This is a genomic window from Paenibacillus sp. FSL R5-0345 (assembly GCF_000758585.1).
GTDB lineage: Bacteria > Bacillota > Bacilli > Paenibacillales > Paenibacillaceae > Paenibacillus_AQ.
The window spans coordinates 4,377,985-4,493,327 of record NZ_CP009281.1; the positions used below are offsets into that span (position 1 = coordinate 4,377,985).

99 protein-coding genes and 1 pseudogene (2 of these 100 only partly in view) are annotated in these 115,343 nt (G+C 43.1%); 19 read left to right on the top strand and 81 right to left on the bottom strand.

Going from position 1 to position 115,343, the window contains the following annotated elements; all coding sequences use genetic code 11:
- The 7 genes and pseudogenes from R50345_RS19445 to R50345_RS19470 form a co-directional block, all read right to left on the bottom strand.
- Positions 1-501 carry the 5' end (the start) of a winged helix DNA-binding domain-containing protein gene (locus tag R50345_RS19445; RefSeq protein WP_052414655.1) on the bottom strand. It extends 594 nt beyond the left edge of the window, so the window shows 501 of its 1,095 coding nt (coding positions 1-501); it begins with the start codon at positions 499-501; the stop codon falls past the left edge of the window.
- 250 nt (positions 502-751) lie between these two features.
- Entirely contained in the window at positions 752-928 is a 177-nt protein-coding gene (locus R50345_RS32475; RefSeq protein WP_442950195.1) for a hypothetical protein, read from the bottom strand.
- Between the two features lie 24 nt (positions 929-952).
- Positions 953-1,233: pseudogene (locus R50345_RS32480) on the bottom strand (NADPH-dependent FMN reductase).
- A 12-nt stretch (positions 1,234-1,245) separates the two neighbouring features.
- The gene (locus R50345_RS19455) at positions 1,246-2,310 is read right to left on the bottom strand and encodes an LLM class flavin-dependent oxidoreductase (RefSeq protein ID WP_197069695.1); all 1,065 of its coding nucleotides are present in this window, start codon (positions 2,308-2,310) and stop codon (positions 1,246-1,248) included.
- 32 nt (positions 2,311-2,342) lie between these two features.
- Positions 2,343-3,314, bottom strand: a complete 972-nt coding sequence (locus R50345_RS19460; protein ID WP_042129309.1) for a ring-cleaving dioxygenase — start codon at positions 3,312-3,314, stop codon at positions 2,343-2,345.
- Positions 3,315-3,410: 96 nt separating this feature from the next.
- Positions 3,411-3,878, bottom strand: a complete 468-nt coding sequence (locus tag R50345_RS19465; RefSeq protein ID WP_042129310.1) for a MarR family winged helix-turn-helix transcriptional regulator — start codon at positions 3,876-3,878, stop codon at positions 3,411-3,413.
- 96 nt (positions 3,879-3,974) lie between these two features.
- Positions 3,975-4,883, bottom strand: a complete 909-nt coding sequence (locus R50345_RS19470) for an aminoglycoside phosphotransferase family protein (RefSeq protein ID WP_042129312.1) — start codon at positions 4,881-4,883, stop codon at positions 3,975-3,977.
- Between the two features lie 211 nt (positions 4,884-5,094).
- On the opposite strand from R50345_RS19470, the gene R50345_RS19475 reads away from it, so the two are divergent.
- On the top strand, positions 5,095-5,442 hold the full coding sequence (locus R50345_RS19475; RefSeq protein WP_042129314.1) for a PadR family transcriptional regulator: 348 nt from the start codon (positions 5,095-5,097) through the stop codon (positions 5,440-5,442).
- Positions 5,429-6,424 carry an HAAS signaling domain-containing protein gene (locus R50345_RS19480; RefSeq protein WP_042129316.1) on the top strand — a complete coding sequence of 332 codons (996 nt, stop codon included), beginning with the start codon at positions 5,429-5,431 and terminating at the stop codon, positions 6,422-6,424. Before R50345_RS19475 ends, R50345_RS19480 begins: the two co-directional genes overlap by 14 nt.
- 186 nt (positions 6,425-6,610) lie before the next feature.
- On the opposite strand, the gene R50345_RS19485 is transcribed toward R50345_RS19480, so the two are convergent.
- From R50345_RS19485 to R50345_RS19540, 12 genes are all read right to left on the bottom strand, one after another.
- A complete protein-coding gene (locus R50345_RS19485; RefSeq protein WP_042129318.1) occupies positions 6,611-7,888 on the bottom strand; it encodes an alpha-L-fucosidase in 1,278 nt (425 codons plus the stop codon).
- Between the two features lie 51 nt (positions 7,889-7,939).
- On the bottom strand, positions 7,940-8,890 hold the full coding sequence (locus tag R50345_RS19490) for an ROK family protein (protein ID WP_156114832.1): 951 nt from the start codon (positions 8,888-8,890) through the stop codon (positions 7,940-7,942).
- A 27-nt stretch (positions 8,891-8,917) separates the two neighbouring features.
- Positions 8,918-9,610 carry a copper homeostasis protein CutC gene (locus tag R50345_RS19495; RefSeq protein WP_042129321.1) on the bottom strand — a complete coding sequence of 231 codons (693 nt, stop codon included), beginning with the start codon at positions 9,608-9,610 and terminating at the stop codon, positions 8,918-8,920.
- 24 nt (positions 9,611-9,634) lie between these two features.
- A complete protein-coding gene (locus R50345_RS19500) occupies positions 9,635-11,089 on the bottom strand; it encodes a leucyl aminopeptidase family protein (protein WP_042129323.1) in 1,455 nt (484 codons plus the stop codon).
- Positions 11,090-11,130: 41 nt separating this feature from the next.
- A complete protein-coding gene (locus tag R50345_RS19505; RefSeq protein WP_042129325.1) occupies positions 11,131-12,123 on the bottom strand; it encodes an ABC transporter ATP-binding protein in 993 nt (330 codons plus the stop codon).
- A complete protein-coding gene (locus R50345_RS19510; protein ID WP_042129327.1) occupies positions 12,120-13,121 on the bottom strand; it encodes an ABC transporter ATP-binding protein in 1,002 nt (333 codons plus the stop codon). Before R50345_RS19510 ends, R50345_RS19505 begins: the two co-directional genes overlap by 4 nt.
- Positions 13,122-13,134: 13 nt before the next feature.
- The gene (locus R50345_RS19515) at positions 13,135-14,046 is read right to left on the bottom strand and encodes an ABC transporter permease (RefSeq protein WP_042129329.1); all 912 of its coding nucleotides are present in this window, start codon (positions 14,044-14,046) and stop codon (positions 13,135-13,137) included.
- A 67-nt stretch (positions 14,047-14,113) separates the two neighbouring features.
- A complete protein-coding gene (locus tag R50345_RS19520; RefSeq protein ID WP_042129331.1) occupies positions 14,114-15,037 on the bottom strand; it encodes an ABC transporter permease subunit in 924 nt (307 codons plus the stop codon).
- A 114-nt stretch (positions 15,038-15,151) separates the two neighbouring features.
- Positions 15,152-16,756: a glutathione ABC transporter substrate-binding protein gene (locus R50345_RS19525; RefSeq protein WP_042129332.1), complete on the bottom strand. Its 1,605-nt coding sequence runs from the start codon at positions 16,754-16,756 to the stop codon at positions 15,152-15,154.
- Positions 16,757-16,845: 89 nt separating this feature from the next.
- Entirely contained in the window at positions 16,846-17,850 is a 1,005-nt protein-coding gene (locus tag R50345_RS19530; RefSeq protein ID WP_042129334.1) for an asparaginase, read from the bottom strand.
- 28 nt (positions 17,851-17,878) lie between these two features.
- A complete protein-coding gene (locus R50345_RS19535) occupies positions 17,879-19,036 on the bottom strand; it encodes an ROK family transcriptional regulator (RefSeq protein ID WP_042129336.1) in 1,158 nt (385 codons plus the stop codon).
- Positions 19,037-19,544: 508 nt separating this feature from the next.
- Positions 19,545-20,207 (bottom strand): MgtC/SapB family protein, encoded by a 663-nt coding sequence (locus tag R50345_RS19540; protein ID WP_042129338.1) that lies wholly within the window; start codon positions 20,205-20,207, stop codon positions 19,545-19,547.
- 208 nt (positions 20,208-20,415) lie between these two features.
- Between R50345_RS19540 and R50345_RS19545 the strand changes: the two genes are divergently transcribed.
- Complete coding sequence (locus R50345_RS19545; RefSeq protein ID WP_042129339.1) at positions 20,416-21,381, top strand: NAD(P)H-dependent flavin oxidoreductase; 966 nt, start codon at positions 20,416-20,418, stop codon at positions 21,379-21,381.
- Between the two features lie 83 nt (positions 21,382-21,464).
- Here the strand turns inward: R50345_RS19545 and R50345_RS19550 are convergent, their stop codons facing one another.
- Positions 21,465-21,680: a hypothetical protein gene (locus R50345_RS19550; RefSeq protein WP_231573828.1), complete on the bottom strand. Its 216-nt coding sequence runs from the start codon at positions 21,678-21,680 to the stop codon at positions 21,465-21,467.
- A 346-nt stretch (positions 21,681-22,026) separates the two neighbouring features.
- On the opposite strand from R50345_RS19550, the gene R50345_RS19555 reads away from it, so the two are divergent.
- Positions 22,027-22,422, top strand: a complete 396-nt coding sequence (locus tag R50345_RS19555) for a DUF2871 domain-containing protein (protein WP_042129343.1) — start codon at positions 22,027-22,029, stop codon at positions 22,420-22,422.
- A 57-nt stretch (positions 22,423-22,479) separates the two neighbouring features.
- On the opposite strand, the gene R50345_RS19560 is transcribed toward R50345_RS19555, so the two are convergent.
- Positions 22,480-24,870 (bottom strand): glycoside hydrolase family 6 protein, encoded by a 2,391-nt coding sequence (locus tag R50345_RS19560; protein WP_442950210.1) that lies wholly within the window; start codon positions 24,868-24,870, stop codon positions 22,480-22,482.
- 397 nt (positions 24,871-25,267) lie between these two features.
- Between R50345_RS19560 and R50345_RS19565 the strand changes: the two genes are divergently transcribed.
- A complete protein-coding gene (locus R50345_RS19565; protein WP_042129347.1) occupies positions 25,268-25,696 on the top strand; it encodes a VOC family protein in 429 nt (142 codons plus the stop codon).
- A 55-nt stretch (positions 25,697-25,751) separates the two neighbouring features.
- Here R50345_RS19565 and R50345_RS19570 read toward each other — a convergent pair whose 3' ends face one another.
- From R50345_RS19570 to R50345_RS19585, 4 genes are all read right to left on the bottom strand, one after another.
- The gene (locus R50345_RS19570) at positions 25,752-28,094 is read right to left on the bottom strand and encodes an ABC transporter permease (RefSeq protein ID WP_042129349.1); all 2,343 of its coding nucleotides are present in this window, start codon (positions 28,092-28,094) and stop codon (positions 25,752-25,754) included.
- A gap of 2 nt (positions 28,095-28,096) precedes the next feature.
- Complete coding sequence (locus R50345_RS19575; protein ID WP_042129352.1) at positions 28,097-28,870, bottom strand: ABC transporter ATP-binding protein; 774 nt, start codon at positions 28,868-28,870, stop codon at positions 28,097-28,099.
- Positions 28,871-29,042: 172 nt separating this feature from the next.
- Positions 29,043-30,311: a HAMP domain-containing sensor histidine kinase gene (locus tag R50345_RS19580; RefSeq protein ID WP_042129354.1), complete on the bottom strand. Its 1,269-nt coding sequence runs from the start codon at positions 30,309-30,311 to the stop codon at positions 29,043-29,045.
- A gap of 2 nt (positions 30,312-30,313) precedes the next feature.
- Positions 30,314-30,997 (bottom strand): response regulator transcription factor, encoded by a 684-nt coding sequence (locus R50345_RS19585; protein ID WP_042129356.1) that lies wholly within the window; start codon positions 30,995-30,997, stop codon positions 30,314-30,316.
- 66 nt (positions 30,998-31,063) lie between these two features.
- Here R50345_RS19585 and R50345_RS19590 point away from each other — a divergent pair, with 66 nt between their 5' ends.
- Positions 31,064-32,326: a serine hydrolase domain-containing protein gene (locus R50345_RS19590; protein ID WP_052414656.1), complete on the top strand. Its 1,263-nt coding sequence runs from the start codon at positions 31,064-31,066 to the stop codon at positions 32,324-32,326.
- A 57-nt stretch (positions 32,327-32,383) separates the two neighbouring features.
- On the opposite strand, the gene R50345_RS19595 is transcribed toward R50345_RS19590, so the two are convergent.
- From R50345_RS19595 to R50345_RS19605, 3 genes are all read right to left on the bottom strand, one after another.
- Positions 32,384-32,743 carry a hypothetical protein gene (locus tag R50345_RS19595; protein ID WP_042129358.1) on the bottom strand — a complete coding sequence of 120 codons (360 nt, stop codon included), beginning with the start codon at positions 32,741-32,743 and terminating at the stop codon, positions 32,384-32,386.
- A 102-nt stretch (positions 32,744-32,845) separates the two neighbouring features.
- Positions 32,846-33,643 (bottom strand): ABC transporter permease, encoded by a 798-nt coding sequence (locus R50345_RS19600; protein ID WP_042129360.1) that lies wholly within the window; start codon positions 33,641-33,643, stop codon positions 32,846-32,848.
- Positions 33,644-33,646: 3 nt separating this feature from the next.
- Positions 33,647-34,558: an ABC transporter ATP-binding protein gene (locus R50345_RS19605; RefSeq protein ID WP_042129362.1), complete on the bottom strand. Its 912-nt coding sequence runs from the start codon at positions 34,556-34,558 to the stop codon at positions 33,647-33,649.
- A 200-nt stretch (positions 34,559-34,758) separates the two neighbouring features.
- Here R50345_RS19605 and R50345_RS19610 point away from each other — a divergent pair, with 200 nt between their 5' ends.
- Both R50345_RS19610 and R50345_RS19615 read left to right on the top strand, forming a co-directional pair.
- Entirely contained in the window at positions 34,759-35,496 is a 738-nt protein-coding gene (locus R50345_RS19610) for a LytR/AlgR family response regulator transcription factor (RefSeq protein ID WP_042129365.1), read from the top strand.
- On the top strand, positions 35,489-36,796 hold the full coding sequence (locus R50345_RS19615; protein ID WP_042129367.1) for an ATP-binding protein: 1,308 nt from the start codon (positions 35,489-35,491) through the stop codon (positions 36,794-36,796). Before R50345_RS19610 ends, R50345_RS19615 begins: the two co-directional genes overlap by 8 nt.
- A gap of 210 nt (positions 36,797-37,006) precedes the next feature.
- Here the strand turns inward: R50345_RS19615 and R50345_RS19620 are convergent, their stop codons facing one another.
- The 3 genes from R50345_RS19620 to R50345_RS19630 all read right to left on the bottom strand — a co-directional run bounded on the left by R50345_RS19620 (position 37,007) and on the right by R50345_RS19630 (position 40,913).
- Entirely contained in the window at positions 37,007-38,983 is a 1,977-nt protein-coding gene (locus tag R50345_RS19620; protein WP_231573829.1) for a DUF5054 domain-containing protein, read from the bottom strand.
- Positions 38,984-39,198: 215 nt separating this feature from the next.
- Positions 39,199-40,344 carry a substrate-binding domain-containing protein gene (locus tag R50345_RS19625; protein ID WP_042129368.1) on the bottom strand — a complete coding sequence of 382 codons (1,146 nt, stop codon included), beginning with the start codon at positions 40,342-40,344 and terminating at the stop codon, positions 39,199-39,201.
- A 23-nt stretch (positions 40,345-40,367) separates the two neighbouring features.
- Positions 40,368-40,913: an HAD family hydrolase gene (locus R50345_RS19630; protein WP_042129369.1), complete on the bottom strand. Its 546-nt coding sequence runs from the start codon at positions 40,911-40,913 to the stop codon at positions 40,368-40,370.
- Between the two features lie 129 nt (positions 40,914-41,042).
- On the opposite strand from R50345_RS19630, the gene R50345_RS19635 reads away from it, so the two are divergent.
- Complete coding sequence (locus tag R50345_RS19635) at positions 41,043-41,252, top strand: hypothetical protein (protein ID WP_042129371.1); 210 nt, start codon at positions 41,043-41,045, stop codon at positions 41,250-41,252.
- A gap of 18 nt (positions 41,253-41,270) precedes the next feature.
- Here R50345_RS19635 and R50345_RS19640 read toward each other — a convergent pair whose 3' ends face one another.
- From R50345_RS19640 to R50345_RS30380, 5 genes are all read right to left on the bottom strand, one after another.
- Complete coding sequence (locus tag R50345_RS19640) at positions 41,271-41,756, bottom strand: DinB family protein (RefSeq protein ID WP_042129373.1); 486 nt, start codon at positions 41,754-41,756, stop codon at positions 41,271-41,273.
- Between the two features lie 44 nt (positions 41,757-41,800).
- A complete protein-coding gene (locus R50345_RS19645) occupies positions 41,801-42,892 on the bottom strand; it encodes an LCP family protein (RefSeq protein ID WP_081954138.1) in 1,092 nt (363 codons plus the stop codon).
- A gap of 202 nt (positions 42,893-43,094) precedes the next feature.
- Positions 43,095-43,322 carry a MerR family transcriptional regulator gene (locus R50345_RS19650; protein ID WP_042129374.1) on the bottom strand — a complete coding sequence of 76 codons (228 nt, stop codon included), beginning with the start codon at positions 43,320-43,322 and terminating at the stop codon, positions 43,095-43,097.
- Positions 43,323-43,443: 121 nt separating this feature from the next.
- Complete coding sequence (locus R50345_RS19655) at positions 43,444-43,644, bottom strand: cold-shock protein (protein ID WP_036685790.1); 201 nt, start codon at positions 43,642-43,644, stop codon at positions 43,444-43,446.
- 286 nt (positions 43,645-43,930) lie between these two features.
- Positions 43,931-46,039: a methyl-accepting chemotaxis protein gene (locus R50345_RS30380; protein WP_052414657.1), complete on the bottom strand. Its 2,109-nt coding sequence runs from the start codon at positions 46,037-46,039 to the stop codon at positions 43,931-43,933.
- Between the two features lie 182 nt (positions 46,040-46,221).
- Here R50345_RS30380 and R50345_RS19665 point away from each other — a divergent pair, with 182 nt between their 5' ends.
- Entirely contained in the window at positions 46,222-46,626 is a 405-nt protein-coding gene (locus tag R50345_RS19665) for a CBS domain-containing protein (protein WP_042129376.1), read from the top strand.
- Between the two features lie 77 nt (positions 46,627-46,703).
- On the opposite strand, the gene map is transcribed toward R50345_RS19665, so the two are convergent.
- From map to R50345_RS19695, 6 genes are all read right to left on the bottom strand, one after another.
- Positions 46,704-47,450 (bottom strand): type I methionyl aminopeptidase, encoded by a 747-nt coding sequence (map, locus tag R50345_RS19670; protein ID WP_042129378.1) that lies wholly within the window; start codon positions 47,448-47,450, stop codon positions 46,704-46,706.
- 266 nt (positions 47,451-47,716) lie between these two features.
- The gene (cysI, locus tag R50345_RS19675) at positions 47,717-49,441 is read right to left on the bottom strand and encodes an assimilatory sulfite reductase (NADPH) hemoprotein subunit (protein ID WP_042129380.1); all 1,725 of its coding nucleotides are present in this window, start codon (positions 49,439-49,441) and stop codon (positions 47,717-47,719) included.
- Positions 49,442-49,488: 47 nt separating this feature from the next.
- Positions 49,489-51,351: an assimilatory sulfite reductase (NADPH) flavoprotein subunit gene (locus R50345_RS19680; RefSeq protein WP_042132311.1), complete on the bottom strand. Its 1,863-nt coding sequence runs from the start codon at positions 51,349-51,351 to the stop codon at positions 49,489-49,491.
- A 267-nt stretch (positions 51,352-51,618) separates the two neighbouring features.
- Positions 51,619-54,879, bottom strand: coding sequence for an ATP-binding protein (locus R50345_RS19685; RefSeq protein WP_052414658.1), 3,261 nt, complete (start codon positions 54,877-54,879; stop codon positions 51,619-51,621).
- Positions 54,863-55,237 (bottom strand): response regulator transcription factor, encoded by a 375-nt coding sequence (locus R50345_RS19690; RefSeq protein ID WP_042129381.1) that lies wholly within the window; start codon positions 55,235-55,237, stop codon positions 54,863-54,865. Before R50345_RS19690 ends, R50345_RS19685 begins: the two co-directional genes overlap by 17 nt.
- Before the next feature lie 21 nt (positions 55,238-55,258).
- The gene (locus R50345_RS19695; RefSeq protein WP_042129384.1) at positions 55,259-56,890 is read right to left on the bottom strand and encodes a diguanylate cyclase; all 1,632 of its coding nucleotides are present in this window, start codon (positions 56,888-56,890) and stop codon (positions 55,259-55,261) included.
- Between the two features lie 217 nt (positions 56,891-57,107).
- Between R50345_RS19695 and R50345_RS19700 the strand changes: the two genes are divergently transcribed.
- Positions 57,108-57,377, top strand: a complete 270-nt coding sequence (locus R50345_RS19700; RefSeq protein WP_042129386.1) for an ACT domain-containing protein — start codon at positions 57,108-57,110, stop codon at positions 57,375-57,377.
- Between the two features lie 13 nt (positions 57,378-57,390).
- Positions 57,391-58,746 (top strand): PFL family protein, encoded by a 1,356-nt coding sequence (locus tag R50345_RS19705; protein WP_245237908.1) that lies wholly within the window; start codon positions 57,391-57,393, stop codon positions 58,744-58,746.
- A gap of 92 nt (positions 58,747-58,838) precedes the next feature.
- Here the strand turns inward: R50345_RS19705 and R50345_RS19710 are convergent, their stop codons facing one another.
- The gene (locus R50345_RS19710; RefSeq protein WP_231573830.1) at positions 58,839-59,249 is read right to left on the bottom strand and encodes a hypothetical protein; all 411 of its coding nucleotides are present in this window, start codon (positions 59,247-59,249) and stop codon (positions 58,839-58,841) included.
- 395 nt (positions 59,250-59,644) lie between these two features.
- Between R50345_RS19710 and R50345_RS19715 the strand changes: the two genes are divergently transcribed.
- On the top strand, positions 59,645-60,493 hold the full coding sequence (locus R50345_RS19715) for a glycosyltransferase family protein (protein WP_197069696.1): 849 nt from the start codon (positions 59,645-59,647) through the stop codon (positions 60,491-60,493).
- A gap of 13 nt (positions 60,494-60,506) precedes the next feature.
- A complete protein-coding gene (locus R50345_RS19720; RefSeq protein WP_042129394.1) occupies positions 60,507-61,580 on the top strand; it encodes a glycosyltransferase WbsX family protein in 1,074 nt (357 codons plus the stop codon).
- 30 nt (positions 61,581-61,610) lie between these two features.
- Here the strand turns inward: R50345_RS19720 and R50345_RS19725 are convergent, their stop codons facing one another.
- Positions 61,611-63,071 (bottom strand): MFS transporter, encoded by a 1,461-nt coding sequence (locus tag R50345_RS19725; RefSeq protein WP_042129396.1) that lies wholly within the window; start codon positions 63,069-63,071, stop codon positions 61,611-61,613.
- A gap of 161 nt (positions 63,072-63,232) precedes the next feature.
- Between R50345_RS19725 and R50345_RS19730 the strand changes: the two genes are divergently transcribed.
- Positions 63,233-63,652, top strand: coding sequence for a MarR family winged helix-turn-helix transcriptional regulator (locus tag R50345_RS19730; protein WP_042129398.1), 420 nt, complete (start codon positions 63,233-63,235; stop codon positions 63,650-63,652).
- Between the two features lie 69 nt (positions 63,653-63,721).
- Here the strand turns inward: R50345_RS19730 and R50345_RS19735 are convergent, their stop codons facing one another.
- From R50345_RS19735 to R50345_RS19780, 11 genes are all read right to left on the bottom strand, one after another.
- Positions 63,722-65,392 (bottom strand): extracellular solute-binding protein, encoded by a 1,671-nt coding sequence (locus R50345_RS19735; protein ID WP_052414659.1) that lies wholly within the window; start codon positions 65,390-65,392, stop codon positions 63,722-63,724.
- Positions 65,389-66,792 (bottom strand): response regulator, encoded by a 1,404-nt coding sequence (locus tag R50345_RS30385; RefSeq protein WP_052414660.1) that lies wholly within the window; start codon positions 66,790-66,792, stop codon positions 65,389-65,391. The genes R50345_RS19735 and R50345_RS30385 overlap by 4 nt, the downstream gene beginning before the upstream one ends.
- The gene (locus tag R50345_RS19740; protein ID WP_042129400.1) at positions 66,785-68,530 is read right to left on the bottom strand and encodes a sensor histidine kinase; all 1,746 of its coding nucleotides are present in this window, start codon (positions 68,528-68,530) and stop codon (positions 66,785-66,787) included. The genes R50345_RS30385 and R50345_RS19740 overlap by 8 nt, the downstream gene beginning before the upstream one ends.
- A 129-nt stretch (positions 68,531-68,659) precedes the next feature.
- Positions 68,660-70,495, bottom strand: coding sequence for a type 2 periplasmic-binding domain-containing protein (locus tag R50345_RS19745; protein WP_042129403.1), 1,836 nt, complete (start codon positions 70,493-70,495; stop codon positions 68,660-68,662).
- A 92-nt stretch (positions 70,496-70,587) separates the two neighbouring features.
- Complete coding sequence (locus R50345_RS19750; protein WP_042129404.1) at positions 70,588-71,484, bottom strand: carbohydrate ABC transporter permease; 897 nt, start codon at positions 71,482-71,484, stop codon at positions 70,588-70,590.
- 17 nt (positions 71,485-71,501) lie between these two features.
- The gene (locus R50345_RS19755) at positions 71,502-72,461 is read right to left on the bottom strand and encodes an ABC transporter permease (RefSeq protein ID WP_042129405.1); all 960 of its coding nucleotides are present in this window, start codon (positions 72,459-72,461) and stop codon (positions 71,502-71,504) included.
- Positions 72,462-72,846: 385 nt separating this feature from the next.
- Entirely contained in the window at positions 72,847-74,385 is a 1,539-nt protein-coding gene (locus R50345_RS19760) for an MDR family MFS transporter (protein ID WP_042129407.1), read from the bottom strand.
- Positions 74,386-74,430: 45 nt separating this feature from the next.
- Positions 74,431-75,087, bottom strand: a complete 657-nt coding sequence (locus tag R50345_RS19765; protein ID WP_042129409.1) for a hypothetical protein — start codon at positions 75,085-75,087, stop codon at positions 74,431-74,433.
- Positions 75,080-75,766, bottom strand: a complete 687-nt coding sequence (locus R50345_RS19770) for a hypothetical protein (RefSeq protein WP_042129411.1) — start codon at positions 75,764-75,766, stop codon at positions 75,080-75,082. The genes R50345_RS19765 and R50345_RS19770 overlap by 8 nt, the downstream gene beginning before the upstream one ends.
- Positions 75,767-75,777: 11 nt before the next feature.
- A complete protein-coding gene (locus R50345_RS19775; RefSeq protein ID WP_042129412.1) occupies positions 75,778-76,422 on the bottom strand; it encodes a YhbD family protein in 645 nt (214 codons plus the stop codon).
- Positions 76,423-76,666: 244 nt separating this feature from the next.
- Positions 76,667-77,275, bottom strand: coding sequence for a 50S ribosomal protein L25 (locus R50345_RS19780; RefSeq protein WP_042129413.1), 609 nt, complete (start codon positions 77,273-77,275; stop codon positions 76,667-76,669).
- A 291-nt stretch (positions 77,276-77,566) separates the two neighbouring features.
- On the opposite strand from R50345_RS19780, the gene R50345_RS19785 reads away from it, so the two are divergent.
- A complete protein-coding gene (locus R50345_RS19785) occupies positions 77,567-77,860 on the top strand; it encodes a GNAT family N-acetyltransferase (protein WP_042129414.1) in 294 nt (97 codons plus the stop codon).
- Positions 77,861-77,943: 83 nt separating this feature from the next.
- Positions 77,944-78,789: a GNAT family N-acetyltransferase gene (locus R50345_RS19790; protein WP_042129416.1), complete on the top strand. Its 846-nt coding sequence runs from the start codon at positions 77,944-77,946 to the stop codon at positions 78,787-78,789.
- Positions 78,790-78,854: 65 nt separating this feature from the next.
- Here R50345_RS19790 and R50345_RS19795 read toward each other — a convergent pair whose 3' ends face one another.
- The 4 genes from R50345_RS19795 to R50345_RS19810 form a co-directional block, all read right to left on the bottom strand.
- Positions 78,855-79,610 carry a hypothetical protein gene (locus R50345_RS19795; protein WP_156114833.1) on the bottom strand — a complete coding sequence of 252 codons (756 nt, stop codon included), beginning with the start codon at positions 79,608-79,610 and terminating at the stop codon, positions 78,855-78,857.
- 25 nt (positions 79,611-79,635) lie between these two features.
- The gene (locus R50345_RS19800) at positions 79,636-80,088 is read right to left on the bottom strand and encodes a flavodoxin (RefSeq protein ID WP_042129418.1); all 453 of its coding nucleotides are present in this window, start codon (positions 80,086-80,088) and stop codon (positions 79,636-79,638) included.
- A 169-nt stretch (positions 80,089-80,257) separates the two neighbouring features.
- The gene (locus tag R50345_RS19805; protein ID WP_042129420.1) at positions 80,258-80,623 is read right to left on the bottom strand and encodes a VOC family protein; all 366 of its coding nucleotides are present in this window, start codon (positions 80,621-80,623) and stop codon (positions 80,258-80,260) included.
- A gap of 97 nt (positions 80,624-80,720) precedes the next feature.
- Positions 80,721-81,617: a helix-turn-helix domain-containing protein gene (locus R50345_RS19810; RefSeq protein ID WP_156114834.1), complete on the bottom strand. Its 897-nt coding sequence runs from the start codon at positions 81,615-81,617 to the stop codon at positions 80,721-80,723.
- Between the two features lie 192 nt (positions 81,618-81,809).
- Between R50345_RS19810 and R50345_RS19815 the strand changes: the two genes are divergently transcribed.
- Positions 81,810-82,673, top strand: coding sequence for a class I SAM-dependent methyltransferase (locus tag R50345_RS19815; RefSeq protein WP_042129425.1), 864 nt, complete (start codon positions 81,810-81,812; stop codon positions 82,671-82,673).
- Positions 82,674-82,676: 3 nt separating this feature from the next.
- The gene (locus tag R50345_RS19820) at positions 82,677-83,423 is read left to right on the top strand and encodes an RluA family pseudouridine synthase (RefSeq protein WP_231573831.1); all 747 of its coding nucleotides are present in this window, start codon (positions 82,677-82,679) and stop codon (positions 83,421-83,423) included.
- A gap of 329 nt (positions 83,424-83,752) precedes the next feature.
- On the opposite strand, the gene R50345_RS19825 is transcribed toward R50345_RS19820, so the two are convergent.
- The 22 genes from R50345_RS19825 to R50345_RS19930 form a co-directional block, all read right to left on the bottom strand.
- Positions 83,753-84,205, bottom strand: coding sequence for a hypothetical protein (locus tag R50345_RS19825; protein WP_231573832.1), 453 nt, complete (start codon positions 84,203-84,205; stop codon positions 83,753-83,755).
- A gap of 96 nt (positions 84,206-84,301) precedes the next feature.
- On the bottom strand, positions 84,302-84,733 hold the full coding sequence (locus R50345_RS19830) for a MarR family winged helix-turn-helix transcriptional regulator (protein WP_042129426.1): 432 nt from the start codon (positions 84,731-84,733) through the stop codon (positions 84,302-84,304).
- Positions 84,734-84,920: 187 nt separating this feature from the next.
- Entirely contained in the window at positions 84,921-87,362 is a 2,442-nt protein-coding gene (gyrA, locus tag R50345_RS19835; protein ID WP_042129428.1) for a DNA gyrase subunit A, read from the bottom strand.
- Positions 87,363-87,616: 254 nt separating this feature from the next.
- Entirely contained in the window at positions 87,617-89,599 is a 1,983-nt protein-coding gene (gene parE, locus R50345_RS19840; RefSeq protein WP_042129430.1) for a DNA topoisomerase IV subunit B, read from the bottom strand.
- A 167-nt stretch (positions 89,600-89,766) separates the two neighbouring features.
- On the bottom strand, positions 89,767-90,756 hold the full coding sequence (locus R50345_RS19845; protein WP_042129431.1) for an ABC transporter permease: 990 nt from the start codon (positions 90,754-90,756) through the stop codon (positions 89,767-89,769).
- Complete coding sequence (locus R50345_RS19850; RefSeq protein ID WP_042129433.1) at positions 90,749-91,729, bottom strand: ABC transporter ATP-binding protein; 981 nt, start codon at positions 91,727-91,729, stop codon at positions 90,749-90,751. Before R50345_RS19850 ends, R50345_RS19845 begins: the two co-directional genes overlap by 8 nt.
- Before the next feature lie 107 nt (positions 91,730-91,836).
- Positions 91,837-92,673 carry a GDSL-type esterase/lipase family protein gene (locus R50345_RS19855; RefSeq protein ID WP_042132316.1) on the bottom strand — a complete coding sequence of 279 codons (837 nt, stop codon included), beginning with the start codon at positions 92,671-92,673 and terminating at the stop codon, positions 91,837-91,839.
- 250 nt (positions 92,674-92,923) lie between these two features.
- The gene (locus R50345_RS19860; protein WP_042129436.1) at positions 92,924-93,679 is read right to left on the bottom strand and encodes a CAP domain-containing protein; all 756 of its coding nucleotides are present in this window, start codon (positions 93,677-93,679) and stop codon (positions 92,924-92,926) included.
- Between the two features lie 257 nt (positions 93,680-93,936).
- Positions 93,937-95,901 (bottom strand): WG repeat-containing protein, encoded by a 1,965-nt coding sequence (locus R50345_RS19865; RefSeq protein WP_042129438.1) that lies wholly within the window; start codon positions 95,899-95,901, stop codon positions 93,937-93,939.
- A gap of 370 nt (positions 95,902-96,271) precedes the next feature.
- Positions 96,272-97,279: a galactose/methyl galactoside ABC transporter permease MglC gene (mglC, locus tag R50345_RS19870; protein WP_042129441.1), complete on the bottom strand. Its 1,008-nt coding sequence runs from the start codon at positions 97,277-97,279 to the stop codon at positions 96,272-96,274.
- Positions 97,280-97,372: 93 nt separating this feature from the next.
- On the bottom strand, positions 97,373-98,884 hold the full coding sequence (locus tag R50345_RS19875) for a sugar ABC transporter ATP-binding protein (RefSeq protein ID WP_042129442.1): 1,512 nt from the start codon (positions 98,882-98,884) through the stop codon (positions 97,373-97,375).
- A gap of 144 nt (positions 98,885-99,028) precedes the next feature.
- A complete protein-coding gene (locus R50345_RS19880) occupies positions 99,029-100,111 on the bottom strand; it encodes a galactose ABC transporter substrate-binding protein (RefSeq protein ID WP_139328545.1) in 1,083 nt (360 codons plus the stop codon).
- A gap of 258 nt (positions 100,112-100,369) precedes the next feature.
- Positions 100,370-101,392, bottom strand: coding sequence for a substrate-binding domain-containing protein (locus R50345_RS19885; protein WP_042129445.1), 1,023 nt, complete (start codon positions 101,390-101,392; stop codon positions 100,370-100,372).
- Positions 101,389-103,218, bottom strand: coding sequence for a sensor histidine kinase (locus R50345_RS19890; RefSeq protein WP_042129447.1), 1,830 nt, complete (start codon positions 103,216-103,218; stop codon positions 101,389-101,391). The genes R50345_RS19885 and R50345_RS19890 overlap by 4 nt, the downstream gene beginning before the upstream one ends.
- A gap of 2 nt (positions 103,219-103,220) precedes the next feature.
- The gene (locus R50345_RS19895; protein ID WP_042129450.1) at positions 103,221-104,873 is read right to left on the bottom strand and encodes a response regulator; all 1,653 of its coding nucleotides are present in this window, start codon (positions 104,871-104,873) and stop codon (positions 103,221-103,223) included.
- Between the two features lie 399 nt (positions 104,874-105,272).
- Complete coding sequence (locus tag R50345_RS19900) at positions 105,273-105,737, bottom strand: GNAT family N-acetyltransferase (protein WP_231573317.1); 465 nt, start codon at positions 105,735-105,737, stop codon at positions 105,273-105,275.
- Positions 105,727-106,917 (bottom strand): formate-dependent phosphoribosylglycinamide formyltransferase, encoded by a 1,191-nt coding sequence (purT, locus tag R50345_RS19905; RefSeq protein WP_042129454.1) that lies wholly within the window; start codon positions 106,915-106,917, stop codon positions 105,727-105,729. The genes R50345_RS19900 and purT overlap by 11 nt, the downstream gene beginning before the upstream one ends.
- Positions 106,918-107,066: 149 nt before the next feature.
- Positions 107,067-110,753: a dynamin family protein gene (locus tag R50345_RS19910; RefSeq protein ID WP_052414662.1), complete on the bottom strand. Its 3,687-nt coding sequence runs from the start codon at positions 110,751-110,753 to the stop codon at positions 107,067-107,069.
- A gap of 411 nt (positions 110,754-111,164) precedes the next feature.
- Complete coding sequence (locus R50345_RS19915) at positions 111,165-111,431, bottom strand: hypothetical protein (protein WP_042129455.1); 267 nt, start codon at positions 111,429-111,431, stop codon at positions 111,165-111,167.
- 25 nt (positions 111,432-111,456) lie between these two features.
- The gene (nth, locus tag R50345_RS19920; protein WP_042129457.1) at positions 111,457-112,137 is read right to left on the bottom strand and encodes an endonuclease III; all 681 of its coding nucleotides are present in this window, start codon (positions 112,135-112,137) and stop codon (positions 111,457-111,459) included.
- A 217-nt stretch (positions 112,138-112,354) separates the two neighbouring features.
- Positions 112,355-115,084, bottom strand: a complete 2,730-nt coding sequence (locus tag R50345_RS19925; RefSeq protein WP_052414663.1) for an S-layer homology domain-containing protein — start codon at positions 115,082-115,084, stop codon at positions 112,355-112,357.
- An 87-nt stretch (positions 115,085-115,171) separates the two neighbouring features.
- Positions 115,172-115,343 carry the 3' portion of a GerMN domain-containing protein gene (locus R50345_RS19930; protein WP_042129458.1) on the bottom strand. It continues 488 nt past the right edge of the window, so the window shows 172 of its 660 coding nt (coding positions 489-660); its start codon lies off the right edge, out of view; the stop codon is at positions 115,172-115,174.

Here is a 115,343-nt window from a genome sequence, read left to right on the forward strand (position 1 = left end):
AAAACAAATTAACCCTTGATAGGCGCAATTCCAGAGCATATGATAACCGCGTTGATTCCCAGTGTGGATACCTTCCTCTTCTATTAGCTGAAGTAGGACCGAACGATCCATTTGCTTCCCGCCCTTTAAAGCATCGACAATAATTTCCCTACAGATCTCAAGTGTTTGATCATCAAGTCCGAGCTCCACCATTCGCCGCTTTGTCTGTGATGCTAAACGCGGTGCAGATAGCTGAAGCATCCACTTCACATCTTCTGCTGGGACGAAATGAAGCGTACCCCGCAGCGTCCAAGTAAGAATAATCTTCCGCTCAACAATTGCACGCTCAACATCTGCTAATTTCGAAGCTGGAGAACGTAATCCGATAGCCCAAACCGCCTGCATATAATCTTGCGCTTGCATAGCCCCCATTTTTTTCACAACCTGCTCTGGTGTGTGATGTAAAGACCCTGAAATTATTTGATTATACAACCTGCTATTGGCAATACGGTTATTAGTCACATCGTTCCTCCTGTTCATAAATGAAACCTTAATTATATACTTCCAGTTATTTAACAAAATGGTTAAGTTCATGCCTCATGCCTATGTTCGATATTACTATTGATTCCATTGAATGACGAGATTAAAAAGAGTTTCAAGCCACATTCATTTGTAAAAAATGCAACAGAATTTAGATCCGCTTTTTTTCGGATCCATTCTGTTGCACGAAGTTCAACGTAATGGTTGAATTGCTCTTTTATATTACACATTTTTAAAAGAAAAACGCTGCTTCTTCTTCTTTCTTCACAACCTGCATCACTTTAGTAGTATTCACCAATTCGTTAGCTAGTCGATTCAGTCTAAAAAGAATATCATCATCCACAATTATTTTCCGATCATATTGCTTCTCTTCAATAAAAACATACTTAGGAACCACCACCGCTCTCATATATGAGAGAATCGGTTTCAACTGCTATTCTGCTACTAAATAATGTTTGGAAGAGCCAGCTGTAACCACAATTCCGATAACTTTTTCCTTGAACCCATTAACCGGAAGTAAATCAAATAAGTTCTTAAGTGTTCCCGGGATCGAAGCTTGAAAAACAGGGGTTCCGATGATATATAATCGCCTAGATCAATGAGTTCTACTTCGAAATCCGGATGCTTTTCTATAATATTATTAAGTGCTTGCTGTACAGCGATTCTAGTCTTCGATCCAACAATAGACCCTGATATCCTAATGATCTTCATCATAACCCCTCCTTCTTATTTCTTAGTAGCTGTAGCGCGTCTTACGGCTGGTGCTACTTCAGATGCGAACAAGTCAATAATTTGTTCCACTTGAGGATAAGGTAACCCACCAACATCAATTTGAGCTAGAAAACGGTTATGTCCGTACATCTCATGCTGATAGAGGATCTTCTCTACAATTTGTTGTGGACTACCCACAAGCAGCGCATTTCTCACACTTATCGCTTCCGCAAATTGATCCTTCGGATAACTCGATCCGCGAAGCTCTTTCATCAAGTGATTGAGATAAGGATAGTAATTGCGGAATGCTTTTTGTGAGTCCGGATCAATATACATTAATGAAGTAGTGCTGACTGGAAGCTCCGCTGGATTAAATCCTGATTGTGCTGCAACCATACGATACGCGTCCACCGAACCCTTAAAAGCAGATGACGGGCCGCCAAGGGTGGTCAGCATCATCGGAATCCCCATTCTTCCTGCTTTAATTGCACTTGCTGGGGGTCCTCCAACGGCTCGCCAGATTGGCAATTTGCCATTCAAAGGTTTAGGGAAGATTTCCATATCATTTAAAGCAGGGCGGTATTTCCCTTCCCACGTGATACGATCAGACTCATTTATTTTCATAAGTAATTCAATTTTCTCTTCGAATAATTCTTCGTAATCTCTTACGTCATAACCAAAGAGTTCATAAGCACCAAGACGCGATCCGCGTCCAGCAACAATCTCTGCTCTACCGCCGGATAACAAATCCAAAGTTGCGAAGTCCTCATATACACGTACAGGATCTGCAGTGCTTAGCACAGTGGCTGAACTTACAAGCTTTATACGCTCGGTAGCATTTGCTATAGCTCCAAGGACAACCGAGGCTGCAGAGGTAATGAATTTCGGTTGATGACTCTCACCTACTCCAAATACATCTAATCCAGCATCCTCAGCTAATTTGGCAGCAGATACGATCTCTTGAATCCGTTGTCGTTCACTAATTGCTTTACCTGTTAAGGCATCTGTGGTGTGATCACCTAACGTGTATAAACCTAGCTCCAACCCTTTTCTCTCATCGATTCTATATTGTTCCATCATGATAATATCCTCTTTTCATAGCTGTATTAAGTTTAACGGATAGGATGAAGCTTCGATTCAATCTCTTCACGACGTTCTTCCAGAAATGAAGGTAAGGTCAAATTCTCTCCTAGTGCATCAAAAGCTTCATCAATCTCAAATCCTGGGCCATCTGTAGCAAGCTCAAAGAGAATATGGTTCGGATCCCGGAAATACAAGGAATGGAAGTAATAACGATCAATGACCCCCGTATTTTTAAACCCTGCAGCAGTGATTTTGGCGGCCCATTCGGTTAATTCTTCAACATCCTTCACTCTAATAGCCACATGATGAATACTGCCTCTACCTGGTCTCTCCCGATCCTTGTCATTTATTTCTTTGAGCTGAAGTTCAGTGTACAAACCACCCTTATCTGTTTCAAAAATATCCACCATAACCTTCGGATCACCCATGGAAGGCACTGTCCGAACTTGTGTATAGCCTAAAATATCTTCCAAAACCGCTTTTGTTCGGCTAGCCTCACGTACAGTCAATTCAACGGGTCCTAACCCCACGATGGCATACTTTGTAGGGATATCTTCTGTAATCCACGGTTCAACGAGCTCAATTCCGTTATCTTTTTCAGCAGATACTAGATGGACCATCAATTCATCCCTATCATAAAAAGTAAGCGACTTACGCTCCCCTATACTTACAATAGCTTCATGAGGTACTTCAAAAGAATCTAATCGACTAGCCCAATATGACAAGGCTTCATCACTAGGAACAAGAAGGGAGAAAGAACTAATACTGTTCGTCCCTTTGCGAGTCCGACCTGCATTTGGCATTTCAAAGAAAGATACCTCGGTGCCAGGAGCGCCATTGCGATTGCCGTAAAATAGATGGTACATGGAAGGATCGTCCTGATTTACTGTTTTCTTCACAAGTCTTAGGCCCAGTACCTCTGTATAAAACCACAAGTTTTGTTTAGCGTCTTTAGTAATCATGGACACATGATGTTGTCCGTTTATGGGTTGTTGTTTCATTTTAAAAACCTCCTAGTTGAATCGTATTGAATTTAAGTTTACTAGTATACTGATGGAGAAAAAAGTAAGCTTTATGATTAATAAAGCTTGTCATTACTACTGGACCCCTCGCGGGAGCCGATTCACATCTTGACTATGCCGATGAATTTTCTTAAGCATGCTGTAAAATACTTTCTTCTCCTCGTCAGTCAATGGATCGAATAACGAAGCTTGGAAGTCTGATTGCAAAGGCAACACCTTCTCGATAAGTGTTTGACCCTTTTCCGTTAAAGTAATGTACTTCACTTTCCAATCCTGTTTGCGTTCAATGAACTCTTCCTTCTCTAATCGGCCTAACATATGCGATACTCCGCCTTTAGTAATGGTTAGGTGCTCGGCGATCTCCATCTGTGTCACAGGTTGATGTATTAATATTTGTACCAATGTATCGAACTGATTGACAGTTAAGCCAAATTGTTTCAAGAACTCATTAGAAAGATCGTTACTATTCTCATATACCCTTACCAGCCGTAACCAGATCAATAAGCTTAACTGGTTATCTTCAGTGAATCCATTATTCCTCATTTGGTCACGCCCATCATTTGTTTATTTTGTTTGTGATTTGATTTGTTAATATGAGTATACTAGTAAACTGATAAGGAGTCAAGCATAGCAGGAATCCTACTTGCTTGCCAAATACCAATTTGGAATATAGGTTTGAAAATCATCATACCACTTCAGAACACTTTCCGCCCTGCTCAGCATATCAGCAACGTCCTCTTTCCCAAATGGAATGGCCCAATAAATGCTTGATAACTGGTTGCTAGCAATATATAAAGCCATCATTTTAAAGAACAAGTCCGGGACATTGTTATTAAAATATCCATGAATACGACCCGAAGCGAACTCTGCACTTATCATCGCACAAAATGTAATTCGATTAAATTCCTCCCACGGATCACCATCATCAAACCTGTTGAAATCAATAATCCCCAAATCACCCGACTTCGTAACGATCATGTTTCCCACATGGTAGTCACCATGCTGAAAAGTTTGAGGGCGTCCGTCAAGTAAGTATCGATTCGCCTCTATAAATTGAATGACTTGATCTTCTCCCTTTAGAACAATGCCGCATGCTTTATAGTTGGTAATGTATTTATCGATCTTCCGATTATAATAATCAGCCCACGGCACTTGATCTTTCCCCGCAGGCATTTGATGTATAGATTGTAAGTATTGTCCCGCTTTCACACCCAATTGATATTGCTCTTCTACACTTAGCGTAGGGATAATCTTTTCCGCATCCTCCCCATCAATCCAAGTCAATAAGGAATATACACTCTGACCACCATTGCATACCCCAAACTGTAGCGGCCTTGACATCAAAATATCTTGATCTACCAGCCGTAGAATTGCTTCGTATTCCCGCTTTTTCTGATCATATTGAGAAATATCTGATGTTCTCAGCAAAAGTTCGCTGCCACTAATGGTCTTTATGTAGTATTTCTTATCCTTTGACCAACCTTTATGAACAGGCTCAACACTTACCCATGTAGCGGCTTCCGGTATGTCTTTATAGAAAGAATCCATTTCACTTCACCCTCCTTTTACTTTTTTTGATTGATTAGTAAAATTTCCTTGTTATTTCCTAGAAGAATATTCTAATTCAATTGATACTGTAGCAACAATAGTGTATGATACATAGTATAAAACATATACTGTATGACATACATTAATATCATTTTTAGTATCCATACAATGGCGGCAAGTATTTAAATGAGAAATATAATGAGGTGGGTGAATGAGTACTTTATTAAACTCCTTAATTACAGAGCTTAGGAGAGGTACGTTAACACTAGCTGTTTTAAGTCAATTACGAACACCACAGTATGGATACTCGCTCGTTCAATTACTGGAGGAATCCAGCATCGCTATTGATCAAAGCACCTTGTATCCATTGCTTCGCCGATTAGAGAAACAGGAACTAGTGACGAGTAGCTGGGACACATCCGAGAGCAGACCCCGTAAGTATTATGTCTTAAGTGACTATGGCGTAGAAATTTTTTTGCAGCTAAAGGAAGAATGGCTTAAGAATTCGAAAGAACTCTACGGCCTATTACAAGGGGAGGATGACCATGAAGCTGATTGAGATTTACATCCATGAAGTGACTCGGAGGCTACCAGAACAAACTCGGGAGGATATCGCTCTCGAATTACGATCAACCATAGAGGATATGTTACCGGATGATCCTGATGAACAAGAGGTCAAGGCTGTACTTGCTAAGTTGGGGAATCCTGCAGTATTAGCCAGTGAATATCGCGACCAGCCCATGCATCTCATCGGACCACGTTATTATGAGTTATATCTTACCTTATTAAAAATGATAATACCGATTGCTGTAGTGGTTTCTTTAATCGCGATGACTGCCGAATATCTGATCGGGTATAGCGGCGATCAATCAGTGGCGGGGATTGTTACGACTGTTATAAGCAAAGGTATTGCTAGTATCCTTGAGGTAGGAATCCAAGTCTTTTTTTGGATAACTATAGTTTTTGCTATCATCGAACGAACGGATAACGGAAAAGAGAAACACCCCTTCACAACAAAAATGAGCAAATGGACACCTGATGATTTGAAGGACATCACTCCTATTCATAAGAAAAAAGCGATTAAGAATTTTGAAGTATTCAGTAGTTTTTTCTGGATTGCGATATGGGCTACCTTATATTTTAATGCTGAGCATTTGATCGGTGTATATAAAGGGGGTACAGGTGTACTTGATTTTGTCGCACCCGTTTTTAATCAGGATGTATTACTTCAGTATTGGCCTATTGTTCTTGTAGTGATCGGATTTGAAGCCGCATTAGCTATTTATAAATTAATTAAGAAACAATGGACAAAGGGATTGGCATTATGTGCTACAGCTCTCGAGCTCCTTGTGATCATTGTATTCGCTATCATCCTACGGAATCCAAATGTATTCAACCAAGAATTCATAACGTATATGTCTGATCTATTTAACATTACGACGAATCAATTTAAAACCGGGCTAGTCGGCGGTGGAATTTCCTTGTTCATTTTAGTTGCAGCTCTTAATATATACGAAGGCTTCCGTAAGGCTAGAATTTAATATTTTATCTATTAATGCAATATCACTGCTCGGTGATTGTAGACATTAGACTCCTTTTTTAACAGTATCATCCTCCACTAATAGTTTTGGACTCAAATGACGTTAATGGGGTCTATCAGGTCCGATATCGAAAGACAATAGAGTGCCCCAGCAGCCATTCATGACTTTTGGGACACTCTATCTGTATTAATTAAAAAGTTCTAGCTCAATAACCGTATCCATTTCGTCGGGCAGTTTGGCCCCTTTTAATGTAATAAACGCTCCACCGTTAACATCTGAATATTCTTCAGCCATCCAAGGTGCTTCTACCTTCAATTCGGTGCCATCTCGTAGTAATCTAGCCTTCTTAATCTTCCCCTTCAAGCCTTGGAAATAGATCGGACCAATTCCACGATCGTAGACATGTGCATACAACTTATTCCCTTTTTGCGTATAACGGCCCCACTCCGGCTTAGCAAGCAAAGAACTACCGCAGCCATAAATACTATCACCGTTCAGACGCATCCACTCGCCCACTTCATCAAGGATGACAAGCGATTCCCTTGTCATTTCACCTTTGGCATCTGGACCAATGTTAAGAAGCAGGTTACCGTTCTTACTGATACATTCAACCATCGAGCGAATGACCTGCTGGGTTGATTTATAATTTTTATCTTCGGAATGATAACCCCAGTTATCGTTTAGCGTAATACATGCTTCCCAAGGGATCGATTGACCATTCACGTCAACGATGCCGCCAGGAGGAATGATTTGCTCTGGAGAGAAGAAATCTCCAGCATATTCTTCTGGCTCGGCCGCGCGGATATTCCCACCCAAACGATTGTCGATAATAATATCCGGCTGGATAGAGCGAATCATACGGATTAGCTCCGTTGCTTTCCATTTCTCTCCGGTCATATTATCGTAGGAGAAGTCAAACCACATGATGTCGATTTTGCCGTAATTCGTCAACAGTTCCTTCACTTGTCCATGCATATACTCCAAATATCTATCAAAATCAATCGGCTTGTCTTTGGCCGCTTCATTGTCCCGATCCGGATGCGCTTTATCACCATATCCAGGGTAATCATCATGATGCCAATCAATAATAGAGTAGTACAAACCTACAGCAATACCCTCTGCCCGGAAAGCGTCTACATATTCTCGTACAAGATCACGTCCAGCGGGCGTGTTAGTCGCCTTGAAATCAGTTAGCTTACTATCAAACAAGCAGAATCCGTCGTGGTGCTTGGTCGTAAGAACCGCATACTTCTGCCCCGCTGCTTTTGCTGCGCTGGCCCACTTCTTCGGGTCATATCGAGATGCGTCAAATTCATCGAAATACGTCATGTAGTGCTCTCTACTCATTCGCTCGTTCCCACGTATCCACTCACCTCGTGCAGGAATTGAATATAATCCCCAATGAATGAACATGCCGAATCTATCCTGCAAGAACCATCTCGTTCTTTCTTCTCTTGTACCCATCTCTCTTCAGCCCCTCCGTTTTCGATAGCTTTGATAAACAGTTACCATCATCTAGACGGTATGAAATAATGCCGCAGCGCCTATAAGACCTACATCATCCCTCAGACCTGCTGACTCAATAGTATAAGTTCCTTTATACGGCTTCATGACAAGTTCCTCTGTTTTCTCTCTCAGCGCCGGAAACAGTAGTTCACCAGCTTTGCTTACGCCTCCACCAATTACAATGCGATCTGGATTAAACGTATGTACCGCGTTAGCTAATCCAATCGCCATATAATGAATTGTTCGCTCAATCACCTCGACAGCTACCGGATCTTTTAGTGCCATCGCTTCGAAGACGTGTCGAGAATTAATCTTTTCACCACTTCTATTAGCCAGCTCTGTAATCATCGACGTTCCGCTCTCCATCCTCCGCAGTGCCATGTCCCGAATCGCTGTACCCGAAGCAAATACTTCCCAGCATCCATATCTTCCACAGCTACATTCCGTTCCGCTCGGGTCAATAATATTATGACCGAGTTCTCCTGCAAATGAGTTCGTGCCGAGCAATAGCTCACCATCCATGACAATGCCAGCTCCAATTCCTGTGCTGAAGGTAACATATACCATGTTGTTTGAACCTTTGCCAGCTCCTCTTACATACTCGCCCCAAGCTGCAGCATTCGCATCGTTTACCACTTTCACTTCAACACCAAGTTCTGACTCCATCCAACGCTTCAGTGGAACATTGTCCCATTCAGGAAGATTGGTACCGTGAATAACAATTCCATCCTGGCTGTTCACTGCTCCGGGAGAAGCAAGTCCAACCCCAATTAGCGGTCGTCCTTCAGAAACGGAACGTATCATTCCGATCATTCGCTGTACTACCTCTTCCGCAGTGCGTGCTCCGGCCGTCTCCATCAACTCTCGATTCAACAAAACACCTTTTGAATCGAATAATGCTGCGGCAATTTTTGTCCCACCTAAATCAATTCCAACTACGTAACTATCTACCTTATGCATAACCATTCACCTTTTCACCATCAAATATTAGCCGTTAGAATGAATATTCTCAGCTAACGCCCGCAGGGCTACTGGATCGATTGGAGACAAAGCGTCTTTGCCATAACGAACAGCCGATCCAAAATGTACTTCCGTGACTCCTGTCTGTTGAATAAAGGATGTAATACCTTCTGGCTTCAGACCGCTTCCAGCCAATATATTAATCGAACTACCTCTAGATTCCTCTACTAGCCTACGCATAGCGGGAATGGCATCAGGTGCTGGACCAGGTCCAGCAGAGGTAAGAATACGTGTGATTTGCGGATAATTACAAAGCGTTCGATAACCTGCAATTTGATCCTCCAGCTCATCAAAAGCACGATGGAAGGTTACTTGTAAGCCATCTGTCAACGGTAATAATGTTTCAAGCGCTCGCTCATCGATCGTTCCTTCCTCTGTTAGTGCGCCGAGAACAACCCCCGACGCACCGCTGGCTGCAATCTGTCTGATTTCTGAGGCCATAGTCAAAATATCATACTTGGAATAGTTAAATGATCTACTGTGTGGACGGATCATAACAAAGACAGGAATACGAACCGATTTGGCTACTTGCTCCACCAATCCTATTCCCGGTGTTAATCCACCTTCTGTAATGGCAGTAATGAGCTCAAGGCGATCTGCCCCATTCGCCTCAGCCGTCAGAGCATCATCCATACAAGTAGCGATGACTTCCAATCTCATAACTTCCCCCCACTCTTCCAGTTGTTATTGATGTATTTGCTTCATGACATAATCGGCGAGCAGGCGTGCACCATATCCCGTCGCTCCAGCTTCTGAATACCCCACATCCTGCTTGTACTGTACCGTCCCTGCCATATCAATATGAACCCAGCTCATCGACTCTGCTACAAAGCGCCGAATAAATAGGGCTGCTGTTATCGCACCTGCAAATGGGGACGTACTAACATTGCGCAGATCAGCGTAATTACTCCGCAAATCTGCTTCATATTCATCCATTAGCGGCATGGGCCACAAGCGTTCCCCATTTCGCTCACCAATCTCTACCAGGCTCTGCGTTATATCAGCATCGCCCCATATACCTGCGATACCTAATCCCAGCGCCGCACCGACATTTCCAGTTAGGGTAGCGATATCGATCGCTTGGTTCGCTCCGATATTCGCGGCATGAATAAGCGCATCCGCTATGATAAGTCGACCCTCACCATCTGTATTTGCAACCTGAACGGTTAACCCGTTAGGGTAGCGGATAACAGATGAAGGCAACATCGCCTCAGCATCCGGCACATTATCAACAACCGGAATAAGTGCAGTCACATTTACATTGGCACGCTTCCGTATCAAAATATCCATAGCCCCAATTACAGCAGCCGCACCGCCCATATCCATGCGTGCATCGCTAATATCACTGGCTGTCTTCACGTTCATGCCACCTAAGTCAAAGGTTACACCTTTACCTACCAGTGCTAACATCGGTAATTCAGGGTTGCTCTCGTAACGAATTTCAACCAGAGCTGGAGAATGCTTGCTCCCTGCTCCAACAGAGATCAGTCCATTCATCTGAAGATCCACAAGCTCCTGCCCTCGATAGATATGAACTTTTAATGCAGCATCATCACGGTCAAAAAATTCAGCCATCCATTCCGCGAAACGATCAGGGTTTAGTGTCCCGGGCACTTCATTCACAAGATCACGAGCAACGATTGCTCCTTCAGCACGTATCTGTGCAGAAACCCGTACAGCTTCTATTTCAACAGAAGACAGTTCAGGCCAATCTAAGGATTGAAGCTGTAAATCAACAGAGCCTTCAACCTTGGTCGTTCCGCGATAAGTTTGGAAACGGTACAACCCGAGAATCCAGCCTTCCATCCAAGCTTGTAATTCATCAGCAGCAGAAATATCACTGTTCCTATTTACAGCCTCAGAGGCTAATCTCACTAGTGAAGCACTACTGCGTCTTTCTTTCAAGATAGAACGAGCAGCAGCTCCTCCTGCTCGGCGAATCTTCTCAAGCGTAATATCCTTGCGCTTTCCCATGCCTACCGCTAATACGTCAGACTCTTCCTCAGTGCGGGCATGTAACCAAGTCACACTGCTGCACTGTTTGTGAGCCGCTCCCAGTTTAAAAGGAAATGACTCCTCGTCATAAGCTAAATAGACAATAGTATCCGCCACGTTAGCGGAATCGAATAAGATATTCATCGCTGTCCCTTCTTTTCCGTAAAGTTATCTCACAATTTCCGTTATCGCTCTAATTTCAGCATTTCTTCATCAAATAAATGGCACGCAACCTCATGACCTGGTTCAACTTCTCGGAATATTGGTACATGCTGCTTACAGATTTCCATACAGGAAGGACATCTTGTATGAAAACGGCATCCCGACGGTGGATCAACCGGACTTGGGAGATCTCCCTTCAGAATAATGCGTTCCTTCTTTAAGGTAGGATCGGGTACAGGTACAGAAGATAGCAACGCTTGCGTGTAAGGATGCATTGGACGATCATACAAAGTATCTTTATCCGCCGTCTCTACGAGGGAACCAAGATACATGACACCGATTCGATCACTGATATGTTCAACAACACTTAGATCATGAGAAATGAATAAATAGGTCAGACCATACTCTTCCTGCAGATCCTGCAATAGATTCAGCACTTGTGACTGAATCGATACATCCAGTGCAGACACGGGCTCATCCGCCACGATTAAGCTTGGTCGAACAGACAATGCTCGGGCGATTCCAATCCGTTGGCGCTGTCCACCGCTGAATTCAAAAGCGAAGCGCTCGGCATGGAAACTGTTCAGTCCTACTGTCTCTAGCAGCTCACATGCTAGTTTATCCCGTTCTTTGGAGGATAGCTTTGTATGAATGAGCAGCGGTTCAGCGACAAGATCCTTCACCTTCATCCGTGGATTAAGTGAAGCATAGGGATCTTGGAACACCATCTGCATATCTTTACGAATAGGCCGCATTTGATTGTCTGAAATATGGCTAATATTTTGACCCTTAAACCACACTTCACCGTCATTTGGTTCCAGCAAGCGAGTCACAAGTCTACCTGTAGTGGATTTACCACAGCCACTCTCACCCACAAGGCTGAACGTTTCTCCTTTACGTATAGCGAATGAGATCCCATCAACTGCGTGCAAATATCTTGTAGTTCCGAAAAAGCCCTTCTTCACTGAAAAAAACTTCTTCAGGCTTTTAACTTCAATTAGTGGAGTCTCCTTCACAAACGTCCCCCTCCTTCCATGTTCTCCTGCTGTGTAAGCCAACAACGACTCTTTCGCTCAAGTCCCTCAATCGGAAGTAACTCAGGCTCCTGCGTGAGACAACGCTCTGTGACAAACTCGCAGCGTGGGGCAAATTTACAACCTGCTGGCATTTGTGAAAGGTCAGGTACATTTCCTTTAATAGAGTCCAAACGGCGTACATTCTGGCGCAGCTTCGGAACGGATTGAATTAATCCCTTCGTATATGGATGCTGCGGTCTTGCAAAGAGTTCTTGTACGGAAGCTTCTTCTACTACACGACCAGCATACATAACAACTACACGGTCGCATAGTTCGGCTACTACCCCAAGGTCATGGGTAATGAGCAGCATTCCCATATCCTGTTCTTCTTTCAGATGCTTCATTAGATCAAGGATCTGTGCTTGAATCGTTACATCCAGCGCCGTTGTCGGTTCATCTGCAATCAGCAGCTTCGGGTGACAAGACATCGCCATCGCAATCATGACACGCTGCCTCATACCACCAGAGAGCTGATGCGGATAATCATCCACCAATTCTTCCGCACGTGGGATACCCACAAGACGCAACATATGAATGGCATGCTCACGAGCTTTCTTCCGGCCATAGCCCAAATGCAGCATGATCGGCTCCATCAATTGCAAACCAATCTTCAGCACAGGATTAAGCGAAGTCATCGGCTCCTGAAAAATCATCGCCATATCATTTCCACGGATCTGACGCATCTCTTTATCCGTTACTTTCGTCAGATCAGTCCCCTCAAAGCGAACAGAGCCACCGGAGATTCTACCTGGCGTATCCTTAAGCAGCCGCATAATGGACAGTGAGGTTACACTTTTGCCACAGCCGGATTCTCCAACTAGACCCAGCACTTCACCTTTCTTAATCACAAAGTCAACACCTGCAACGGCCGTTATACTTCCATCGCCGCGTTTGAACTCCGTTTTCAGCCCTTGTACTTCCAGCAAATTTTGAGTCATGTCTTGTCCCTCCTTAGTTTTTCATTTTGGGATCAAGAGCATCGCGCAGTCCGTCCCCGACCAGGTTAAATGCAAGTACAGTCAAAAAGATAGCGATCCCCGGAAAATACACGATATGCGGAGCGATACTTAAATAATCACGGCCCATACTTAGCATCGCGCCCCAATCGGGCTCTGTTGGCTTCGCGCCCATGCCTAGAAAGCTCAGTGACGCAGCGGCCAAGATTGCCCCGCCAATCTTCATGGATAGATTAACAATAATGCTAGGAACTGTTTCCGGAAAAATATGTCTCCAAATAATTCGGCGATTCTTCGCACCCATAGAACGGGCGGCTTCAACAAACAATGTTTCCTTCGCAGACAATGTAACGCTCCTAATAATTCGGGCAAACGATGGTGTGCCGAAGACTGCAACGGCAATGACAACGTTAGATAAACCAGGCCCGAGTATGGCGACAATCCCAATGGCAAGCAGTAAATCCGGGAATGAGAACAGTACATCACTCCCCCGCATAATAATCCGATCCAGCCAACCGCCATAATATCCACTGACAAGACCAAGAATGGTTCCAAGTACACCCGCAATTAATACGGAACTTAGACTGACCGCTAAAGTCAACCTTGTTCCGTCAATTAAACGGCTTAGAATATCACGGCCATATTCATCCGTTCCTGCCCAGTGCGCGGCAGAGGGTCCCTCCATTAGTGCATCGTAATTCGTAGCTTCAGGATTATACGGGGTCAGAAAAGGCCCGAATATTGCAATCAAAAAAAGCAATATGACAAAAAATGCAGCCAATAGAGGCATCTTTTGTTTGCTGAACTTGCGAATAAAAACACCCGCGCGGCCTTTCGTTTTCTCCGGGGCTATTACCTCTCCGGGTATAGGAGAATTAGTTCCCATAACTGCAGAATTGTCGCTCATGATATCCCTCCTAATCCTAAATTCTCCCTAAATAAAACTATCGTATTGTTTCTCTGTAGCAATCTAGCTACTGAGAAAACCTGATTTTCGGATTGAGTACGCCATACAATAAATCTACAATTAAATTGATAAGGATAAATTGTGTTGAAAACAGCAGCAGCAAAGCTTGAATAACTGTATAATCCCGGAACAAAATGGAATCCACCAGCAGTCTACCAAGGCCAGGAATACTGAACACTGTCTCAACCATTACCGATCCACCAAGCAAGAACCCAAATTGAAGTCCAGCTACAGTAACGACCTGTATAAGAGAATTGCGCAGCGCATGCCTGCTAATAACAACATACTCGCGTAAGCCTTTCGCACGTCCAGTACGGATATAATCCTCCCGTAACGTTTCTAGCATCGATGACCGTGAGTAACGGGCCAACATCGACATAATCCCCATTCCAAGTGTAATGGAAGGAAGAATATAGGATTTCCAGGAATCTACACCGCCGGTCGGAAACCAGCCCAGCTCTACCGAGAAAATTTGAATGAGTACTAAACCTAACCAGAATCCAGGAACAGACATCCCTGAAATAGCTGTCAATGTACCTAAATGATCCGGCCATTTATTGCGGTAAACCGCCGAAATAACACCGATTAGAAGACCAATGACAAGCGCCCAAGCCATACTTAGAAATGTTAGCCATAAAGTAGGCATTATTCTGCTCTCCAGCATATCAGTGACCGGAATCCCTGAACGGATCGAATTACCTAGATTACCACTTAGTAGATCACCCATGTAGTTTATGTATTGTTTCCACAAGGGCAGATTGAGACCCAGTTGCTCTTGAATACCATGAATCTCTTCAAGTGTGGCGTCCTTACCCGCAATAAGTCGGGCCGGATCACCCGGAATTAAGTGAATAAACAAAAAGACTAGTACCGATACAATGAACAACAGCGGAATAACCCCGAGGAGTCTTTGTAAAGCATATCTACCCAACTCATAAGCCCCCTTCAGTATCGACAAATGATTTAGTGAGGCCGCTTCCTACCATTCTATAGAAGCGGCCTCGTTCAATTCTTGGGATATTAATCTTACTTTTGTTTTACATCATTATTTTACTTCTGCATTGAGGACATTTATGGAACCGTCCGGGAAGACTTTTACACCTTCCAAATAAGATCTTTTGCCAGAAATAATTTGGTCAACGCCCATGAAGGCCCACGGAGCATCTTCCCATACTGTTTTTTGAATATTGGCATAAATGGATTTAGCCGCTTCAGGATCAACCGCTTTATTCGCCTCAGCAATCCATTTATCTACATTTTCATTTTTGTAATAAGCTGTATTCGAGCCTGCAGGTGGGAACATTTCACTACTGAACAAACCTCTAGTTGCGCCATCTGCATCACCGGAGGATGGAGACCAGCTGACATACCACATTTGAATTTTTGCTTCTTCAGGCGTTTTCGCAGAGTTAATTTGGTCGGACAATGTACCGCCCTCCATAGACTTCACTTCTACCTTAATGCCTACAAGCGCTAGCTGTTGTTGAATAAATTGCATACCCTTCATCGTTTCGGATTCGTTTTCTCCCCAGATTTCGGTTTCGAATCCGTCAGGATATCCCGCTTCAGCAAGCAATTGTTTAGCTTTTTCAATGTCATAGTCATAACCTGTTTGTTGGGAGTAATATTGTGTTTTGGAGGACATTGTGGAATCAAGCTTAGCGCCGAGACCCGATTTCACAACCTTGATATAAGCATCTTTGTTGATAGCATAGTTAATGGCTTGACGTACTTTAACATCATCGAAAGGTTTCTTCATCGTATTCAAAGTTACATAACGAACAATGGTTGAATCGATCGTATCTACAGTAATTCCTTCAAGACCTTCAACCTCGGATACTTGCTCGGTTGGCATAGGATAAATGAAGTCAGCCTCACCAGTTTTTAGCATCGCAATCCGCGATCCATTCTCTGGTACGGGTCTGAAGGTTATGCTATCCACTTTCGGCAAGTCTTTTTGCCAGTAATCCGGATTCTTCTCAACAACTAGACGATCACCTTGTACCCACTCTTTGAACTTAAATGGACCAGTACCTACAGGCATTTTTGAAATATCGGCACCGTTTTCTGTCAGAGCTTTCGGGCTAATGATCGGCGCCATGGCAACCTTATTTAAAAAGGCGTTGTACGGCTCACTCAGTGTAATAACCACGGTTTTAGCATCAGGAGTCTCCACTTTAGCTACCTTTGCGAAGCTTTTGCGCAGTCTCAGATTATTCTTCTCATCTTGAATACGGGCGATGTTTACTTTAACCGCTTCAGCATTAAAGTCAGTGCCGTCTTGGAATTTAACATTCTCTTGCAAGTTGAACGTGTAGACCAAACCGTCATCACTTATGGAATGGCTTGTGGCAAGAACAGGAACTACATTCATATTCTCATCAAAACCCATTAGACCTTCGTACATCGTTCTGGCAGCGCTTATTGAATGTGTATCGCTAGCGTTATGAGGGTCCAGCGTAATAAAGTTAGAATTGATGGCAATTACAATGTCTTTATCATTTTTTGTAGTTGGGGTGCTAGTTTCCGTGCCGCCAGCTGTATTGCCACCTTGTCCCTCGTTGTTCGCTTTGTTGCCGCACCCTGCAGTCACTACTACTGTAATAAGCAGCAGCATGAACATTGACCATACTTTTCCTTTTACTTTCATGTTATACACTCCCCTTTAGAAACGATGTATTAGAAAAGCTCCCAGTCCGATTATTCATGAGACTTGAAGATTATTCTCGATCCTGATAATCAAACTTCCCATTGGAATACAGCTCGGCGTTCGCCTACAATAGTACCGCCATCATTAACGATGGTATTTGGTACGAGCGCATATAAACGATCAATTGTAGCTTGATTGCTATAGCCTAAACGTTCCAGAATCGATGCGATGATACAAGGCCAGACTTGCTCAGAGCCATCGGATACTTTTAGTGATATACCGATTCGTTCCTTACGAAGACCAATACCATATACACCTTTAGCCCCGCCCTTGGCCGTCAGATTATCATCCTTTAAAAGCTCTGAGCAGACGAATTTCGTATCTGCTATCATCACCGGATTATCATTCATAAGCTTTGCAGTCACAGCAGCTGCGTTGCGTATTTCAATATCCTCGATCAAATCAGGACAGGCTAGCTTTAAATATGAATAAGCGATTTTGTGCAGCGGAAGTGCGAAAATGGGTAGACCACAACCATCAATTCCTTGAGGAATGGATTCCTTCGGTACTTCAGCTATATAGGCCATGGTCTCAAGGATCTCCTGTTGTACAGGATGGTTAGGTTCATAATAAGTATCTATATCCCAACCCATATATTTGCTGAGACCCATTAACCCGGCATGCTTACCCGAGCAATTATGAAAGATTTTGCGAGTAGGCTCATTCGCCCGATGACGCTCCGCCTTGGCTTCCTCATTCAATGGATATGTAGAACAGCAATGAAGTCCCTCTTCTTTTAATCCCATTTTTTGAAAAAGAGATTCAAGTGCTTCAATGTGGAAGGCCTCTCCCCGATGCGAAGCAGTAAAGAGTGAGGCTTCCTTACTTGTCAAACCATACACTTCGTCGATCCGTCGCTTCATAACCGGTAAAGCTTGGAACGGCTTAGCAGCTGACCGAAGATAGGTCATATGCTCCGGGTTTCCTGTTTTGTACAAGATGTTACCTTTCTCATCGACTACGCTAACTGCACCATAATGCACATTCTCTAGTAAGCCACCGCGATATTCTTCTACCAGTGTTGTAAACCCCATCTGTACAACCTCCCTCGATGTAATTCTATTAATCCAATGCGAAAAAACGATTCTGCGATAGTAGGCCCGATCCGATAATTACACCGTTCTCATTCAGCATCGAACGATGAATGGAGAAAGATCCACGAAGCGGTTCCCAAGTGAAGCGTGAAAGATAGAGCTTCTCGACTTCTTCATAAACGTCTGGGAATTTGTCGACGAGTTCTCCACTCAAGATCACACTATCCGGGTTATACATGCATACGACATTGTTGATCGTAATCGCCATATACATGAGTGCACGTTCGATCAAATGAACCGCCCAATGCTCTCCTGCATCCTTTGCTTCAAATAACTCCTCGATCGTGCGAATCGGACGAATCCGATTGGCTTCTGACAACAATGAGCTAATATTTATATAGGTCTGTAAGCAACCCGCTTTCCCGCACTCGCACATCATTCCGTTAGGATCCACTGTTGTATGCCCAATTTCACCAGCACTGTTCATCACCCCGCGGTAGATCTCTCCCTCGAGGATCATCGCCGAGCCAACACCTTGACCGAAGCCCAATAGTGCGGTACGGATGGAACCAACTGCAGCACCTTTAAGGTGTTCTGCAAGAGCTCTTACTTTCAGCTCATTATCTACAGCAATTTCAAAACCGGTAAGTTCCTTTAGACGTTTAGCTAAGGGCACATTCTTCCATCCAAGCTGAACCGAGAAGACGACGATACCTTCTTCGTTATTTACAATGCCAGGAAGTCCAACTCCAATACCGACGATACGTGTTCTGTCAATCACATGCTGCTGTGTCAGATGTTCAATCGCTTCATTAATTCGTTCCAGCGTCTTGTCAGGACTCTCATCCGGTGTACGCGGGTATTGCCTGCTGCAGAGCAGCTTGCCTTGCAAATCTACGATCCCTACAATCATAAGACTACGATCCAATTCAACCCCAACTGACAACACAGAAGCGTCAACCATAGCTAGCAACGTTGATTTTCGACCTAATCCTGACGATACCTGATCCGAGTCGAGTAGAAATCCTTGTTCAGTTAATTCCCCAACAATTCGACTTACAGTCGTAGGACTCATACCCGTTTGTTTGGCGATGGAAGCCCGAGAAATCGGCTGTTGATTTTTAATGATTTCGAAGACCGTTAATCGGTTTTGTCGCTTCATAAAATCCTGATCGTGCTTTTTCACAGACATTCTCCTAATTATTTTCTCCAGTGCATTAATCAAGCTGATAAAACTATAAAAATAAGAAAAAATTTGCCAATTAAGCTACGATAATGTATTATTCGATTTAATTTTAGCTTAGTTTCTCCAGTGATGGGATTAATAATAAAGGCTCATTGAATGTATGTCAATATAAATGACATATTTTTTATTCGAAATAAATGAAAGCGGTTAATATGTGAAATATTTAACAATATTATTCAATACATAACATAAACATAACGCGAAAAACCAAATCTTATCTCGTAATAGACCGTGCGAAAACTATAAATAGGAAGAACCTGATTTCAAAGGGAAAATAAATTAGAATAGCAAGAGGTTTGAGATAAACAATCAAAGCAGATGGTTTGTATATATGAATATAAAAAAAGGGGTAGGATCATGCGCGGATTGATAGTGAAATGGAAATTGCCCCGCATCAAAAGTAAGTTTTTTATAGCAACCAACCTTTGATACGGAGCATCTTGAGCCGTTATTGAAAATCTACTGCCTTAACAGATGCATCTTCTTGTATTAGGGATAACAAATTCACAGAATTAAAGGATTCAGGATATTTTACGATAATTTCTAAATTCAACTCAGAGGCAAGACTATTATTTTCAGCGTGAAAGCTTAGTATAGTAATGTTCTTTTCTTCAAGTATCTTTTGGATTCGACTGACGGCTCCTTCTGTATTAGACAGACAGATCACAATCTGTTGGGTTTTCGGTGAGGCCAGCCAACTGTATCGACCGTGCAAAATCTTTTGCCCGAGTAAGATAATAACCGTTGCTCCTCCGCCAAGGATATAAAGCCCTGAACCAATCGCCAGACCTAGCCCCGCCGTTGCCCAAATCCCCGCAGCAGTTGTCAGCCCCTTAACGGTGTGTCTGTGCATGAAAATCATTCCTGCGCCAAGGAATCCCACTCCACTTACTACCTGCGCTGCAATACGTGCGGGATCGAGTTTAACATAGGACCAAGAAGCTTGATCCTGAAATCCATATTTGGAGATGATCATCATAAGTGCAGCACCTAAAGCTACAATAAAATGCGTCCTAACTCCCGCTTCTTTCATTCGGCTTTTACGTTCAAATCCTACTAATACTCCACAAATTCCAGCTCCAACTACACGAAGTAAATATTCAAACTCCATACATTGTCCTTCTCTCCTTATGATATTGCTATTTATTGTATCATAAACGGGTTTCTATATTTCTCCTTCCAATAAGGTGGACATGATATTTAACATAGTTTGAGCATGCGCACAGTCACATCTGCAATGATTTAACTGTGATACCTTTATAGCTGTTACTCCAGTAGACATTGTATAACGATCTACAACTTGTGAAAGAGGTGCGTATATGAAGCTGCCAACAATCCAATTTGGGCATATTAAATCCAAGGTTCCTGTGATTCAAGGTGGTATGGGCGTAGGTATATCCTTAAGTGGATTAGCTGCTGCTGTAGCCAATGCAGGCGGGATCGGCACCATTTCCGGTACAGGAATCACCACTGATGAACTGAGAATGCATATTCGCAAAACAAGAGAGCTCTCTAAAGGGATTGGATATATCGGTGTGAACGTACTATTCGCAATGAAGGATTTTGCCGATAAAATGAAGGTTGCTTTGGAAGAAAAAGTGGACTTTATTATTTCCGGAGCCGGAATTTCCAGAGATATTTATGCTTGGGGGAAAGAATATGGCACCCCTGTGGTGTCTATTGTTTCTTCCGCCAAATTGGCCAGAATATCCGAAAGACTTGGTGCCTCTGCAGTCGTCGTGGAAGGATTTGAAGCTGGGGGCCATTTAGGCACTGAACGATCCATGTTTGATATCCTCCCAGAAGTTGTAGAAGCCGTTTCCATACCGGTTATTGCTGCAGGCGGGATTCTGACCGGAGATGATATCGCAAAAGCCCTTCGAATGGGCGCTTCCGGCGTTCAGATGGGGACTCGTTTCGTAGCAAGCCATGAATGTGATGCTCCTTTGTCATTTAAGCAAAAGTATGTAGATGCTCGACAAGGTGATACTATTCTAATTAAGTCTACAGTGGGGCTAGATGGCAGAGCGATTCGCAATGAATTCACAGATCGTATCAGTGATGATGCCAAATTAAAAATAGCCAAATGCTCTAATTGTCTAAAGGTATGTTCGCACCGCTTCTGTACCATGGAATCCCTCTTAACTTCCCTTAGAGGAGATGTTAAGAACGGATTGGTTTTTGCCGGGTCCAGGGTTCACGAGATTAAAGAGATATTGTCCGTACAGCAGATTATCGATAATTTAATGTATGAGTATCAAGGGGCATTAAACCCCGTAACTTAAGATAAACAAGAACCCTTTGTTGTATGCAACAAAGGGTTCTTGTTAAAAAACGTTCATTATAGTTGATTTACATCAACATTGCCTCACATCATTCCACGAGTATTATAAACGCCCTCTTGTTGATGGCAGCTCTTATACATTTGCTCTAGCTCGGAATCACCTAAGTTAGGGTGTCTTTCTTTCATAAATGGCAACATTTCTTTAAAAGTGCTAGGACCTACTCCGGCAGCATACACCGCTGTCCCAATTCCAAATGACAGAATAACTACACAGATTACTGAAAATACTCCTCTTTTCAAAAAAATCATCTCCTACTTAATAATACGGAAAAAATCAATACGAAAAAAATTTGCTGAGACCAACATGCACATCAGACCCATTCCCATAACTAGAATGGCTATGATCCAATCCGCTTTTCTCATATTCATCCTCCCGTGCTATCGAACACCCTGACTCCAATGAACAGTGGGTTCAATCATATTAATTATTATAGATAAATATTGTGTAGAAACTATGTGGGTCATGTTAGAAATTCATTTTTGACAATTTCGTGAAAATATTCACTATGTCATCATTCGTTCATATTGCGTTCTTATTTCCATGATATTATTTCGATATAACAATAAACACAAAGGAGTCATGATCATGAAAAAATTGTATTACACGTCATTTTTCTATGCAATTCTTGGGTTGATAGCAGGTGTTGCTTATCGTGAAATTACCAAAATGAATGATTTCGAAGGAAACACCATCTTAGTTGCACTTCATACTCATATCCTTGTACTGGGCTTCTTTTTCTTTATTATTGCTTTGATTCTAGCCAAGTTATTTAATATCCATGAGGCCAAATCATTTAATGCATGGTATATTGTCTATAACATTGGTCTCCTGATCACAATCGGTGCTATGGCTACTCGCGGGATGCTGCAAATTAACGGGACTGATATTAGCTTCTTACCGCATATCGCCGGTCTCGGTCATGCTATACTAGGAGCCGGTATCATATGGCTGCTAATTCTATTGGGGAAACGAATTAAATAATACAGAAAGAGCCGCTAGGATTATTCCAGCGGCTCTTTTCATTACATCCAGCTTCGGTTATGGAGCAATGCCCCAAGCGAGGCTATCATTTTGATAAAGCGTTACTTTATCCCAGTTAGCAAAAGCCGTTGTAGTAGCATCAAAGGAGTAGTCATTAGCTTCGTTAAAATTAGTCCAATCCGATTTGTAAATTCTGAGTTGAATATCTCCTGATTGGCCTCCAGCTGGAATGGAACCGGCTGAAGCAGTAAACGAAAGTTCAACGTACGTATCTGCGTTCGTACCTGTGTAATTAGCAAATGCGACCTGAACGTTATTATTCCCGACTTGCGCCCAGTCAATTACTCCATTCAACGTTTGATTACTATCTTTGGTGAAATAATAACGAATTTTAAGATCGCTTAAATTCACAGCGGTTGTTCCGTTATTTTTAATATTGAAATAAGGCTTAATCTGATTGTCGGTCACATTCGTATCTCCAGCACGATACTGCAACGTTAGATTAACCGCTGCGGGTGCTTGCGGACTGGCACTCGCTGGTGTAGAATTCGCGCTCTCTCCCACACTGTTGGTTGCGCTTACAACATAATAATAGGTTGTTCCGTTTGTTAAGCCCGTATTGCTGTAGCTAGTCGTTGTTAATCCTGCCGCTACTGTTGTATACGGCCCTCCGTTTGTAGTCGCTCGTTTCACTGTATAGCTAGTCGCACCTGTCGATGCGCTCCAGCTCAGGTTTACTTTGGCATCTCCCGCTGTCGCCACCAAGCTGGTCGGAGCTGCTGGAACAGTTGCTACCGCTACAGGGACCGCACTCGTTGGTGTAGAATTCGCACTCTCTCCCACGCTATTGGTTGCGCTTACAACATAATAATAGGTTGTTCCGTTTGTTAAGCCCGTATTGCTGTAGCTAGTCGTTGTTAATCCTGCCGCCACTGTTGTATACGGCCCTCCGTTTGTAGTCGCTCGTTTCACTGTATAGCTAGTCGCACCTGTTGATGCGCTCCAGCTCAGGTTTACTTTGGCATCTCCCGCTGTCGCCACCAAGCTGGTCGGAGCTGCTGGAACTACAGTTCCTCCTCCATTACTCAAAGGAATCACAGGGTAAGCATTCTGCACCAGCTGAACGAACTGCTCATGGAACCAGTGACCTGATACAGGTGCATTAGCCAATGCTCCGGTCAGTGTGCCGCTTGAGCTTGTATAAGTCGGATCACACATTCTGTCAAAGCCCTTACCTTCATTATTTGGGATTGCACTGCTGGAGCCATCAGATTCTCCCGGAGGCTTCACCCACACAAAAGCATCCAGATGCGAAGCTGCATAACCTGCTGGTGCTGCTTGAGGAACTTCTCCAATGCCAGCACCGCTGGCATTACACCAATTGCCGCGATGAAGGCGTTTATCTATCCGACCGGAATCCGCATATACATTAACGGTTGTTCCGCTCGCACTATCAGGACGATTAGATCCACCCCACCCATTACGGGAAGTATCTATCAGGAAGCCGATCGTGGAAGGCCAGCCTTTTGCTACAAAACCAGAATACAAAGCTGCTGTGAAATCGGCTTCATCAAAATACGGATTCCATTCATAATAGCTTGCTGAACGAAGCTGTTGACCGCCTATCGTAAGATTCGGATCAGGAAGATTAGGCTCTTCAAGCGGAGTGGTGTTCGCTGTGTTCGTAATAAATCCATCGACACTAGCAAGTCCAGCTGTAGTGCCAGACACAACCGAAGTGAAAAGGTCAATTGCGGGGCTACGATTAGTATCCCATCCGAGCCAACCAGAGTGTCCAATATCCATGTAAGTATATACATTCGGAATGGCATGGAGTGCATTTAATGTGTATCGTGTAGCATCACGGTAAATATTCGTTGAGTTAGCCTGAGCACATTGTGGTGTACTGAGGTTGGTCACCAAATTCGGCAGCGAGTCCGGCTCAACAATGGTTACTATACGGATATCGCTATATTTAGGCTTTGCAAAAATACTTGCGATTACATCAATATAATCAGATTTATAAGTGGTCAAGCCAGCTGCTGTCAGTGGCAGCTCACCATTAGAGGCCAGAGCATGGCAATCCCGTCCAGGCATATCGTAAATGACGAATGTAGCTGTTATCGGCGTGTTAGGTTGCTTTTGCGCAAGGATGGCATCTAAAGTTTCCTCAAGACTTTTTCTGCCTCCGTTCTCAGCCCCGCCATAAATGGCAGCAATTCGGTCCAGCCAGACGGCCGTTGGATATTTCTTAACAGTCTCCATCTTGGAAATTAAAGTGCTGTCAGTAACTTGGGCAATAGAGGTATCTATCAGTGCGGCATAATCAGGATTAACATAAGCAGTAGCCCCTACAAATGGATTATCAACATGTACTTCACTGGCATACGTGGTAGAAGGAGCATATCCGGTGATAACTAAAGCCATAATCGTAAGCAATAATAACATTTGCTTGCTTAGTGCCTTTGTCATTATTATTCTCCTCTCGGCAATTAAATAAATTCGCAAATAATTTATTAATAGCCACGCGATGCTACAATTGCGGGTATTACTCCTTTAGAGTACTCGTCACCTCCTTTATGCCTCACCTGAACTCCCCCTCACCTCCTCTCAAGTTCCTTATCTCTTAAGGTCACGAAAAAATCTAATTATTTTACATAAATATAATAATATTTAATTTATAGAAAATTATCCCTTTTATTGAATACTACCATATCCAATTTGTTATTAGAAGATAGTAGATAAATAAAAATCATTCAAAAGACTATCAGAATATTTGTTTATAAACTGGTAAATGATACAATGTGGATGTGACAAAATATCTCAAATTTTAAGGAGTGAAAAAATGTCTATTGATGTTTATCTTAATTTCAATGGGAATTGTCGTGAGGCAGCAGAGTTTTACGCAGAGGTCTTTGGCACTGAACGTCCACAAATCATGACCTTTGGTGAAACACCACCCGATCCCAATTTCACTCTTCCTGAAGAAGCCAAAGATTTAGTTATGCACACTCGCTTAAATATCGAAGGCAGTAATGTAATGTTCTCTGATGTTTTTCCGGGGATGCCTTTTGTAGAAGGAAACAACATTAGTCTTTCGGTAGTTAGTAAGGATTTGGATGGCATAAAGAACTATTTTCATAAGCTAAAAGAAGGCGGTAAAGTAGGTATGGAATTACAAGAAACCTTCTGGAGCTCCTGTTATGGTAGTCTAAAAGATAAGTTTGGCATCGATTGGCAATTCAATTATGATGACGGACGAATGAATATGTAATAAAAAAACAACGAGTATGGACAATCTCCAACTCGTTGTTTTCTTGTTCAAATACTTAGTCCATAATCAAATCATATACACTGACCTTTCGAATTCGCCTTGCAACTAGCATAGACACCACATAAGCAACCACTAGAATGACCGCACACAGTAGAAGCACTTGAGGCAAACTAACCGCCAATTGAACATTATAAATGCCAAGACTTGAAAGCAATAACACAAATGCTGAATCCGAGTAAAAATAACCCGCTAAACTCCCCAATACTACTCCAACTACAATCACCGGAAAAAGACTGAACGTAATTTGTGTCATCAGATTAAAGGTGGTGTATCCGATACCCTTAAGAATACCGAACTCTCGCTTGCGCTTCATAATCAAAGTCTTAATCACCAAGTACAAGATTAAGCTGACGACTATAATTGTGACTGCCGTAATGACTGCTGTCATAGAAGATACTGCTGCTGTGAATGTACTAAGTGTGCTTTCTAACATGTCTAAAATGTTCGTTACGTTCCATTGTCCAGGGAAACGTTCTTCGAGCTTTTGAATGAACGCTTGAGGATCTTCCCCTTCCTTTAAATACACATTAATGGACTGAACGGAATAATTCGGCTGTAATTTCCTCATTCCATCTTCTGTTATGGTAGCAACCATACCTAACTGATTAATCTGCTGGCTAAGACCAGTTACCAAATAATTTTTGGTTACCCCATTAAACGTAACTGGAATCTCGTCCCCAATCGATTTATTTTTCATTTTAGCAATTACGCCGGATATCGCAATTTCATTATCATAAATGGGCTGTCTACCTTTGTAGACCGTCTGCGTTTCCAGCTTGGCATAATCATCTGATACACGGAGCATAAAGTTGGAATCATCTGTAGAGGCTACTCTACCTTCCAATATGGAAATCTTTTGAACCTCAGACATAGCTTCAACTTCAGCAATTATTCCCGGAGCATGGTCAGCTTTTTTTAGATCAAGTTGCAAATTGGTACGTTCTAAACCCACTAAATCTAAAACGGCTGAAGTATCCCCTTTAAAGTTAAAATTAAGGATGGAGCAAAATATACTAGAAAAGGTCAAGCCTGCAACGATCAGCACAATCATAAAATTCTGTTTGGTCTGTCTAAATAAAGATTTCAGACTTAAGGCAAATTGCAAATTCAATGAAGTACTTGCTAATGGAAAATGATTTTTCTTGAAATTGTGGGTAAGAAGTCCGCTCTGAAGCGCTGCTATCGGAGTAATCCTACGAATCTTTCTACTGGACAGGTAGGCAACAAATAGAATGAGTACCGTAACGATAAGCAAACTATACAAAGCACTAAATACTTCAAAGGTTGTCGGCCACAACAGTCCAACCGAAGACGAGATCATATTACCTACTAAGGGCATGACTAGAATGGAAATCAAACTCCCCGGTATGGAAGCCATTATAGACACTGAGACGAACTGTAACAGAAATGAGGATATGATCTGCCTTGACGTATAACCGTTCGCTTTCAAAACCCCGATGTTAGTTAGGTTATCCTCAATATTTCCGAAGATTTGAAACCTGATCACAATCAGTGAGATGACAACCATAATCAGTGCAAACACAATCAGGATGGCGGCTAAAATATTCACAAAAACACGGTTGCCCTCCAGACCCACATCGGTACGCATGACTAAAAATGAACTAGAGGTTCCAGAGCCAAATATCTGTTCACTTAGCTTTTGCTCTAGCTTGACCTCTTTCGCCCGTTCGTTAAGTTGCACAGACAAAAAATTAAATTGAACCTCTTTCCCAAGCCGTGCCTCCAATTGCTTATAACCTTCATCGTTTAAAAATATTTTTAAAGCCCCATTCGTCAATGTCCCAAACAGGGGTTCCTCCGTAAAGCCACCGATGGTGTAAGTGAATTTGTTGTTGTCGTATTCAAACGAAAACGTATCCCCAAGGTTATAACCTGAGCCCCCGTGGAAAATATACGGTAGGTAAATTGTACTTTGATCTTCAGTTTCCAACCGAGAGGTTGTATTAAAAAGTCCCATGGATCGCTGCGAATCCATATTAAGAATCAAGAACGCGATAGCTGTATTGTTTCCCCCGTAGTTTATCTTTACGTCAGGTAGTAGAAGAGCCGACTCATTCTCCCATGCTTCAGTATAAGGATAACTTTCCACCAGAGACTCATATTCCTTCACATGCTCGTTTACAGGAAAATAAGCGGTGATATCAGGTGTATTTAGCTTGGAGATTTTCTCTTGCTGAAAAGAATTAAGCTTCAAACTGACCGTTAGGCCAATATTCAACAGCAGCACAGCTATCATAATCAGAAGGAAGAGCGTAATCGTTGCACTCTTTCTTTTGCGAATATTGGACCAAGCAAGCTTTCCTATTAGGCTTCTCATCCCTACCACCCCAATTCGGTTAGAAAGGACTGTAATTGCTGCTGCCGTTCTGGTCCACTATCTTCGCTATAAGGGGAAAGACGTAAATCTCCAACAATTATTCCATCCCGCAGGTACAAGATCCGATTACCACGCAGTGCAGTCTTGAGATCATGAGTTACCATAATTATGCTCTGCCCCTGCTTATTCACCTCTGTCAGGACGCGCAGTACCCCTATTCCTGCTGAGCTATTAAGCGCTCCAGTCGGCTCATCAGCGAATACCGCCTTTGGGCTATTGATCAGGGCCCGGATAATTCCCGCCCGCTGAGCTTCGCCCCCAGAAATTTGAGCAGGAAACTTGCCCCAAACTGAATCATCCAGACCCACATCAGAGAGAAGTTTTTTGGCTTTCTTCACCGCCCCCACCCTATCCTTTTGCACAAGAAAAGCACTTGATAATACATTGTCGAGGACACTCATCGAATCAAGCAGATGGATCTGCTGAAACACAAATCCACAATTCTTTCGCCGGAATATCGCCAGCTGATCATTACTCATCGCTGTTATCTCTTGACCTTCAAACAAAACCTCTCCGAGTGTCGGCTTATCCATTCCTGAAATGGCATACAACAGTGTTGATTTACCAGATCCAGAGCTGCCCATAATAATCGTGAAATCACCATGATATAAGGTCAGATCTAGATTTTTTAGAACATGCTGCTGAGTCCCTCCATGGGAAAAGGTTTTTCCAAGCTTATGGGTCTGCATCAGCACTTTATGATTCACTTCGCTCATCTTGAACACTCCATTTACATTCATGCTCATTAATTACGCTGACTAATAACAGAAATTAAAGACCTAAGCGAAATTTAATGGCTGCAATCACAGGCTCATTCGTAATTGCAACCTTATCGTACGTTAAATGTTCTTAACATGTCTTTGTGCAATCCTTAGCGAATTCTTAATTCTATCCAGCTAAAGGAATCAACAGCTTTACAGTAAATCCATTCTGCCGGTTGGAACACACAATTTCGCCTTGCATTTTTTGCATCATATAACGAGAAATGTACAGACCTAGACCTGCACCGTTCTGGCTCATTGCCAAACTGCCCCGAAAAAATTTATTGAATATTAAAGGCAGCTCCTCCTCAGGAACACCCGGACCATAATCCTGAATATCAACCTCCAGATAATGATCCCTAATCTCGAATTTAATATCGATGGGGGTCTCGGAATTGGCGTATTTATAGGAATTGTTCACCACATTATCTATAACCTGCTGCAGACGCAGGGGATCCACCGTCAGGATACAGTCTGGCACTGCTGCTGCTGAAATCCGCTCATAGAAATTTACATTATTTATAATTTGGGTCAGTAGGTGACTATGCTCCTCCGTTAAGCTGACTTTTAGTTCATTCAATTCTTCCAAGGTGGAATGGAACATATCTGTGACCAGACGATCAATCTGATCTGCTTTGGAATATAAGGTGTTCAATTGTCTGCTTGTCTTCTCATCCCTAGCACTTAATAGCATCAGTTCCGTAATCGCCTTTAGCGAAGCGACAGGTGTCTTAATATCATGACTTAGGCTAGCAACCAGTTCCTTCTTACTCTTGTTCGCCAGATATTCGCTGTGCCTAGCCGCCGCAAGCTCTTCCCGCATCATATCGAAGCTTTCGGTAAAAGCACCAAATAGATGATTACGATCCATCGCAAGCGGAACTTCAAGATCACCTCTTGCAATATGCTTCGCGAATAGCTGCATTTTACGAAACGGACGAAGAATGGATCGATTCAGGAACCAAATATAGAGGATGCCTAGAATTGTAAGCAGAAGCAACATCACAACAGAAACTTGTATAAATTGTTGTTTCATATGTATAAAAACCGTACGATAATCATTATTAACAATCACTTTACCCACTATCTTATCCTGCTCAACAACATCGACTACGGTGTCCCGATTATTGATAGCTTCGTTAATCGTAACGGAAACCGCATTTTCAGTTTGATATTTAAGTGCTCCTGAAGTATCGATGATGGCGAAATCATAAGGACTTTCCTTGTACAGTTTCGGTTCAAGCTTGTCCCAATTCTGCTCCGTAATCTTAACGATGGTATTGATAGCTACTCGATCCGTTGATGTCTCCACCTTCAAGTTAACAATCAGGAATAAGAGAGTTATACTTGCAGCGAGAATAATGAGGAGTAGCGTTATCAGCAATTTTTTAGTCATAGTTATTTATCCTCGAAAGCATAACCGATACCCCATATGGTACGGATGAACTGTGGGTCATTAGGATTCTCCTCGATCTTCTCACGAAGATGACGTATGTGTACATTTAAGGTGCCATCTCCCGCAAAAACATATCCCCAAACCCCTGTAAATAACTCCTCTTTGGGGATTACCCGATTTTTATGCTGAATCAAATACTTAAGTAATTTATATTCCATTGTTTTCAGCTTGAGGGGTACACCGTTAAGTGTAGCCCTTCGGAGTTCAGGATCAATTTGAACGGGTCCGGATTCAAGAAGAGAAACCTCCGCTACAACGCCGTTGTTGTACCGCTTTAGCACCGCCTTCACTTTAGCGAGCAGCACTCTAAGGGTATACGGCTTATGAATATAATCATCTCCCCCAATATCCAGCGCAATCAATACATCATCCTCACTGGAGCGGGCACTAATAAATAGAATGGGGATTCCAGTCGTTTGACGTAGCTCTTTGCATAACTGGAAGCCGGATTCACCACCTAGATTAATATCTAGGAGTAACATCGACACCTGATGCTCACTTAAAAATCTCCGACAAGCATCAGCGCTTGTAACAAACGCGGTTTGAACATCAAACAAATTAAAATATTCGCAGGTGGTCTCCGCAAGCTCAATTTCATCATCAATAATCAAACAATCATATTTCATGGATTTCTCTCCGCTTCAACAGAATTTATTATTATGTTAGAATATGCCTTTAAGGAGGGGTTACCTGTGGATATACAATTCCAGCGTCTGGAGCACTATTTAGATAAATACGAACAAAGCTGGCCATTAAGCGGCACAGTCTTAATAGCTCAGCGTGGAGAAATCAAGCTACATAAAGCCTACGGATATGCAAATCTTGAACATCAGGTCCCGAACACATTAGATACCAAATTCCGGATCTGGTCACTTACCAAATCTTTTACTGGCATGGCTATCCTGATGTTAAAAGAACAAAAACGTCTGAGACTGGATGATCCCATCCTAAAGTATCTTCCTGAGCACCATGCACTAGAGGGGATCACCATTCTTCATCTGCTGGGACATACCTCTGGTATAGCCAACTACACTTCCATACCCGAATATAATCAAAAATTAAATAAGCTAAAGCTAACTCCACAGGAAATGTTACAGCTATTTGTGAGTCAGCCGCCTGCCTTTATGCCTGGCACATCATTTGCCTATAACAACTCAGGTTATTATTTACTTGGGATGATTATTGAGAAGATTACAGGGATGACCTTTGAAGATTATATCACTACTTTTATATTACAGCCTTTGGGTATGGTAAATACAGGAGTTTATAACAATTATCAAATCATTTCAAAATTAGCCTCACCTTATCATTCCTCTTGGGGAGAGTACACTCAAGGAGAATACATAGATATGAGCTCTATCCAGTCTGCTGGTGCGATGTATTCGACGGCTGCAGATCTTTTTCTGTGGGATCAAGCCTTGTACTCCGATCAATTAGTATCTCATGACACCTTGGAAATGGCCTTTCATTCCAGTAATCTTAAATATCGATTTGGTTGGTTCTTGGACGAACGCCTTGATCGAAAAAGAATGTATCACGGCGGTGCCTACCGCGGCTTTCGAAGTGAACTGCATCGATACCCGGAAGATCAAACGAGCGTCATCATGTTGACCAATTATGATTGCGTCCCTGTCACTAAGTTAACGGAATCGCTAGCTGGATTAGTATTTGGCGAACCTGTATGGGTGCCGACCTCTCCGCAAGCCTTTCCGCTTGAGGATAGCCTTTATGCAGAATACATGGGAACCTACGAGGGTTTTGGCTGCAAAGCAAGTGTAGAGCGTAGTGGCCAAGATTACTATTTTATCTGGAATGATGTAGAAGTCACTCCGTTTTATCCGATCTCGGAAACAAGATTCCATCATACCAAGCATGATACCGAATATGAATTTAAACGAAATGCTCAAGGTGAGCTTTCATTCCTGGGGATGCATAAAAAACAAGACAAGTCTTAATTAGACATGTCTTGTTTTTCTTTTTATAAGTAATAAAGACTCAGGTTCATGTTCATGCTAGGCCTTGGCTATCATGATAAACTCAGCGAGAAGAACAAGTAATGCGGTAGTTACCCCAAGTGAATTAATTACTGTTAAGGCATCTGGGTAGCTTTCTTTCTTAAATTGTGAGAACAAAGACACCATCCATAATACACTGAAGAATAACGCGACCAATCCGGAAATAGCCTCACTGTCCACTTTTCTACTCTTCATAAAAAATCCTACTAGGCCAACGACTGTAAAAATCATATATATAGCAAGCTCTATGGATGTGATGACAATCGCCTCGCCTGCAGAGAACAAATGCATTAACGTGTATTGAATCCCCAAACAAATAAACACTAGCTGGTTAAAAGAAACTTTGCTCACCCTCATAGCGTATCTCCTTTTAATTTAAGTGAACTGCCATAAAAGATAACGCTTACATTATATCGATAATTACAGTAATCCTCTGTGACTTTCAGTACTCTTGCGAATCTACGCATGAATATCTCTTTTTCCAAACGAAATATAGGTGACAGACAAACTGATAGCTATGATAATCACAGGGATCAGCAACACTTCCATAAAATCCTTTGCTCCGGTCAAGACTATATGTTGTGAGTTAACGACGTAGATTCCAGAAAACTTCATAACCTGCGTCGTTAAAGCATGGTCTGAAACCGCCCTTAGCCATGTTGAGGAAGCATCACGGAAATAACCGGATATCATGAAGTCTCCGAATATAATTAGAAAGGTTGCAACTACCGCAGAGGCTGTTCTTTTAATAATAAGGCCCACCATAATAATTAGAGTGGCATAAGCTGATAAATAAAGGATATTTAATCCCAGTACACGAGAAACCTGAATCAAGTCAGCATTTAAATTCCGATTACCGATGTCATTCCCAATTATCAAGGCAGCTATCATATACGTGAGATAAAATACTCCTGTAAATTGCAACATCCACCATACTATAATTTTTAAGGCAGAAAGATATTTCCCTGTGATGTAAATAAATCTACTTTGTCCTGAAGCAAGGATAACTTTGATAGACCCATATTCAAATCCTTCGGTTGAAAAAAAACATATGTATATTGGAATAATAAAATAAAAAAATATGGATAAAGGCATTACAATCGTTAAGGGTTCCGCGAGATTAGCGACTTCAAAACCACCTTTACTGCCAATCCAGAACGCTAATACCAGACTCGCTATAAGAAACAGCAGAGATATCCCCTTAAACATGGTATCCCTTTTTATAAAGTAAGACTCAGCTCTCAGTAAATTCCTCATCGCTCATTCTCCTATCAGATCCATGTAATAGTGCTCAAGATTCGCAGTAGACAGGCTGATTCCTTCAAGCGGGATACCCTCTCTAATTAACGTTGACATTAACTGTTCAAGATCGATCAAATCCTTGGGAATCAATATTTCTCCGGAAGCTGATAATGTGCTCGAATGAATATTAAGATCGTTCTTAAGTACGTTTATGGCTGCTTCTACTTCAACCGTTTTAATACAAATTTGCGTTTCGGCTGATTGCATGAGTTCTTCCACAGAGACTTCCTTAATGAACTGCCCTTTATGAATAAACCCGAATTTGGTAGCGAGCAATTGGAGTTCACTCAAAATATGGCTGGAAATCAAGATGGTAACCCCTTTTTCATGCACCAGCTTAGTCAATAATTTTCTCATCTCTACAATTCCCGTAGGATCAAGTCCATTAATCGGTTCATCCAAAACTATAAATTCCGGTTCGTTGAGAAGGGCAATTGCCAGTCCTAAGCGTTGACGCATGCCCAGAGAATAATCCGATGTGTTTTTGTGCTCAGCATCCGTAAGTCCCACCAGATTCAGTACATTTTTAATTCTGTCGGAATCCGTAATCCCATAAATCTTGCAATAAAAACTTAAACTCTCAGCAGCATTCATATGGGGGTAGAGAGCAGGGTGCTCTATTAAAATCCCCATTTTTCTCCTAACCCTTGCGATGTCCTCCTCACTACTTTTGCCCAGCAATTGAAAGGTCCCTTTTGTTGGATACACTAATCCACTGATTATTTTCATGAGTGTGGTTTTGCCTGCCCCATTCTCTCCTACTAGGCCATAGATATCTCCCTTTTGAATCTGCATATTTATATTTTGAAGCGCAGCTGCCCTACCATACTGTTTACTTAATCCCTCAGCTTCAAAGATTATTGTATTCATTGTTCAACTCCTCCATAGCATATTTACTCCTACTAATTGATATCAAATTAGCACGTTTACTAGAATTAATAATTAGGTTCGTAAAAAACACTGAAATAAATGTAACTTTCAACACTTCCAAGTGATTCCTAAAAGGATAACAGTTGATTCTAATCCCATATAATGTATTATTGCTTTATGTACAGGAGGGGAAAAATCGCATGATACATATTGCCATTTGTGATGATGATTTCAAGACAACTGAATGTATTGAGAGATTGATCATTAACCATCCAGTTTATCGATCTGAAAACATAGAGGTATCCATATTCTATTCTGGTGAAAGCTTCACGAAAGCCATTCAGCTTGGCTGTCCATTTGATCTTGTTTTTATGGATATAGAAATGAAAGGAATAAGCGGAATAACAGCGGGCCATGTGCTACGGGGGGATTATGATAACGATTGGGTTCGGCTGATTTATGTTTCGAGCCACGAAGAGTATCATGTTCAGCTATTTGATGTTCAGCCTTCGGGATTTATAAAGAAACCTATACATAACGAATCTTTTGAAAAAAAACTATTCTCCATGATTCAGCAAATAAAGGTTAAGCGTCAACAAAACCAACCAAAATTACTGCCTGTACACCAAAGTGGAACTAAAATACTTATTCCAATCCGTAATATTATGTACTTGGCAAGTGACCGTCGAAAAATTATTCTGCAAACAACGGAAGATCAAACGGAATATTACAGTACTCTGTCAATAGAAGAAGAAAAGCTCCCTTCGAAGCAGTTTGTGCGGATTCATCAATCCTATCTTGTGAATTTCGATTACATCAAACAAATTCAGGGAAAAAGAATTGTGTTAACGAGCGGGGAAGAACTTCCGATCAGTGATAAGCAAAGCATTGTAGTGAAAAAGAGTTATTTGCAATTCAGGGGGAGTCTACTTGAATAATATTGTTCTGGATGAGTTGTTCTACGCTCTTACGCTAACTGCTCTCCCATTTATCATCCATTATTTCTATAATCATTGTTTCTCACGACTTTTGGAATCCAAAATGATCCTTTATACCGTTTACACTGCCTATTATATTTTCGTACTCCTACTGCATTATAGTCCACTCCCTGGATTATGGATGCTTGGGCTCAATATAGCGGGAGTCGTACTTTTGTCCTTTTTGTACAAGGGGAAAATACAATGGCGTTTTGGCGCCGCTTTATTCATCGTCGCACTCATTATGCTATCAGATGCAGCTACTGCGCCTGTGTATACGACCAGCGGATACATCTTTACCTTGTTTTTGTCTAAGCTTCTGATGTTTTTACTGGTGAAGATCACACTTCGTTTCACTAAGGCCTTTGGCGAGGGGAATTTAGGGAGCTGGTATTGGATCGGGCTGTTCTGTTTTCCATTTATCAGCATTTTCAGTATTGCAAAATTATCGGGCGAGCTATCCTTACGGGAATATCCGATCTTGTATCCGATTTTGTCCGGTGGAATGCTGTTGATCAACTTCCTGATCATTCTTTTATGCGATCGCGTACTAACCATACATTCGGCACAGAATAAAAACCACTTGCTGGAACAACAAAACACCTACTATATGAACCAGTATTTGCTCACAAAGGAAAGGCAGCAAGAAGTCTTTACGTTTCAACATGATTTCAGGAATATCTTGCTGGGTCTAAGGTCACAATTACAAGCCGGGGAGAAAGAAGCAGGACTGAACGATGTGGATAAGCTGCTTGGAGTACTCGAACTCTCATCAGTGGGTTGTAATACCGGCTCTATCCTTATCGACTCCATCATTAATGACAAGCAGCAATTCGCTAAAAAGCTGGGGATTTCCTTTCAAACAGACATTAAGATTCCACCTCAGCTTAACCTGGATACTTATGCATTTAGCATTATTCTAGGGAACATTCTCGATAATGCCATCGAAGCGTGCAGACATCCAGCTGTGACTCAGCCCTATATTAATTTCCAACTACATTATCATAAGGGTACGTTATTTATTAGAATACAGAATCCATATCAACATTCAATACGTACCAATCATTTCGGAGAACTAGCCACAACAAAACGAGACAAGCATTTTCATGGTATCGGTCTGCAAAGCGTAAAAAAGGCGGTTGAGGAAACCGGCGGAATATGGGATATCACCTATGAAAACCATATTTTCCAAGTGGAAATTTGTCTCTTTAACATTGAGGTCTTATCAGTTGCAGAAACGGAGCAAAAATGCACCTCATAGAAAGATATCGGACCCAGAGGGTTTTCCAATGTTTATTCTAAGGGGTGCATTTTAGTCACAAGTATACTTCTATTATTTTACTTACGGTTCGATTGCAAATTTAGACGAAAACGAAATACTGCATCTTCACCGAACCACATAGGGAAATTCGTGCCCCAGATATTGTTGTGCAAATTAAAATGCCATCCTTTATCTAAGGAGACAAAAGAATTATCGAATTGCAGCAGTCTTTTTTTGACCCGGTGCAGCCAAAGCCGCATCCTTGGTTTCGATAAAGGCTCTCCCATCTGCACCCTGATAACTAACGCCACGTCCAATGGCATGAAGATTACGATTCCCGTCCTTCACTACACGCAAAGGTGAGACTGGCAAGCCCATCTTCTCCATCATCCAAAGATTAGGATTATCGACATTCAATGCACATCCGAACCAACTTGCTTCCGGAAGACAGTTGGCATCTTTCCCAAACCATTGCAGTGATACGTCAACCGTACCTTCATGCTCAAAATCATACATTATTTCGAGTTCCTTCGGAGCGCCATACCCTTCATGCGCTTGTGTTGGCATGCGTAAACGAAGCAAGAATTGGTTACTGTTTATTCGCTTCATATCAGTCACGAAGGGCTCATAAAGTTGATGACTAGGCAATGGTCGAACGAATTCAAATCCAGGCTTGTTAAAGTCAGCATCGGACCATTGGTGGGTCAAGCCTAAATTTTGCATATAGGTGCGGAAGTATCTGGCGTAGTCCTCCGTTCCAAACGTCTCATAGGTATAAACACCGAAGGGATGGCTTTCATCAATCCATACTTTTCCATTGGCATCCGATAAATGAATAAGTGCGCCGTTCACACCAAAGGACAATTTATAACCTTCAACCGCATATACTTCTTGGACACCGGCCAGCTTAGCATCAGCGGATAAATCTCTCCTAGCAGGTTCTAATCTACCGAATGCTTCCTTTGCCTCCGCTTGTTTATCTTCATCCAGGCAAGCGACGGCCTGATCCAGATAGCCCCGTTGCTCAGCCCAAGAACGTTCGATCATCGAATATGTTCGGACGCTCTGCTCAGATGCAAACAAGCCACTAGAATGCTTATCGAATTCATCCATAGCAAAGGCACCTATATAATTGAATTTCGCCGGGATCTCATCTACATTAATTAAGTCTTTGATTCTAGCAGCATTAAAATCTGTTTTCGCATAGTTCCGAAAGTCAGGAAGCCACTTCTTTACGTCTAATCCCCATGTATGCTCTACTACCAACAACATAGCATCGCTCATCCCTTTATAGGCATAACTATGCTCGTCTAAGCTTCCTTCGGACAGCCATTTACTTCTCAAGCGCTGAAGCTCCCGAAGCTTGGCAAGCTTTAACGGATCCGTACCTGCACCATGAATCCAAGTATCACCGATTTCTTCACATACTACCGGAAGTTGTTCGCGAACCTTCAAAAGACTTCTCGCGAATGCATCCAGTGAAGATGCTATAATCTCAGCGTCAGGGTATCGTTCTTGGATTTCACGGAATTGCTCCTCGATTTCCTCAGCGCTTGGCGGCCCACAATTGTCACCCGTATGCGCAAATAGCAATATATCGTCGATCCCTTCGACCTCTACCGGCTCACCGTAGCTTCCGGCATAGTTCACAATCAACTCACTGCCATCCTCCGCCTGCCATCGAAATAGCTTGGGTACATCAGGACGCATAGAAGCTGGATTTACTCCGAGATGCATATACTGAATACCTGCTTTGTACATGTATGGAACCATGGATAGTGTGTGACCAGGCACATCTGTCATTTTGGCGGCTATCGTTTGTTTTCCAAAATGTTGGTCAAGCGCTTGGCTAATCGATAGTCCATATCGGAAAAGCTCCATATCCATCAGTTCAGTATGGGTTGTGAACGGTAATCCATGCCACACAATATGTCCCTTACGGATCGCCTGCTCCATCGCTTCTTTTTCCGAAGCAGGTGCATGATCTAAATAATAACGAATCAGCCAGGAGCCGGTTGTCCATACAAATTGTGCGCGGCCCCCTTCAGCTTCAAGTGTATCAGCCAAAGTAATCGCTTTCGGAATATATTCCTCCATGTATTGTCTTAACACATGTGCAGCCATATTCGTGAATCCGATATCCAAATGTGTTTTAAATACAACATGGACCTTCTTAGTGTTATTCATTTTCCCACCCTGCCTCCGTTAGGTTATCGCTTATTGAAAACTGAAATTCGGAATAATCTATTTTCAGACTAATATATGTCACTGATCTATACAATCTAATAATCTAGAATAATATGATAATTTGATTGAATAACATCTATATCACTGACATAAAAAAGCTCTTTCCTCCACCAAAATAGTGGAGGAAAGAGCTTCAATGGTAATTAACACCTAAATCAATCAACGCCGTAGGTTCGAACGGAGCTCCGCTCGACGATGGTGGTATCGATTTTAATCGTTAGCGCACCTTCACGTGAATTCTCCATCCGTTTAACAACTCGTTGTACAGCAGCTTGTCCGAGTTTCTCTGTCGCTTGTCTCGCAGTAGTTAATGGAACTGACAGCAAGCTCGCCAATTGAATATCTGTAAATCCTATGATGGATAATTGATCTGGAACCCATAATTGCATAGAAATTGCCGTGTACAAGCACGATGTAGCGATATAGTCGTCTGCGCATACCACTGCCGATAGCATCGAATTATTACCTAAGAACGACGCTAACTGTACATTTGGTGCATTCAACTGATACATATAATCTTCTAAGCAATTCAAATATAAATTACGGCTGTTTACCAGCAGATCATGATCCAGCATTGCTTGAAGATAACCTCTATACCGATCTTCTCTACTCGTCACACCGTCAAATGGCATTGAAATATATCCGATTTCCTGATGACCTTTTTCAATCAAATACTGGGTGGTCTTATAAGCCCCATGGTAATGATCATGGTAGACACAGTCAAGCTGTACCTCTCGAAAGATACGATCGATAATCACTAGAGGGTAGTTAAGTAAACTAAGCTCTAACACTTTCTCACTGCACTGCGTACTCCCACGCGGATAAAAAATAATACCCTCTACTTGATCATCGTACAGTTCTTGCAAGCATATACTTTCGTCTTCCTTATCCGCAGTCATTCGAATGAGTAAATGACAATCCGCTTCACGCGCTTCTTTTTCAACGGAAGCAATGATTCTCCCGATATAATCGTCTATGTTAGGAATTACCAATGCAATCCTACGCATCGGTTTCTTCTCCTCAATTGCCTTTAGCACCAGTTCCTCAGAATGTGCTTGATAATCAGCAGATACGAATGTGCCGCGACGGGCATGGCGATAAACGATCCCTTTTTTCTCCAAGATCTGCAGAGCAAGCTTCGCCGTCATGCGGCTGACCCCGTACAACTTGGCAATCTCCCCTTCAGATGGGACGAGATCATGTGGCTGAAGCTTTCTCTTCCGGATTTCTTCCATCAGGTGATTTGCAGTCTGTATATACAATAGCGGTTTCCGCTCTTTTTGATGATCCTGATTGTCCATTCGAGCCTTCACCCTTTACGCTTCTATGCCGTTATTACTGTATGTAGTTCCTCATTGAGCTTGTCGATTAGCTCTATCAATTCAATCGGCTCACTGATCGTATAGTCTGGTTGTTCGGATTCATCGGCAGGGGTGTGTGGATAACGCGTCGTCCAGCTTTGAAAAATACTCGTTATACCGAGCGCGTTCGCCCCCTTCATATCACGACTTAAGTTATTTCCTACCATGACAGTGCGTGAAAAGTCTGCTTCAGATAAATCAAGAGCGCCGATAGCGGCTTTGAACATTCGAGAGCTAGGCTTAACCGCCTTAATATTCTCTGAGATAATCATGGCCGTAAAATATTCATGAAGCCCATGCTGATTAAATACGTTCTTGAATGATTGCGTGTCCCCGTCAGCGACCAACGCCAATGTATAGCCCTTTTCATGCAAAGATCTGATCATGACATCCGCACCTGGAATAAGCTCCGCTGTAAGCACGATTCCGTCCTCGTCTCTAATCTCCGTGGATTCATCCACGATCGTATCTCCACTATCCAAAAAAACAATGATTTTCTTCTGCTCCATCCCTCACATCTCCATCCCCAAATATTCACATTGCAAATCCCGCTCTAAATTTTTCGAATGGGACATCTTGTTCTCAAAATAGAATGAACAGTGGATTTATAAGCTGCATTATCAATAGGAGGTCACCACTTGAGAAACAAGCAATCTGTTATAATCGTAACGATTCCATTATCTGATATCAAGAAATATATCATTTTTGATTTTGTCGCCGGATCGATCTTTTACTTTGCGATTAAATTCCCTTTCCATTCTTTCATAGCCGCATACGCTGGCAGCATGTTCGGCCCTATGCTCATTCGCCAATCCATGAAAATCGTTCGAAACCGTGCTAAAGCTTAAGCCATGTATGACAAGCGTTCAACCTTGCTGTATGTATTTAAGGAATTGTTCAATCTGTTTTTTATGATGCTTATCGTGTGGAATAAAACTTCTCAAATACTTACGAACACTGAATTTTTTCCGGTCTGCATCCTTATATTCCATATCGCATTCTTCATCAGTTAATCCTGATACTGCATCTAAAATCCTAGTTCTGTAGAGCAGAAATTGTTCAATCAATGTTTGTTTAGATAACAATTTGGCATACTCCATAGCGTTAGCATTAAACTCGTTAAAATCCAGATGTTTCGTTGTTAACGGTTCCTTCAAAAGAATCTTCTTTATAGCACCTTCATAGAAATACTTATCCCAAAGCATAAGATGACATAAAATATCCTTTACGGTCCATTTCCCGGTCGCTATAGGCATATTCCAATGTTTATCTGGCACCTCTTCTAAAGATTCTACGAATGGAATAAGGGATTTAAATTCGAATAGCATCTGCTCTTTTGTTCTTACTGCCATAGAAGCTAACCTCCATGTGAATATAAAATAGTCGGACAAAAAGATTATGCAGCTTCATCCTTGGAAGCAGTTATGAGATCAGCCTCAGTAGATTCTGGATTCAGCCAAATCTCGATCATCTCATGGGTACGCTTTACATCATTTTCATCGAGTATATAATACCATTGATCCGTATGTTTTCCTTCCCCTTGCAGCATATGACTCGTTATTTCAGGGGTTCCACCTTCAAGAATTACCTTCTTAGCCAAATCCAGAATAAAATCTGACTTCATATTGGTTTTAAAGTTACTGCCAGCAATTTCGATAATGTTCTGGATATTAAGAATATTATCGATTCTCTTCATCCGATCAAGCGCTGCTTTTAGGAAAATCCGTTGTCGCTCTGTTCTCTTAAAGTCAGAGTCTTCTCGATATCTTACATACATTAAAGCTTCCTTACCTGAATAGATCGGTTTGTTGGGCTCAATTCTTAATTTCTCATGATCAGGGCTCTTATTCTCGATCACCTTGGTGATTGGAAGCACCACGCCCCCTAGCGCATCCGTCACGCCAACAAGCCCGTTAAAATTAATAGTAGCATAGTAATCAATTGGCGCATTCAACAGATTCTTAACAGTATCTACACTCATCTGAGGACCACCGTAGGAATGTGCCGCATTAATCTTGGTTTCTTTTCTTGCACCTTTGATATTTTCCGCTCCAATTATTTCTGCATATGAATCACGGGGAATAGAGACGAGCAGTGCTTTATGGTCCTCAGGTCGAATGACAGTATAAATAATGGAGTCAGAAAGTCCATTCTCTTTGCCACGCTGATCGGTGCCTAGCAGCAGGATAGAAAAAGGACGATTTTTATTTTCTGTCATTGCCTGAATTCCATCGTCTTCTGTTTCTTTTAACGGTACATAAGATTCATCAAGAGTGTGCTCTATAGTTGGTGCTACAACATTATCAAACCCAAAAATCATTAATTCTTTACGGAAAATAAAACTTCCCAACCCAACAATAAGTACGATCGCAAGCGAAAAATACCAGATCTTCATTTTCTTGCTGATTTTATTCTTCTTTACCTTCTTTTTCTCGATTCTACTTAAAGCATATGAAGCAGGTGGAGGCGTACTCTGATTATTTTTCATTGGATGAATTACCCTTTCTGTACATGCGACTTCTCACCATTAATGAACATCACTTTTTACTTATGCCTACCCTCCATTACCTAAATATCCCATTATTATAGACGATCATTGGATCGATAAGTTTCTTTTTTTAAGAAATTTTTGAGGCAAAAAAAAAGACCTCATCCTAACAAGGATGGGTCTACCATGTTTATTGAGGTCATTAGATTTTGTTCAGAATCGTATCGATCTCACTTTTCAGTAAAAGATACCTGACAACACTTCTCATGATCGGAACTTTAGTTAACTTATGCTGATCAACATAGCTTTTCATTTGATCTTTAGACAGACCGAGCAAGTTACCTGCTTCAGACACCGTCAATACTTCCTTGTTACTTGTAGCGTTAAAGGTCTTCTTCACTTTTAAATTCCAGTCTTCAAACACTTGCATTTACATCCGCCACCTTTCTACTAAGCGAGAAATATAAGACATAAAGTATTGTGTGAAACTTATAATTTCTTATATATAAAAAAATCCCCAAACTATAAGTTTGGGGATTTTTTTCACAACTTTAGAGTTTTACAACATTCTCAGCTTGTTGACCACGATTGCCTTGAACTACGTTAAATTCTACACGTTGTCCTTCATCCAAAGATTTGAATCCGTCGCCAGTGATTGCGCTGAAATGTACGAATACGTCTTCTCCGCCTTCAACCTCGATAAAACCAAAGCCTTTGTCTGCGTTAAACCATTTCACTGTTCCTGTTTGCATAATTTAATTACCACCTTTTTTTAATTTACATGTTATTCTTATCCCAAAAAAATCTCTTACAAAATCTCTAAAAAAATAAAAATTCACATATGGTACAAGGTTATTGTCATCTAAAGAATAACCCTCTACGCTATGTGAATTCGCTAGGTAACTGCTTTCGATAAATTGATTATAGCACATCTGAAGTCATGTAGATACACTTTTGCATGATGTAATAAATGGAAGAACCCTGTTCCTTTAGAAAAGGACAGGGTTTCCCGCTTGTAATCACGACATCACATGCAATTTATATTTTAAAATAAGACAATTTGTCCAGCAAATCTTGCACCATCGAGCTAAGGGATTCCGTCGAAGCAGAGATCTCTTCCATAGAAGCAAGCTGCTCCTCAGAGGCTGCGGCTACACTTTGTGAATCCGCGGACGCTTCTGAGGCAAGTTCGGCTAATACTTTGACACTAGCTGAAATTTGCTCTGTACCAGCGGTCATCTGCTGTGCGGCTGCAGATACCTCCTGAATTTGATCTGTAACCTGTGTCATTTCAGCAAGAATCGATGTAAACAAAAGATCACTATCAGACACACTCTGCACACCAATACGTACTTGCTCATTACCAACGGCCATAGCCTGTGAGGCTTGATTTGTATCTTTGACCACATGTTCGACTAATTCAGTAACTTGTTCGGCAGCTTGTTTCGTCTGATCCGCCAACATCCGTATTTCCGATGCCACTACAGCAAATCCACGACCATGCTCACCCACTCTGGAGGCTTCAATCGCTGCGTTTAATGCCAATAGATTAGTTTGTTTACTAATGCTCGAGATCAAACCAATAATCCCGCTAATCTGGACAGATCTTTCACCTAATCGTTCGATCGCCAGACTAGTCTCGTCAACAGATTGCTTGAGCTCTGTCATCTGGCTCACCGCCATTTGCAGCTGCGCACTGCCTCTCTGCGTTTGATCGGTTACTTCATCTGCTGATGCAGACACCGCTGATGAAGAGTCAGCAATACGTTGCACTCCAACACTAAGATCGCTCATGGCCAGAGAAGATTCTCCCGCATAATCATTCTGTAACTGCGCTCCCTCGGCTACTCGCCCAATAGACACAGCGATCTGTTCAGCAGCTTTCCCTGTCTGTTCAGCGTTAGCTGTTAATTCTTCGGAAGTAGCTCCCACTGACATCGATAAATCAGCCACAAGTCCAAACATTTCTCGAAGCTTATGCGTCATCTGATTAAAGTGTGTGGACATCTTACCGAATTCATCATTATTTCGAATCTGCAAGGTTTGCGTTAAATCGCCTTGAGCCATAAGCTGCAATTTCTCAGATAACACTCGAAGTGGTTTGATCACCATAAACCATAATTGAACGACTATAACTATTCCTAGAATCGACATCCCAACAAGCATGATAATAAAAGATTCTGTTTTAGCTTGTTCGTAGTCAGCCATGATTGTAGTTTTAGGAATCGCTGTCTGCGTATACCATACCTGATCACTTTCCGGCATAGGAATCGGAACAAAAATTCGGAGTACATTTTCTCCTTTGGAATTATGGGTGTACCCCTGAACCGTCTCACCATTCTTCACTTGTTTCCAGAGTGCCGCTTTCTGCTCCGTATCACCAAAATCTTTAAGTACACTTGCTGGATCATTTGGATTAGCTGCATATTTACCGTTACCCGTGATTAGAGAAACGTATCCTCCCATAGGTTTATATTTATCAGCATCCTCCTGGAGCTTTGATAACGATACATCAAACCCTACCGTCCCAAGAAAAGTACCCGATTTGTCTAAAATGGGCAGCATTACCGAAATCATCTCTATAGCCCCACCGCTCGTATCATAGGAATAGGGTTCAATGTAGATCGGTCTTTTCTCTTTTTTAGGTAAAAGGTAATAATCACCCGCCCCTTCTACATCGTAATTCTTTAAGGCTTCAACCGTTATTAAACCTTGATTTCTAAGAACATAAGGAATAAAACGCCCCGAAGCATCATCATATGGTGTCTTATTAATATTAGCCTGATCGTTTTGATCGAAGGCATTGGGTTCCCACAGTGTACTAATTGCAAAAAGCTCAGGTCTATTCTCAAGCATCGATTTCATTGTAGAAACAACTTCTTCACGACTCAAGCTTTGACCTTCTCTTGATTCAACCAGTACTTCTGTGAATACCTTGGCTGCCGACTCTATGTCTATCAGAGTATTCTGAATAGTTTCCGCATAACTTCGCCCAGCAACTTCCGCCTCTAGTTCACCGTTCGATATGCTCACACTTCGCAAATTCAGCAAATTTGCAACCAAACTAAAGAAAAAGATCACGATGATAACTAAACTTACTACCAGAACAAATTTAACCGTTAAAGAAAGCCTTCGATATAATGCCATCTAAACAACTCCACTCTAGGATAATATACCTTATCTTTAATCGACAAAATGCGACTAACCCTAAATAGGTCTTATTTCCTATAATTTTAGTGATAAAAATTTAAAATGCATATCTTTTCAAAAAGTATGTTTAAATAAAAGGAGCTTAACTAAAAAATCTCAATACAAAGGAGTTCATGCCGATGGAAATATCCTCTTTTTTGTTGCCTAAAGATCAAGTTGCCTATATCACTAATTCAATATCCATGCTGGAAGCCTTAGAACAATTAGAGCAGCACCATTATACGGCTATCCCTATTATTGATAATGAAGGAAAATATGTAGGAACACTTTCGGAAGGTGATCTATTGTGGAAGTTGAAAAACACAGCCGGTCTAACCTTTGACAATATAGGGGAAGTTCCAGTAAGTACAATCCAGAAGCATGTCCATAACGAAAGCGTCCTCATTCATGCCGAAATGGAGGATATGCTAACGCTCGCTGCAGATCAGAATTTCGTTCCTGTTATTGATAATGAGGGCGTGTTTATCGGAATTATTCGTCGAAAAGATATCATTGAATATTATACTCGTAACATTACAGATTAATTGAACAACAACAAAAAGACCTGATCAGTAGCATCCTGTGAAGATGATACTAATCAGGTCTTTTTGTTAACTCAAAATTATAATTCAGTCAGGATAATGGTCCCTTGTGGGGTGATAGCTAACGTATGTTCATATTGTGCTGACAGACCGCCGTCGATGGTACGTGCAGTCCAACCATCCGCATCAATCTTTGTTCTGTAGCTGCCTGTGTTCAGCATCGGTTCAATGGTAAATACCATCCCCTCTTTAAGTCGAGGCCCTCTGCCAGCCGGACCATAGTGTGGTACCTCTGGAGCTTCATGCATTTCTGAACCAATTCCGTGGCCAATAAAATCACGCACAACAGAAAAACCGTTAGACTCTGCGTAAACTTGAATAGCATGAGCGACATCCCCGATCCGGTTGCCTGCAACTGCCTGCTCGATACCGCGGAATAGAGATTCTTTTGTGGTGTCTAATAATTTCGTCGCCTGTTCACTGATATTTCCAATCCCGTACGACCAAGCGGAATCTGCCAACCAGCCATCTAAATTCACTACCATGTCTATTGTTACTATATCCCCATCTTTAAGCGGCTCTTTTTTCGGAAATCCGTGGCAGATTACATCATTTACAGATGCACAGGTTGCATATGGATAACCGTTATATCCCTTTTGCTCAGGAGTCGCTCCTTGAGACAATATAAATTTTTCAGCAAATTCATCAATCTCCCAGGTAGTAATTCCAGGCTGTAAGATTTGCGCAATTTGACGATGACATTCAGCCAGAATTTTTCCCGCCGCACGCATTTTTTCGATTTCTTCCATCGTTTTCATGATAATCATAATATCGCCTCTTCTGTACAGAACACATCACTCTCGGGCAATGGCTCTTCTTTTGTATTTAGTTTCCCCTTTATATTATGAAAGAAAAACACGAGAAATCCAAATCATTAAGCAAAAAAAATATAAATTCATTAATAATTCTAAAAAAAGACTCCCTTTTTACGTGAAAGTTAGATATGGTATGGGTTTGAGTAATGCCAACTAACAAAGAGGCATCCCAGCAGCCATAATGTAGGCTCCGGGACACCCCTTCAATCAAGATTGAATTAGTCGTGAAAATTAAGGCCTGACGTAACGGCTTTGACATAACCTGCTCGGATCACGAAATCTCCAAAATGCTCACGATGCAGACGTTCTTTGGCGTAACGATGAAGAATAGGCTCCAGCGTCTCCAAAATTTCTTTTTCATCTATGTTTTCTTTATATATCTTGTTTAAGCGATCTCCCGTAAAACCTGCTCCCAAGTACATATTATATCTGCCTGGTCCTTTACCAATAAACGAGATTTCACCCAGTGCCGGTCTTGCACATCCATTAGGACAGCCCGTCATCCGGATCACAATTTCCTCATCACGTAGGCCTGCTTCGTCAATGACCAGCTCAAGCTTATCAATCAATGAAGGCAAATAACGTTCCGCTTCCGCCATCGCAAGCCCACAGGTTGGCAGCGCCACACAGGACATGGAGCTGCGTCGTAGTGCAGAAAGATGTGCTCCATCCGTAAGTCCATGCTGTTTAGCCAGCTCAGTAACTTTTCGTTTTTTGGCAGAGGTTACGTTAGCAATTGTTAGATTCTGATTCGGAGTAAGCCGGAAATCTCCGGTATGAATTTTGGCGATTTCCCGCAGTCCGGTCATCAATGTGTACCCTTCTTGGTCATGAATCCGTCCGCTTTGGATATAAAGCGTTAAATTCCATTTTCCATTGGTACCCTTCACCCAGCCGTAACGGTCTCCATTATGATCGAAATGGTACTCCCGCGCCGCCTCAAGCTGCCATCCTAGTCTTTCATGCAGCTCATCGACGAACCATTCCAGACCGTGGCGGTCGATCGTATACTTGAACCGTGCATTTTTGCGGACAGAACGATTTCCATAGTCACGCTGAATCGTTACTGTCTTCTCTGCTACATCGATCAATTGATCAGGACGGCAAAATCCAATGATACGCCCAAGCTGAGGATACGTGCTAGTATCGCCATGTGTCATCCCCATACCGCCGCCTACCGATACGTTGAACCCTACCAGCTTATCGTTCTCAAGAATAGCGATGAAGCCCAAATCCTGCGAGAATACATCTACGTCATTTGAAGGGGGAACCGCAAGACCAATTTTGAATTTACGTGGTAAATATACCGGACCATAGATCGGCTCAACTTCTGCCCGATCACCTAAACTATCCACTACCTTTTCACCGTCTAGCCAAATTTCATGGTAAGCAGGAGTACGAGGTGATAGATGATCGCTGACTTTTCGCGCCCATTCATAGACTTCTGCGTGCACCTCAGACTGATAAGGATTCGGATTGCTCATTACGTTACGGTTGACATCCCCACAGGCTGCAAGAGTCGTCATTAGCGTATCATTGATACTTCGGATAGTCTTCTTTAAGTTCCATTTAAGTACACCATGCATTTGAAATGCCTGTCTTGTAGTCAGACGTAAGGTTCCGTTACCATACTTCTGTGCCAGATCGTCCATCACCAGCCATTGCTCCGGTGTAGCTACTCCACCTGGGGCTACTACGCGAAGCATAAACTGGAATGCAGGCTCCAGCTTCTGACGTTCCCGTTCATTGCGTAGATCTCTGTCATCCTGCATATAGCTTCCATGAAATTTCAGCAGACGATTATCATCTTCAGGCAGACCGCCCGTAATCGGATTACTTAGTGTCTCAACTAACGCACCGCGCAGGTAGTTACTCTCCGACTTAATATGCTCAACATCACTTGGAGGCCCGCCGATCGGCTTAACCTTCTCATTGTTTGCCATTGTTGTTATCTCCCCCCGAAGTCATTCGATAACTTCCCATCTATCCATTAGTAGACATCACGCTGGTAACGCTGTGTCTGTTGCATATCTTCCAGATAAGCCGCTGCCGCTTCAGGGCTAAGACCGCCTTCACTCTGAATCACAGTAAGCAAAGCAGTATGAACATCATGTGCCATATACTTCTCGTCTCCGCAAACGTAGACATGAGCACCTTCTTGCAGCCATTCATAAACCTCACGACTCTTTTGCAAGATACGATGCTGCACGTATACTTTCTCTTCGGTATCACGTGAGAAGGCCACATCCAGCTTGCTTAGAACGCCATCCTTTAGCATTCTCTGCCAATCTGTCTGATACAGGAAATCTGTAACGAAATGCCGATCCCCATAGAACAGCCATGATTTCCCTTCCGCTCCAAGCTCTCCTCGTTCTTCCAGGAAAGAACGGAATGGGGCAACGCCTGTGCCCGGTCCGATCATAATGATCGGTGCATCCGGATTAGTCGGAAGCTTAAAGTTAGGATTATGTTGAATGTAAATAGGCAATGTATCTCCCGGCTCTACTCTTTCGGCGCAATGCACTGAGCAGACACCGTAGCGTTCCCGGCCGTGAGCCTCATAACGTACAGCTCTGACGGTGAGATGAACCTCATCCGGGTTAGCCTTGTAACTGCTAGCAATAGAATATAGACGTGCAGGAAGCTTCCGTAAAATAGTCACAAAACTGCTAGCTGAGCCTTCCCATGGTGAGAAGTCCTGGATCAAATCGAGCAGATCGCGTCCTTGAATATACTCTTTAAGCTCCGAAGCACGGTCTGGAGCAACTAACTCACTCAGCTTGCTTGAGGCAGATAGCTTTGCTGCTTGCTCAAGTAATGGTTTTGTCAATACGGTGATTTCATAATGATGCAGAAGGGCCTCACGTAAGGCTCCTTCATCACCTTTCTTATTAAACGGAACCTTATCGCTAGGATTCCAACCCATAGTATGAATAATGGCATCCACCAATTCAGGATGATTCTCAGGATATACGCCCAATGCATCCCCTGGTTCAAACTGTATATTAGACCCTTCAAGCGATAGCTCCAGATGACGAGTCTCCCGATCAGAACCGCGCCCGTTCAAATTTAAGTTCTCCAACACCTCTGCCTTAAAAGGATGATTCCGGGTATATAAAGGCTCTTGCGATTCTGCGTCCTCAGCGGCTTGAACCGCTTTTACAGCAATACCCGGAGCATTCAAATTAGCATTTAATGCACCAATTACACCTTCAAACCATTGAGCTACGGAATCATCATAATCGAGATCACAATCTACTCGCGGACTTAACCGCTGACCGCCAAGTTCCTCTAAGCGCTGATCAAAATCCTTACCGGTTTGACAGAAAAATTCATAGGAGGTATCTCCCAAAGCCAGAACAGAAAACCGCAGGTTCTCTAATTGAGGAGCTCTTTTACTATAAAGAAATTCATGAAAAATCCGTGCATTATCTGGTGGTTCACCTTCTCCATGAGTACTCACCAGTAGAAGCAGATTCTCAACCTTTTTAAGCGCAGTAGGTTTAAAGCTGTTCATCGCGGAGAGTGTGACCTGAAATCCTTGCTCTTCCAGCTTGCGGGACAAGCTCCCTGCCAGTCTCTGGCAATTCCCAGTTTGCGAACCAAATAATATGGTTACCTCCCGTGATGCTGCTGGTTGACTCGTCACAGCCGCGCCAACCTCCGCGTTCCCAATCGAATTCGATTGCACTTGAAGTTCGGCACCCGCCGGCGCCGCTGCCGCAGTACGGCCAATCGCAGACAAATATCCGCTTAGCCATATTTGCTGTGTCTCCGTTAAGGATGGTAGAAGACGATTGAGAAGCTCGACTTGGTTCTCGTTAAAAGGACTGTTCGTTACCTGTAGTTGCAACAATATCCACCTCTCCTAAACATGAAATCTGGTTATGATCCGTACCTCATTTGAATCGATCTGAGCCTTTTTTAGAACCTCATAAAATCAGGCTATCACAATAATTGTAAACGATCAATGAAGTCGTTTTTACATAAAAAATGTTATTTATTGAAAAAATATCAATAAAGTACGGAAAAACCGATCAAAACAGTATGATTTACTCTGATTTGATCGGTTTCATTATAAAAAGTGATACTATTTATAAAATATTGTGATAAATAAAAACTATAAATCCTTCTTACTTTCGGGAAATAATACCTCGCCTACCCCCAGCTTTATCTTCACAATCTCTTCAAGCGTATTCGATAACTCGCCAGGTGGATAAGGTTTCGTTAAATACTTCTGAATCACATCATTCAATTGGTTCTTATCCGATTGATCTAGCGCAGAGGATATAACTATAGGAATATTCTCTGTTCTCGAATCATCTTTCAGCATTCGGATCAAATCCCAACCGTCCAAATCTTCCCCAAGCATCAAATCAACCACGATCGCAACAAATGGTGTTTTTAAAGCTTGATCAAAGGCTTGCTGTGGATGATAGTGATGGGTGACACGGAAGCCCTTTCCTTTAAGCTCTTCTGATAAGAGCAACGAAAGACTATAGTCATCTTCAACAATCATTACATTTGGCTTACTCTCTTTCTCTGCATTCCATTTATTTAGCTCATCTTGCTGTTGGATTGTATCCTCATGGAGGATTGGGAGGCTAAACCAAACAGTAGTCCCTTCTCCCTCTACCGATTCGATCCCTATGGTTCCTTTTTGTTTCTCAATAATTTCTTTACAGATGGCAAGACCAAGTCCGGTTCCGCCAATTCTTTTAGAAGCGCTGTTATCCACTCTTCTGAACTTTTGGAACAACTGTCCTATCTGATCCTTAGGAATACCGAGACCATTATCCTGGATGCGAACAATAACTTGACCCGGCTCATTGTGCAGCAGCACCTTCACTTCATTGGTAGAAGGTGAGAACTTGATCGCGTTACTTAACAGATTCGTTAGAACTTGGACGATCTTATCCTTGTCCACATCAACGTCTGCATTAAGAGCCTCATCCACGAGCAGCACATGATGTGTGCTGCTAAGTTTATATTGATCGATAACGCCAAGCACAATTTCGCTGAGATTCACATGCTCCGTGATATACTGCTGCTTACCTGATTCCATTCTTTGCAGATCTAGGAAATCATTAATCAGCTCAGTCAACCGCTTCGCTTCCTTATGAATCGTCTCCAAATACTTCAGCTGCTTCTCAGGCTTCATGGTTTTGGACAATAGCAATTCCGTGAATCCTAGAACACTCGACAATGGCGTTCTCAGCTCATGACTTACCGTACTGACAAGATCAGATTTCATAAGATCCAGCTCGTACTCCCTAGTAATATCTCTATAAACGAAAAGTGTACCGATTCTAAGCTCTCGTCGGAAAACGGGAATCGCATAAACATCAATATGCTTTTTGGATTCAGTTCCGATAGAATATTGCATACTGCTGGACTCCAGAGCATGCTCGGCGATTGCCTTCTCAAAGAACAACCGTAGTTCATCATTCTCATTCGAGCGTTCGATGAAATAATCCATCCATTCTTTTCTAGGAATCAATGTACCTTCTGTCCATTCATAGTTCACAATGTTGCACAGTGCCTTATTCATCTGAAGCATCTTGCCTTCTGTATTCACGAACTGAATGCCTTCGTTAACGTTATTCACGATATCGCGGTTCAGCTTTCGGCCATGTTCAATCTCTTCATACATGAATAAACGCTCAATCGCCAGAGCTACACGGTTCATCATCCCTTGAACCTCATTAATCTCTTCTTTGCTGAAGGAATGTCCAATCCGGGTCCCGCAGAATACAGCTAAAATCTCATCTTCTGCATTCACAACAGTAGTATAGAAGTCATAACAGTAGACTTCATTCGAAGAGATTCCTTGTTCCGATTGCGTAGCTAGACGCTTAATTAGATAGGTTTTTTCTGTCTTCAGACGATATAACATTTCATTGTTCTCATTATCGAGGTAACGCTCTACATTTTCCTGAGGAATCCCTTTAACAGCAGCGATCTTATCTTTTACTAGCAGGAAGAAACTTGAATCAAATGAATACAGATGATGCATAAATTGAATGAACTTATCTGCAAATTCATGTTTATCTAACGTGTAGGTAATATCATGATTCAGCTGATTATTTAGCTCAAGCATCTTTTTGGTCTGTTCCGTATTTTTCAGCGTCTCCGCAAGCTCTTGCTGCACGCTCTTCATAGAGTTGATATCGTTCGCAATAAGGATGTACTGATAAATTACACCCTCTTCATTCAGATAAGGCACAATCGTCAGATGCAGCCAGACCGGCAATCCGTCTTTGGCTATAATCTGAAGCTCATTGCTCCATACTCCACCTGTACTTAATTTGTTGATGATTTTTTGGAATTCATCATGAGACACATTATAAAGTTCAAATAGTCTGTATGTGTAGCCGATAATCTCCGACTTTTTATAGCGGGTATATTCACTCAAGTTCTCATTTGCGTAAGTAAACACACCTTTAGCGGTAAGGATACCGACGGCAGATGACTGATCGAGCGCTTTCATCATGCTCTCAATTTCACTAAGCGACCGTTGCAGCCTATACTGCTGATCCTGAAGCTCATCCTGCTGAGCGTGCAACTCTTCATTCTGCATCATCAATTCTTCTTCTTTATCTTGAATACTTCTGGCCATATTTAGAAATGCATTATAAAGCCGGCCAATTTCATCTTGATGCTTAAGCTTGCCCAGAAGAATTTCCTCACCGGCAGCCAGTGAATGCGTTGCTCCTTCCAGCTTCAAAATAGGGTCAATCAGGTTCTTCAGAATCCGCCAGATCATAAAGGTAAAGAACAACAGAATGATGGCACTAATAAAAAATGCGATAAATGTAAATTCATTTGCCTGTTTGATATAATCCATAGCCATAGTATTTAATGCTTCATCAGAGCGTTTTTTGTACTCTTCCGTATAGGAGAGAAAATCATTTACAGATTTAGTGGTACCATCTGCGGACAGCGCACGCAAAGCTACATAATCATCAGCCTCGACCAGCCGAATCGCTTCGGGCAGCGTTTTATTTTTATACTGAACATAAAAGGCCTTTAAGCCATCCCTGAAAAGAGCCTCTTCGGGAGATAAATTGAGATTGGAATAGGTATCCAGAATCTTATCAAAGTTAACTAGTCCTAAATTTAGAAGCTTTAATTCATTATCACTCTTAAGAGCGCTAAATCCCCTGGCACGGAAAAACACCTCATTTAAGGCACTCGCCAAATCAGTTACGGTGTCCGCCTTATTTTGCAGAATTTCCCGGTCTCTGCTTAATTTGTTCTGTTCATCATTGATGAAAAAGAAAAATATCGATCCCATAATGATAATTAAAGCAAAGACCAGTGCAATGATACGAAAATACCTATTTTTGATACTGTGATTAGCGTTACTTCTCTTCGTCACTTAGGATGCCCTCCACAATCTGCAAGAGTTCCATTGGACTAAAGGGTTTGGGCATAAAATAACGTGCTCCTGCTTCCACTGCTCGAAGTCGATCTACATCTTGAGCTTTGGCCGTTAACATTAATATCGCTGTAGTTTTCTTTTTCTCCTCGTCCAGCTGCTGGAGCACTTCAATCCCTGTCATTTCCGGCATCATATAATCCAGAATCACCAAATCAAAATGATCCGCGGACAGCTTATTCAGTGCTTCCAATCCATTCTCCGCCGTGTGAATCTCAACATTCTCTAAATCTTCCAGCGTATCCTCGATTAACATCCGTAATACTTCTTCATCATCCACTACCATTATCTTTTGCATATTGGTACAATCCCCTTCGTTTTAGAACAAGAATCTATGAGCCAAGCGTTCCATCCGAGACAACAGCTCAGGCATATGGACTGGCTTTACTACATAATCATCGGCGCCCATCTGCAGGGCATGTACAATATCCGCCTGATTATTTCTGCCTGTCAGCATAATCACTAATATATTCACTTCCGGATATGTCTTGCGAATTCTTTCCAGCACCTCAACACCATCAAGATCCGGCATCACACCGTCCAGCAGGATAATATACTTTTCATCCATGGAATACCAATCCGATTGTAAAAAATCCAGTCCATTCGCAAAACTGCTGATATTGACCTCAGCAATATCCTCCGGCTCCCAAGTGTCAATCTGATGAGTCACGATTCTACGAATTAACGCATCATCATCCACAATAATTACATTTAGAACTGAATGCTTTTTAGTCGACAATAAATGGTCGTTATAAAGCGTCGTCTGATTCCTTCCAGCATCCTTGCTGGCATAGAGCGCCTGATCTGCTTCCTCTACAATTTTATCGGCAATATTCTCAGCTTCTGTTACCTCAGATATCCCGCTAGAAAAGGTCACATGAAAGATTTCATTCTTCGCAAAAAAATCGGTGGCAGCAAATCGCTCCTGTATACGTTGTATCACTGTCAATGCAGAGCTCGCATCCGTATTTGGCAGGAACACAGCAAACTCTTCTCCACCAAAACGGCAAAAAGTATCTTCCATACGGATCGAACTTTGTACAAGCTCAGATAAGGACTGTAATACCTCGTCTCCGATTAGATGACCATATGTATCATTAATCTTTTTGAAATAGTCCAGATCAATCAGTGCTAAAGAAAATACTCGCTCCGTACGCTTAAAATCGCAAATTAGCTGCTTCATCACTTGATTAAAGTGTTTTCGATTGAATGCACCCGTTAATTCATCCACAATGATGGAGTCCTGCCATTCCCTTTTCAGCTCAAAACGGTTTTTGATCAGAGCCATGAATATATCAATATCTACAGGCTTCGATAAAAAGTCCATCACGCCCAGCTTATAGGCATGCAATTGCGTCGCTTTGGAGTATTCCCCACTTATAATGATGATTGGAATACGTTCCTTTTTGGCTTTGCCGATAATTTGATTCAAGACCTCAATTCCACTGATATCTGGTAAAAGAATATCCAGCAGGATCAGATCGGGTTTGGTTTCATAAAAAATCTTAAGACCCCGTTCAGCAGATAAGGCAATGCTTACATAATAGTTCTGCTTCTCCAATGATTCTTTTAAATAAGCAACTAATTCAACATCATCATCAATAAGCAAAATATCATTATGCGGGAGTATTTCATCATTCCCTCTTTTGTCTAGCTGCTTAACTGAACTTAGAGAAACCGATTCATCTTGGTCAAACAGAGAAATAAGCGGATACAAATAATCCCCCCACTCTTCAATAGACCAGCACTTTAGACTGCTTTCCATGAAATAGGGCAATGTTGCATCGGCAAATTGTTCAACTTCTTTTAACCCAACAGTACCAGCCGTACCCTTCAAATTATGCAAAAAACGATAAATGTCCTTCTCTTTAACTTCCGGCAGGTCAGACCATTCCTGGAGGGTTTGTTTGGTCCGCTCTTCAACCATATCTTTATATTTTTGTGTAGTCATATTTACTCCTTCAGAGTATCGTATCAATCTCTCACTTCATCATATTTTTCATATACTGTCAATCGAATTTTCTTTAAATTCATAGGTCTACATAAAAAAATGATCAAACTGACAAAAAACCTTTGGTTGAAGCTTGCTTCAGCATTTGTAATAATGATTGGAATGGTTCATTCCGTTTACACGGCGTAATCACCATATACAAAGGGAGGCTGTAAGCATGAAGGGAATTATTACTGTATTAGGGAAAGACAAAGTAGGGATTATCGCTAAGGTATGTACATATCTTGCCGAGCACAATTTGAACATTCTGGATATTTCCCAGACGATTGTACAAGATTATTTTAACATGATGATGATTGTAGACATTTCTAGCGCGAACAAAGCATTTGAGGATATTGTTGAGGATTTACATTCAATCGGAGAATCAATCGGCGTGGAAATCAAGCTTCAGCATGAGGATATTTTTAATATTATGCACCGCATCTAGGAGGATGACCATGATATCATTAGTGGAAGTACAAGAGACGAATAAGATGATCCGTGAAATGAATCTGGATGTGCGTACCATAACAATGGGGATCAGCCTCATGGATTGTGCTCATACAGATATGAGAACTTTTAACCAAAATGTATACGACAAGATTACTAGATCCGCCGAGAAGCTCGTTAAAACAGGGGAAGATTTAGAAAGACAATTCGGTGTACCCATTGTTAATAAGCGGATTTCTGTCACTCCTATCGCTATCGCTGCTGGAGCTGTGAAGACGGATACGTATGTGCCTGTTGCTGAAATTTTAGACAAGGCTGCAAAAGAAGTTGGCGTTAACTTTATTGGCGGCTTCTCTGCGCTTGTGCAAAAAGGCTGCACCAAAGGTGATCGCATTCTGATCGACAGCATCCCAGAAGCACTGGCAGTCACTGAAAGAGTCTGCTCCTCCGTTAACGTTGGGTCCTCTAGAAGTGGAATCAATATGGACGCTGTGAAATTAATGGGTGATATCATCATTCAAACAGCGGAACGCACCAAGGATCGGGATTCCATCGGCTGTGCTAAGCTGGTGGTCTTCTGCAATGCCGTCGAGGACAATCCTTTTATGGCGGGAGCCTTCCATGGTGTTGGAGAACGGGAATGTGTCATCAATGTAGGTGTCAGCGGACCAGGTGTAATTAAGCGTGCGTTAGAAGAAGTTAAAGGTCAGGACTTTGAAACCTTGTGTGAAACGATTAAACGGACTGCGTTTAAAGTTACGCGTGTGGGACAACTAGTTGCTCAGGAAGCTTCCAAACGGTTGAACGTACCTTTTGGGATTATCGATCTATCTCTGGCTCCAACACCAGAAATTGGGGACTCCATTGCAGAGATCTTTCAAGTCATGGGTCTGGAAGAAGCCGGCGCACCTGGCACAACAGCCGCTCTGGCCATTCTAAATGACAATGTTAAAAAAGGTGGCGTTATGGCCTCCTCCTATGTCGGTGGACTCAGTGGCGCCTTCATTCCGGTCAGCGAAGACCATGGAATGATTCAAGCCGTTCAACGTGGTGCTCTTACCCTTGAGAAGCTAGAAGCCATGACCTGTGTATGTTCAGTAGGCTTGGACATGATTGCTATACCGGGAAGTACCACCAAAGAGACGATCTCTGGTATCATCGCCGATGAAGCTGCTATCGGAATGGTCAATAACAAAACAACCGCTGTTCGCGTCATTCCTGTCATCGGCAAGGATGTAGGTGAAATCGTAGAATTTGGCGGTCTCCTTGGATATGCGCCTGTTATGGCAGTTAACGGCTTCAATTGCGCCAACTTCATTAACCGGGGCGGACGGATTCCTGCTCCAATTCACAGCTTTAAGAACTAATAGAAACATCAAACAGCAAGTCCCTATTTGCACCTAGGCGACTTGCTGTTTTTTTTATTGTTCAGAGCTTGAAGATATTCATGTGATCAGATTTATGCTCGCTGGATCCCAATATTAGGTGTTCCACCGGTTAGATCGATAAATAATACATAGTCATTTCCATCCGTGCCTTTCAGCACAAGTCCTGTCTGTCCTGCAACTCCCACAGCGAAATATCTGACCTGTTGAAGGCTTGTGGGTGCTGCTACTGGTGTCAACGCCTGATTCACAGCAATCAAACGTGTAGCAGTTTTAATGGTGCCAGCACCGCTAATTTCACCGGTTACCCCCAAATGACCAAGTATAGACTCACTACCGTTCACATTAAGGCTACCCATTATAGTCTGACTACCATTCAAATGCAGATTTGAATCGATAGTTTCATTTCCGTTAACATGCAGATCATTTTGAATGGTCTGACTTCCTGTAACTAGAACATTATCAAAGGTTGGCAAGGCGATCATCCCTTTCAGGTTATATAGTATATCTTATGTTAAACAAGCCAACTCAGTCATAGATAGATATACATCTTTCACTAAATCCGCTTTTTCCTACGAGATTCTTATTAATGGTCTTATACCTAAAGTCAAATGATCCCCCTACACATATAATGTTTAGCAAGACTAGGTGCTAGAGCGAATAACTGGCTCCAAGGAATACAGGAGGAATTATGAAGAAGACAGCTAATAGGCTCACTCCTCAAAGGCCCTCAACTCACAACGTCACCATCAGCCATGTTCATCCATCGCAACCGCCTAATCTCATTCTTGAGATGAACTCTTATAGAGCGGAACCCCTAAAACGGGAACTAAAGCAATTAAGAGTATTGCTTCTGGTCCCTTCAGAGATAAGTAATAAAATGCCTAATGTACGACTTTTTAAAGATCAGCTAAGGCATCTGGTTAAAGAAGTGCTTGCCATTAAGTTACATCACAATCTAGAAGAATATTTAACCCAATATCAGCCTGATCTGATACTTGCCTTGGGATCAGAGACCCTGTTCCCTGAGGAGAACATCCCTGCCCTTAAGGCTTCTAAAGCTCCAAAGGCCGTATGGATGGCAGACGCGACCTGCCTTACCCGAACAGAACGTAATCTGGCACTGTTATTCGATTATATTTTTACACAGAACATAGCTAATCTAATCTATTATCAGGGTTTACGTGAAAAACATTCGAGCTATCTCCCTTATGCTCCAGACACGGATCTCTATTATCCAAGACGTGTGGAGAACCAATACCACAGTGACGTACTCATCCTCGGCCATTTTCAAATGAATAGAGTTCTGCATACCTTAGCTCATTCTGAACTATTTCATGGCCTCAAGGTATTAACCGTCGGTTGCGGGTGGGAGCCCATCAAAAATTTCATAGACATTAGCCATGAGAAAGATATGTCTAACTATTATAATGGCGCACGGATCATCATCAATTGCACAGGTTCTGTACAGAAGATTATGGAGGTTTCTGCTTGCGGTGTATTTCAGTTAGTGGAAGATCATCCCCATCTTCAGGGTTACCAAATCACAGAAGAAGATCTCATTCGTTTCCAGAGCTTTAAAGAGCTCTCTGAGAGCTTCAATTACTATATTACTCATAGCGATGAAAGAAGAATTTCTGCGTCACGTGCGCTAAAGGAAGTGAAGTACAACTATTCTTATCTTCAACAAGGAAAGCTGCTGCTCAAAAAAATATTCACGGAACCATAGGGGGTGACCTGACTTGAAATGCATTGCTTTTGTATTACCTCAGTTTCATCAGATATCAGAGAACGATTCCTGGTGGGGGGAGGGATTTACAGAATGGACAAATGTCAGGAAGGCTACAGCCCTTTATCCTGAACATCATCAGCCGAAAAAACCTTTAAATAATAACTACTACGATTTAACGGACCCTAAAGTGAAACAATGGCAGGCTGAGACTGCAAGGGCTCATGGCATTTACGGTTTTTGTTATTATCACTATTGGTTCAATGGGAGGCGACTACTGGAACAACCGGTTCAGCAGATTCTTACCAGCAAAGAGCCAGACTTCCCCTTTTGCCTGTCTTGGGCTAACGAACCTTGGACGCGAAGCTGGGATGGTACCGAAGAAGATGTCTTGATGCCACAGGAATATGGAGAAGAACGGGATTGGCGGATGCATTTTTATGCTCTGTTGGAGGCGTTCAAAGATGAACGATATATTTGCGTAGATGGCAAACCGGTATTTATTATCTACAGATCCTCCAGCATCCCTCGCTGTGATGAAATGCTTCAATGCTGGCGTGATTTAGCTCAGCAAAACGGTCTTAAGGGTCTTCATCTGATCAGGACACTGGGCGGATTCCCTCTAAAGACAGAGCACGGGTTCGATGCCAGTCTAGAATTTGAACCTCACTACACATTCGCACATGGCGGTGTAAAGCATTTGTGGAGCTCCAAGCAGGTGGAGGACCAGAAGCATATCGTCATTGATTACGATGAATTATGGGAATCCATGTTAGAGCGGACACCTCATAGAGACGGAGAAATTATATATCCGGGAGCATTTGTGAACTGGGATAATACACCACGCAAAGGTGCCGCCGGACAAAGTACTTTGGGTGCAAATCCTCACAAATTCGGCCAATACCTGTCACGACAAATTGAGAGGACCAAAAAGATGTTCAAAAGTGATTTTATTTATATAAACGCCTGGAACGAGTGGGCTGAGGGTGCCTATTTAGAGCCGGATGATCATTACCGGTATCAATACTTACAAGCCGTTAAGAATGCTCTTCAATATCATCACAAAGAAGATCCTTCCACGCCGTAGCGTCTGAAGGATCTTCTTCTTTATTCCTTATTATCTTTCCGAAGTCTGCATTCTGGCGCTTCTTGCACTTATCATTCTCCACCCCGTTAGCAATGCAGCCACAAAGCATATGGATGCTGAAGTCATGAACACTACATGCATGCCACTGATAAACAACTCTGGTCGACCCGGAACTAGACCTGTTACCCGATAACCTGCTTCGCTGCTCATCACATGAAAGAGTATCGTCGTAGCGATCGTAATACCGACAACCATACCCACATTACGAACCAACGAATTGACGCTGCCCGCGGAACCAAGCTGAGTTCTAGGCACCTTAGACATAACAAGTGAATTATTCGGCGATTGAAATAGACCACTGCCTATTCCTAGCATAGCGATCCACACGCCTACCAGCACAACAGAGCTTCCTTCATGAAGCTCTGCTAATCCAAACTGAGCAATAACCATGACCACCAGCCCTGCAAAAGTTAGAAATTCAGAGCCGATTTTATCCGATAAAGCACCGCTTATTGGTGCAACGACTACCATACATATCGGTAACAGCATCAACAGGAATCCCGCTTCAAAGGGCGATAGATTCAGCATATTCTGTGCATAAAATGGTGCGATAATGTTAAAGCAAAAGTTCGCTGTAAATACGAGAAACCCACACAAAATACTTAATGAAAACAATGGATTCTTAAATAATGACAGTTGCAGCAGCGGTTCTTTTCTTCGAAGCTCCGTCCACAAGAACGCAATAAAGCTGATTACAGCTACGATTAGTGAAGTCACAATTAAACTGTCGCCATAACCGAGCTGCTGTCCCAATAATAATCCCGCAAACAAACTTATAATAAAAATTGCGAAGAGCAAACTGCCAGGAACGTCAATTGTAGATTTCGTTCTAGTTAAATCCTTAGGCAGTACCTTCCATCCTAACAGGATAGCAATCACTCCAATTGGAATGTTCACCCAAAAGATATACTCCCACCCTAATGTCGAGACCATAATCCCACCTAAACTAGGGCCAGCTATACTTCCCAGTGACACGAATGTACCTATGAAACCAAGGGCTTTCCCCCGCTCATTAGCAGGAAAAATATCCGTAACTATTCCTTGGCTGTTCGCCATTGTCATCGAAGCTCCGATAGCCTGAATAACGCGCGAAGCAAGCAAAGCAGGTAAACTTAAACTGAATCCACACAGCATAGAACCAATAACAAAAACAACCGTCCCAACCTTAAAGATTCGAATCTTCCCAACAATATCTCCAAGCTTCCCGAAGAAAAGAATCGCTGCACAGATCGCCATCAAATAACCTGTGGTTACCCATTCGATTTGTGCCATAGGCAGCTTCAATTGTTTCGATAATTCAGGTAAAGCGATGTTGACAATACTACCATCAAGCGTGGACATAAAGGTGAAAATATTCAGGACAATTAATATTATCCAGCGTTTCTTCTGAATTTCCTTGTCTTCCTGATAGGTTGCGCTAATAGAACTCATAACTAACACCTCATTGAATGTATAATCAACGTTTAGTTGCGCACGCAACAAAACTTGCATACCCAGTGTACATCAAATTAGTTGCGCACGCAACGACTTTATTGTACACTTTGTCTCAGAGTAGTAAATACGCGAACTAAACCCAAAGAGGTGTCTATATCTTGGAAAAAGAGCCTATAGGTAAATTAATTTCCTATTTTCATCGTCAAAATCAAAAGCAATTGGTAAAAAAATTCATGCCCTATGGAATAGGTAGCGGCGGGCAACACAGCTTTCTCAAATTGATTCTTGCCAAACCAGGGATTACACAAGATCAATTAACTTCTGAATTGAAATTCGATAAAGCAACCACCGCTCGTTCCGTAAAGCAATTAGAGAATTCGGGATACATTGAACGTAAACCAGATCCTAATGATCGACGCTCTCACCTATTATATCCAACTCCTAAGGCAATTAATTTCTCACCTATCCTTCAGTCTATTTTAGATGATTACAATAAAAGTCTCGTTGGCAAATTAACAAATGAGGAAGTAGAACAGCTTCGTTACTTACTTCAAAAGATCAGCACTGACGAAGAGTAGGAACAAAAAAAGCAGCTGTCACAAAAGTAGTGAATGCTACTAATGGGATAGCTGCTTCTTTTTCCGTACTCACTTCACCTTTACAGTCTCAGCAACTTCTTTCGTAATCTCTTCCCCACCGAGGCTCTTCCATTTCTCTACAAAAACATCAAAGTCACTAAGGGGTGAATCGCCCACAATGATATTCAAAAATGTCTCACTTTCTAGATTTTGAAGTTCCGCCCATTTGCTTTTCATTAGTTGTGTGTTTCCATAAAAGACCCCTCGCACTCCCTCAATAGCAGTTGAGGTTAAGACGGCAACTCCGTATTTATACGCGTTCGCTGCTTTCCAGCCTTCTAGATCTTTTTTAGGTTGTTCAGTGTCCTCCACCCATTGATCATAGATGAGTCGGGTATCTGGATTTAATGTATCCGGGTCTATTTTTCCATGTAGAGCTTGCTGAATATCTGCATAATGTTTTTCTATCGCATCCGAATAATCAATTAGAAGGTCAAACGGATAATAAGCACGCAGCTGAATTCCTGTTTGTGCAGAGAAATCATCCAGCTTCTTAACTTCTTCTGTATTTGGGTCTTGCCTTCTCTCAAGTCTTGTAAACACATTCAACTGCTTCATAATGGCTTCTGGGTGTTCAAATCCTTTACGTACAACTAGATAACGATCCGTAACTGGAGCCAAGTGAGCAACAAACTTGCCGGAATCATCTAGTGGAGCTGCATACGCTCTCCATTCTGCCTTCGTGTCCAAAGCTACAGCCTCTGACAATGGATAATAAGGCATCCACCATGGGCCAAAAAACATGCCTGATTTCCCAGTGATTATAGGCTCCTGAGTTTCTTTATACAGAGCAAAATCCGGGTCTAGCAACCCACGTTTATACCAATCCGCCAGTTTAGCAAGTGCTTGTTTGGTCTCTGGTGTAATAGAGCCGTACACAATTTTACCGTTGCTATCCTTGATCCAATTCGTCGGGTAAGCATGAAATGCACTAAAAACAGCATCCAGACCATTAACTAATGGCTTAGTTCCATATACGATATTTTTGTAGCCGCTTAATCCTACAGTATCTCTTTTCCCGTTCCCGTCAGGATCTTTTTCAATAAAAGCCTGAGCAATTTTCTCGATGTCTTCAAAGGTCTGAGGGGGTTGCAGCTCCAGCTTCTCCAGCCAATCCTGACGTACCCAGAGCAGAACAGGAGAATCCGCATCAATCGCTACATTCGGTAATCCGTATAATTTACCATCACGTGAAGCATCTTCTAATGCTTCTCCCTTCGTAGAATTGTACATATCTTTAATTAACTCAGAGCCGTATACTTTGTAGGTCTCTGTAAGGTCCTCTATCATGTCATTATCAATGAGCTTCTTCAATTGATCTCGATCTACAACCATCGCATCTGGCAAATCATTGCTATCGATCGCAAGCTGTGCTTTTTGATTAAAAGCATCTTCACCCTTTGCCTCCCAAGAGTGAACTACCTTGATATTGGTAATGCTCTCCAAATAACGGGTGATTGGATTGTTATCATTGCTGTCACCTGTATTTAACCTGGAATCAGGAACCTTAAATCCTACCCGGATCACGATCGGATCTTCATATTTGCTATATGCGATAGAAGTATCTTCGACCTCTCCCTGAGGACTTCTGCCAGAATCCACTGGTATGCTCTGGTCACGGCAGGATGTCAGTCCGATGATCACTATAAGAAGGAGGATGGATCTCCAAAATCTCATCATTGGCCTTTCCCCTCCGCACGATATTCGCTCGGTAGTTTACCAATGCGTTCCCTGAACAGCCTACTGAAATAACGGTCATCTTCAAAGCCAGACCTTGAAGCAACCTCACAGACGGGTAGCGAGGTCTCCAGCAGCAATGATTTAGCCAACTCAAGCCGCATTCCCCGTAAACATTCACCAAATGTCTCTCCGGCAAAACGAGCGAAACATTGACTGAAATAACCACGACTCATATTAATTTCAGCCGCTACATCGCTCTGATTGATTTTGTCACCTGCATGGCTCTGCATATAACGAACTGCGCGAATTAGGCAGGACATCACCTCTTTAGTCAATCCTAGCTCGAGCATTCTCCGTCCCACATGATCAGAGAATCTGCGCAGCCAGGTCTTCCAATGGCACCAGTTCAAGTTAAGTGAAATGTCCCGTTCCAATTGAACAGCATCTTCAGGCTTCAAGAGTAAAGCACTCCATCTTTGCAATAGAGAATGTGCGAACGTTAGATATCTATCAGATCGCGGCTTCTGCAAGCGTATGTTCGATACAAAATGGTCCCATTCGTTTCCATCAATCGTCCACTTGAGATTTTGAGCTTGCTCGAATAGATCCGCTTCATCATGTATTAAATTGGTGCCCGATATTTCCTTCTTTAGTTCCTCATAATTCAGAGAGGTCAGTTCCTCAGCTCCAGAATGATAAAATAGCATATGCCGTAGCTTCGTTGTGAGTTGCTCCTCCAATTCCTGTAACGACTGATCTCTTATCCCACTGATAAGCGCGATCTGCCATCTCCCAGAAAGCTGGCTTTTAAGCTCCCGCCTACCTTCTTCTTCTGAGAAACGTTGAAGCAGAGGTGACATCCACATCTCATGAAAGGTGATCAACGGATTATTCTTCACAAAGGATAGGTGAAATAACTCTTCTTCATTACAGTGATTGTTTAATGGTAAATAGAGCAGCGCCTTGTCAGCGGCCATCCGTTTACCTTCACCATGAACCAAGGCATCCCGTGTGTTGTCCTCCCATTTGATCCGATCAACGAGCCGACGTATAGTCTCATCCGCATTTTCCATCTCTAACAGAGTTTTGACAATATAATCAACAGCTCCTAAACGCATGGCCTCCTGCACATAGTCAAACTCATGATGGCAAGTAAGCACAACACAGCGAATGCCTGCGAAACGCTGCCTTACTAGTTTAATTAGCTCGAATCCAGAAATACCAGGCATAGTCAAATCTACAAATAGCAGATCCACATCCTGCTGTTGAAGTAGCTCCAGGGCAGATTTGCCATCTCCCGCCTCACCGATAATAACAACCCCTAAGGACGACCAATCGATTAGAGATATGAAGCCTTTCCGCACAAGTCTCTCGTCATCAACCACTACAGCCTTAATCATCGAAGTCCTCCTTACCTTTCCTCGGAATCACGATAGATACAACCGTACCTTCCCCTAGCTTGCTGTACATCTCTAGCTTCATCTGCTCTCCATAGTAGGTTCTAAGCATCCGGTTCACGTACGAGAATCCGATTCCGAGTCCCCGTTTCTTGGCTCCGTCCTCTGACAGCAGCTGGTCTAACGTATCCGCATCCATACCAGCCCCGTTGTCTCTTACACATAGCTTAACTTCTCCTTCGCCATGCTCTGTAATTAAGACATCTACCCTGCCATTATCGCTTAGTCCATGATAAATCGAGTTCTCTACGAGAGGTTGAAGTAAGAATCTGGGGACTGCCACAGACAATACATCCTTATCTGCCTCCACGTTAAATTCGAATTCATAGTCATAACGGATGCGCTGCAGCTCCATATAATTTCGGATCGCTTCAATTTCCTCTCCAAGGGTAACAATAATGCTTTGCTTGCCTAGATTATAATGCAGCACCTTTACAAGGAGAGTAACCAGCTTGTCGATCTCCTTTTGACCGTTGAGTCTTGCCATCCACTGCACCGTATTCAATGTGTTGTGCAAAAAGTGCGGATTGATCTGGCTGAGCAGCTTTTCAATCTCGAATTGGCTTTTCTGCTTCTCATTATGGGCTACCGCAACAATCAGCTCATTCACCTGTTTCTTCATCTGCTGGAAGTTACTAAGTACGAAATCAAACTCTTCCACGTTTGTGTAGGCAACCGGAGAGGTAACATTTTCTGCCATTCGATTAATTTCAAGGTTAACCTTGCGCAATGGGCCATAAATCTTTTTCCAAATCATCCAAGCCAGAACTCCGGCAAAGAGTAGCGTCGAGAACGCGAGCAGGATCATTTTATAGAACCAGGAATAAATTTCACTGTTGAATTCAGACTTTTTAACTACGGCAATAAGCTTCCAGCCCTGCGGACTAGCATATCGAAACAGATGATATCCGGTAAGCGTCTCATGTGAGAGATTGGAGTTGCTTCCTGCAGCTTTGATAATTCCTTGAGGCAATTTTCCGTCAATTTCATAGGTGTTAGTGCCCTGTTGATTCACAAGGATATGATTTACCTTCATCCCGTAAGATTCCTGATTAAATATTTTGCGAAGCAGACTGTAATTCGTCTCTAAATAAATATATAACTTATGTTCACCTGGTACGCGTACAATGCGCTGCTCCGAGAATACGAGATTATCTCCGACGGCATACATCGTAGAATGCGGCCCATAGTAATCAGCCCCGTTATACCGCATAAAAGAAGGTAAAGTACTGATATCGAAATTTCTGCGCGCACTCATATTGGTGAACAGAACCGGATCATCACTGCTAGGCATAATGTAAGCTGTAAGTCCAATATAGGGATTCGTAAAATTGACGAGGTTGATTTTCTGATTGATGGAGTTCATCATTTGCGATTTGCGATAAATTTGCTTTTCTTGAATAAAAGAGGACATTTCCTCTACAATCTGACCATCCAGCGCAAACTGTTTAGAAGCAAAATCCATATTGTCGATGGCATTCTCCAAACTTGAGGCTTCCTGTTTCAGGCTTGCACTTATACCATTGCCAATTTTCCCTGAAAGGATAGAGTAAATAGAGGTGTAGGTTACGAATCCTACTAAGAGAAGCGGAAGTAGCGTTCCGATAACTAGATAGATGAATAGAGTATTACGTAAGGATTTGACAGCTGGGGTATGATTACGCTGGAGAACTCTTACCATCCGAATGATCCTCTTCTTTCTTCCTGTAAGCGTTTTATATATTAATATGAGAATACCACATTTATCCTTAATTGAATAGAATAGGGCAGAACAGCCTCCACGCCGCCCCGCCCTATTTATAATCGAACCTTATTTCACACTTTTGCGAGCCTCGAATAGTTCCTCAGCTTTTTTAATAGAGAAATCCATCACCTCGGAATAGCCAAGACCATTCACCTTATCATGCATCTCTTTATTCAATTTGTCATATTCAGCTTGATCTTTAGCAAAAACCATTTTCCAAGAAATTTGTTGAATGACCGTACCGATTTGTTTGTTCTTTTGCTCCAGTGTTTTATCCATCATCAATGGCTCTTTGCCAGTGAAGCCTTGTGGAGCTACAGCCAGCAGATTATTTTTCTCAAAATACTCCTTAGGTGTCAGAACGCCCATCTTCGCTCTCCAATCACTATCAAGCTTAGACGGATTACGTTGCAGGGTTGTCGTCCATAGATTGTGATCATATGGCTCTTTGTTCTCTGGATTCACCATCGCTGGTACTACAAAAGAGAAGTTCATTTGATTGGAGCCGTAGTAGTAGTCACCGCCGCCATATTCTGCAGGTACTTGCGTATTCTGCTGATCCGCGTAAGCCTTCCAACCAAAATCAGTCACGACAGGTTTACCGCTTCCATCTATATCCCAAGTCAGCCCCTTAGGTCCGTTTGGTACAGCAGTCCCGCTTCCTGCAGAGATCATTGCACCTTCCGGGGTGTACATCCAGTTAATGAATTCCATAATTCTTGCTGGTTCCTTAGCTTTTGCGCCGATTGCTATAATACCGTTACCACCGTAAACATTGAAGCCTGTAGAGTACATCAGCTCATCCTTAAATGGAACTAATGCAAAACCTTTACCTTCAGCTGTTCTTTCCGGTGTATTGTAGTTAGCGGCTCCAAGCCATGGGAACCAGGAGAACAACAGACGGCCATCTTTGTATTTCGCTACAACATCGTCGAATTTTTGAGTCATAGAATCTGGATCCACCAGACCCATTTGGTTAGCTTCAAAATACAGCTTGAGCGATTTCATATACCAGCTATCTTCGGATAAGAAGTCATAATACTTTTCTTCGTCTGCTTTAACATACACAGCAGTGTCAGGAATTTCATCATAGCCCATCATGTTTGCAAACTGTTTAGCCAGTGTCATTTTATAGTTGCCATCCCAGTCAGACCACATCGAGAAGGCATAGGTTTTCTTACCTTGCTCATTCTTTGGCTCAAGCTCTTGCATTTTTTTCAGGACTGGAAGATAATCTTCAATCTTTGAAATTTCAGGTGCTCCGATTTGTTGATAAAGATCCCAGCGTAGGTCTGGACCCCAAGTCATATCTTTTCCTTCAGAAGGTCCGGATGGGTTAGAAGCTACGTTGTTTCCCATGCCAAAGACTGATGATCCACCGCCAAAAGCTACCTTTGCTTTCTCAATAGCTTTTGGGAAAGTGCTAGAAATATCTTTTCCGTATTTGTCCAGAAGTCCGTCTTGTGTCCAGTCTAAGAGCAGCTTTCCTTTGATCGCATTTGGATAATGGTTCTTGTCATCACCGAAAATGATGATATCTCCAAGATCACCAGATGCCATCATTGCAGAAATTTTGGTATCTCCACCTGTAAGATTTGAAGCTACAATGTCCATCTCAATGTTGAACTTATCTTTGATGATTTTGGCGAACCATCCAGTTTGTGGCCCCGCATAGTTAGCCGTTGTAGAGAATACGGTCAGCTTCAGCGGCTTGGAATGATCAAGTGCTCCGTCATCTGGTGCTGCTGTTTCTTCCGCCGGCGCATTTGTGGCAGCGGACGTGGGCTTCTCTGTACTAGTGTTTTTGCCCGAGTTAGCCGTATTATTCCCCCCGCCACATGCTGCCAGAACGAAGACCAGGATTACGGATAGCATGACAAGCGATGCTCTTCTTAGTCTCATTGCTTTATACCCTCCCTTTCGTATCTTCACTTATAGTTCAACTCTGCTTGTAGCAGAGGAAAACCCCATTTCATTACCGATCCGGTAACTCATTAGCCCTTAACCGCACCGATCATAATTCCTTTGACGAAAAAGCGTTGGAAGAACGGATACACGATTAAAATCGGCAATACGACGATCATGGTCACGGTCATCCGTACCGAGGTTGGAGTCTGCATATTCGCTACACCAGCGGCCATATCAGGTGAACTACGGATTAGAGCAGCGAGCGAGCTGGACTCGTTCAAATAACGCCACAACAAGAACTGGAGCGTATAGTACTTCGTATCTGTCATCAGAAACGCCGTATCAATGAAGGAGTTCCACTGATTCACTGCGGAGAAAATCGTAATCGTAGCTAGAATTGGCGTCGTAAGCGGTACAATAATACTCCAGAACACTCGCATGTAACCCGCACCATCCATAGATGCCGACTCCTCAAGTGAAGGTGGAATGGCTTCAACGAAGGTTTTGACTAGAATAATATTGAATGGCGTAATAATCGTAGGCAAAATATAAGCCAGATAATTATTGGTCAGATGCAAATTATGCATTGTGATATACCAAGGAATTAGGCCTGCGCTAAAATACATCGTAACTACAACACTGCGGTACCAAATACTCCGGCCCCACATTTCCTTTTTAGTGAACAAGTAACCTAAAAAAGCTGACGACCCTACAGTAAGTAGCGTCCCGACGACCGTTCTATATACAGAGACTGTTGCCGCATGTCCTAGACCGCTGATTTTTAGAACCTTGCTATAGTTATCGAAATGAATCTGTCTTGGATAAAATTTGATATACCCTGCTGCGCTAAGATCATTCGAGCTGATCGTGTTGATAAACAAGTAGTAGAATGGATAGATGCATGACAGGGTGAACAATCCAAAGAGCGTATAGATAATTATCTGGAAGATAAGTTCTCCAGTTGTTAGTTTTTTCTTTCTCAAATGGGATCACCCCTGACTTAAATGATAGATTCGTCACGCACCATCTTAGATAATGTGTTGGCTGCGAACAGTAGAATTACACTGACAACCGATTTCAACATGCTGACGGCTGTGGCAAAAGGAAAGTTGTTAGCAAACGCAATATTGTATACATAAAGATCCAGCACCTCAATGGAATCTTTATTCATAGCATTTTGAAAGGCAAAATATTGCTCCATACCGTTATTGACCAGGTTACCTATGGATAACAGCAGCAGTACAAAAAAGGTTGGAATCAGACCTGGAATGGTAATATGCCAGATTTTGCGGAACCGACTTGCACCATCCACCTCAACAGCTTCATACAATTCCTGATCAATGCCAGCAATTGCAGCAAGATAAAGAATGGCTCCCCAGCCTAACGATTTCCACCAGTACCAAAGGATCATCGTGACCCAGATATTTGAGCTGGAAGCTAGTAAATTATAGCCTTCATCCACTATTCCAAGCTGCACCAGAATGTGGGTGATGACACCGTTATCTACTGAGAACAACGAGAATGCCAATGCATATACCAGAATCCAGCTGATAAAGTTCGGGATCGTGGTTAGCGTCTGCACCATCTTGCGATACCAGCCAGACTTAATCTCGGTCAACATAATGGCAAAGAACACTGGAAATATGGACGTAATTAATCCAAGTGAACTCATGGCAAGTGTGTTCTTCAGCACGCGTAGAACCTCTGCGGTTTGTGTCGGATTGGATACAATCGTCTTAAACCATTTCAGCCCGACATACGGCGTGTCTGACAAGGGTATTCCGGGAATGAAATCATAAAAGGCATAAATCCATCCGCTGATCGGCAGATAATAGAAAATAAAGGTGACAACAAGAAATGGAAAAGCCATGAAGAACAATTTATGTTTGTTCTTCATCTTCCAGCGGGATCGATGAACCGGATCTACGCCGGGAAGCAGTTCGCCAGCAGGTACCCCCATATCGGAATCTCCTATATCCAGATTTTGATTACGCTTTCAGAATATCAGAACCTGAGCTTCTGGCGAGATAGAGCACAGAACGTCCTCTCTGGAGAACCGTCAGATGCTAGTGAACCAAATTCGCAGCACAATCGACCATTTTCTACCTGCCCTGTGGGACAAAATACGAGCCAATTCATACCAATAAGAGCCATATCGTGATTTCATCAGCACCTTCCCTTGCCTCAGACTCTCCCTCTTTGAGCATTTCCACCATGTTCGCTCTCCGTGTCAACAAAAAAAAGCAGCCCCCGATAGGTAGCTGCTGCATTACTTTAAAACCCTAGTTTGTTAACACCAAATACCCACTGTACGCATACTGAAGTCCGTACTGCATCACGATAGCCTAATGCCCAGACGCCCGGACATCCCCCTCCGCAGAGGCATCCATCTTCTGACGTCCCATATAAAACGAAGCCAATAATGCTAACGCTGCGGGAATCACCGCCCAAGCAAAAGTATTTACTATGGAAGACGATAACCCTGCAGTAATCTTACCCAGAATCTCAGGTGGAATTAGCGCCCTAGTCTCCGGTGAAAGCAAGGCATGCGGGTCTTTAAAATCCATAGCTCCCGCAGGAGCCGATCCTCCTCCACTAGCCGAGAGTAGCTTGGTAAGACTGCCGGAGAAATAATGACTTTGAATGATACCGAAGGTGGTAATGCCTATGGTCATGCCCAATGAACGAATGAAATTCAGCGTTGCGCTGGCCGAACCACGTTGCTGTGCGGTTAATCCATGAATGGATGCCGTACTTAGCACTGAGAATGAAGCACCAATCCCTAGTCCAATTAAGATCATATACAATGTAACCAGCAATCGCGAAGCCTCCGGCGTAAGTGTCGCTACAAGACCAGTACCGATCACCAGAAGTGCGAATGTAGGAATGAGCAGGCTGCGGTAACTGGTTTTTGACATCAGAAATCCACCCATCGTAGCTGTAACCACAGAGCCAACCATCATTGGCAGCAGCACAAGTCCCGAATTTGTAGCCGATCCTCCTAATACCCCTTGAATAAAGATAGGAATATATACGGAAGCCACAATAAAAGCTGCACCGCTAAACAGAGCACAGATAATGCTCACTGCGTATAATCTTTTTTTGAACAAAGCAAAAGAAATGATCGGTTCTTTCGCTCTAGTCTCCACAAAAAGAAACACCGCTGCAAGGATCACAAAGGCTGCAAATAAACCAAGAATCATGGACGAATTCCAAGCATACTCTTTCCCGCCTAGTTCCAGCGCAAACATTAAGCAAATAACTGAACCTAGCAGCGTACCTGCTCCCAACCAGTCAATAGGCTGTTTAGAATGCTCATGGGATTCTTTATAAAAGAATACAACCATCGCAAAAGCCAACAGGCCAAGGGGCAAGTTAATATAAAATATCCATTGCCAAGCAATATGATCGGTAATATACGCCCCCAGTAATGGACCAAAAATACTCGACAATCCAAATACTGCTCCGAATGCCCCGCCGAGCTTGCCCCGAGTCTCCAGCGGAACAGCATCGAACATGATGGCAAAAGCGATTGGCACCAGCGCACCCCCGCCAATTCCCTGAATAGCCCGGTACGCAGCTAACTGAGTAATTGTATCAGCCGTTCCACAGAGAGCCGAACCTACCATAAATACGATAATTCCAAAAATAAAAAACTTCTTGCGGCCATACATATCGGATAGCTTGCCGAAAATGGGCATACCCGCCATCTCGGCTACGAGATAGGCTGATGTGACCCAGACAAATTTGTCCATTCCGCCAAGCTCTCCAACAATATTCCCCATCGCTGTAGCAACAATAGTGCTGTCCATGGAAGCCATCAGAATTCCTAATAGGAGACCTGCGATAACAATGCCCAGATTTGGCGATTTGGCAGCACTCATATGTTCCACTCCTCTTTTTCTCAAAAAATAACTATAAATTTATCTTTAAATCTTCACTTGATGCTTCACTGTTGCGTGCTTATGAACTTCTAGTGTATCACGGAACTCCACCGTTTCTATTTCACAGTCCGGGCCAATGATTACACGTTCTCCCCTTACCATACTAGCCTTTGTATTGACCAGATCAATAGCATCGCCCTCGATTAGCCCTGCTTCAAACAGTATTTTCGAAGTTGGCTTCATCATATGAAGCAGTCTCCCAGTTTTACTCTTCTTAATGGTTAAGATACTGCCCCCAACCTCCTTCGCACTACTTGGACCAAACAATTTAATCTCCAAATGCTCAGCACTAAGTAATCCAGCTACGCTTAAGGCACCGGAAATTTGCAATTTTTCCCCTTCACAATCACCCTTCACATCCAGATTTCCGTAGAGATGAAGCTTATCGATTTTTACAGAGGCTGCTTTTATTTCCCCCTGTCCACGCAAGGAATCTCCTTCAAGACCACTCTCTAGCGCAATTTCACCAGTGATTTTCATTTGCTTCATATGCAGATTTCCAGCAATATTGGCATTTCCAGTCAGACTCATCTTCTCGCAATTCACATCTCCGGCGAATTTGCATTCTCCAGTGATCTTAACATCTTTGAAAGAACCCCCGGCTGAAGACGTCGTTCCAATTATTTTCAGATTATCATTCACCGACCTTCTCCACCTTTCCAACTTTCGCTTCAGGATGCACCGTAATTTGTTCGCGATACTCTACCCGTCCGAGTGTACAGCCTGGGCCAATAATAACAATATTCCCTCTGATGATATCCGCAGTTGTATATTCTATATCTATAAAATCTCCCTCGATCGTTCGAGTACATAGCTCCGGTCGAAGTTTAGGGATGATTCCACTGAACATCTTACTCCAAAACCCACTATTTACTTGCCGTATCACTAGGCTCTCCACACCAATTTCATTAGCCTTCGCCTGACTCTGCAGTTTGAAGTCCACATGACCGGCACTGAGTAAACCACCAACATTAAAGCTTCCTTCACCTACGAAATCCTCAAGATCACAATCCCCCTTGACTGTCATCATTCCGTTAAGGGTGCAGCTTTCACCTCGAAAACTCTTACCTACAGTAAGAACCCCATCCACCTTTAGGGTGCCAAATTGCAAATTGCCTATCACTTTAATGACCCCGTTGCACTCTGCTTCTGCTGCTGTGAGATCATCATTCAAATTCATATGCCCATTTCCTTTAAACATTCGTGCCACAATCGGCCCCACTACTTTACCTACACCATCCATGTTTACGTTGTTGTAAGTACCTCCGGCCCCACCACTAACCCCGTTTATAATCAAATCAGGCAGCTGATGTTTGTCCATTACTCTTCCTCCTATTCAACAAGCTTGTAGGCAAGCTTACCTTTCAATTGTTCGATCAAATCTGCATATGTCATTTTACTGACCAATCTAACCCCTTCATCAAACCATAACTCCGCAGGCGCTTGTGCCAGAATGAAAGATGAAACCCCCATTTTCCGGACAAAAAACAATTCCCAGCTTCCACTCTCGAGCCTTGAAACTTTCTCCTGCAAAGTGCGAAACAGAAGCTCCGCCTCCTCCATACTCATTTCCCCAGCACTAAGCAGGCGGTCTACAGCGAATAAATGAACGAGCTCCTCAAAAGTATATTTACTTTCATCACCGAGACTTTCTCCAAATTTCCTCAGCGTCGTTGTCGAAACAATGTTACGTTCTACAATTTCCTTAGCAGTTATACTCACCTTTTCAAAGGATGCCTTATCCGATAGCTTATCAGCCATTTCATCCAAGGACAGCCCATCTTTCATATTCACAATGTTGTGAATCCGCGACAAGATCATCTCTCTAGGAAAAAAAGTCTCTTGCCCAGTGAAGGTAGATTTACGGATAAACCATTCCTCGGGAATTAACTGCTTCCTTTTCCAGCGGTACAATTGCCCATATGAAATACCGGTTAAATCCAGCAGTTGCTTCTTCGAAATCAAATCATCTTCCATATGCGATCACTCCTTGAAAGCATCGTAACATAACACTGTTACGTTGTAAACAAAACACTCCCCCTTAACTTCTCTACCGCAACAAATCATTGCATTAAAGTTTCCCTCCAAGATTTTACGACACAGGCAAAAAGTAAACCTCCGTCTAGAGGAGGATTTCCACTCTCAGCACAAAAAAGCAGACAGCTCCTAATAGTAAGGAAACTGTCTGCTTTAATTCATCTACTTTATTAATAAATCAAGATTATTCAGCTTTGTCTTCTCCAGAAGCTTCCACTGCAGCTGGTTCAGCAGCATCCTCTTCTGTCGGCTCTTGAGCTGTTGGAGGTGCGATCCGGACAATCAAAGTGTCCTCAGGCGTCAAAATTTCCCAGCCTTCATGCTTTGGCAAATCGGACACTAGCAATTGATCTCCAATATCCAGTCCACTAATATCCACTTCAAAAGATGCCGTTAATTTATCTGGAAGTGTACGAATTTCCAGTTCATGCAAATCAATTTGTTGTACGCCACCACTTTTCACACCAACGGGCTCGCCAGTAAAGTGGAATGCTACTTTTGTATCCAATTTGGCTTTCATATCAATCTGCTGAAAATCAATGTGAAGCAGTTGTTTGGATACGGGCTGGCGCTGAATCTCTTGAATGACAGCATTCTTTTTGCCTGAGTCTGGCAATTCTAATGTTAGAACTGCCCGAGGGTTATTAGCCAAAATCCCGGTAATTGTCTTAGCATCCGCTGTAAAGGATCGGCTATCTGAACCTGCACCGTACACGACGACCGGTACAAAGCCTTTTCTGCGCTGTGAAGAAGTCGAGCCGGATCTTTCTGTCAAACGTACTGTTGTATTCATGATGATTCCTCCTAAGTAGGGATTTTAAACAAGACCGATTAGATATGTACGTATAACCTAACCACTCTCTTATTACCCATTTGTCCTGCCTTTGAACCATTAAGGATCTTATTTATGCAGGTTATAACAGGGTTAAATTGTATTATCATACAATTTAACAATAATTATTCATAACTTAGGAAACAATGAGTTGCTCACGGATAACTGCAATCCTATCTGGGTATCTTCTCGCTTTTTACAAATCGCAGTAGTAAAATATAGGCAATAACAATATAGGAGTGAAGCCATAAGATGCAAATTCAAAATGGGACAGATCGTTTTTTTGTTGCGAATGACGGTAAGGACCTTGCCGAGATCACATACAGTTTGGATAAAGAGGCTGGGGAATTGGTCATTGACCACACCCGTGTCTCTGAAGAACTGCGCGGGCAAGGTACCGGTGAAGAACTTGTACGGGCTGTTGTAGATAAAGCCCGAAATGAAAAATTAAAAATTGTTCCTGTGTGCTCCTATGCAGCTCATCAATTCGAGAAGCATCCGGAGTATAAGGACGTGCTGAGCGGGAACACAGGCGGACGAGACTGATCTCTCTTCCCGTTTCCGTAAAGCTTTATCAACCTATTCGAACTTATTCACTTAGTTCAAATACACTTTAGGAGGAAACGGGTTTGACTACTACTGATACTTTGAGAAATATAGAGGAGTTACAAGAACGCTGTGAGCAATATGACGGAATTTCACTAAAGTTGAATTGGGATATGCTTCGCGGCCCATCAAATGTTGGTGATACAGAATGGCTTGTGACCTATGATGATGAACTACTGGTCGGATTCCTAGGTTTGTATGGATTCGGAAGTGAAATGGAAGTTTGCGGTATGGTTCGACCAGGTTACCGTCGACGTGGAATCTTCACCTCCCTGTGGAACCGGGCACAGACGATTATCAAACGGGGCAATGTTGATAGCCTGCTTCTAAATGCTCCCGCCTCCTCAGCCTCCGGAGCTGCGTTCCTGCAAACACTACCTCTTCAGTTCAACCACGCGGAATATCAAATGAAATGGAGCGGAGATTCGGTTGCTTCTTCTGAAGCAAGCTCAGCGACAGGAACTGTGATCTTACGACCTGCTCGTGCAGACGAAGCACCTATCCTCGTAGAGCTGGATTGTGGAGGCTTTGACATGAAGACAGCAGATGCCGCCGAACTTTATGACCTGCAGAAGCAAGAAGATCTGCAAGAGCATATTATGATCGAAATGGACGGACAACCTGTTGGTAAAATGCGACTGTGGACCGAAGATAATGAAACTTGGATTTATGGGTTTACCGTCAACAAGAAGCTACGAGGGCTTGGTATTGGTCGAAGCGCACTTCTTCAAACGATCGAACGAGAACGTAAAAACTATAATGGCATTAATCTGGAGGTCGCTCTAGATAATCCTAATGCGCTTAAGCTATATGAAAGCTGTGGCTTTGTCATTCAGAATAAACAGGATTATTACCGTTATATCGGCTAATCCATAGAATTAAAGCCTCCTGTCTAATGGCGTTCTCGCCTGTAGAGCAGGAGGCTTTCTTATTATCACATGAGTCCAAAGCCTCCAACATTAGCTTCGCCTCTATCACTTCTACGGTTACTGCAGCTTAACGAGCCGTCAGCGAGCACTTCCTGCTCCAGAAATACAGATAACAATCGCACGTAATCCAAAGACTCCTTATACGGGACTGCATTTCCCTTGTAAGTGTATTTACGCCCCTCTAGCAAAGAGTAAATTTCCACGGTCTCTGCAGGCTCTCCGTAGGCCGCATAACAAAAGACATTAGTCATATGCAAAAAGCCCGCAACGGTATCCTCATTGCCATTCACCATAAATTTCTGAATGTTCAGACTTCGACCATGCTGAGAAGAATTCCAAGCCAATTGAGTAATCATAGATAGCTCCAGATTCAACTCCGGCACGGGCACATACCACTGCTCGTATAGCATTACCGGAATTTCCTCTAGATGATTGGTCGAAACGACACGCATAAGTTCATCAGCTATACTCGTCTTGATATCCCAATATTGAAGTAATGAAGGAAATGCGTCCCCTCTAGGAGGCCATCGACGCTCTAACAGAAATTGTATCGGTGTTTCCCTTCGAACTTCAGGCAACAAACTGTAGAAGTCGTTAAGTGTATGCCCTACAGCATATTGAACCTGCTGGCGCCAGCGTGGGAGCCCGGTCGCTGGAGCACCGCTTGATAAATTCTCGGCTCCACCAAGCATAATGTGCTCCACTCGATAATCATGCAACCGTTTATACGATGGCGTATGTAAACTCACTGATTTCTTCATCCAACTTCCCGCTGGCCCGCCCATCCTATGAAACCACCGTACAAGCTTCGATAAATTGACGACCGAATTGGCGGCAAGCTTCTTTTTCAGCAGCGTTCGGTCCATATTCAATCTTTAGGCTATCCTGTAATATAAAAGCCCCGCGTTCCTTTAACTTCTCCACAAATAAGTCCACCGCTCCACAATAAATGGCGTAACCTGTATCTCCACTACCGAAAACTGCTGATTTCATAGCGGTCAAATCAAGCTCATCCATCTCCTCATAGAAATCAAGAGCTTCATCCGGCAGCTCTCCATCTCCCCAAGTGTATGCTCCTAACAGAACGCCTTCATATGAATTTATCTCAATCGCATTACATTCAGTGACCGATTTCAAAACGGCTTCACCGCCTGCTTGGCGTATTCCCTCTACAATCAATTCAGCCATTTCCTCAGTGTTCCCAGTTAAACTGGCATACGCCACTAGCACTTTAGTCATCTATCTGTTCCTCCCATTACTAAACATAAAATTTAAATGATGTGTGCTTCACCCTCATTCTATTTGATAATGATTATCATTGTCAAATGATAAAAATAAAAAAACGCAAACTCCCGGTTATTCACACGGTTAAGCTTGCGTTCGATCCTTATTTTTGCTCAATACTGAATTAGTATGCTCCTTCGAGTAAGGTAATGTGGTTCCCCTCAGGATCGCGGAAGTTCATTTCCTTCCCGCCATACTCCATCGTAACCGGCGGCTGACAATCCAGTCCCTTAGCTTTTAATTGCTCATACGTCTCATCGAGATTATCGCAGCCGAACACTAAATTAACAAAGCCTGTCGTGAGCTTGTCCCATTTTGTCGCATCCCAAATGATAATTCCAGGCTGCTTCTTGTCAAAGCCAATCTTTGCGCCATCAAAATTGCCATAACCTTCGAACGGGATAGGAATACCCAGCACCTCCGAGTAAAATGCAGCCAGCGCTGCTGTGTCCTTGGTGTAAATGTTAGTACCTTCAAAAGACGAAATCATAATTTGTCCCCTTTCATTCTCAGCATCATAGTGTCAATTTTAACTTGAATTTAGTTTAACAAGGCTAACAGCCTTTGTATTGCAAAATTGCGACATTTTATCTGCCAGCATAGACTAAAGCTTCAAGTGGAGTTCTTCCTGCATATTTCTTGAAACTATTTATGAAATGCGGCTGATGGCTGAATCCATACGAAAAAATAAGATCCTGCATATTCTTCGTCTGCACAGGCTGATGATACATTTCCCGCCATACATTCTGAAATCGCACAAGATCAGCTGTTTTTTTAGGTGATACACCTATGTATTCTTGAAACAGTCTTTCGAGTTGACGTCTGCTTAGATTAGAGCTGGCTTCCAAATCCTCAGCGGTTACGACACCCTTTTGTTTAATTAGGGTATAAACGGCATTCATCATCCGATCGTTAGTCCGGCCTCCACGGTCAAGACGCTGAAACAGATAAGCCTCAGCTACCGCTATTCTTTCATCCATAGAGTTTGCTTGTTCCAGCAATAGTCCAAGCTCACTTTTAAACGTACTAAAGTAATGGTCTACATCCACAAATGCATTCAAGACATCCCGAAGATGGTCATCCGCAAAAAAATGAACAGCCCAGAAATGAAATCGGATACCGAATCGTGAAATCAACCCTTCCCCCCTGTCTGAAGGCACCTCAAATGGAGCATCATTGATGCCAGAAAAAACGGATGTTGTTATCCCTGTTGATTCATCTAAATCCCAAATAATGTCCATGCATGTATCCGGAATAATCGTTTCATTTCGAGGTTCATAACAAGATATCTTGTCCATTAAGGGAACTGATACATCCGTACGAATACGTGGTGCAACAGAGCCCCAGAAACAGCGAATATACGGCTGCAAAGCTTGGTTGGGTAGATATTCACTGGTTTGGGCTGGATTTGCAGTTATCGGGAAATATAGAGGTGCGAGATTGAACATAAGCTGCTGTTCTCCGATCGGTAAAATTGTAAGCACTCTGGATTCTGATCATACACAATCGCTGCTTGATCTGCCAGAATAACAGCAGTCAGCATGGAAATATTATACACATTATCTTCATTGAATAAAATAAACAGTGCATTAGACCTGTGCGTATTTTGTTTGTAGCTATATGGTGAAATGATGTACAATAAAGGCTAAATGAATTTTTGAAGGATGGATTAAAAAATGTATATAGCTAGCGACTGGAAAGACTATGAAGTAATTGACACTGGCGGTGGAGAGAAGCTTGAACGTTGGGGTGACATTATCCTGCGCCGTCCTGATCCGCAAATTATTTGGCCACTCTCCAATGAGACCGCTAAATGGCGTGATGTACATGGTCATTATCACCGTTCCTCGGCTGGTGGTGGACAATGGGAAATGAAAAAAACGATTCCGGACGATTGGAAGATTAGTTACGGAAAATTAAAATTCCACCTCCGTCCTACGAATTTCAAGCATACAGGGCTATTCCCTGAACAAGCGGCCAACTGGAGCTGGATGATGGACAAGATTGCGGCTGCTAACCGTCCGATCTCAGTACTGAATCTATTTGCTTACACTGGTGGAGCTACTGTAGCCGCAGCAAGTGCCGGCGCTTCTGTTGTTCACGTGGATGCAGCTAAAGGAATGGTGCAATGGGCCAAAGAAAATGTCCAGCTGTCCGGCCTGGGTGATCGTCCAGTTCGCTACATCACGGATGACGTATTCAAATTCGTACAACGTGAACAACGTCGTGGCAGTAAGTATGATGCGATTATTATGGACCCGCCTTCCTATGGAAGAGGACCTGGTGGAGAAATGTGGAAGCTTGAATCCAGCTTATATCCATTCCTTGAGAGCTGTATGCAAATCATGAGCGATAAACCTTTGTTTATGCTAATCAATTCATACACCACCGGGATTTCTCCAACGGTACTACGTAATATGTTATCGATGACCATGGGCAAACGTTATGGCGGAAAGCTCACCTCCGGTGAAATCGGTCTTCCGATTACTTCCTCCGGCATGAACCTGCCATGCGGTATTCTGGGACGCTGGGAGGCGTAAGCCATGACACAGCATTTATCTGGCAGCAATGAGCCGTTGGACGGAATGTCGAAGCGCTTTGAAGTGTTATACGAAGATAATCATCTTCTAGGCATTGTGAAGCCCGTGAATATTCCTGTTCAGGAGGATGCTACTGGAGATCCTGATCTGCTCAACCTGCTCAAAGAAGATGTGAAGGAACGCTTTAACAAACCTGGCAATGTCTATATGGGGCTAGTCCACCGCCTGGATCGTCCGGTTGGAGGTGCAATGATCTTTGCCAAGACATCAAAAGCAGCATCAAGACTATCCGAGTGTGTCAGAACTCACAGCTTTCATAAGGTGTACTTAACGGTCGTGCACGGTAAACCACCAGCATCTCATGGCCGTCTTACCGATACGCTGCTTAAAGACGCCAAGAGCAATACCGTCACCGTAGTCCGGAAAGGAACACCCGGCGGTAAGGAAGCCATTCTGGATTACACGGTACTTGGCAGCGCTGAGGGTTACAGTCTGCTCAAGATCGATTTACTTACCGGTCGTTCACATCAAATTCGAGTGCAGCTTAGCTCCATCGGCTGCCCCTTATACGGTGATCAGAAGTATGGGGCTTCGGTGAACAGACCTGGACAGCAAATTGCACTGTGGTCTGCACTTGTAGGCTTTCCCCACCCTGTTACTAAAGAAGAAGTAGAACTCATTTCTCTTCCGCCACAAACCTATCCTTGGGATCTGTGGTCGCGGGAAATACTAAAAAAAGAGCTTTCTTAAAACAGCCCTTTCTTGCAATTTAAAACAGGCAGTGATTGTCCATTAACCGGAGAATCGCTGCCTGTTTTTTTAGATCTACGGTGGGTTGATTGAACCCAGTAGCTGCATTCTGTACACTTATTCACAATAAAAAAGCAGTCAATCGGATTTCAAGTGCATTCTCTACAATTAAAAACTGGCTAAACCTCTCAAAAGTAAAGATAACCCTGCGTTTAGGTGTATAAAATACAGTTATATCTATTTGGCAGAGTGAATAGCAACTTGTAGCTGTACGAAATACAACTAAGTATTTCTAAATGCCTACTTCGTGCCTCTAAACACTACTTCCTTCATTTCTCTAAATACTCTAATAAGATATTTATAGGTTTGTCATCCCATATCTGGGCCTCAATATATCGTTCAGGTCCCTTGTCACCGCTGGTATTCCATTCCTGCGGCATACCAAATTGTTCTATTACACGGACGATCTCGTCCTTGGTATACACTTGATTGCGATAAGGTTTACCATCTTTATATCTCATTGTAGGAAATAAATCCCCGTAGGTGAAGCTGATACCCTCAGCATTAAATTGATCAACGGAAAGCTGCAGGCTTTTAGCTTCTGGATACCAGTCTAATAACCACGGACACTCTCCTAGTGTCATATAATGTGGGTAAGCTCGCGATGGCTTTCCACCTTTTTGAAAATAATTCTCTGGCTTTTGCTTCAAGGCTCCGTCGAATTTCAAGATAATCTTGCGAACGTTTACTTGCAAAGCTTCTATTCTGGTGTCGTAGATCATTCAGAATTTGTTCTGCTTCTTGTGGTGGTAAATCAGATAAATTCTGAAATGGACCCGTAGCTTTATCGTAATAATGATACAACAAAGCTAGCTTATTCACGGCGTAGAACCTTCCGGCGTAGCTGTAACTACCATTTTGCCCATTAAATAAAGTAGTAACTGTTGGTTATGAGAGGAAATCGGATCAAGCGCTTCTGCAAAAAAATCACTGCGGATCTTCAAACCACGTACAGTCTCTTGCGTTCCAATCTCGGTTATACTCACCCATACAATACGGCGGTCCGCAGCATCTCTCTCCCGAATGATAAGCCCATTTTTCTCCATCCGATCAAGTAACATAGTAACCGCTGCAGGACTGGTCGCCAGATGTGGAGCCAGATCAGAAGGCTTCATGGCATCACGTTCCTGAAGCAGTTCAAGTACTGTGAGCTGGGCATCCGTTAGCGATGGGGCAAGATTACTGTCCATATGTAGTTTGTAATCTTTCAAAATTTTATGCCATATTTTACTGAATTCAGAAGCGTGCACACTTATTCCTTCCTTTCCTCGCGGTTCTATCCGGTATAACTACATTTTCGCGAAACAAATTCCATTTCCTGCAAGTGAAGAAAAATAAATCTTCTGCACGGTTGAGCAAGAACATTAAAAAAAGGCGTTTAGTCAGTTCTCAAAAAGAATTGACTAAACACCTTAATCTGTTAATTACTGATTAGTTTTACTTAACTGCCGGAAAAAGATTAACAATCTCATCTTTTTTCTCCACAGGGACAATCTGTTTACCCGTAGAACGACGCTCTCCAAGTGGTGCGGATTCAGAAGAGAATGTGTGATGTGCATTCTCCTTTGTAATAGCATTCAGTTCCAGCGGTTCTCTGCAATAGAAAGCCCCTGCCAATCTACTGCCATTTGGTCGTACTCGTTTGCCTTCCTTAAATTCAAAGGTTGGCATCCCTTTTCCACCACGGCTTTGAGATGGATAATCTACTAGTAATGAACGTTTTGCATATCCAATATCAGAGATGGAGAGAATCTCACCTTCATCTTCGCTGACCCAGAAGCAAGAAATCACCTCATCGCCCTCACGAAGCTGAATCCCTCTTACACCGGATGCAACACGGCCCATAGGATTAACTTCATTCTCATGGAATCTAATACTCATTCCTTCACGAGTCACGAGTACAATATCCTTGTCATTCGTACTAGTAGCCACTGTAATGATCTCATCACCGTCTGCTACCTTACAGGATGCTACAGCTCCGGAACGGCTTGTAGAGTATTCCTTGAGCTCTGTACGCTTAACCTGACCTCTACGGGTGATAAACACAAGACTTTGCTGCGGATCATCAAGATTATTGACCGGAATCACACTTATGATTCCATCCCCTTTAGACAATCCGATAACGTTAACGATCGCTGTGCCAGGTTCTTTCCATTTAAACTCCGGTATCTGATGAACTGGAAGCAAGAAGTATTGTCCTTTTCGCGTAAATACCAGCAAACTGTCACGGGTATTCACATCGAGCAGCTTGACGATATGATCGCCTTCTTTAACACCCGATGTATGGCGTTCACCACCAGAACGGGTAAAGGAAAGCATACTTGTACGCTTAATATAACCGTCTGCGGAAAGTGCTACTAACACATCCTCTGCGTTGACCAACGCTTCAAGGCTAACCTTAATCTCCTCAACCTCGCCTTGGATCAGAGAACGGCGATCGATCCCGTACTTGTCGCGGATCTCCAGTAATTCCTTACGGATTACAGCTACGAGCTTCTTGTCACTTTCCAATATGCCGCGCAGATGTGTAATCTTTGCCATCATTTCGTCCAATTCTTTTTGGAGTGAAGTAATCTCCAGATTAGTCAGACGATACAATTGCAAGGTAAGAATGGAGTCCGCTTGACGTTCACTGAACCCGAACATCCACACGAGATTGTTCTGAGCATCCTGTCGGTTCTTCGATGCCTTGATGGCAGCGATAACCTCATCTAGAATATTCAGTGCTTTAACCAAGCCCTCTAAGACATGAGCACGGTCTTCTGCGCGTTCCAGATCAAACTGGGTGCGATGAGTCACAACTTCACGCTGATGAGCAATATAAGCCTCCAGGATGGCTTTAAGACCAAGCTGTTGCGGAGCTTTGTTAACAATAGCTACCATATTGAAGTTATAAGTGATTTGAAGATCGGTTTTTTTGAGCAGATACGCCAAAACGCTTTGGGCATCAGCCTCTTTTTTGAGTTCAACTACAATCCGAAGACCTTCTCGTCCACTCTCATCACGAACCTCGGCAATGCCATCGATCTTCTTCTCTAACCGAATGTTCTCCATGGAGGTAACTAGTCGTGATTTTACAATCTGGAAGGGAACTTCAGTAATCACGATTTGTTGCCTGCCGCCACGCATATTTTCAATCTCAGTCTTGGAGCGCAAGTAAATACGACCTTTACCTGTGCGGTATGCATCCATGATGCCATCGCCACCCATGATAGTGCCGCCAGTAGGAAAATCCGGACCTTTCATGAAGGTCATGATATCTTCAAGTTCAATATCCGGCTTTTGCATAACTGCGATGCAAGCATCAATAACCTCACGCAGATTATGCGGCGGAATTTCAGTGGCAAAACCTGCGGAAATCCCACTCGTACCATTCACGAGTAAGTTCGGATACCGAGAGGGAACAACAACAGGCTCTTTAGCTGTATTGTCAAAGTTATCCTTAAACAATACTGTCCGCTTCTCGATATCACGCATCATCTCCATTGCAATCGGAGATAACCGTGCTTCCGTATAACGCATCGCTGCAGCTGGGTCATCATCCATCGAGCCCCAGTTGCCGTGACCGTCAACAAGTACATGCCCCATCTTCCATGGCTGTGCCATACGAACCATACCATCGTAAATCGAGGAGTCACCGTGTGGATGGTAATTACCCATTACATCCCCGACGGTTTTGGCGGACTTGCGATACGGCTTGTCAGGCGTATTGCCAGAATCGTACATCGCATAAAGAATCCGACGCTGTACAGGCTTAAGTCCATCGCGGACATCGGGAATCGCCCGGTCCTGAATAATGTATTTGGAATACCGACCAAAGCGGTCACCGACGACCTCTTCCAGAAAAGCCGGCAAAAATTGTTCTGATAAACTACTCACTTTGCTCACCTTCTGTTCCTCAATCTGTCCACTTTCTTAAAGATTGGTGATATTCTTTCACTGCGCTTTGCGGATCATTCTTCCGGTCGCTGTTGTTTCCAGATTTTTTGATTATACCGCTGTTAGCGGATAAAATCCGGAAACAAAGGCGAACGCTAACGCTCCTCCAGAACGATTCCGCCACTCCGTTTGCCTATCACCAAAAAATTAAAAACAGTGGAAGTATTCGTCACTTGCAGCAATACTAGCTGCAACTACTCTACAATTTCAGTGAAATCGACATTTTCAACAATCCAGCGTTTACGAGGATCGACTTTATCACCCATTAGTGTAGAAACGCGGCGCTCCGCTTTAGCAGCATCCTCAATCTGCACCTGAAGCAGTGTACGCGACTCTGGATTCATCGTCGTTTCCCACAACTGATCCGGGTTCATCTCACCCAATCCTTTATAACGCTGAAGCTCGAAGTTTTTGCCGAATTCCTTTAAGTAATTTTGCAGTTCTTCATCACTCCAAGCATATCTTACGGTCTCCAGCTTGCCCGTTTTACGGGTCAGCTTATATAGCGGAGGCTGAGCGATAAAGACCTTTCCAGCATCTAGTAACGGCTTCATATAACGATAGAAAAATGTCAGCAGCAGCACCTGAATATGCGCTCCATCTGTATCCGCATCGGTCATAATAATAATTTTGGAATAATTGCTGTCTTCGACGGTAAAGTCTGGACCAATTCCTGCACCAATCGTGGAAATGATCGCTTTATATTCATCGTTCTTCAGGATATCCAACAGCTTGGCTTTTTCCGGATTCATCGGTTTTCCTTTTAGCGGCAGGATCGCCTGAATCTTAGAATCACGCCCTTGCTTCGCCGAGCCTCCGGCCGAATCACCTTCTACGATGAACAGCTCGGTTCGTGTAACGTCCTTAGACTGCGCAGGTGATAATTTACCGCCAAGATTCGAGCTCTCGCTGCGTTTCTTACCTGTACGAATCTCATCACGGGCTTTGCGAGCCGCTTCCCGAGCCTTCGAAGCTTGAATCGACTTTTTCAGAAGACTTTGTGCAACCTGTGGGTTTTCTTCCAGGAAACGAGCCATATTCTCAGATACGATATAGTCTACTGCACTACGGGCAGAAGCACTACCGAGCTGATCCTTCGTCTGTCCAACAAATTCAACCTCGGACATTTTGACACTAATGACAGCCATCATACCTTCGCGCAAGTCATTTCCTTCTAAATTCTTATCCTTTTCCTTAAGCAACTGTGTACGCCGGGCATAGTCATTTAGCACACGAGTATACGCAGTCTTAAAGCCAGTCTCATGAGTACCCCCGCTACGAGTAGGAATGGAGTTAACGAAGGAAGCCAAGGTTTCTGTATAGCCTCCATTGTACTGAAGGGCTACTTCCACTTCGATATCATCTTTTTCTGCGCTGAAATGAATGACATCATGCAGAACATCCTTACCCTCGTTCAGGAATTGAACAAATTGGCTTGCTCCACCCTCGTAAAAGAATTCGTCCTGACGATTACTGCGCTCATCATGCAGCGTAATACGCAGACCGGAATTCAGAAAGGCAATCTCCTGTACCCGCTCTGCCAGTGTGTCATAATTCAGGGCTATTCCATTTGGAAAGACGCGAATGTCCGGTTTAAAAGTGATTTTCGAACCGGTTTTGTTGGTGTTGCCCAGAATTTCAAGGCCTGTTACAGGTTCGCCAACATGCTCTTTCCCCTTCTTGTCCACCCAATATTCAAAACGTTGACGATGGATTTTGCCTTCACGATAGATCTCTACTTCAAGCCATTCAGACAAAGCATTCGTCACTGAGGCTCCGACGCCATGCAAACCGCCTGATTTCTTGTAACCAGATCCACCGAATTTACCGCCTGCATGCAAAATTGTAAATACAACCTGCGGCGTTGGCACTCCTGTCTTATGCATTCCAGTAGGAATTCCACGACCGTTGTCAGTCACTGTTACTGAGCCATCTTTGCGAAGTAGTAAATCAATCTTCGTACAATACTTGGCTAAATGCTCATCCACAGCGTTATCTACAATTTCCCATACTAGATGATGTAGTCCCGAAGAACTTGTACTGCCGATATACATGCCAGGTCGTTTGCGAACTGCAACTAGACCTTCGAGCACTTGAATGTCGTCAGCATCGTATCCAGTACGGCCATTCTCGCCGTTATTAGAAACTTCAGCAAACATATCGATCTGTTCGAGCATTCATGCTCCTCCTTCTTTTCTCTATACTCAAGCATTAGCGCCTTCGGCGTCCTTTTAAAGACGGTAAGCCTTTAAGCGAGAAATATAAGATATTAAGTATAGATGCAAATCTTATACTTCTTATATTTCAAGAAATGCAAACAAACGTTTTGGTCACTTTGTACATTCTAATTCAAAATATCCCTTTTCGTAAAGACGGCGAATGAAATGATCACCGAAGCGGCCCCCCATACAGCCAGCACAGCCATGGAAAATGACAAGGACATCCCCTCTATGGGTGCAGGCGTTCCTGACAAATAACCGGTCAGTCCAAGATTTACCATAAATAAATATTTCGCTGTTGTCCACGCTGAAGCCATATTGGTCAAAATATTCCCGGCGATCAGCGCTGCCATCATGACCACTATACTAGCAGCAGTGCTCCTTACAAGTACAGAGATCATAAAAGCAAGCAAGGCAACTACGACGCTAACGAACCAGACCAATCCACCTTGCATAAGCATATACTTCCACTGTGGCACTGCATGTACGGTAGACATATCCACCGAGTCCCCACTGATCTTAAAGCCTGTAAATACAGGGATATTAAAACCCTTGTATCCAAAAGCCAGACCGGAGATTAGGTAGCTGATCACAAATGTGGAGAGTACGATAAGCGAGACAAACATAAGCAGCGCCGCCATTTTACTAAATAAGACTTTCCAGCGCTTAACTGGCCTTGTCAGCAGCATTTTGATCGTTCCTGTGGTTCGCTCCGCAGAGACTAAATCCGATGCTACCGCCATTATGAGCAGTGGAATAAATAAAGTAACCGAATTATCCAAAAACTCTCGGGTAAACGTAACGCCACTTGGCTCGTTCGGATTCACATCATGATGTAGGTAATATTGAAGCTGCTGTACAAATATTCGCCGATAAGTCTTCCATTCCTCTGGAATTCGATCACTGCCCAAAGAATTTTGATTATCAATGATCTGCTGCTGGATCTCCAGACGCCAATCGGAATTGAATTTATCTCGGCTACGCTCCGCTGATCGCATCTGAGCGTAGGTAAACATAGGCACCAATACAATCAGAATCAGCAGTATAACATAAAACCGTTTCTTTTTAATGATTTTTAAACACTCATTACGGATTAACGGAAGCATATTATTCAACGTTCTCACCCTCCGTTAGTTTCAAGAATAGCTGTTCCAGTGTCGGATTGATTTTATGCACAGCCCTAACTTCGATTTCAGAAGTCACCATTACGGCCACAATCTCGGGGATTAAATCCTGCTCCATAATAGTGATTAAAGAATTCGGACCCATCCCTGCAATAATAGAATCATCCAAGGTGACTTCTTCCAGCTTCTGAATCTGAATGTCCGGGCGATCAGCCAGCAGTGCCCGAGCTTCAGCAAAAGGCTCCAGCTCCCAAAGAACGTAAGGCGAATTTCGAGCGATCAGCTCATCTACCGCACCTACCGCCAGCACACGTCCTTTGCTAATAATCGCAACACGGTCACAAAGAAGCTGAATTTCGCTGAGTAAATGACTCGATACAAATACCGCTAGGCCCTCATCAGCCAGCTTGCGTATAAATTCTCGTAACTCCTTAATTCCCTTTGGATCTAAGCCATTGGTAGGCTCGTCCAGAATAAGCAGACGCGGACGTCCCAGCAGCGCTTGCGCTATGCCTAAACGTTGTCTCATCCCAAGCGAATATGTACTTACCTTATCATGGATTCGTTGATCCAGCCGAACGATATCTACGACTTCGCTAATACGAGCATTATCAATACCAGGCTGCATGCGGGCAAAATGCTGTAAATTCTCCCATCCGGTCAAATAGGTATATACCTCAGGGTTCTCAACGATAGAGCCAACAAATTGCAACGCTTTTTCCGGATTTCGATTCACATTGTAACCACATACCGTAATCTTGCCCTCGCTAGGACGAATCAAATCGACAAGCATTCGAATTGTAGTCGTCTTCCCAGCACCATTGGGTCCTAGGAAGCCAAATATTTCTCCTTCTCTCACATCAAACGTGACATCATCAATAATCCACTTTCGTCCTATTTTTTTCCGCACCCCGTCCACAGACAAGACGACCGGGCTGGATTCTCCACTGTTCGCTTTTGTCATATTCTGCTTATCTCCTTGTTACTGTCATTTCCTCGACTAGTACTTGCTCAAAGGATATGTTATCTAACACAGCCATCTTTCTTAGAAAGCTGGCTCTCACTTATGATCTAGTGTATAGCCTGAATGAATCGCTCTCCGATTCGCTGATATCCATCCCCATTCGGATGAAAATGATCCGTTGATAAATATTTGTCCAAGTGCTCCTTAAACAAATCAAAGGTAGGAACCAAGGTCATATTACTGTGCTTATTAATAATTTCCATAGCTGCATTATTCCACTTCGTAACCGCCTGATTACCTGGTACAAGTAGATCTGGGATATCTCCAAAGGGGTTATATAACCCCATATAATAAATTTGAGCGTTCGGATTGATCTCCATGATCTTCTCAAGAACCTTACCCAATCTGGCTGCTGCTTCGGGAAGAGCTGCGAGCAATGACTCTGGCGTTAGCTCTTGATCCGTTGTGGATTCACTCTGAAGCGCGCCGCTATTCTGCAAAATGTTCGAGTCCTTGAATAAATCATTCCCTCCGATCGAGAGCAGAATGACATTTGCCATGTGCAGTGCGTAATCCACTCCATCTTCTTCCAGCTTGCTTTGCAGTCCTGCAGTAGTCAAACCATTGATCCCCATGTTCCCTAAAAAATCAACTTCGATACCTTTAGCGGATAAACCACTAACCGTGCGCTTAACAAATCCTTCTCCGGTGTTATCACCAGTTCCCTTGGCTAGCGAATCACCGAGAGCAACAACTTTTAGCTTCTTAGTCGTCTCCGTCACTGGAGCGGCTGTTTGCTGTGGCAAGTTTGTCTCTGACGCTTCTCCAACCGGATAAATGATGTCTTTGACCGCATAAACTAAACCTACAATTAGAATTATTGTTGTTATTATGGAAATCAGGCTGATTGTGCGCCATGTCCACTTTGAATCATTCAAAGCCATCCCTCCGTGTGCCGTTCTATTATGTATTGTTCCACATTTTACAAAGATCTTAACTATGTACATAAACATAAATCTTCCATACCGGTTTTGCAAATGTCTAAAATAGAAATTAATCCTGCTGCTCTGCATTTTTAATCCAAATAAAGACATGAAAATCCTCAAAAAAAATTTGGTGATTAGAGCTCCGACACAAAAAAACGTTCCCCGATTTTCTTCGGAGAACGTTTGATTACAGTAATGGTTAATTTACTTATTTACCGATAAATTCTTGAACCCAGTAGTTATTGTCATAACCTACACCGATATAATTGAAGTTAGCATTCAAAATATTAGCGCGGTGACCCGGACTATTCATCCATGCTTTCATTACTTCTTCTGGTGTTTTTTGACCCATAGCGATGTTCTCACCTGCAGCGTTATAAGTGATCCCAAAGGATTTCATCATGTCAAAAGGTGAACCATACGTAGGCGAAGTGTGTGAAAAATAGTTGTTCGTGCGCATATCCGTAGCTTTTGTAGCAGCTACTTTATGAAGGCTGTCTAGTCCAGCAACGGGCTTCAGACCAGCTGCCGCACGTTCTTTATTTACCAACGTTACGATCTGCTGAACATAAGTTTCTTTATTGCTCACAGCGCCGGTACTTGGTGTAGTCTCTGTGGGTTTAGTCACAGGTTTAGTTACAGTAGTTGTATCCGAAGGCTTAGTTACAGGCTTAGTCACAGTAGTTGTATCCGAAGGCTTAGTAACCGGAGTTCCGGTAGATGTATCTTTATTTGGAACCGTTCCAGTTTGAGGCTTGGACACCACGATTGTGCTATTAAAAATAGGGAGTCCCTGCAAGTTAGCTTGTTTTAAATATTGTAAAACTTGCTCATAGCTAGTTCCTGATTTAACGACTGTTACTTCAGTTGAGGCTGCATTCGCTTCGAGTGGAAGAGAAATACTAAGTGCCATAACAGCTGCTACACTACCACCAATAATTGCTCTTAATCTCTTATTCTTCATTCTGCCATCTCCTCTTTCTTGTGTGTAATATATGTTCCTGCTTAGAGTGACCAGCTACAAATGTTACAAAGTTGTAATTTGTTCCTCAGTCATTGTAGCATAAATCTATCAGCTGTGCTCTTCTAATTTTTAACATTTAATAGTCTTGTCTGTAAGTTTTCCGAGCCTGAATTCATTCGATATTGGCGTTAAAAAGCAAAAAAAGTCGCCATTCTCGAGAGAATAGCGACTTCTGTATGCTTAAGTGTATCAGGTATCTAGTGAAACGACTGCCAAAATTCTCCCTCCGTAGAGATAAGTCCCATAATTTCTGCATATGGAATTCGGAAAGTAGGAAAACCTGCAGAATAAGGAGCAATCTCATATGGTGCGAAGTAAAGATACAACGCCTCATTATCTACAAAGAAAGGCTGATCTGAGGTAATTCCTTTATACGTATCCGGAAAAACATAAGAGTACTGAGGATCGTTTTCAATCTGCTTCCCTACGATTTTACTTAGCTTCTCCACGTATCTACTTCCTGGCTTGAACAGATCACCCAGCTTATAGAACCTTCCGTTACGTAGATTAGTATGTGTATAGATTTTGGTAGGCATGCCGTGGGCTGCTCCAAAAGGATAACGGTAACCCGTTAACTCCAGCACTAGAAGGTTTTTGCGGAAAAAGGATACTGAAAAATCACCATTATAACTGAAATCCTGTGCTGCTCCACCATTACCAGCATCTTCAGCAAGTGACAGCTTGCGCAGCTTATCATTTACCTCTCTTGAAACTTCTGCACTGGCAATTCCCTCAACAACCGGATAGTAGACCAAGTAATCTCTGTTCGGTTTGTATTTTTTCTCCACAACGGAATAAGGAGGTCTCAGTGGAATGACGCCATTTTGCCTCCAAATTTGCTTGCCTTGACGGTCATAATAAGCTGTACGTTGATCTATATCTGCTCTAATTAAGCGGCCGCTAAGAGTAAGCGTTCCGGTTCCTTGGATGACTGGAGGCTGAGCTGCTCTTTTTCCGGTTCGATCTATAAAAAATGTCTCCTTAGCATCATACACAGACGCCAGTCCGTCCTGATAATTATTCACACCAAGCAGGGTATGATTGCTCAGAATCGCTCCTGTCTCTGCATCGGCGATAATGTAGCGTGAGCCTCGATAAGGTTGACTAGGGAATATTGGTGTTCCTATGGCTGCTCTGCCTTCACCAAGCTGCAGGACTTCATAATATTTCGCGGGGATGATCATTCTTCCTTGTTTATCAATCAGGCCGTAGGCGTTACCATAATTCTCAGCGGTATTCACCACTGCACGCCCCTCCGAGAAAGGTAAAGCGGAAGTGAATTGCGGCTGAATTGCTACCGTACCATCCGTGTTCAAATAACCGTACTTACCGTTCACAGTCGCTTGATAAGCGAGTAGCTCCTCACCAGGACTCCCTACGAAAGGATGATTGTACGTATGCAGAATATTGCCTTCAGGGTCGATGAGTGCATACTCCCCCTCTTTTATCTTAACCAAAACCATACCATTCATAAAATCATTGGCGTCTACATAAATGGCAGGCAATACCTCTTTGCCTTGCGCATCTACGTACCCATATAGCGATTGACCGCCGGTTGTATTTTGTTTTGAAAATAATGCCAATCCCTCATGCAATGAGTTCAGATAATCATAACGGGCTGAAGTCACTTCTTTACCTTTTTCATCGATAAATGTGTACCCTTTCGCATCAGACACCACTGCGCGTCCTTCCGAAAAAGGGGCTATAAACGAGTAAATGGGCTTTACCCGCTCCCGTCCAGAGCTATCAATTAGTCCGCTACTGTTTTTTCGCTGCACAATTGCTAACCCATTCTTCTGAAACTCCTCAGCATATTCGTATCTAGGTTCAATCTGGGCGCGACCTTCGTCATTAATATATCCCCAGAGCGTACCCTCTTTAAGATTAAAAGGCGCCGGATGTAGCCCAGTATTCCTTAAATCGTCGTCAACCCACTCTGGTAATACGTAAGGCGTCTCATATGGCTTATTGGAGTAGTCAACACGATATAATCCCGCCTCTGCTGGGATTGTGACGAATAGCTCCTCTTCCGTGCGTATGAAATCTTCATCTTGCTGTGTAATATATTCATTCCAGCCAATACCGTCCCATCTCCATACATCCGCCTGTAACGGTCCATTTTCATTCCCTTTCCCCAGCTCATTCAACCTTATTCTTAACATCCAGTCGCTCCCCTTTAACAAAGGCATTTGCCTATAGAATATGGGAGAATGTTGGTTTATGTGCTTTTGATATTGGTGATATGGGGTGAGTGTGCGAGACTGGTTCGCCGAGGTGGGGTGATTCGGGGTACCGGATGATCAAGTTGCGAGATTAGTATGGGGCGGGCTTTGTAGTAATGTAAGAGACATTAGGTTAGTATAGAAGCGCGATTGAGGTTCAGAGTCATGGAGAAGACTAGCACTGGTTAGCAACGAAATAGACATACCAAAAAGCATTTGCCTATTACTAGCAAACGCTTCTTCAGCCCTTTATAAGAGTAATGAAATGATCGATTTAGTTCTCAGACCTCTACACGATCATCAAACCAAGCTACTTCTTCGAAGAGTACTTCCGCATATCAAATGCGACCGCGGCTATGATGATCAAACCTTTGATAATTAATTGATAGTACGGGCTAATACCGATAAAGGTCAGACCGTAGTTAATGAGAGTAAAGATGATAACCCCCACTAGAACACCCGGTACAGTACCGATACCCCCGGTTGTAGATACACCACCCACTACGCAAGCTGCAATGGCATCAAGCTCATACATGTTACCGTAGTTATTTGTTGCTCCACCTGTTCTAGCAGCTTCCAGAACACCTGCCAGACCATAAAGGGCACCAGCAATTGCATAGATATAAATCAGATTCTTGGAAACATCGATACCGGATACTTTAGCTGCCTGCATATTTCCGCCAATCGCATACATGTTCTTACCCAGCTTGGTTTTATTGAATACCACCCACACAATGGCGGCGACCCCCAAGGCTATCAGCACGATATACGGAATTGAATATTGGCCGCTTCCTATAAAGCCAGAACCGATTTTAGTGAAATCAGGACGCAGACCGCCAATCGGCTGAGATTGGTTAGGGTCCATATCGAAGTACAGTGAGTTTAAACCATAAACGATAACCATCGTGCCTAGTGTTGCTATAAACGGGGGAACATGCAGTTTGGAAACGACAATACCGTTTATGAGTCCGCAGAGAAGACCAGCTATAATAGCTATAAGGATTGGAAGCCATACTTGCACCTGCGGCAGATCAGGGAAAAAGCGCCGGGAATAGTCCGGAATTTGCAGCATGGAGGCAGAGATAACTGCCGTGAAACCAACCACACGCCCAGCAGACAAGTCAGTACCTGCCGTAATAAGGATAAAGGCAACACCAAGCGCGATAATAATCCGCGTGGACGATTGGATTAATATGTCACGTAAAGTATTTACAGAGATAAAGGCCGGTTCGTATAAAGCAATACCCATAATCAGAAGTACCAATACAATATAAATGGCATTTTGCGTAATAAAGGTTTGAGTTCTTTTAACGTTCATTAGTAGTGTTCCTCCTTAAAGTTACGCGAAGAGTAGCTCTCTTCGTAAACCAAATCTAGTTTCGCCTAGCAAAACTATCAGTACATTCCTATCCTAATGCTGTGCAGCGAGACGCATAACTTCGGTTTCCGTAGCTTGCTCGCCTTCTAGTATACCGGTGAGTCTACCTTCCGACATGACCATTACGCGGTCAGACATTCCGAGCAGCTCCGGCATTTCAGAGGAGATCATAATGATACTCTTCCCTTGCTGGGCTAGGTCGGTAATAATGGAGTAAATCTCGAATTTAGCCCCTACGTCGATACCACGAGTCGGCTCGTCCAGAAGCAGGATTTCGGGCTCAGTCAGCAGCCATCTGGCAAGTAACACCTTTTGCTGATTCCCACCGGAAAGATTCATGATTAGCGTTTTGGTTGTTGGCGTTTTGGTACGTAATTTTTCAATCATTTTATCGACTTCCACTTTCTTCTTTTTTCCATCTAGTAAAAGAAGAAGCTTCTGGTAACGATGTAGATTAGCGATGGCACCATTCTCATGAACAGACAAAACTGGAAATATGCCTGTTACACGACGCTCTTCGGTAAGCAGAGCCATTCCATGTTTCTTAGCATCCTTCGGAGAATTGATATTAACCTTCTTGCCTTTAATAGAGATCGTTCCGGATTTCAAGGCTCGCAGACCGAACAATGCCTCAATAACCTCGGTTCTCTGGGCACCTACCAGACCACCAATCCCTAGGACCTCACCTCGTCTTAATTCAAAAGATACATCTTTAAAGGATCTTTCCTCCGGAGAGGTTAACCCTTCTACCTTCATGTATACTTCCCCAGGTACGTTAGAACGTTCTGGGAATCGATTCGTTAAATCGCGACCCACCATTTTGGAAATGATTAGATCTGTAGTTAATTCCTCCGCTGGCCAAGTACCAATTTTTTTACCGTCACGCATAATAGTAACTTCGTCAGAGATTGCAAGAATCTCTTCCATTTTGTGAGATATATAGATAATAGCTACGCCTCTACTTCTGAGGTCCCGTATGATCCGGAATAAATGTTCCACCTCCACACTGGTTAAGGAAGAAGTGGGTTCATCCATTACAATAACTCGGGAGTGAAAAGAGACAGCCTTCGCAATTTCAATGGATTGGATTTTGGATACAGACAGCTTACCCACTAAAGTCTCAGGATTCAGATCGATATCCAGATCTTTAAACAAATTTTCCGTGTCAGTGTACATTTTCTTATGGTCGATAAACTGAATCGGTCCGATTCCCTTCGTTGGAAAACGTCCTAGCCAGATATTCTCCATAACACTTCGGAACGGCACGGGGTGCAGCTCCTGGTGAATCATTGAGATACCGCTTTTTAACGCATCATTGGAACTGCTGATGGAAGCCTTCTCACCATCCAAAAAAATCTCACCGGCATCCGGTGAATAAATACCAAAAAGGCATTTCATGAGTGTGGACTTACCTGCGCCGTTCTCGCCCATAAGTGCATGAACCGAACCCGGTCTGACCTTTAAACTAACATCATCCAGCGCTTTGACGCCGGGGAATTCTTTAGTAATATTGTTCATCTCCAGCAAAAACTCAGCTTTTTCCATGTTGTTACGCCCCCTACGCTTTTTTTCTTTTTTATGAGAGGCACAGCGGTTCCATCCTGTTCCCTGCCTAAAAGAAATACCGAGGAGCGGTTATCCGCTCCCCGTGCTGTCATATAATCATGAATAACGCTGTAGCCGAGGTAATTACTTAGCGTCAGCTATGTTGTCTTTCGTAATCTTTTTGTAGGATATCCATACGTATTGGTTGTCAGTGATATCAAAACCTACATTGTCTTTCGTAGGTGTTTCACCTTTAGCAAGCAAAGCAGCAACTGTGATAGCAGCTTTACCTTGGTTATTCGCATCGTTCAGCACCGTACCGAGCATTGTTCCATCTTCCAGCGCTTGAATCGCAGGAGCAGTTGCGTCTACACCTACTACCGGCATAAATTTGTCACCCGTGAAGTAGCCTGAAGCTTTTAGAGCTTCGATTGCACCGAGGGCCATATCGTCGTTATTAGCAAGAACAGCTTCGATTTTATCGCCGTGGGAGCCAAGGAATGCAGCCATTTTTTCTTGTCCTTTTACGCGATCCCACATTGCTGTATCTTCAGCCAGTTTCTCCACCTTGATTCCTGCATCTTCGATAGCTTGGATAGAGTAAGTAGTACGAAGCTCAGCATCTTGGTGTCCTGGTTCACCTTTTAGCATTACATATTGGAGAACACCGTCGCCGTTCTTATCTGCTTCAGGATGTGCTTTCCAGTAGTCAACAATCAGTTGGCCGGACATTGTGCCGGATTCTTCTGCTTTAGCACCTACATAATAAACTTTATCCCATTTTTTCATATCTTCAGGAAGCGGTTCACGGTTCAGGAATACTACCGGAATGTTAGCTGTTTTAGCTTTTTCGATAATGACGCCAGCAGCTGTACGGTCAACTGGGTTAATCAGCATCCCGTTATATTTTTTAGTGATGAATAAGTCAACCTTGTCATTTTGTGTTGGCTGTGAATTTTGGCTATCTACGATATCTACTGTAGCAATGCCTTTAGCAGCACTATCGATGGCGTTACGAACACCTGTCATAAAGGTATCGTCAAATTTGTAAATGGCGACCCCAACTTTAGGAGTTTCTGTTGTAGTACCTGAGTTCTCAGTCTTTGGAGCATTAGTAGCCTTATCATTGCCTGCAGCACTATTAGTAGTATTGTTGTTGCCACCACAGCCTGTCAGAGCAGCACCCAGTAAAGCACTAGCTAATAGCACGGAAGTGATTTTTTTCATTATTCATTGACCTCCTATTTATACTTCTTTTTTGTTTGCCCCTGATCGTCTCGGGTACATCCATATTATGCCTCACCTGAAAACGCTTGCGAATATAAAATCCTACTCATTAATATAAAAATTCTAATGAACCCGTAAAGAAATATAAGGATGATTTTCATTAAAAATTTATACTTTCTTATATTCTAAAAAAAAACGAATACCGCCCCATTCAAGGATGGTATCCGTTTCACGAATCGTATATGCTCAAAATAGCTCCTATCTAACGAACGGAAATAACAGTTTTTGATTCTCAGGCCACAACATATTGTCCAAATCAATTAGTTTTGTTCCTGTATCTACACGTTCTGGTACATCGATTCCTTCGATCACTTCAACAGCATGTTTTACAGCTAAATACCCGTTACTAAAAGGGTTTTGGATGACGGTTGCTTGAACTGTACCATCCTGCAGCAATTCCATCATGGAGGGGGAGCTATCAAAGGCAACCATTTTAATATTTTGCAGCCCCCGACTTTGGATCGCCATTGCCGCACCCTGTGAAGCAGTTTCATTCAGACTCGCAATTCCCCGCAAATTCGGGTGCTTCAGCAGCATTAGCTGCGTAAGTTCTTCTGCATCCTTAATGCTGGAGGTCGTGTATGAAATCTCAACCACCTGTATGTTTGGATAACGGGCCGTATAATTTAAGAATCCCTTCTCCCGTTCCTCTGCGTCTCTAGCACCATATTCAATTCCGCTGGAAGAATCCTGTTTCTCACGCTGAGTTGAATTGGTGAAATTAATAATGCCCACCTCGCCGTATCCTTTCAACAGCTTGATCAATCTTTCTGCAGATTTTTGACCCGCTTCATAGCCGTTCGAGCCAATATATGTCCTTACTCTTGCTGAACCTACTTCCGCATCTACGGATATGACAGGGATTTTGGTATAAGCCGCCTGATCTACAACCTGTGCAAGCCCCATATAACTACTTGCAGCTAAAATAATCACATCTGCTTTTTCATTAATAGAGTCCTGCACCATTTTCACCTGTTCTGTGATGTCACTCTCAGAGTCCGGAGCTTTGAAGGTTAATTTCACGTTGAATTCCTGCGCTGCAGCTTCTGCCCCCAATTTAACCGTATTCCAGTAGTCACCCCTGTTCATTTTCACAATGAGATGAATATTACGGGTCTTATTTGTATTGATGTAATTGGGCGCTGAATTAAAACAAGAAGAAACCGTAGTCCATAACACCACACACATTAACAAGGTTAGCCAAAAACGAAAGGTTTTCATGACGATGTCTCATCCTCCTTAAGCCCTTCATTGCCTTCGCCTTTTGCGAGTGCCGGAAAGATAAGGGTAACCGTAGTGCCTTCTTCAATTTCACTTTCAAAAGAAAGACCATATTCTCGGCCATAGTACAGCTCAATCCGCTCGTTCACATTTCTTACGCCTACCCCGGAACCGCTCATACTTTTACTGCCACCTGTCAAAATAACCTTCATAGTCTCCTTGGACATTCCTAGTCCATTATCACTAATCCGTATGATGACAAGATTGTCCTTCAGTTCCGCTTGGATAGAGATAAAACCTTCATCAGGCATCATTTCTATTCCGTGATACAAGGCATTCTCTACAATCGGCTGCAAAATCAGCTTAATCGTCTGACACTGCAGCACTTCATCCTGCGCGATGATCTCATAGCGGAACTTATTTTTGAAACGGAAGCTTTGTATGACGAGATAATGACGAATATGATCCAGCTCTTCCTGTACGGTAATCATATTATTGCCTTTGCTTAGGCTTATACGGAAAAACTTCGATAAGGACTGAATCATTGTGACGACTTCCTCCGTCTTACCACGCTCAGCAAGCCGGATCACAGAGTTCAAGGTATTGTACAAGAAGTGTGGATTAATCTGGGATTGCAGGACTTCAAGCTCACCCTTGCGTTTCGTTTCTTGTTCATAAATAATTTGATCCATCAATTGACGGATTCGCTGCAGCATGAGGTTAAACCGTTTGGACAACTGCTCTACCTCATACGCACCGCTCACATCGATTCGAGTATTAAGATCCCCTTCGCCTACCTGCTGAAGTGTCCGTTCCAGCTTACGGATCGGGCGGGCAATTCGCGCAGATAAAAAGACAGATACGATAATTACACATAAAATAACTACCGCTAGGAACCAGGATAAAAAGGTGTTCAGATCTCGCTTGGTGGTTACTATCTCGTCATAATAAGCAACTCCGACTATTTTCCATCCGGTCTGTTCCAGCGTACGCACTGTGATAAAACGTTTTTCACCTGTAGACTCATCCAAATAGCTACGGTAAGCATATTCCAGTACCGGCTCCACATTCTCATACTTTAAGCCAGCATAAATAAGCTGCTGCTGCGGATGATACACAATGTTGCCTAATTGATCGAGGATGTAAGCGTATCCTCTTTTACCAAGCTTAACCTGCTTGCTCAGCTCATCTATGGTGCGAAAGTTAAAATCCATCAGCAGGATACCCGTTTTTAATACTCCCTTTTCCTGATATTGAATGAGTTTACTGATCGACACGACCCATATGTATTGACCTTTAAACAAATTCTGAATATGGGGCGCTGAATAAGAGATCTCAGACGTTCTTTTGGCCGTAGTAAACCAACTCTGGGTTTCTAACTGTGTGTTGCTGCGCAACTTCTGTCCTGCTGTGCCCACAACGTATTTCCCCTGTGGTGTAAAAACTGCTGCAGAAACAAGATCCTCTCTACTTCCCATTAACATAGCCATTCTTTCCATCAGTAAAGCCGAGTCCACGGAGGGACTATTCGTTATTTGATCTTCTGCGGTTTCAAAAATATTCCGCATCCCTTTAACATAAAGCTCCAGATTGTAGTTCACTTGCTCAATAATCTGCTGCATATTCATATTGGCATTCTCTTCTGCTGTCTTCGCAAACTTGTTATACAGCATAAGGCTGACAACGACGGCTACAAGTACGGCGACAGATGTAAAAGTGAGCGTAATCGTCACTTGAATGCTCCGCAGCTTGGAGGACAATCGACGTTTCCCTCCTTTTGGATGCTGCGGCCGCAGTCGAAAAGAATAGGACTTTTCTTGCCGCATGGCTACCCTCCTCTGGAGCTGTTTTTATACTCTTTGGGAGACTGGCCATATTTTTTACGGAAGCAAAAGCTGAAATAGTTAGGATCAGCAAAGCCAATTTTCTCGGCGATTTCAAAAGCCTTCAGTTCCGTGGAGCGTAAAAGTTCCTTTGCTGCCTCTAATCGGATTTGCAAGAGATAACTAACGAAAGTCATCTTCATTTCCTTCTTAAAAATACTGCTAAAATAACCCGTACTGATATGTAAATGCTGACAAACCTTTCCGATAGAAATATCCGATTCCTCATAATGGCTACGGATGTATTCTTTAGCTTCATCAATAAGCAGCTTATAGCTAGATTGGCGTTCTAAGGCAATGGAGTCCATTAGCCGGCTGCAAATAGTAATAATCCATTGTTTGGCTTCACTCATACTATTAAATTTATTCATCTCAGTTAATGAGGAAATGCCAGATCCAACGAACTTAGCAGCATCACTACCGGACTCTTTGGCTACACGCAGGATAGATGTAATAATCTCCAGCAAAAAAATCTGATAATCCTGAGTAGATACCTGCTCAGCATTCAATCCGCCAAATAACTCCTCCACGACCTCTTTAAGCTCCTGTACGGTTCCCATCTTAATCGTTCGGATTAAGGACTGCTGGGTCAATTCATCATAGGCCAAGAGTGTATTCGAACGTGACTCCACATCCTCGATCCAAATGACTCTGTTATTGCCGAGAATGAGACGATAATCTAACGCTTGCATGGCATCTCCAAAGGAATTAAATAGCATAGCAGGCGAATGACAAACCGTTCCAGAACCAGCGGTTACCGTTAGCTTAAGAAACCGCTGCACATTATGGCGGATTTCTTCTAGAATTTCAAAAGTTTTCCCCGTAATTTCAGTTTCTTCTCCTGCATCACAAATGGAAAGAAGCACCACCTCATCACGATGGATAAACACCCTGCAAAAATTATGCTTATTACATAATTCTTCTGCAATATTGAGCACAGCGAAGAGCTGTAAATTTCTCTCTCCCGTATCTCGCAAAGAAATTTGCTTTCCTGCGGTAAGGCTAACCGTTTCTCGCTCTGGACGAATATAATCCACACTAATTACCGAGGCTTGGAACCATTTCCCATGAAGATCTATTCCGTATTCCGAACTTTTTTCGTCTATTTCATTCATTCGTAACTTGCGTGAAACTAGTGAAGATAAAAACTGCTCACGCAGCACAGGCAGACTTTTTCGATAATGCTCACTGAGTACAAAAACATTCTCCTTCTCTGCAATTTCAGCCTCTATAGTGGCTCTGACCTTTAGCAGAACATCAATCAACTCCTGTGAAGAAAACGGTTTCAAAATATACTCGTCGATCTGTAGTTTAATCGCCTTCTGCGCATATTCAAATTCATCATACCCTGTCAGAATAATGATCTTGGTATTGGGATGCCGTTCGCGAATCCATTCCGCCAGCTGCAGCCCGTTCATAAAAGGCATTTGAATATCCGTCACAACCACATCCGGGAGCAAACGATCAATCGCATCCGCTGCCTCCCGTCCATTCTCCGCCTGTTCTACAATTTCGAAACCGTAGTGCTCCCAATCAATTTGCCCGATGACCCCTTCTCTAACATCTTCTTCATCCTCAGCAAGAATTAACTTGTACATTTCTCATCCCTCTTTGGAAACGATTTATTTAACTGTCATAAAATTCATTCTATATGATTCAAACTATTCCATCTATGGTTAGTTATTTAAATCGATTTATTAAAAACTAAAAAGTCTGTCTAATGACTACAATGTGCTACTTGGAGAGATATGAAAGATATAGCCGGGGATATGAAACACGGAGTCAGAGGGATATAAAAGATATGAGGGGATGAAGTGACTTGAAAGCTACTTCATAGCAAGAACTACTTCAGATTCTCAGTAATTACTGCTTTAGCGATCTCCGTATTATAAAAAGGTGTTCTTTTTGCAGGTTTATATCCTTGACCGATCCTTGTATTTACGTAAAAAAAACCATCCCGCCGTAGCTGGGATGGGGATGATCGGAACCTATAAGTATTATAGCAACGCTTTGTTAAAGCGATAACCTGCTGTCTTTTCGAAACCTAAATGACGATAAAAAGCATGTGCCGGTGCGCGCTCTACGCGGTTACCACTTCTCAAGAAGAGCTGACAGCAACCTTGCTCACGTGCCCATTCTTCTGCTGCGGCCACAAGTCTTTTACCGAGTCCGTTTCCTCTGAGTTCTTCTGATACGATAAGTGCAGTAATCTCAGTGATACAATCTGTTTGTTTGTAATACGAGATTACCTGTCTAAGACCGACCATTCCCACAACTTCATTGTTTAGTTCTGCAACAAGCGTGCATTGGAGATGGTTATTCTCCATGCTTTCGAGTCTCTCTTTCATCACGCTAAGCGTTGTTGGATAGCCGAATTCCCGCAGAAGCGCTGTAACTCTCTCCAGATCATTCAAGCCGCATTTGCGAATTTCCAGTACAGGTGCCATGGTACTACTGTTCATCCTCATTTACCTCCACTTTTAGCATAGACGCTGCCTGCTTGGCTACCGTCCGCGCGATTTCCACATCTTCCGCCGCACTTAACGCCACTGCCATCCGCCGCCCAGGACGGACTTCTGGTTTACCAAATACCCGAACCTGAGTTCTAGGTAACTCCAAAGCTTCACCAATTCCAGTCACAACAAAAGCTCGTCCTTCTCCTTCAGCCTTCAGCGTTGCTGAGGCACCTGGTGTCAGTAATTGAACTGATTGGACTGGAAATCCAAGAATAGCTCTGACATGCACTGCAAATTGAGATAAATCCTGCGTCGCCATCGTCACCATCCCTGTATCATGAGGTCTGGGTGACACTTCACTAAACAATACGCCTTGATCCGTCAAGAAAAGCTCCACTCCAAAAATACCGAATCCTCCGAGCTGATCCGTAACTGCTTTGGCAATAGACTGAGCTTCATCTAGTAGTTCCGGCTTCATAAAGTGAGGCTGCCATGATTCGACATAATCTCCATCCTTCTGAATATGCCCAATAGGCGGACAAAATATCGTGCCAGACACGGACCTTACCGTCAAGAGTGTAATCTCGCTCTCAAAGGTAACAAAGGCTTCCACGATCACACGTGTTCCTTTGGCTCTAGCTCCATCCAAAGCAGTGTTCCAGCACTCTTCCGCATCCTCTGGTCTTTTACAAACACTTTGCCCTTTGCCAGAAGAACTCATAATTGGCTTGATGACACAAGGAGTGCCTAGTTCTGCAACGGCTTGATGCAGCTCTTCCAGACTATCTGCAAAACGATAATCCGCTGTTGGCAATCCAAGTTCTTCAGCAGCAAGTCGGCGAATGCCTTCTCTGTCCATGGTCAGACGAGCCGCTCGTGCGGTCGGAACAACGAAGAAACCTTCCTCTTCAAGCTCTTGAAGAGCATGAGTGGCAATTGCTTCAATTTCCGGAACAATAACATCCGGTTTTTCTGAGCGAATAAGCGTTTTAAGCGCCTCTGCATCCAGCATATCAATAACATGTGAACGATGAGCTACACCCATCGCTGGTGCATCGCTATAACGGTCTACAGCTACGGTCTCTACGCCAAGACGTTGAGCTTCGATTATGACTTCCTTACCCAGTTCCCCGCTGCCCAGCAGCAGCAGCTTGCGGCTTTGAGCTGAAAAAGGAGCTCCCCACATTGTCGATTTCAACCTCTTTCGGCAAATTGACTATCACGTTTCCATAAATTTCTGAAAACGGAACAGTTTCTTTGTATATTTTCAGGCTTCTTTATTTTCATCCATCATACGCCAGATTGCAAGTGTTCTTCGACAATTTCCTACAAATTTCAAAGATTTTTGTCCAATCTATCAACAAAAGATTGTTCCAAGAGAGATAATTGGTGACCTAACTGGCCCCAATGATCTGCGGACTCACCTCCTTTAAGGAGATCCAGCATCGCTTTCTCTTGCTCCGCCATCCCTTCTTGAAGATGTTCTGAAGCGGCCTTTAATTCATTGGCAATGCATTCGACATAATGTGCAAGTAATTTTTTCTTCTGCTCTGCCGCCGCAACATTAACAGCTTCTTTCACAAGAGGCTCAGCCGCACCTTTGACTTGCTCCCGGCCAGCGCCTTCAAAGAAGTAGCGGGGAGATTTAAAATGTCCCCATAAGGTTGACCATTCCACGGACTGAAGCTGACATTCCAGCTCACTAGGAGATGGCCATGCCGTTTCTTCATTCTCCATCAGCTGAAACTCCTGCGTAGAGAAGCGCAGCTCAGCAGCAGCCGCTTCGGCAGCTTCATGAACAAGTCTGCGCCCAGTATTCTCCAGTCGCAGCGTTGTCGCCCATAGCTCTTGCTCCAATTCACGCTGAGTGGTACGCATCAGCTCTGCACCACATGCAGCGAAGATAGCTTTTAAATTTCCTGCATCCTCACGCAGCAAGGAGGGGTGGAAAGACTCTTGAAAATTTCTAGTGAAGGAGAAGCTAATCCGCTGACACACATGATAGATCAGCTCCTCTCCTTCATGTACTAGATCTCTACCAGGACGTTCTTCTGTCTCCAATAGGGATAGCCGTTTCAATGCTAATTGACGACGTTCTTGCATTTCTTTTAATCCTGCTTCGCGCTCGTTTGCCGCCATGGAAGCGAGATTCTGCCACTCTTCCGCCCTGCGGCGAACAGATGCAATACTCTCTGCAGCTGCATTAAGTGAAAGCTGAGGAAGTTCATCTCCCGCAAAGCTGGATAAGGCTTGCTCGAAATGATGGAAACGGGAAGCCTCATAGCGTTCATAATTATGCTGAGTTTTACCTTCCAGAGCCAGCAAGCTAGAGAGCGCGTAAATTCTCGGTGAACGTAAGCCACCTGCACGTAAATTTTGAGCGACATGCTCTCGTACCTCTTCCAATTCATCTTCACTAGAAGCAAGATCGGAAGCATTGATAATAAAGAACATTTTATCAAGTGCAAAGCTATCTTTAATACGGCCCAGCTGTGCTAGCAAACCTCGATCTGCTTTTGAAAAGGCGTGGTTGTAGTAGGTAACAAAACATATTGCGTCCGCATTTTTCATGTAATTAAAGGTTACGCCGGTATGACGGGCATGCAACGAATCGGCTCCTGGTGTATCCACGAGTACAATCCCGCTTTCGGTCAAGGGGCAGGCATAATACAAATCAATCCCCTGTACAAAGCAGGCCCGAGTTTCCTCGGCTACAAGGCTTCGGTATTCTTCCAGATCCACAGTTCGAACTGTTCCAAGCAGAGGCTCGGCTTCTGCCCAGCCAGCCGCTGCTGCCCGTAGAAATCCAGCATGGGGCAACGCAGACGGATGAATTCCTCTTGCAGGCAAGCTTGCAAGAACTGTTGTCCATGAGTTCTGCTGTGGTTCACCCAGCTGCAGCACATTGAACGAATGGCAGATGTCATCCCAGAAATCTGCCATGGTCTTCATCGTTACAACCGCGCTGGCATGACGGAAGTCTCCTTCCGGCGCCAATATGCGGTTGACCGCAGCCGTGGCGGGATGTGGAGACACGGGCAGCACTTCTTCGCCGAGCAAAGCGTTGGCGAAGGAGGACTTACCCGCGCTGAACGCACCGAACAGCGCGAGGGTAAAGCGGCCGCCGGCGAGATCCTCCGCCCGTGCGGCCAGACTCCGCGCCGCCGATGCCATCGCAGGCTCGCGGCGCAGCAGCTCTGCCGCAGCCGCCAGCGCGTCAGCGGCTGCCGATAGCCGGCGGCGCCCGCCCGCCGGCGAAGCCGTGCCCGCTGCCCAGCTTGCGGCGGCGGCACTTCCAGCCGCTACGCTTTGCGGCGGCTGGACCTCCCGCGGTGCGGCGCTTTGCGCGGCCGCACGCGGGGTGACCCTCACCTCCGGCAGGATGCCGGGGGTGAGGGGCCGGCGCGGCGGCAGCAGCGCCGCGAGCTCGTGCGCGCGGGCGTCAGCCGCGCGGTCCAGGGCGGCTAGCGCAGCTACGGCGCGCGACTGCCGCGCAAGAGCTTGTTCTCGGCGCTGGAGTTCCGCGCGCCGATCATCCATGAGCGGTGGCAGCTTCGCTAACAGCTCATCGCTCACCGCTAAGACGGCACGGCGGAACTGGCTCTTAATATCAGCCGCAAGGGTGCGGCAGAAATTGAGCAGCGCCTCGCCGCTATACCCCGTTCCCGGCTTAACTGCAGCCGCCAGCCACTCCTGGCTCACCGCCGGGAACCCTTGCTTCAGAGTCGTCTCCGCCTCCTCCTCCCACAGCCCGAGACTCTCCGCCCAATCACGAACCAGCTGAATCAAATGCCATTCCAGCTGAGCGGAAATCTCTCGGGTCAACAGTCCTTGCCAGACTGCCAGTCGTTTACTTTGTTCCTTCTCCCGCCGCGCAGCCGTAGAGAAAAACCCTAACCGAAACGTAGGGCTGGCACTCTCGATATAGTTTCCTGATGCCTCTCTTACATCCGCAGGCATTAGATTAGCATTATTCAGTAAGGTGTCGAGACCCGTTCGCAAGCTCGATCGCGACTGCTGAGGCAACTCCTCGAGTTGTTTCTGCTCTTCTTCTAGCGACTTCAGTTCCTTCGTCACCGTCTCTGCATTCGCACCTTCCAATTCTTCAAGGAGAGCTGCTTTCTCCTCCTGCTGATCTTCACGGAATGCAGTTAAAGAAGCGTCCGCTGTATGATGGATGGAACGAGACAGGCTATATTGAAGTAGTTGTTCCTTTTGTTCCAATAGTTCTGTTATTAGGATGAGTAGATGATCCCAATGATTAAGTGGATGCTCTTTCTTTTTGAGAGAGGTGAACAGAATTCCAGCACAATGAATCCCCCATTGTTCAAAAGCATTTTCAAGTTGACGTTTATATTCCTCAATAGAAATTTCTTGTTCCCTGTGCTTGTCGATCTGATTAACGATCAGATACAAAGGTTTACCCCAGTCGCTAAGATTTTTGGCAAAGGCCAAATTATTCTCTGACTGTACATGGTTATAATCCATTACATAAAATACAACATCCGCTAAATGCAGCGCGGAACGAGTCGCCGCCTGATGACCATCATCCGTCGAATCTACACCAGGTGTATCCAATAAAACGCCATCCTTACCTAGCAGCGGTATCTCATTCCATACCTCAATCGCGGAATATTCGCCACCGTTTCGACAGTATTCCTGTAATCTTTCTGGAGTTGTCTCTATAGGTGAAGGTTCATTTTCACTTCCTTCAACCCTAGGATAAATAAGCACTCGCGGAACTCCACTGCGAATAGAGACAATATTGGCACTAGTCGGCACAGGTCCCGAAGGCAGCACTGAACTGCCGCATAGGAGATTGATCATACTGGATTTCCCTGCCGAAAAATGCCCGCAAAAAGCAAGGGTCAGTTCATTCCCACCCTCTTTATGCTGTAAATCTTCATATATACGTTCAGATCCTTCATCGCCCCAGCGATGCATTAATCTACGCAACTGGAAAAGCAGCGATGCTGTTTCATTTAATGTCTCTTTCTGAATGCTAACCTGTTCCGCTCTCACTGACTCTCCACCTCCACTGTTACCATCTAATCATGCTTTGAATATTACCCATTCAAGAATACGAAATCAGACTCATTTTTAAAATATAAGAAAGTATATGTTTCACACTATTCATTATCCTTATATTTCTCGCTTAAACGCTTGCCGTCCTTATAAGGACGCTGAAGGCATTTAAATTTATACAATGTTTATAACGGTGTAATTTCTGAGATGTCATGCGAAACCTTTTTTATAAATAATAATTACAGTTTATCACCAGTTTGACACAAATTAAATACACACTACTTACAAAATAACCTATCATCTCTTACGAAATGAGGTTATTAAAACATCTTTCTGCTATTATCGCTAAAAAGTAAGCAACAAAAAAGGAGCCAACCTGAGGGCTGACTCCTTTTAACATTTTTTAACTTATGCAGTTTCCGAAACAGGTAACAGAATTTCGAATACTTTTCCGTGCTGCAGAATAGTCAACCCACGAGATTTATCTCTCATTACGACAACCTCAGGTTTCACTGACATACGCTCAAAATAGTGTTCAGGAACGTCACCGGAATGACTGATCGTGATACCTTCTACTTCTTGCTCTTCGTTCTCTTCGAGTGGGCTTTCCACTACGCGATCAAAAATATCAGAGAACACTTCAAAATTATCTGTGTATACAGAAATGCATTTCATCTCTATCCCATCCTCTTCTTCAACTCTAACTTATTGACGTATGATCTTTAGCTTTCCTGACAACTGCTGTTTTCATACGTTTTTTGCCCTCTCGACATACATCAAGGAGCGGACAAACTTGACATTTTGGGTTCTGTGCCTTGCAGTGATATCGTCCGAAAAAGATAAGCCGGTGATGAGTGATCGTCCATTCGTCACGTGGCACAGCCTTCATCAGCTTCTTTTCCACTTCCAGCACAGAATCTTTCCAGCCTGCTAGCGCAAGTCGTTTGGCAACCCTCTCCACATGCGTGTCCACTGCAATGGCAGGAACTCCAAAAGCGTTGGATACTACTACGTTTGCGGTTTTACGACCTACACCGGGCAACGTTACAAGCAAGTCATGAGCCTCAGGCACCTCGCCACCATACCGTTCTATGAGTATAGAGCATAGGCTTTGGATATGCTTAGCTTTGTTACGATATAAGCCGATGCGCCGGATATCCCCCTCCAATTCCTCCAGCGGTACAGAAATATAATCGATGGGGGCTTTGTACTTTTGGAACAGGTCCTCGGTCACTTTGTTCACCGTTGCATCCGTACATTGGGCTGACAACAGTACCGCTATCGTTAATTCAAAAGCATTACTGTGATTGAGCTCGCAATGTGCATCAGGGAACAAGTCTCCAATTGTATCCAGGATGTGGCGGACCTCTGCAACTTTCATAGTGTCCCCTCCACGGAGCGATTACGCTCAGTAAAACTTACACGAGCGTGTCCTCTAATGTAAAGAAATATAAGCAAAGTCTGTATTATAACGTATGGTTTCATACATTTCAAGAAAATACAACTCTTAAACTTTCTTATATTTCAAAAAAAACGTCTTGACGCAGGCAAAGCTCCTGTGTCAAGACGGTGATTCACTCGGAAATCCACCATTGCTACTATTGTTTCACAATTTCAACCACGATATCATTATTGAAATACATTATAATATTATCATTTTCTTTCAGAGATTGCACGGACAATGTCGTATCTCCTTGATGAATATATACATTTGAAGCAAGTGTGAACTGATACTTATCGTTCAGATTAGCTCTCTTCGTCACCAATGAGTTCGTCGTACTGTCAAAGCGAGAGAATGAACGAGTTAACTGTGGTAACACTCGAATGACTGTCACTCCATCCGTATCTTTCCGAATCTCCACTCTGTCCGCTGTTGTTAAGTTACTAAGAGCCGTTGTTGTCGCACCATCACGTATGATTCTAACTCCACCTACAGTAAAGTTTTGTGCTGCTCCAGCATACTCCTTCACAATTAAGCTGTTGGTTGCTGCTCCTACTGAACTAATCTGACCCGTTGTAAGCTTGACGGCCTGAATAGAGAGCGGTGCGCTTCCATCAAAAGTCACATTCAGATAATCTCCTGATTTCAAAGCGGTTATCTTAATGCTCTCACCGGCTTCATTAGTTATTGGGAGCGCCGCAGTATTAATTTCACTGGTCCCCCCGTTCCACTTAATGCTTACACGGTTGGTTCCAGAATTAACAGTTGCTGCTTCAACCTGAAGAACGGTCTTTACTTTCAATACTGCAATGAGATCCTGACTAGTTGTCAGTGAGGCTGTCACATTACTACCAACAGGGACATCACTTAAGGATGGATTAGTCTTCCCAAAAAGATCAACTAATTGTGGATATGGCAGTGTTATAGTTTGCCCGCCATCTTTAAGCTTCAATACAATTGTTCTAGAAGTAGTATTAACAGCAGACAAAGTTCCTTCGTACTTTGTGACAATTTCCAAAGACAAAGCCCGTTGACCTATTGCCGTTAAATTTACTTTACGGTTCTCAACAAGTTTCGTACCGGCATTCGTTAAATTAGGAAGTACGCCTTCAATCAACAATTTTGTTTTTTCATCCAACTGAACGACATGTGCCTTTTTATCAACATCCAGAACTGTCAACAGCTGTGTTTTTGTATTATAGTCAATAACCGTCGCTCCACTATACTGCTCAATTTGACGACTTAACACTTCAATTTTTGTGACCTGGTCACTGCTGTTTAGCGTAAGCTGAATTTTGTCCCCACCTACTTTATCAGCTATAAGATCATCAGCCACGGCGCTATTCATATTCGGAATAACAATCACCGGCTTCGTGCCTAACAGTTTAACTTCAAGTGTTCCGTCCGTTTTTTTATAAACAACTGTTGAATTGCTCAGTTCCGTAAGTACACCTTGAACTGTCCGTTCAACACCCTCTGTCACTTCTACAGTACGTATCACGTTTTCCTTAATCGTATATTTAACAGCAGCACCTGTCTTTAAATCTGCTGGCTGCAGTACTGATGATTGCGAGCTGAATAATGAAGTGCCATCTTCCCATTTAAAGGTTTCCACCGTACCAGCAGCATTTTTAAACGTAATGCTTTTCCCAGTAAGATCTATGCTTTGAACGGTACCTGTCGTCGTTTTGTTAATAACGCCTGAAGTCACTTGAACGTTGACCACTTTATGTGAACCGCTATAAGTTTCACGCTGTAACGTAACTATGCTGTCTGCTACCAGCGAAGCAGGTTCAATTGAAGTCCCATTCGCATCTACAAAGGTAGTCGTTTCATCGTAGTAATATTCAGTGAACCCAGTAGCTGATTTCAGCCATAGCTTATTACCAGGTGCTACCATTGCGAAGTTTCCGGAAAGGCTCTCCACTTGTTGTGTAGGGTCTGTCACTTCAACATAAGCTGCGTTATATGTCGCTCCAATTACAGTAACCTTTGTGTAAGGTTGGATATCACTTAGATTTATTCTACTTTCAGAAGCGCTTGTGTAATAAGCGGTGCTCGCTCCCAGGTTATATGTAGAAGTCTTTCCATTGTTATAAACGGATAGTTTTCCATCTGCTAATTGACTGATTGTTCCTGATACCGTGTTGTCATATTCAACCGTATTGTGAGCTTCCGCACGGCTGAAAAAGGTTGCCAATTGAGCACGGGTCACAGCCCCTTGTGGATCAAAGCGATTACCATCAAGACCATTGGCTAGTTTCAGATCAACAGCAACGTTGATGTAGCCTCTTTTGTTTGCAGACACTTTAGCATCATCCGCAAAACCTGTCGGCTCACTAGCTGCTACGGCTGCATCTGCAGTTTTTCCTAGTGCACGAATTAGGAGTTCAGCAATCCATTCGCGGGACGCTTTACGCTCTCCCCAAGAAGTCTTCAGATTATCTGGAGCCATTTCGGTTGCCTTATCAAGCAGGCCTTGTTGAAAGGCCAACACTACATAATCCTTGTAATAATTCGTAACCTTAAAATCATTAGGTAAGGCAACTGTTGAAGAAGTATCCACTTTATCCTGCAACTTCATAAAACGTAATGCCATAAGCACAGCTTCTTGTTGAGTTACAGAATCGCCAGGGCGGAACAAACCATTATTACCAACCACAATTCCCTGTGATGCAAGTTTATAAATATGCTTTTCAGCCCAGAAGCCTGTTTTCACATCGCTAAAAATGCCTACCGATTGTGTTGTGGTTGTTGCTGCTGTCGTTGCTGTATCTGCAAACACTGCGCTTGTGCCGCCAAAAATCATGGCACCAGCCATAACAGCCGATACTGCTTTAGTAGAATAAGTCTTCAATGGACGTTTTGACCTTTTTTGCGCGGACAATAGATTATTCCCCTCTCTGTGACACAAATAAATAGTATACCTTAAAGTTCGTCAGTTAGATGCTGTATTCCTTTGTTGTAATAACAATTAGCTATTATCTCTAGTCATAGGATGCATTAGGTCCACATGACCCATCAAGCTTTCAACCTTTTCACCGTCTACCAAAACTTCGATACTTTTCACTTCATCAAATTGAAAATAGGTTTTGGCAAGTGAAGAAATCGCTAAGGACTCCCCACCAGCACCCAGCTGTGCTTCA

Coding starts and splice junctions, on each gene's coding strand:
- R50345_RS32475 (WP_442950195.1), bottom strand. CDS start 928: ATGAGAGCGGTGGTGGTTCCTAAGTATGTTTTTATTGAAGAGAAGCAA.
- R50345_RS19455 (WP_197069695.1), bottom strand. CDS start 2,310: ATGATGGAACAATATAGAATCGATGAGAGAAAAGGGTTGGAGCTAGGT.
- R50345_RS19460 (WP_042129309.1), bottom strand. CDS start 3,314: ATGAAACAACAACCCATAAACGGACAACATCATGTGTCCATGATTACT.
- R50345_RS19465 (WP_042129310.1), bottom strand. CDS start 3,878: ATGAGGAATAATGGATTCACTGAAGATAACCAGTTAAGCTTATTGATC.
- R50345_RS19470 (WP_042129312.1), bottom strand. CDS start 4,883: ATGGATTCTTTCTATAAAGACATACCGGAAGCCGCTACATGGGTAAGT.
- R50345_RS19475 (WP_042129314.1), top strand. CDS start 5,095: ATGAGTACTTTATTAAACTCCTTAATTACAGAGCTTAGGAGAGGTACG.
- R50345_RS19480 (WP_042129316.1), top strand. CDS start 5,429: ATGAAGCTGATTGAGATTTACATCCATGAAGTGACTCGGAGGCTACCA.
- R50345_RS19485 (WP_042129318.1), bottom strand. CDS start 7,888: ATGGGTACAAGAGAAGAAAGAACGAGATGGTTCTTGCAGGATAGATTC.
- R50345_RS19490 (WP_156114832.1), bottom strand. CDS start 8,890: ATGCATAAGGTAGATAGTTACGTAGTTGGAATTGATTTAGGTGGGACA.
- R50345_RS19495 (WP_042129321.1), bottom strand. CDS start 9,610: ATGAGATTGGAAGTCATCGCTACTTGTATGGATGATGCTCTGACGGCT.
- R50345_RS19500 (WP_042129323.1), bottom strand. CDS start 11,089: ATGAATATCTTATTCGATTCCGCTAACGTGGCGGATACTATTGTCTAT.
- R50345_RS19510 (WP_042129327.1), bottom strand. CDS start 13,121: ATGACTCAAAATTTGCTGGAAGTACAAGGGCTGAAAACGGAGTTCAAA.
- R50345_RS19515 (WP_042129329.1), bottom strand. CDS start 14,046: ATGAGCGACAATTCTGCAGTTATGGGAACTAATTCTCCTATACCCGGA.
- R50345_RS19525 (WP_042129332.1), bottom strand. CDS start 16,756: ATGAAAGTAAAAGGAAAAGTATGGTCAATGTTCATGCTGCTGCTTATT.
- R50345_RS19530 (WP_042129334.1), bottom strand. CDS start 17,850: ATGGGGTTTACAACACTGGTAGAAGAATATCGCGGTGGCTTACTAGAG.
- R50345_RS19540 (WP_042129338.1), bottom strand. CDS start 20,207: ATGGAGTTTGAATATTTACTTCGTGTAGTTGGAGCTGGAATTTGTGGA.
- R50345_RS19545 (WP_042129339.1), top strand. CDS start 20,416: ATGAAGCTGCCAACAATCCAATTTGGGCATATTAAATCCAAGGTTCCT.
- R50345_RS19555 (WP_042129343.1), top strand. CDS start 22,027: ATGAAAAAATTGTATTACACGTCATTTTTCTATGCAATTCTTGGGTTG.
- R50345_RS19560 (WP_442950210.1), bottom strand. CDS start 24,870: ATGTTATTATTGCTTACGATTATGGCTTTAGTTATCACCGGATATGCT.
- R50345_RS19565 (WP_042129347.1), top strand. CDS start 25,268: ATGTCTATTGATGTTTATCTTAATTTCAATGGGAATTGTCGTGAGGCA.
- R50345_RS19570 (WP_042129349.1), bottom strand. CDS start 28,094: ATGAGAAGCCTAATAGGAAAGCTTGCTTGGTCCAATATTCGCAAAAGA.
- R50345_RS19575 (WP_042129352.1), bottom strand. CDS start 28,870: ATGAGCGAAGTGAATCATAAAGTGCTGATGCAGACCCATAAGCTTGGA.
- R50345_RS19580 (WP_042129354.1), bottom strand. CDS start 30,311: ATGACTAAAAAATTGCTGATAACGCTACTCCTCATTATTCTCGCTGCA.
- R50345_RS19585 (WP_042129356.1), bottom strand. CDS start 30,997: ATGAAATATGATTGTTTGATTATTGATGATGAAATTGAGCTTGCGGAG.
- R50345_RS19595 (WP_042129358.1), bottom strand. CDS start 32,743: ATGAGGGTGAGCAAAGTTTCTTTTAACCAGCTAGTGTTTATTTGTTTG.
- R50345_RS19600 (WP_042129360.1), bottom strand. CDS start 33,643: ATGAGGAATTTACTGAGAGCTGAGTCTTACTTTATAAAAAGGGATACC.
- R50345_RS19605 (WP_042129362.1), bottom strand. CDS start 34,558: ATGAATACAATAATCTTTGAAGCTGAGGGATTAAGTAAACAGTATGGT.
- R50345_RS19610 (WP_042129365.1), top strand. CDS start 34,759: ATGATACATATTGCCATTTGTGATGATGATTTCAAGACAACTGAATGT.
- R50345_RS19620 (WP_231573829.1), bottom strand. CDS start 38,983: ATGAATAACACTAAGAAGGTCCATGTTGTATTTAAAACACATTTGGAT.
- R50345_RS19625 (WP_042129368.1), bottom strand. CDS start 40,344: ATGGACAATCAGGATCATCAAAAAGAGCGGAAACCGCTATTGTATATA.
- R50345_RS19630 (WP_042129369.1), bottom strand. CDS start 40,913: ATGGAGCAGAAGAAAATCATTGTTTTTTTGGATAGTGGAGATACGATC.
- R50345_RS19640 (WP_042129373.1), bottom strand. CDS start 41,756: ATGGCAGTAAGAACAAAAGAGCAGATGCTATTCGAATTTAAATCCCTT.
- R50345_RS19645 (WP_081954138.1), bottom strand. CDS start 42,892: ATGAAAAATAATCAGAGTACGCCTCCACCTGCTTCATATGCTTTAAGT.
- R50345_RS19650 (WP_042129374.1), bottom strand. CDS start 43,322: ATGCAAGTGTTTGAAGACTGGAATTTAAAAGTGAAGAAGACCTTTAAC.
- R50345_RS19655 (WP_036685790.1), bottom strand. CDS start 43,644: ATGCAAACAGGAACAGTGAAATGGTTTAACGCAGACAAAGGCTTTGGT.
- R50345_RS30380 (WP_052414657.1), bottom strand. CDS start 46,039: ATGGCATTATATCGAAGGCTTTCTTTAACGGTTAAATTTGTTCTGGTA.
- R50345_RS19665 (WP_042129376.1), top strand. CDS start 46,222: ATGGAAATATCCTCTTTTTTGTTGCCTAAAGATCAAGTTGCCTATATC.
- map (WP_042129378.1), bottom strand. CDS start 47,450: ATGATTATCATGAAAACGATGGAAGAAATCGAAAAAATGCGTGCGGCG.
- cysI (WP_042129380.1), bottom strand. CDS start 49,441: ATGGCAAACAATGAGAAGGTTAAGCCGATCGGCGGGCCTCCAAGTGAT.
- R50345_RS19690 (WP_042129381.1), bottom strand. CDS start 55,237: ATGCAAAAGATAATGGTAGTGGATGATGAAGAAGTATTACGGATGTTA.
- R50345_RS19695 (WP_042129384.1), bottom strand. CDS start 56,890: ATGACTACACAAAAATATAAAGATATGGTTGAAGAGCGGACCAAACAA.
- R50345_RS19700 (WP_042129386.1), top strand. CDS start 57,108: ATGAAGGGAATTATTACTGTATTAGGGAAAGACAAAGTAGGGATTATC.
- R50345_RS19710 (WP_231573830.1), bottom strand. CDS start 59,249: ATGATCGCCTTGCCAACCTTTGATAATGTTCTAGTTACAGGAAGTCAG.
- R50345_RS19715 (WP_197069696.1), top strand. CDS start 59,645: ATGCCTAATGTACGACTTTTTAAAGATCAGCTAAGGCATCTGGTTAAA.
- R50345_RS19725 (WP_042129396.1), bottom strand. CDS start 63,071: ATGAGTTCTATTAGCGCAACCTATCAGGAAGACAAGGAAATTCAGAAG.
- R50345_RS19735 (WP_052414659.1), bottom strand. CDS start 65,392: ATGATGAGATTTTGGAGATCCATCCTCCTTCTTATAGTGATCATCGGA.
- R50345_RS30385 (WP_052414660.1), bottom strand. CDS start 66,792: ATGATTAAGGCTGTAGTGGTTGATGACGAGAGACTTGTGCGGAAAGGC.
- R50345_RS19740 (WP_042129400.1), bottom strand. CDS start 68,530: ATGGTAAGAGTTCTCCAGCGTAATCATACCCCAGCTGTCAAATCCTTA.
- R50345_RS19745 (WP_042129403.1), bottom strand. CDS start 70,495: ATGAGACTAAGAAGAGCATCGCTTGTCATGCTATCCGTAATCCTGGTC.
- R50345_RS19755 (WP_042129405.1), bottom strand. CDS start 72,461: ATGGGGGTACCTGCTGGCGAACTGCTTCCCGGCGTAGATCCGGTTCAT.
- R50345_RS19760 (WP_042129407.1), bottom strand. CDS start 74,385: ATGAGTGCTGCCAAATCGCCAAATCTGGGCATTGTTATCGCAGGTCTC.
- R50345_RS19770 (WP_042129411.1), bottom strand. CDS start 75,766: ATGGACAAACATCAGCTGCCTGATTTGATTATAAACGGGGTTAGTGGT.
- R50345_RS19775 (WP_042129412.1), bottom strand. CDS start 76,422: ATGGAAGATGATTTGATTTCGAAGAAGCAACTGCTGGATTTAACCGGT.
- R50345_RS19780 (WP_042129413.1), bottom strand. CDS start 77,275: ATGAATACAACAGTACGTTTGACAGAAAGATCCGGCTCGACTTCTTCA.
- R50345_RS19785 (WP_042129414.1), top strand. CDS start 77,567: ATGCAAATTCAAAATGGGACAGATCGTTTTTTTGTTGCGAATGACGGT.
- R50345_RS19795 (WP_156114833.1), bottom strand. CDS start 79,610: ATGAAGAAATCAGTGAGTTTACATACGCCATCGTATAAACGGTTGCAT.
- R50345_RS19800 (WP_042129418.1), bottom strand. CDS start 80,088: ATGACTAAAGTGCTAGTGGCGTATGCCAGTTTAACTGGGAACACTGAG.
- R50345_RS19805 (WP_042129420.1), bottom strand. CDS start 80,623: ATGATTTCGTCTTTTGAAGGTACTAACATTTACACCAAGGACACAGCA.
- R50345_RS19815 (WP_042129425.1), top strand. CDS start 81,810: ATGTATATAGCTAGCGACTGGAAAGACTATGAAGTAATTGACACTGGC.
- R50345_RS19820 (WP_231573831.1), top strand. CDS start 82,677: ATGACACAGCATTTATCTGGCAGCAATGAGCCGTTGGACGGAATGTCG.
- R50345_RS19825 (WP_231573832.1), bottom strand. CDS start 84,205: ATGATCTACGACACCAGAATAGAAGCTTTGCAAGTAAACGTTCGCAAG.
- parE (WP_042129430.1), bottom strand. CDS start 89,599: ATGCTCGAACAGATCGATATGTTTGCTGAAGTTTCTAATAACGGCGAG.
- R50345_RS19850 (WP_042129433.1), bottom strand. CDS start 91,729: ATGACAAAAGCGAACAGTGGAGAATCCAGCCCGGTCGTCTTGTCTGTG.
- R50345_RS19855 (WP_042132316.1), bottom strand. CDS start 92,673: ATGGCTTTGAATGATTCAAAGTGGACATGGCGCACAATCAGCCTGATT.
- R50345_RS19860 (WP_042129436.1), bottom strand. CDS start 93,679: ATGAAGAATAAGAGATTAAGAGCAATTATTGGTGGTAGTGTAGCAGCT.
- R50345_RS19865 (WP_042129438.1), bottom strand. CDS start 95,901: ATGTTAAGAATAAGGTTGAATGAGCTGGGGAAAGGGAATGAAAATGGA.
- mglC (WP_042129441.1), bottom strand. CDS start 97,279: ATGAACGTTAAAAGAACTCAAACCTTTATTACGCAAAATGCCATTTAT.
- R50345_RS19875 (WP_042129442.1), bottom strand. CDS start 98,884: ATGGAAAAAGCTGAGTTTTTGCTGGAGATGAACAATATTACTAAAGAA.
- R50345_RS19880 (WP_139328545.1), bottom strand. CDS start 100,111: ATGAAAAAAATCACTTCCGTGCTATTAGCTAGTGCTTTACTGGGTGCT.
- R50345_RS19885 (WP_042129445.1), bottom strand. CDS start 101,392: ATGAAAACCTTTCGTTTTTGGCTAACCTTGTTAATGTGTGTGGTGTTA.
- R50345_RS19890 (WP_042129447.1), bottom strand. CDS start 103,218: ATGCGGCAAGAAAAGTCCTATTCTTTTCGACTGCGGCCGCAGCATCCA.
- R50345_RS19895 (WP_042129450.1), bottom strand. CDS start 104,873: ATGTACAAGTTAATTCTTGCTGAGGATGAAGAAGATGTTAGAGAAGGG.
- R50345_RS19900 (WP_231573317.1), bottom strand. CDS start 105,737: ATGAACAGTAGTACCATGGCACCTGTACTGGAAATTCGCAAATGCGGC.
- purT (WP_042129454.1), bottom strand. CDS start 106,917: ATGTGGGGAGCTCCTTTTTCAGCTCAAAGCCGCAAGCTGCTGCTGCTG.
- R50345_RS19915 (WP_042129455.1), bottom strand. CDS start 111,431: ATGAAATGCATTTCTGTATACACAGATAATTTTGAAGTGTTCTCTGAT.
- nth (WP_042129457.1), bottom strand. CDS start 112,137: ATGAAAGTTGCAGAGGTCCGCCACATCCTGGATACAATTGGAGACTTG.